This is a genomic window from Paenirhodobacter populi, from assembly GCF_004022215.1.
Taxonomy (GTDB): domain Bacteria; phylum Pseudomonadota; class Alphaproteobacteria; order Rhodobacterales; family Rhodobacteraceae; genus Rhodobacter; species Rhodobacter populi.
The window spans coordinates 1-112,100 of sequence record NZ_SAUZ01000013.1; the positions used below are offsets into that span (position 1 = coordinate 1).

At 66.2% G+C, this 112,100-nt stretch carries 106 protein-coding genes, 2 pseudogenes and 1 riboswitch (1 of these 109 running past the window's edge); of the genes and pseudogenes, 53 read left to right on the forward strand and 55 right to left on the reverse strand.

Going from position 1 to position 112,100, the window contains the following annotated elements; genetic code table 11:
* From D2T30_RS11675 to D2T30_RS24125, 4 genes and pseudogenes are all read right to left on the reverse strand, one after another.
* Positions 1-158, reverse strand: a pseudogene (locus D2T30_RS11675) (IS5/IS1182 family transposase); the annotation flags it as partial.
* Positions 159-933: 775 nt separating this feature from the next.
* Positions 934-1,584 (reverse strand): RNA-directed DNA polymerase, encoded by a 651-nt coding sequence (locus tag D2T30_RS11680; RefSeq protein WP_128209016.1) that lies wholly within the window; start codon positions 1,582-1,584, stop codon positions 934-936.
* Positions 1,585-1,638: 54 nt separating this feature from the next.
* Entirely contained in the window at positions 1,639-2,022 is a 384-nt protein-coding gene (locus tag D2T30_RS11685) for a hypothetical protein (RefSeq protein ID WP_128209017.1), read from the reverse strand.
* 66 nt (positions 2,023-2,088) lie between these two features.
* Positions 2,089-2,400, reverse strand: coding sequence for a hypothetical protein (locus tag D2T30_RS24125; RefSeq protein WP_380729086.1), 312 nt, complete (start codon positions 2,398-2,400; stop codon positions 2,089-2,091).
* Between the two features lie 559 nt (positions 2,401-2,959).
* On the opposite strand from D2T30_RS24125, the gene D2T30_RS11695 reads away from it, so the two are divergent.
* The 8 genes from D2T30_RS11695 (at position 2,960) to D2T30_RS11730 (ending at position 10,207) form a co-directional block, all read left to right on the forward strand.
* Entirely contained in the window at positions 2,960-3,193 is a 234-nt protein-coding gene (locus D2T30_RS11695) for a helix-turn-helix domain-containing protein (protein WP_164884291.1), read from the forward strand.
* Between the two features lie 166 nt (positions 3,194-3,359).
* The gene (locus D2T30_RS11700) at positions 3,360-4,055 is read left to right on the forward strand and encodes a hypothetical protein (RefSeq protein ID WP_128209019.1); all 696 of its coding nucleotides are present in this window, start codon (positions 3,360-3,362) and stop codon (positions 4,053-4,055) included.
* Positions 4,052-6,223 (forward strand): hypothetical protein, encoded by a 2,172-nt coding sequence (locus D2T30_RS11705; RefSeq protein ID WP_128209020.1) that lies wholly within the window; start codon positions 4,052-4,054, stop codon positions 6,221-6,223. The genes D2T30_RS11700 and D2T30_RS11705 overlap by 4 nt, the downstream gene beginning before the upstream one ends.
* Positions 6,213-7,232, forward strand: coding sequence for a TniB family NTP-binding protein (locus D2T30_RS11710; RefSeq protein WP_164884292.1), 1,020 nt, complete (start codon positions 6,213-6,215; stop codon positions 7,230-7,232). Before D2T30_RS11705 ends, D2T30_RS11710 begins: the two co-directional genes overlap by 11 nt.
* Positions 7,229-8,017 (forward strand): TniQ family protein, encoded by a 789-nt coding sequence (locus D2T30_RS11715; protein ID WP_128209022.1) that lies wholly within the window; start codon positions 7,229-7,231, stop codon positions 8,015-8,017. Before D2T30_RS11710 ends, D2T30_RS11715 begins: the two co-directional genes overlap by 4 nt.
* Before the next feature lie 91 nt (positions 8,018-8,108).
* Positions 8,109-8,675 carry a PadR family transcriptional regulator gene (locus D2T30_RS11720; protein ID WP_206612943.1) on the forward strand — a complete coding sequence of 189 codons (567 nt, stop codon included), beginning with the start codon at positions 8,109-8,111 and terminating at the stop codon, positions 8,673-8,675.
* Complete coding sequence (locus tag D2T30_RS11725; protein WP_128180090.1) at positions 8,676-9,422, forward strand: siderophore-interacting protein; 747 nt, start codon at positions 8,676-8,678, stop codon at positions 9,420-9,422.
* A gap of 71 nt (positions 9,423-9,493) precedes the next feature.
* Positions 9,494-10,207 carry an SDR family oxidoreductase gene (locus D2T30_RS11730; protein ID WP_128209023.1) on the forward strand — a complete coding sequence of 238 codons (714 nt, stop codon included), beginning with the start codon at positions 9,494-9,496 and terminating at the stop codon, positions 10,205-10,207.
* An 87-nt stretch (positions 10,208-10,294) separates the two neighbouring features.
* Here D2T30_RS11730 and D2T30_RS11735 read toward each other — a convergent pair.
* From D2T30_RS11735 to D2T30_RS11745, 3 genes and pseudogenes are all read right to left on the reverse strand, one after another.
* Positions 10,295-10,669, reverse strand: a pseudogene (locus D2T30_RS11735) (ferric reductase-like transmembrane domain-containing protein); the annotation flags it as partial.
* Between the two features lie 200 nt (positions 10,670-10,869).
* Positions 10,870-11,217 carry a peptidase associated/transthyretin-like domain-containing protein gene (locus D2T30_RS11740; protein WP_128209025.1) on the reverse strand — a complete coding sequence of 116 codons (348 nt, stop codon included), beginning with the start codon at positions 11,215-11,217 and terminating at the stop codon, positions 10,870-10,872.
* Between the two features lie 201 nt (positions 11,218-11,418).
* Entirely contained in the window at positions 11,419-11,649 is a 231-nt protein-coding gene (locus D2T30_RS11745; RefSeq protein ID WP_128209026.1) for a DUF1127 domain-containing protein, read from the reverse strand.
* Positions 11,650-11,775: 126 nt separating this feature from the next.
* Here D2T30_RS11745 and D2T30_RS11750 point away from each other — a divergent pair, with 126 nt between their 5' ends.
* From D2T30_RS11750 to D2T30_RS11800, 11 genes are all read left to right on the forward strand, one after another.
* Positions 11,776-12,687, forward strand: coding sequence for a LysR family transcriptional regulator (locus D2T30_RS11750; RefSeq protein WP_128209027.1), 912 nt, complete (start codon positions 11,776-11,778; stop codon positions 12,685-12,687).
* 73 nt (positions 12,688-12,760) lie between these two features.
* A complete protein-coding gene (locus D2T30_RS11755) occupies positions 12,761-14,059 on the forward strand; it encodes an extracellular solute-binding protein (RefSeq protein WP_206612944.1) in 1,299 nt (432 codons plus the stop codon).
* Between the two features lie 69 nt (positions 14,060-14,128).
* The gene (locus tag D2T30_RS11760) at positions 14,129-15,094 is read left to right on the forward strand and encodes an ABC transporter permease subunit (RefSeq protein ID WP_128209029.1); all 966 of its coding nucleotides are present in this window, start codon (positions 14,129-14,131) and stop codon (positions 15,092-15,094) included.
* A gap of 4 nt (positions 15,095-15,098) precedes the next feature.
* The gene (gene ugpE / locus D2T30_RS11765; protein WP_128180106.1) at positions 15,099-15,941 is read left to right on the forward strand and encodes a sn-glycerol-3-phosphate ABC transporter permease UgpE; all 843 of its coding nucleotides are present in this window, start codon (positions 15,099-15,101) and stop codon (positions 15,939-15,941) included.
* Position 15,942: 1 nt separating this feature from the next.
* Positions 15,943-17,031: a sn-glycerol-3-phosphate import ATP-binding protein UgpC gene (locus D2T30_RS11770; RefSeq protein ID WP_128209030.1), complete on the forward strand. Its 1,089-nt coding sequence runs from the start codon at positions 15,943-15,945 to the stop codon at positions 17,029-17,031.
* A 152-nt stretch (positions 17,032-17,183) separates the two neighbouring features.
* Positions 17,184-18,155: an ABC transporter substrate-binding protein gene (locus D2T30_RS11775; RefSeq protein ID WP_128209031.1), complete on the forward strand. Its 972-nt coding sequence runs from the start codon at positions 17,184-17,186 to the stop codon at positions 18,153-18,155.
* A complete protein-coding gene (locus D2T30_RS11780) occupies positions 18,152-19,858 on the forward strand; it encodes an ABC transporter permease (RefSeq protein ID WP_128209032.1) in 1,707 nt (568 codons plus the stop codon). Before D2T30_RS11775 ends, D2T30_RS11780 begins: the two co-directional genes overlap by 4 nt.
* Positions 19,846-20,922, forward strand: coding sequence for an ABC transporter ATP-binding protein (locus tag D2T30_RS11785; protein ID WP_128209033.1), 1,077 nt, complete (start codon positions 19,846-19,848; stop codon positions 20,920-20,922). The genes D2T30_RS11780 and D2T30_RS11785 overlap by 13 nt, the downstream gene beginning before the upstream one ends.
* A complete protein-coding gene (locus tag D2T30_RS11790; protein ID WP_128209034.1) occupies positions 20,915-21,991 on the forward strand; it encodes an MBL fold metallo-hydrolase in 1,077 nt (358 codons plus the stop codon). The genes D2T30_RS11785 and D2T30_RS11790 overlap by 8 nt, the downstream gene beginning before the upstream one ends.
* On the forward strand, positions 21,988-22,557 hold the full coding sequence (locus tag D2T30_RS11795) for a histidine phosphatase family protein (protein ID WP_241651255.1): 570 nt from the start codon (positions 21,988-21,990) through the stop codon (positions 22,555-22,557). Before D2T30_RS11790 ends, D2T30_RS11795 begins: the two co-directional genes overlap by 4 nt.
* A gap of 199 nt (positions 22,558-22,756) precedes the next feature.
* Entirely contained in the window at positions 22,757-23,287 is a 531-nt protein-coding gene (locus D2T30_RS11800; RefSeq protein WP_128209036.1) for a hypothetical protein, read from the forward strand.
* On the opposite strand, the gene bioB is transcribed toward D2T30_RS11800, so the two are convergent.
* From bioB to D2T30_RS11815, 3 genes are all read right to left on the reverse strand, one after another.
* A complete protein-coding gene (gene bioB, locus D2T30_RS11805) occupies positions 23,223-24,281 on the reverse strand; it encodes a biotin synthase BioB (RefSeq protein WP_128209037.1) in 1,059 nt (352 codons plus the stop codon). The genes D2T30_RS11800 and bioB overlap by 65 nt on opposite strands.
* The gene (locus D2T30_RS11810; RefSeq protein WP_128209038.1) at positions 24,278-24,856 is read right to left on the reverse strand and encodes a biotin transporter BioY; all 579 of its coding nucleotides are present in this window, start codon (positions 24,854-24,856) and stop codon (positions 24,278-24,280) included. The genes bioB and D2T30_RS11810 overlap by 4 nt, the downstream gene beginning before the upstream one ends.
* 88 nt (positions 24,857-24,944) lie before the next feature.
* The gene (locus D2T30_RS11815) at positions 24,945-25,613 is read right to left on the reverse strand and encodes a GntR family transcriptional regulator (protein ID WP_128180124.1); all 669 of its coding nucleotides are present in this window, start codon (positions 25,611-25,613) and stop codon (positions 24,945-24,947) included.
* Between the two features lie 219 nt (positions 25,614-25,832).
* Between D2T30_RS11815 and D2T30_RS11820 the strand changes: the two genes are divergently transcribed.
* Complete coding sequence (locus D2T30_RS11820) at positions 25,833-26,429, forward strand: cupin domain-containing protein (protein ID WP_128209039.1); 597 nt, start codon at positions 25,833-25,835, stop codon at positions 26,427-26,429.
* 39 nt (positions 26,430-26,468) lie between these two features.
* On the opposite strand, the gene D2T30_RS11825 is transcribed toward D2T30_RS11820, so the two are convergent.
* The 6 genes from D2T30_RS11825 to D2T30_RS11850 form a co-directional block, all read right to left on the reverse strand.
* Positions 26,469-26,876, reverse strand: coding sequence for a DoxX family protein (locus D2T30_RS11825; RefSeq protein WP_128209040.1), 408 nt, complete (start codon positions 26,874-26,876; stop codon positions 26,469-26,471).
* A gap of 490 nt (positions 26,877-27,366) precedes the next feature.
* Entirely contained in the window at positions 27,367-28,161 is a 795-nt protein-coding gene (gene rutD / locus D2T30_RS11830; RefSeq protein WP_128209041.1) for a pyrimidine utilization protein D, read from the reverse strand.
* Positions 28,162-28,165: 4 nt separating this feature from the next.
* Positions 28,166-28,549 carry a pyrimidine utilization protein C gene (gene rutC / locus D2T30_RS11835; RefSeq protein WP_277749560.1) on the reverse strand — a complete coding sequence of 128 codons (384 nt, stop codon included), beginning with the start codon at positions 28,547-28,549 and terminating at the stop codon, positions 28,166-28,168.
* 20 nt (positions 28,550-28,569) lie between these two features.
* Entirely contained in the window at positions 28,570-29,307 is a 738-nt protein-coding gene (gene rutB / locus D2T30_RS11840) for a pyrimidine utilization protein B (protein WP_128180134.1), read from the reverse strand.
* Entirely contained in the window at positions 29,304-30,389 is a 1,086-nt protein-coding gene (rutA, locus tag D2T30_RS11845; protein ID WP_128180136.1) for a pyrimidine utilization protein A, read from the reverse strand. The genes rutB and rutA overlap by 4 nt, the downstream gene beginning before the upstream one ends.
* 193 nt (positions 30,390-30,582) lie before the next feature.
* Entirely contained in the window at positions 30,583-32,019 is a 1,437-nt protein-coding gene (locus D2T30_RS11850) for an NAD-dependent succinate-semialdehyde dehydrogenase (RefSeq protein ID WP_128180138.1), read from the reverse strand.
* Between the two features lie 640 nt (positions 32,020-32,659).
* Between D2T30_RS11850 and D2T30_RS11855 the strand changes: the two genes are divergently transcribed.
* The 5 genes from D2T30_RS11855 to D2T30_RS11875 are packed head-to-tail and all read left to right on the forward strand — an operon-like array spanning position 32,660 to position 37,886.
* Positions 32,660-34,297, forward strand: coding sequence for an ABC transporter substrate-binding protein (locus D2T30_RS11855; protein ID WP_128209042.1), 1,638 nt, complete (start codon positions 32,660-32,662; stop codon positions 34,295-34,297).
* 16 nt (positions 34,298-34,313) lie between these two features.
* The gene (locus D2T30_RS11860; RefSeq protein WP_128209043.1) at positions 34,314-35,381 is read left to right on the forward strand and encodes an ABC transporter permease; all 1,068 of its coding nucleotides are present in this window, start codon (positions 34,314-34,316) and stop codon (positions 35,379-35,381) included.
* Positions 35,378-36,304 carry an ABC transporter permease gene (locus D2T30_RS11865; RefSeq protein ID WP_128180144.1) on the forward strand — a complete coding sequence of 309 codons (927 nt, stop codon included), beginning with the start codon at positions 35,378-35,380 and terminating at the stop codon, positions 36,302-36,304. The genes D2T30_RS11860 and D2T30_RS11865 overlap by 4 nt, the downstream gene beginning before the upstream one ends.
* Positions 36,301-37,131 (forward strand): ABC transporter ATP-binding protein, encoded by an 831-nt coding sequence (locus D2T30_RS11870; protein ID WP_128209044.1) that lies wholly within the window; start codon positions 36,301-36,303, stop codon positions 37,129-37,131. The genes D2T30_RS11865 and D2T30_RS11870 overlap by 4 nt, the downstream gene beginning before the upstream one ends.
* Entirely contained in the window at positions 37,128-37,886 is a 759-nt protein-coding gene (locus D2T30_RS11875) for an ABC transporter ATP-binding protein (RefSeq protein ID WP_128209045.1), read from the forward strand. The genes D2T30_RS11870 and D2T30_RS11875 overlap by 4 nt, the downstream gene beginning before the upstream one ends.
* A gap of 151 nt (positions 37,887-38,037) precedes the next feature.
* Here the strand turns inward: D2T30_RS11875 and D2T30_RS11880 are convergent, their stop codons facing one another.
* The 8 genes from D2T30_RS11880 to D2T30_RS11915 all read right to left on the reverse strand — a co-directional run bounded on the left by D2T30_RS11880 (position 38,038) and on the right by D2T30_RS11915 (position 47,289).
* Positions 38,038-39,327 (reverse strand): amidohydrolase family protein, encoded by a 1,290-nt coding sequence (locus tag D2T30_RS11880; protein ID WP_128209046.1) that lies wholly within the window; start codon positions 39,325-39,327, stop codon positions 38,038-38,040.
* A 15-nt stretch (positions 39,328-39,342) separates the two neighbouring features.
* Entirely contained in the window at positions 39,343-40,290 is a 948-nt protein-coding gene (locus D2T30_RS11885; protein WP_128209047.1) for an ABC transporter permease, read from the reverse strand.
* Positions 40,287-41,336: an ABC transporter permease gene (locus D2T30_RS11890; RefSeq protein WP_128209048.1), complete on the reverse strand. Its 1,050-nt coding sequence runs from the start codon at positions 41,334-41,336 to the stop codon at positions 40,287-40,289. Before D2T30_RS11890 ends, D2T30_RS11885 begins: the two co-directional genes overlap by 4 nt.
* A complete protein-coding gene (locus D2T30_RS11895; protein ID WP_128209049.1) occupies positions 41,326-42,840 on the reverse strand; it encodes an ABC transporter ATP-binding protein in 1,515 nt (504 codons plus the stop codon). The genes D2T30_RS11890 and D2T30_RS11895 overlap by 11 nt, the downstream gene beginning before the upstream one ends.
* A complete protein-coding gene (locus tag D2T30_RS11900) occupies positions 42,837-44,183 on the reverse strand; it encodes an amidase (protein WP_241651256.1) in 1,347 nt (448 codons plus the stop codon). Before D2T30_RS11900 ends, D2T30_RS11895 begins: the two co-directional genes overlap by 4 nt.
* A gap of 6 nt (positions 44,184-44,189) precedes the next feature.
* Positions 44,190-45,176 carry a BMP family protein gene (locus tag D2T30_RS11905; protein ID WP_128209050.1) on the reverse strand — a complete coding sequence of 329 codons (987 nt, stop codon included), beginning with the start codon at positions 45,174-45,176 and terminating at the stop codon, positions 44,190-44,192.
* 209 nt (positions 45,177-45,385) lie between these two features.
* Positions 45,386-46,543, reverse strand: a complete 1,158-nt coding sequence (hpxO, locus tag D2T30_RS11910; protein WP_128209051.1) for an FAD-dependent urate hydroxylase HpxO — start codon at positions 46,541-46,543, stop codon at positions 45,386-45,388.
* Between the two features lie 191 nt (positions 46,544-46,734).
* Positions 46,735-47,289: an ActR/PrrA/RegA family redox response regulator transcription factor gene (locus tag D2T30_RS11915; protein WP_128180162.1), complete on the reverse strand. Its 555-nt coding sequence runs from the start codon at positions 47,287-47,289 to the stop codon at positions 46,735-46,737.
* A 156-nt stretch (positions 47,290-47,445) separates the two neighbouring features.
* On the opposite strand from D2T30_RS11915, the gene regB reads away from it, so the two are divergent.
* Together regB and D2T30_RS11925 are read left to right on the forward strand one after the other, a co-directional pair.
* Positions 47,446-48,819 carry a sensor histidine kinase RegB gene (regB, locus tag D2T30_RS11920; protein ID WP_128209052.1) on the forward strand — a complete coding sequence of 458 codons (1,374 nt, stop codon included), beginning with the start codon at positions 47,446-47,448 and terminating at the stop codon, positions 48,817-48,819.
* A 75-nt stretch (positions 48,820-48,894) separates the two neighbouring features.
* The gene (locus tag D2T30_RS11925; protein ID WP_128209053.1) at positions 48,895-50,466 is read left to right on the forward strand and encodes a PAS-domain containing protein; all 1,572 of its coding nucleotides are present in this window, start codon (positions 48,895-48,897) and stop codon (positions 50,464-50,466) included.
* Positions 50,467-50,535: 69 nt separating this feature from the next.
* Here D2T30_RS11925 and D2T30_RS11930 read toward each other — a convergent pair whose 3' ends face one another.
* Positions 50,536-51,366: a DUF481 domain-containing protein gene (locus D2T30_RS11930; protein WP_128180168.1), complete on the reverse strand. Its 831-nt coding sequence runs from the start codon at positions 51,364-51,366 to the stop codon at positions 50,536-50,538.
* Between the two features lie 523 nt (positions 51,367-51,889).
* Here D2T30_RS11930 and D2T30_RS11935 point away from each other — a divergent pair.
* Positions 51,890-52,447 (forward strand): DsbA family protein, encoded by a 558-nt coding sequence (locus D2T30_RS11935; protein ID WP_128209054.1) that lies wholly within the window; start codon positions 51,890-51,892, stop codon positions 52,445-52,447.
* Between the two features lie 4 nt (positions 52,448-52,451).
* On the opposite strand, the gene D2T30_RS11940 is transcribed toward D2T30_RS11935, so the two are convergent.
* On the reverse strand, positions 52,452-52,967 hold the full coding sequence (locus tag D2T30_RS11940) for a DsbA family protein (protein WP_128209055.1): 516 nt from the start codon (positions 52,965-52,967) through the stop codon (positions 52,452-52,454).
* Entirely contained in the window at positions 52,964-53,461 is a 498-nt protein-coding gene (locus D2T30_RS11945) for a redoxin domain-containing protein (RefSeq protein ID WP_128209056.1), read from the reverse strand. The genes D2T30_RS11940 and D2T30_RS11945 overlap by 4 nt, the downstream gene beginning before the upstream one ends.
* A 193-nt stretch (positions 53,462-53,654) precedes the next feature.
* On the opposite strand from D2T30_RS11945, the gene D2T30_RS11950 reads away from it, so the two are divergent.
* Positions 53,655-54,638, forward strand: a complete 984-nt coding sequence (locus D2T30_RS11950) for a serine hydrolase domain-containing protein (RefSeq protein WP_128209057.1) — start codon at positions 53,655-53,657, stop codon at positions 54,636-54,638.
* A 265-nt stretch (positions 54,639-54,903) separates the two neighbouring features.
* Here the strand turns inward: D2T30_RS11950 and adhP are convergent, their stop codons facing one another.
* From adhP to D2T30_RS11970, 4 genes are all read right to left on the reverse strand, one after another.
* On the reverse strand, positions 54,904-55,932 hold the full coding sequence (gene adhP / locus D2T30_RS11955) for an alcohol dehydrogenase AdhP (protein WP_128180178.1): 1,029 nt from the start codon (positions 55,930-55,932) through the stop codon (positions 54,904-54,906).
* A gap of 63 nt (positions 55,933-55,995) precedes the next feature.
* Positions 55,996-57,522, reverse strand: a complete 1,527-nt coding sequence (gene exaC, locus D2T30_RS11960) for an acetaldehyde dehydrogenase ExaC (RefSeq protein WP_128180180.1) — start codon at positions 57,520-57,522, stop codon at positions 55,996-55,998.
* A gap of 148 nt (positions 57,523-57,670) precedes the next feature.
* Positions 57,671-58,651, reverse strand: coding sequence for a GAF domain-containing protein (locus D2T30_RS11965; RefSeq protein ID WP_241560583.1), 981 nt, complete (start codon positions 58,649-58,651; stop codon positions 57,671-57,673).
* A 253-nt stretch (positions 58,652-58,904) separates the two neighbouring features.
* A complete protein-coding gene (locus D2T30_RS11970) occupies positions 58,905-60,707 on the reverse strand; it encodes an NAD(P)-binding domain-containing protein (RefSeq protein ID WP_128209059.1) in 1,803 nt (600 codons plus the stop codon).
* Positions 60,708-60,992: 285 nt separating this feature from the next.
* Here D2T30_RS11970 and D2T30_RS11975 point away from each other — a divergent pair, with 285 nt between their 5' ends.
* From D2T30_RS11975 to D2T30_RS11985, 3 genes are all read left to right on the forward strand, one after another.
* Positions 60,993-62,831 carry a sigma-54-dependent Fis family transcriptional regulator gene (locus tag D2T30_RS11975; RefSeq protein WP_128209060.1) on the forward strand — a complete coding sequence of 613 codons (1,839 nt, stop codon included), beginning with the start codon at positions 60,993-60,995 and terminating at the stop codon, positions 62,829-62,831.
* Between the two features lie 127 nt (positions 62,832-62,958).
* On the forward strand, positions 62,959-64,086 hold the full coding sequence (locus D2T30_RS11980) for an efflux RND transporter periplasmic adaptor subunit (protein WP_128209061.1): 1,128 nt from the start codon (positions 62,959-62,961) through the stop codon (positions 64,084-64,086).
* Between the two features lie 10 nt (positions 64,087-64,096).
* Positions 64,097-67,165 (forward strand): efflux RND transporter permease subunit, encoded by a 3,069-nt coding sequence (locus D2T30_RS11985; protein WP_128209062.1) that lies wholly within the window; start codon positions 64,097-64,099, stop codon positions 67,163-67,165.
* Here the strand turns inward: D2T30_RS11985 and D2T30_RS11990 are convergent, their stop codons facing one another.
* The 6 genes from D2T30_RS11990 to D2T30_RS12015 form a co-directional block, all read right to left on the reverse strand.
* Entirely contained in the window at positions 67,166-68,116 is a 951-nt protein-coding gene (locus D2T30_RS11990) for a 2-hydroxyacid dehydrogenase (protein WP_206612945.1), read from the reverse strand. It abuts the gene before it with no gap.
* A gap of 83 nt (positions 68,117-68,199) precedes the next feature.
* Positions 68,200-69,306 (reverse strand): DUF475 domain-containing protein, encoded by a 1,107-nt coding sequence (locus D2T30_RS11995; RefSeq protein WP_128209063.1) that lies wholly within the window; start codon positions 69,304-69,306, stop codon positions 68,200-68,202.
* A 185-nt stretch (positions 69,307-69,491) separates the two neighbouring features.
* Complete coding sequence (locus tag D2T30_RS12000) at positions 69,492-70,109, reverse strand: hypothetical protein (RefSeq protein WP_128209064.1); 618 nt, start codon at positions 70,107-70,109, stop codon at positions 69,492-69,494.
* Positions 70,110-70,154: 45 nt separating this feature from the next.
* A complete protein-coding gene (locus D2T30_RS12005; RefSeq protein WP_128209065.1) occupies positions 70,155-70,883 on the reverse strand; it encodes a CbtA family protein in 729 nt (242 codons plus the stop codon).
* Positions 70,884-70,893: 10 nt separating this feature from the next.
* Positions 70,894-71,100: a CbtB domain-containing protein gene (locus D2T30_RS12010; protein ID WP_128209066.1), complete on the reverse strand. Its 207-nt coding sequence runs from the start codon at positions 71,098-71,100 to the stop codon at positions 70,894-70,896.
* A gap of 28 nt (positions 71,101-71,128) precedes the next feature.
* Positions 71,129-71,269: riboswitch (cobalamin riboswitch) on the reverse strand.
* Complete coding sequence (locus D2T30_RS12015) at positions 71,258-72,160, reverse strand: DUF6925 family protein (protein ID WP_128209067.1); 903 nt, start codon at positions 72,158-72,160, stop codon at positions 71,258-71,260. (Overlaps the previous riboswitch by 12 nt.)
* 114 nt (positions 72,161-72,274) lie before the next feature.
* On the opposite strand from D2T30_RS12015, the gene D2T30_RS12020 reads away from it, so the two are divergent.
* Positions 72,275-73,309, forward strand: a complete 1,035-nt coding sequence (locus D2T30_RS12020; protein ID WP_128209068.1) for an Ldh family oxidoreductase — start codon at positions 72,275-72,277, stop codon at positions 73,307-73,309.
* Between the two features lie 49 nt (positions 73,310-73,358).
* On the opposite strand, the gene D2T30_RS12025 is transcribed toward D2T30_RS12020, so the two are convergent.
* From D2T30_RS12025 to D2T30_RS12050, 6 genes are all read right to left on the reverse strand, one after another.
* Positions 73,359-74,138 carry an acetoin reductase gene (locus D2T30_RS12025; protein WP_128180204.1) on the reverse strand — a complete coding sequence of 260 codons (780 nt, stop codon included), beginning with the start codon at positions 74,136-74,138 and terminating at the stop codon, positions 73,359-73,361.
* A gap of 54 nt (positions 74,139-74,192) precedes the next feature.
* Entirely contained in the window at positions 74,193-75,584 is a 1,392-nt protein-coding gene (locus tag D2T30_RS12030) for an NAD-dependent succinate-semialdehyde dehydrogenase (protein ID WP_128209069.1), read from the reverse strand.
* Positions 75,585-75,994: 410 nt separating this feature from the next.
* Positions 75,995-77,230 (reverse strand): saccharopine dehydrogenase family protein, encoded by a 1,236-nt coding sequence (locus tag D2T30_RS12035; RefSeq protein WP_128209070.1) that lies wholly within the window; start codon positions 77,228-77,230, stop codon positions 75,995-75,997.
* A 48-nt stretch (positions 77,231-77,278) separates the two neighbouring features.
* Complete coding sequence (locus D2T30_RS12040; protein ID WP_128209071.1) at positions 77,279-78,373, reverse strand: carboxynorspermidine decarboxylase; 1,095 nt, start codon at positions 78,371-78,373, stop codon at positions 77,279-77,281.
* 66 nt (positions 78,374-78,439) lie between these two features.
* Positions 78,440-79,144, reverse strand: a complete 705-nt coding sequence (locus D2T30_RS12045) for a hypothetical protein (RefSeq protein WP_128209072.1) — start codon at positions 79,142-79,144, stop codon at positions 78,440-78,442.
* A complete protein-coding gene (locus D2T30_RS12050) occupies positions 79,116-79,409 on the reverse strand; it encodes a hypothetical protein (RefSeq protein ID WP_128180214.1) in 294 nt (97 codons plus the stop codon). The genes D2T30_RS12045 and D2T30_RS12050 overlap by 29 nt, the downstream gene beginning before the upstream one ends.
* 160 nt (positions 79,410-79,569) lie before the next feature.
* On the opposite strand from D2T30_RS12050, the gene D2T30_RS12055 reads away from it, so the two are divergent.
* The 3 genes from D2T30_RS12055 (at position 79,570) to D2T30_RS12065 (ending at position 81,913) form a co-directional block, all read left to right on the forward strand.
* Positions 79,570-79,914, forward strand: a complete 345-nt coding sequence (locus tag D2T30_RS12055) for a hypothetical protein (protein WP_128180216.1) — start codon at positions 79,570-79,572, stop codon at positions 79,912-79,914.
* Between the two features lie 111 nt (positions 79,915-80,025).
* Entirely contained in the window at positions 80,026-80,658 is a 633-nt protein-coding gene (locus tag D2T30_RS12060; RefSeq protein WP_206612949.1) for a ribonuclease HII, read from the forward strand.
* A 151-nt stretch (positions 80,659-80,809) separates the two neighbouring features.
* A complete protein-coding gene (locus D2T30_RS12065; RefSeq protein WP_128209074.1) occupies positions 80,810-81,913 on the forward strand; it encodes a site-specific DNA-methyltransferase in 1,104 nt (367 codons plus the stop codon).
* Positions 81,914-82,014: 101 nt separating this feature from the next.
* Here D2T30_RS12065 and D2T30_RS12070 read toward each other — a convergent pair whose 3' ends face one another.
* The 4 genes from D2T30_RS12070 to D2T30_RS12085 are packed head-to-tail and all read right to left on the reverse strand — an operon-like array spanning position 82,015 to position 84,370.
* Positions 82,015-82,455: a MarR family winged helix-turn-helix transcriptional regulator gene (locus D2T30_RS12070; protein ID WP_128180222.1), complete on the reverse strand. Its 441-nt coding sequence runs from the start codon at positions 82,453-82,455 to the stop codon at positions 82,015-82,017.
* Positions 82,455-83,297 (reverse strand): carbon-nitrogen hydrolase family protein, encoded by an 843-nt coding sequence (locus D2T30_RS12075; RefSeq protein ID WP_128209128.1) that lies wholly within the window; start codon positions 83,295-83,297, stop codon positions 82,455-82,457. Before D2T30_RS12075 ends, D2T30_RS12070 begins: the two co-directional genes overlap by 1 nt.
* Before the next feature lie 17 nt (positions 83,298-83,314).
* Complete coding sequence (gene grxC / locus D2T30_RS12080) at positions 83,315-83,563, reverse strand: glutaredoxin 3 (RefSeq protein ID WP_128180224.1); 249 nt, start codon at positions 83,561-83,563, stop codon at positions 83,315-83,317.
* 33 nt (positions 83,564-83,596) lie between these two features.
* A complete protein-coding gene (locus D2T30_RS12085) occupies positions 83,597-84,370 on the reverse strand; it encodes a ComF family protein (protein WP_241651257.1) in 774 nt (257 codons plus the stop codon).
* Between D2T30_RS12085 and D2T30_RS12090 the strand changes: the two genes are divergently transcribed.
* The 3 genes from D2T30_RS12090 (at position 84,369) to dalA (ending at position 87,003) form a co-directional block, all read left to right on the forward strand.
* Positions 84,369-85,202 carry a methyltransferase domain-containing protein gene (locus tag D2T30_RS12090; protein WP_128209075.1) on the forward strand — a complete coding sequence of 278 codons (834 nt, stop codon included), beginning with the start codon at positions 84,369-84,371 and terminating at the stop codon, positions 85,200-85,202. The two genes, D2T30_RS12085 and D2T30_RS12090, sit on opposite strands and share 2 nt — an antisense overlap.
* 76 nt (positions 85,203-85,278) lie before the next feature.
* Positions 85,279-86,322 carry a ferrochelatase gene (gene hemH, locus D2T30_RS12095; RefSeq protein ID WP_128209076.1) on the forward strand — a complete coding sequence of 348 codons (1,044 nt, stop codon included), beginning with the start codon at positions 85,279-85,281 and terminating at the stop codon, positions 86,320-86,322.
* Positions 86,323-86,490: 168 nt separating this feature from the next.
* Complete coding sequence (gene dalA, locus D2T30_RS12100) at positions 86,491-87,003, forward strand: divisome-associated lipoprotein DalA (RefSeq protein WP_128209077.1); 513 nt, start codon at positions 86,491-86,493, stop codon at positions 87,001-87,003.
* 353 nt (positions 87,004-87,356) lie between these two features.
* Here the strand turns inward: dalA and D2T30_RS12105 are convergent, their stop codons facing one another.
* From D2T30_RS12105 to D2T30_RS12115, 3 genes are all read right to left on the reverse strand, one after another.
* Positions 87,357-88,736 (reverse strand): aspartate aminotransferase family protein, encoded by a 1,380-nt coding sequence (locus D2T30_RS12105; RefSeq protein WP_241651258.1) that lies wholly within the window; start codon positions 88,734-88,736, stop codon positions 87,357-87,359.
* 190 nt (positions 88,737-88,926) lie between these two features.
* The gene (cbiB, locus tag D2T30_RS12110) at positions 88,927-89,859 is read right to left on the reverse strand and encodes an adenosylcobinamide-phosphate synthase CbiB (protein ID WP_241651259.1); all 933 of its coding nucleotides are present in this window, start codon (positions 89,857-89,859) and stop codon (positions 88,927-88,929) included.
* Complete coding sequence (locus D2T30_RS12115; protein WP_128209078.1) at positions 89,856-90,416, reverse strand: histidine phosphatase family protein; 561 nt, start codon at positions 90,414-90,416, stop codon at positions 89,856-89,858. The genes cbiB and D2T30_RS12115 overlap by 4 nt, the downstream gene beginning before the upstream one ends.
* Before the next feature lie 72 nt (positions 90,417-90,488).
* Here D2T30_RS12115 and cobU point away from each other — a divergent pair, with 72 nt between their 5' ends.
* From cobU to D2T30_RS12140, 5 genes are all read left to right on the forward strand, one after another.
* On the forward strand, positions 90,489-90,992 hold the full coding sequence (cobU, locus tag D2T30_RS12120) for a bifunctional adenosylcobinamide kinase/adenosylcobinamide-phosphate guanylyltransferase (RefSeq protein WP_128209079.1): 504 nt from the start codon (positions 90,489-90,491) through the stop codon (positions 90,990-90,992).
* Positions 90,989-91,996 (forward strand): nicotinate-nucleotide--dimethylbenzimidazole phosphoribosyltransferase, encoded by a 1,008-nt coding sequence (gene cobT, locus D2T30_RS12125; protein ID WP_128209080.1) that lies wholly within the window; start codon positions 90,989-90,991, stop codon positions 91,994-91,996. The genes cobU and cobT overlap by 4 nt, the downstream gene beginning before the upstream one ends.
* On the forward strand, positions 91,993-92,718 hold the full coding sequence (cobS, locus tag D2T30_RS12130) for an adenosylcobinamide-GDP ribazoletransferase (protein WP_128209081.1): 726 nt from the start codon (positions 91,993-91,995) through the stop codon (positions 92,716-92,718). Before cobT ends, cobS begins: the two co-directional genes overlap by 4 nt.
* 229 nt (positions 92,719-92,947) lie before the next feature.
* Positions 92,948-93,325, forward strand: a complete 378-nt coding sequence (locus D2T30_RS12135; RefSeq protein ID WP_128180242.1) for a hypothetical protein — start codon at positions 92,948-92,950, stop codon at positions 93,323-93,325.
* 24 nt (positions 93,326-93,349) lie between these two features.
* Positions 93,350-93,790, forward strand: coding sequence for a hypothetical protein (locus D2T30_RS12140; protein ID WP_128180244.1), 441 nt, complete (start codon positions 93,350-93,352; stop codon positions 93,788-93,790).
* On the opposite strand, the gene D2T30_RS12145 is transcribed toward D2T30_RS12140, so the two are convergent.
* Positions 93,787-94,869 (reverse strand): AI-2E family transporter, encoded by a 1,083-nt coding sequence (locus tag D2T30_RS12145; RefSeq protein ID WP_128209082.1) that lies wholly within the window; start codon positions 94,867-94,869, stop codon positions 93,787-93,789. The two genes, D2T30_RS12140 and D2T30_RS12145, sit on opposite strands and share 4 nt — an antisense overlap.
* Positions 94,870-95,000: 131 nt before the next feature.
* Here D2T30_RS12145 and D2T30_RS12150 point away from each other — a divergent pair, with 131 nt between their 5' ends.
* The 3 genes from D2T30_RS12150 to D2T30_RS12160 are packed head-to-tail and all read left to right on the forward strand — an operon-like array spanning position 95,001 to position 99,847.
* Complete coding sequence (locus D2T30_RS12150) at positions 95,001-96,011, forward strand: HlyD family secretion protein (RefSeq protein ID WP_128209083.1); 1,011 nt, start codon at positions 95,001-95,003, stop codon at positions 96,009-96,011.
* Positions 96,012-96,018: 7 nt separating this feature from the next.
* A complete protein-coding gene (gene rbbA, locus D2T30_RS12155; RefSeq protein WP_128209132.1) occupies positions 96,019-98,727 on the forward strand; it encodes a ribosome-associated ATPase/putative transporter RbbA in 2,709 nt (902 codons plus the stop codon).
* A 1-nt stretch (position 98,728) separates the two neighbouring features.
* A complete protein-coding gene (locus D2T30_RS12160) occupies positions 98,729-99,847 on the forward strand; it encodes an ABC transporter permease (RefSeq protein ID WP_128209084.1) in 1,119 nt (372 codons plus the stop codon).
* Positions 99,848-100,042: 195 nt separating this feature from the next.
* Here the strand turns inward: D2T30_RS12160 and pepT are convergent, their stop codons facing one another.
* Positions 100,043-101,272 carry a peptidase T gene (gene pepT, locus D2T30_RS12165; RefSeq protein ID WP_128209085.1) on the reverse strand — a complete coding sequence of 410 codons (1,230 nt, stop codon included), beginning with the start codon at positions 101,270-101,272 and terminating at the stop codon, positions 100,043-100,045.
* 109 nt (positions 101,273-101,381) lie between these two features.
* Here pepT and D2T30_RS12170 point away from each other — a divergent pair, with 109 nt between their 5' ends.
* Positions 101,382-103,694 carry a Tex family protein gene (locus tag D2T30_RS12170; RefSeq protein WP_128209086.1) on the forward strand — a complete coding sequence of 771 codons (2,313 nt, stop codon included), beginning with the start codon at positions 101,382-101,384 and terminating at the stop codon, positions 103,692-103,694.
* Positions 103,695-103,718: 24 nt separating this feature from the next.
* Positions 103,719-104,153 carry a type II 3-dehydroquinate dehydratase gene (gene aroQ, locus D2T30_RS12175; protein WP_128209087.1) on the forward strand — a complete coding sequence of 145 codons (435 nt, stop codon included), beginning with the start codon at positions 103,719-103,721 and terminating at the stop codon, positions 104,151-104,153.
* 284 nt (positions 104,154-104,437) lie between these two features.
* On the opposite strand, the gene D2T30_RS12180 is transcribed toward aroQ, so the two are convergent.
* Together D2T30_RS12180 and D2T30_RS12185 are read right to left on the reverse strand one after the other, a co-directional pair.
* Positions 104,438-105,817 (reverse strand): glutamine synthetase family protein, encoded by a 1,380-nt coding sequence (locus D2T30_RS12180; RefSeq protein ID WP_128209088.1) that lies wholly within the window; start codon positions 105,815-105,817, stop codon positions 104,438-104,440.
* Positions 105,818-105,927: 110 nt separating this feature from the next.
* Complete coding sequence (locus D2T30_RS12185; RefSeq protein ID WP_128209089.1) at positions 105,928-106,176, reverse strand: hypothetical protein; 249 nt, start codon at positions 106,174-106,176, stop codon at positions 105,928-105,930.
* 100 nt (positions 106,177-106,276) lie between these two features.
* Here D2T30_RS12185 and D2T30_RS12190 point away from each other — a divergent pair, with 100 nt between their 5' ends.
* From D2T30_RS12190 to D2T30_RS12200, 4 genes are all read left to right on the forward strand, one after another.
* Entirely contained in the window at positions 106,277-107,920 is a 1,644-nt protein-coding gene (locus D2T30_RS12190) for an OpgD/OpgG family glucan biosynthesis protein (RefSeq protein WP_128180263.1), read from the forward strand.
* A 116-nt stretch (positions 107,921-108,036) separates the two neighbouring features.
* The gene (locus D2T30_RS23100) at positions 108,037-108,204 is read left to right on the forward strand and encodes a hypothetical protein (protein WP_164881787.1); all 168 of its coding nucleotides are present in this window, start codon (positions 108,037-108,039) and stop codon (positions 108,202-108,204) included.
* A 3-nt stretch (positions 108,205-108,207) separates the two neighbouring features.
* Positions 108,208-110,016, forward strand: a complete 1,809-nt coding sequence (mdoH, locus tag D2T30_RS12195) for a glucans biosynthesis glucosyltransferase MdoH (RefSeq protein WP_128209090.1) — start codon at positions 108,208-108,210, stop codon at positions 110,014-110,016.
* 41 nt (positions 110,017-110,057) lie between these two features.
* Complete coding sequence (locus D2T30_RS12200) at positions 110,058-111,296, forward strand: OpgC family protein (protein WP_128209091.1); 1,239 nt, start codon at positions 110,058-110,060, stop codon at positions 111,294-111,296.
* Between the two features lie 15 nt (positions 111,297-111,311).
* Here the strand turns inward: D2T30_RS12200 and D2T30_RS12205 are convergent, their stop codons facing one another.
* Positions 111,312-112,100 carry the 3' portion of a LysR family transcriptional regulator gene (locus D2T30_RS12205; RefSeq protein WP_128209092.1) on the reverse strand. 117 nt of this gene lie beyond the right edge of the window, so only the last 789 of its 906 coding nucleotides appear in the window; its start codon lies off the right edge, out of view; it ends in the stop codon at positions 111,312-111,314.

The following is a 112,100-nucleotide window of genomic DNA, read 5'->3' on the forward strand; positions in this document are numbered from 1 at the left end:
GCGGAGATCGACCGCACGAAACCGAGGCCAGACAGATCAAGCTCATCGACGAACAGGTCAACGACGCGAACAAGATCATCCTCACCGATCCAGTCTTCCAGCCGCTCGGGGAAAAGCACCGTCTGGCCGCGCTGAACGCCCTCGATGAAACCGGCCATGCTGATCTCCCGCTACCGAGAAAGCATAGCGTGCCAACGGGTTTTGACACACCCTCGGCCCATAACTGCCGTTCATGCGATCCGACAGGTAAGGCACTTGCAAGCGCATAGTCGCAGGATACCTCAGCGAATGCTGCGTTGAGAGATGACCTCAGCCTGCGTCGGATAGTTACGAAAATATGTTGCGTAAAACATAAAATTGCTCGTCAGATATCCTCTTCAAAATCATCAAGATCAGGATCAAAAATATCAAGCCTGCTTTCCCACGGATCGCTATCCTCTCCGTAGTCTTCGCCAAGCGTTTGGAACTTGCGACAGTTCTCGGAACATTGGACTCGAATAAGATGTTGCCATTGAGTGTGGCAGATCGACGCCCATTTAGCGCAGCCTCTAACAAACTGTTTATCTTAGGGAGATCTACCGCAAGGTTGCTTGCTGACGCATCGAAGAATGAGACCCTCTGATCTCGAAGCGCACTGAAATATGGGTCAGTGGCGACGGCAGCTTCCGCTCCAAGAATTTTCCAAGACTTCCGTGTACCTGCTTCATATATGAGCATCCAATGTTCACCTTGGAGGTCTTCGGATGTAATATTCCCGATCCACTCCGAAATATTGCCGCGTCCAGACAGCAACGATCGACTGCGCATCATAAGGAATAAACAGCCACAAACACTGTTTTCAACGCGTGCCGCTAGTTCCGTTGCCCTCTCACCCAACTTAATTGATAGTGATCGACAGAACCAAAGGGTCCACGCGACTTCGTAATGATGATTTTATGGCGCATGCTCTTCGATCATGGCTTCGGAAAATTCCTTAACTCTCGCGCCGATTGGGTAGCCAGCCGCAGCATAGGTGCAAATAATCTTTACAACTGAGTCTAGGCAGTTCGAGTTCTCTCGAGCGATTCGAAGAAGGAACGGTTCATAAATGTCCCAGTTCGCTTTCTCAATCAAAACCCTAGAGGGCTTTCGAATAGAAAATGAAGAAATGCTTTCATCTGGCCACGATTTCGCAAGTCTTATCGACTCACTGAAAAACCGCATCAGGTCACGGCGTTGGTTGTGCGATCGCGCCCGAATTCGAAGCTGTGTGATGTCGCCGGGCCATCGCTCTTCGTTGAACTCTAGAGCATTGATAATTCGTGTCTTAGACGCATTTAGTTGTAAGTCGAAGGCAAGTATTGCGTCTCGTAACGCAGCGAGAAATGCCTCTGCATCTACATGAGAAGAAAAACAGAGAAAGAAGTCATCCATGTAATGGTAGTCGGCCGTTAGCTTAGCAAAGTTCGATTGCCCAACCTGCTGTTCAACCGCACAGAGAATGAATTCAGAGATAATGCGAGATGTATCAGGACCGACCGGAATACCTATCGTTTGCCCATCCTGACACGATCGCATTAGCGCATCAATAAAGTTTCCAAACACGGCGGGATCGATGGTACTTCGGTTCCTCTTCGCCGCTCTCTTGCCATGTAAAGCCTAGGGAATCGAATGCATATAAATCGCATGATAAAAGCTTAAAACGTCAGTCTGTAGAATAGCTCGTGCGGTCGCGTAAGCTTGGATACGCTTTTCTGATAGCACCGACAGCTTCTCCAGCTGCACAGGCCTCCCTCCGTCAGCTGTAATCGCAGCCGGAGTTAAGCTGATACTAGAACTCGCAAAAATGGTTTCGAACTCGCCCTGATGTTCTGCGAGCACCTTCGTTAGTAAAAACTGATTAACCGGGTTTGGAATGGCAAGCATGCGACGTGAATGTCCTTTGCGTGCCATATCAAATCTCGCGTAACGGCTTACTGGTAGGTAATTTCTTTTTTGCTGCTGGCTTAAGCCAGCCTCATGCGCCTTCCAGCGTGCTTCCACCCCAGCTATTTTATCCGTAAAAGAACAGTGCTGAAAGGGGGAGGAAATTCCTTTGGGAGGTACCCCTTAGTGATCAGGTGTCTTCTTAACCTTCTTGGCTAACGAATGACATGATAGTTTCGATGGGTCTGCGCCCCATGTTGCGATATCCGAGATGGGGTCGTTCACTTCTACCAACCATGACACGCTGTCCCAAGGCAGAGCCTGCGTCGGTGCCCCGTCATGGTTGCCGACCACCAGATGCCGCCGCGCGCCGGGAAGCTGACCGAAGATCGTCCTCAACCAACTCTCTTCTTTGGCCTTCGGCCCGAAGGCGAAGTCGCCGATGAACCAAAGGTCATCTTCCGCCCCGACCTTCTCCCAGAGACGTTCGATCATCACCGAATTCATGTGGTTCGTGTCGCGGGACGGTCTGCGGGCGTTGGCGATGACACTCTCATGCCCGAAGTGAGGATCGGCGGTCTACCAGTACGTCATGGCTGTCTTCGCTTAGGGAGTCTCCTGACCGAGACCCGCTATGCCATATCCCGGCGGTCGGAAACAGATGCGCACCAGATCAGATCCCGAGCCCTGCGCGCGCGCCATTTTCGCCCGAACCGCAGGTATTTCCGATCGGGGCAGCATGATGGTTCAGCTTTCAGTTGGGTCTCGGGCACAATAAAATTAATGAATTGCGATGCTATCGGATGTGCTATCGGATTTGATATCATTCATGCTCGCGTACTGGATATGGTGTTTGCAAGCATAAGCCAGAATGATCCCGGCCTCCGCCTGCATTCAAGTGTAAACAATAAATCGTTTGTTTACATGTGCGTGCGAATTGACCCCGATTTTCAGGGAGTATCTCCCGCAAAAATCCCAATATCCCAAAAGCCATATATTGATTTGATCGCGAATCGGTGCCAATCGCTGAAAGCGAATCACCTGGAGGGATGCTGTGCTGACCCTGACCAATGGACACGAATGGCTGAAAGCACGTCTGCACGAGCGTGGATCGTCCTTTGCCAGGATTGCCCGGGAACTTGGCGTTACTCCTTCCGCGGTGACCCACGCAGCAAAAGGGCGACATAAATCCAGAAAGATCACCGTCGCCATCGCCGCCCATGCGGGGATCGACCCTGAGGAAATCCAGAAGCACGAAGGAGGTGAAGACCAGTCCCAAAATCCGTGAGGGAAAACGAAAAGGCTCAGGAACTGCAATTCCTGAGCCCTTCGAGGAAGATCAACGATCCACCCCTTTTCTTAGGTCATTGATCCATTTTCCCCAAGCGCAAGTCAAGAGCAAACGCAGGCGAATGCTCGCCTGCGAACAGCATTGAACATCTTGGAGAAGCAGAATGACACGCATTCAAGGCGCGGAGGTTTCCTCCGGCGTCACCCTTCCTCTCATGTCCCGCGCCACACGCCGGGTTCCGATGCGCTCCCGGTTCAGTTGCCGGGGCTGGACAGTCATCACCAGAAGGCAGGACGGCCACCGCTTCCGCGTCCAGTTCGAGAGCCTTCTGGAACTTCTGACGATTCAGATGGCAGCCACGTTGCAGAGTTTTATCGATCTGATCGAACAGCCGTTCGAGGTGCCTTTCGTCGATGCGATGGGCAAACCCGGCACCCATCATATCGACCTTCTGGTCGTGCTCGATGATGGCCGGAAACTGGCCATCGCTGTTAAGCCCGCCGCAAAAGTAACTCCGAAATTCCGAGAGGTGCTGGCGGCTGTGAAACGATATCTGCCGTCTGATCTCGCGGACGACCTGATCCTTGTCACCGATCAGGACTTCACGCGCGCTCAGGCCCAGAATGCCCTGCGCTACATCGAGTTCAGCAAACGCCCCGATGTCGAGGCCGATGATGCTGTCACGCGCGCAATCACCTCGACCCATGGCATCGTGAGAATGCGCGACTTTGCCATGCTGACCGGGTTGGCAGGACGCGGCTATCGCGCCGCATTCCGTGCGGCGTTTCGCGGACAGTTGGAGGTGCTGACCGACGGCCTGATCAACCAGCATACGCTTGTGAAAGCGAGGGCGGCATGACCTTCCACTCCGTCCCGACGTCACGCCCGATCATACGGTCCTTGCGGCCAAGCTCGACTATAAAAATCGGGGAAATCGCCTATTCGCCAGAGGGGGCCGATTATCACGGCACCATGCTGCGGCGGCTCGACCAGCCAGAGGTCGTCGAACACTTCACTTGGGAAGATGTCGCGGCCCTGCGCGCCGAGGGTCGCTGGCGTTACACCCCGGCCCCGGCGGTTCGCGCCGGGGCGACCATGCTTCCCTTGGACCTGACACATTTAGCCCCGAAGGAACGGGCAAAGGTCACGTTCATGGCGCGAGTGCTGCATGGCTTGCATGATCTTGAAGCGAAGGGAGAGCTGAAGTTCACTGACCAGGGGCTGGAAGAGGCATTGGGCAAGATACTGCCACGCCTCGCCGAGGCCTACGTCAACCAGCAAATCCCCGGCCGCCAGCCCCGGTTCGGCGATCAGGTCCAGCTTCCTCAGGCACCATCCACACGGTCCATCCGGCGGGTCTACCGCAAATTCGTCCGCGCCAACTTCGATCTTCGCGTTCTTGTTCGCAAAACACAGTTTGGCAAAGCCCGCAGCCATTTTGAGCCCGAGGTTGAGGAACTGCTGGGGCAGAGCGTCAGGGAATTTGGCAAGGAGGGGGGAAGCGACGCCAGAACCGTGGCCAACAACACACAGCAAATGATTCTACGCGTGAGCCAGACCCGACTCGACAATGGTCAGTCCGCCCTCACCATTCCCAGTCTCCGAACCATCGAGCGGCGCATCGCAAGGCTCGATCGGTTCGAAATGACCGCCCTTCGCGAAGGTATCGACGCGGCACGGAAAAAATTCGCCACAAGCGGCCTCGGAATTCAGCAGATGGCGCAGTTCCCCGGTGAGCGCATCGAAATCGATGAGTGGTGGGTGGACCTCTGGACCTATTTCGCGCGTCTGGGAGTGATGCGGGCGCTGCCACCAGAGCTTCGCGAGAAAATTCCCCAAGGCCGCCGCTATCTCTACGCGATCATCGACTGCGCCACCCGTTGCATCCTGGCGCTTCTTGTGGCGGAACGGCCAAGTGCCGAGGCCGCGATGCGCGCGCTCCGCATGGCATCGGTTGACAAGACCGACTATGCCCGTGCCATCGGTGCCAAAAGCCCCTGGTCCTTTTGCGCCGGTTTCTCGACCGTCTGCGCGGATACCGGTTCAGCCTTCAATTCGGATGCGTTCATGGCGGCCGTGAACAGCATCGGAGCGACCATGCTATTTCCGCCGGTCGCGATTCCTGAGCTTCGGGCACATGAAGAGCGCTCTTTTGGGAACCTCAGCAATAACATGACACCATACCTGTCTGGTCGGACGTTTCCCAACCCGGTTGCCCGAGGCGACTACCCAACCGAGGCGCGGTCGGCTCTGGATGACGAAGATCTGACGCGGGTTCTGTCGCTATACGTCATCGACCACTACCATAACCGTCCCCATCGTGGCCTCAACGGGCAGTCACCAGCCAATCGCTGGCGCGAATTGGAAGATCAGTTTGCCGTAAGTGAACCTGCCGATATCCACACTCTGCGTGCGGCCTTGGGCGTGGAGTTCATCCGTAGGCCCTCGAAAAAGGGGATCGAGCTTTTTTCCCAACATTACACCTGCGAGGCCTTACGCCAACTTTGGGTCAAGGGCAGGTGCAGCCCTCTCCGCGTCAAGGCGGATCCGGCCGATATCGGTGCCATCTCCGTCGAGCTCAACGGCCGGTGGGAAACGGCGGAAGCTGTTTCGGCGACTCCGCTGTTCGGGGTTTCCCTCGCCGAGTGGACCGAGAAATTCAGGACTATCAAACAGCGCTACGCGCATGAGGCAGAGCTGACGGAGTCGATCAGAGCCCGGGCGATCGAGGAAATCTGTGCAATAGACAAGGCTGCCCGCATCCGCGCGAATGTTCTGCCGGGCGAGCCATCCCATCAGCAAATCAGAGCCGTACAAGCCAACCTCTTCAATGGCACCAGCTTTCGGAGCGGGCCGGCAATCCTCACGACCCCGGCCAAGGCCTTTATTGGCCAGCGGATAGAACTCCCACCGGATGACAGCGATCCTGGGACAAAACCCGAAAAAGATACGGCGCCGATCCCTGAGACGTCCCCCTCATCCTCTCCCGAAGTCGATGCAAGTGAATGGGGGTTCGATGATGAGTAACACGGTTCCTGCTGCCGCCCGCCCAGACGTTCAGGACATCGACCTCGCCTTGGCTCGGCTTCGTGCACGTTTCTTTGCGCACCGCCACTACCGAGACTTGCAGGAGAGCTTCACGACATTACTGAATCGGCGTCGCGCCGATCTGAAGCTCGGAAGCCAGAACGAAGCGCGCGGAATCGCCATTATCGGAGATTCCGGGTCCGGGAAGACAATGGCCGTAAGGCGGTTGCTTGCAACCTACCCGGACCTGCAAACCGTGCGGCCGGGGATCCAGAGGGCAGATGCGGTAAGCCTCAGCCTCCCGTCTCCCGCCAGCGTCAAGTTCGTGGGTCTCGCTTGCCTGAATGTGCTTGGTTATCCGCTGCGACGAGACCGAACCACGGCCATCATCTGGGCTCTGGTCCACAGCAATCTGCGGCTGCGACAGACGCTGGTGCTGCATTTCGACGAGGCCCAGGACTTCTACATCAACCAGAATGCGCGAGAGATGCAGTCGATGATCAACACGCTCAAGGCGCTGATGCAGAATCCCGACTGGCCGGTGAGCATTGTCCTCAGCGGGATGCCCCAACTTCGCAATCTGATTAACATGGACCCGCAACTGGCCCGGCGCTTCACGCCTGTCCAGTTCACCAAGTTCGACCCTGCACTGGACATCACCCCGATCGTGAAGATGGTTACCGGCTACGCGGAGGCTGCCGGTCTGGAGGTTGGGCCGAATCTGAAAGACAAGTCATTCGTCAGGCGTTTGATCTATGCTGGGGACGGAGAGTTCGGGTTGACGGTCGAACTGCTTCGCTTCGCCGTCGAAAGCGCCCTGCGTACCGGAAGATCAGCCATTGACCTCTCCTGCTTTGTTCAGGGCTTTGCCCTACGCTCCGGTTGCGCGCCAGATTTCAACCCATTCCTGCGAGAGGATTCTACAACCATCAACCCCCGCCTGCTTCTGTTGGGCCGTACAACGGAAGAGGACCATCCGGCCCCCATATCAAAGGGACGCCGGAAATGAGCAGTTTTGCGTTTGGCATGTCGCCGAAACCGTTCGAGTCTGCAATCAGCCTCGCATTGCGTATCACCATGAGGCTTTGCATTCCCAGCATCGCCGACTGCTTGCTCGATTTGGGGATCAATTGGCCTCTTTTCCGCCGTGGTCAGCCAGCAGCGATCCAACATTTCGCAGACATTATCGATACAGACAGCACCGTTCTGCTGCGCGATTCTTGTGCTCCGCGGTCGGAAGGTCAGTTCAGCTTTCGAGGTCACCTTCTTGACCGGCCGATGGTGAATCGGCGCGAAATACGATTGTGCCCACATTGCATTCTGGAAGACGATGATCGCGAGGGCGCTCTCGGACGATATGGTCGATCCTACTGGCAGTTGACCCAGTTTCGGACCTGTCCACGCCACGGAACACCGATCATGTCGCTGCCCGCGCCGCGCCACGCCTTGGACTTCGCGCCGGTCGTCGAACGGAGTTTGGAGAGCATCCGACAAAATGCAGGTGCCGCCACCGTTCGACAACACGGTTTTGAATCTTGGCTGCTGCATCGTCTGGCGGGCCAGAGAACGGACTACTGGTTTGACGATCTGGAAATCAGCGTGGTCGCGCAGTTCTGTGAAAAAGTCGGGATTGCGCTATGCTTCGGTGGCGCGACAGCACCTCGGCAGCTTGAAGACGGGCAGCTCGCCATCGCAACCGGGGCAGCTTTCCAGCACCTTGCGGCCACGACCACTGGCGTTGAACCTCTCCTGCGGGAAATCTGGACGAACACCTGCTCCACACGCCCGGCGTGAGTGATCTCTGCCCGGTTCAGCGCAAGGCGGCGGTGATAAATATTTTCCGATATATCTTTAATTCCGATATATCGTGATTTAGATTGGCCGCATGAGACATATGCACGACAAGGATCACGGCCGTCCGCACAGGCCGGACCATGCCCCCGGCGAAGGCCGCGGGGATCACCTGCACCCGAAGGGCGCCCGGCGCGGCCGGGGGCCGTTCGACTATGGCGCGCTGCGCCTGTTCATCCTCGCGCTGATCGCCGACGAGCCGCGGCACGGCTACGAACTGATGCGCATCATCGAGGAACGCACGCAGGGCCGCTACATTCCCAGCCCCGGCGTGATCTATCCGACACTCGCCTGGCTCGACGACATGGGCTTCGTCACGACCGAGACCGAGGCCGGGCGCAAATCGCATCGCATCACGCCCGAGGGGATGGCCTTTCTGGCCGCCAACCGGGACCGTGTCGATGCGCTGCTGTCGCGCGACTGGAGCAGCATCGAAGAGGATGCCGATCCGGTCCGCGCCGGGATGCAGGCGGTGAAATCCGCGCTGGTTTCGGCGCTGCGCCACGGTGATGCCGATGCCGGCGCACGGGCGGAGATCGCGGCGATTCTGAACACGGCGGCACAGGCCATCCGCGCCCGTGCCGGGACCAAGGAGGACTGAATGGAACAGATCATCACCCGCCACCGCTTTGACATCCGGCGGCGTCACCTGACGGTGGCGGAAAAGAGCTGGCTGACCCCGCACATGATCCGCATCGTGCTGGAGGGCGAGGAACTTGCCGATTTCCAGAGCCTTGCGCCCGACGACCATATCAAGCTGTTCTTCCCCACCGGCACCGACAAGCCCGAGATGCGCGATTATACCCCGCGCGCCCTTGACCGGGCGGCGCGGCGGCTGACCATCGACTTTGCCGTGCATGAGGCTGGCCCCGCCACGCAATGGGCGATCGACGCCCGACCCGGCGACGGGCTGGAAATCGGCGGTCCGCGCGGTTCGGCGGTGGTGGCGCAGGTGTTCGACTGGTGGCTGCTGATCGGCGATGAAACCGCGCTGCCCGCGATGGGCCGCTGGGTCGAGGAGATGCCCGAGGGCACCCGCGTCACCACGCTCGGTCTGGTGACCGGGGCGGAGGAGGAACAATCCTTCGCCACCCGCGCCGCGCATGAGGCGCGCTGGCTCCACCGGCCCGCCGAAGCGGCGGCGGATCCGACGGCGGCGCTTGCGGCGGCGGCGGGGCTTGACCTGCCGGAAGGCCGGGGGTTCATCTGGATCGCGGCGGAGGCCTCGGTCGCGCGCACCCTGCGCGCGCATTTCCTGACCGAACGCGGCCATCCGCGGGAGTGGGTCAAGGCCTCGGGCTACTGGGTGCAGGGGCAGGCCGACGCCCATGACAAGCTGATCGACTGAGATCGCGGCGGGGCCTTTGGCCCCTCTCGCAACGCGCGTTCCCCCCCGGAGTGTTTTCAAAGAGGCATCACATGACCCTGAACGGCAAGACGGTTCTGATCCTTGGCGGCAGCTCCGGCTTCGGGCTTGAAATCGCACGTCAGGCGGCGGCCGAGGGCGCGCGGCTGGTGATCGCCGGGCGCGACGGCGCCAAGGCCGCCCGCGTCGGGGCGGAGCTTGGGGCGCATCTGGCCGAGGGGCTCGATGCGACCGATCCCGCCGCGCTCGAGGCATTGCTGACGCGCACCGGGCCGGTCGATCACGCCGTGTCGATGATCGGCGGGGCGATGGGGGGCGGGTTCCTGTCCGCCGACATGGCCACCATCCGGCAGGCGATCGAGGAGAAGTTCTTTGCCAATCTGCAGATCGCGCGCGTTCTGGCCCCGCATCTGGCACAGGGCGGCAGCCTGACGCTGACAGCGGGGTCGGGCGGACGGCCGGACAACGCCTCGGGCGCGATCATCGGTAACGAGGGGATCTCGACCCTGGTGCGCGGGCTGGCGGTCGAACTGGCGCCGAAGGTGCGCGCCAATGCCGTGGCGCCCACCTGGACGCCGACGCCCCTGTGGCGCGGGATGAGCCCGGCGGAGGTCGAGGAGATCCGCACCCGTTTCGCCACGCAGATCCCGCTTGGCCGCACCGCCGATCCGGCCGAGGTGGCCACGGCCTATCTGTTCCTGATGCGCTGCGGTTTTGTCACCGGGCAGACCGTCACCGTGGATGGTGGGCTGACGCTGGTGCAGTAGGGGCCAGCCCCCTCCCGGCGCGGCCACGGGCCGCGCGTTCGCCGGGGATATTCATGGAAAAACGACGGCCTACAAGTGAGCGGGATGTCAGGACCGGCGCAGCAGCCGCAGGCCCGAACTGGCGCCGACGGCAAGCGATGCGAGGATGACGAGACAGAGCAGCGCCTTGTTGTTCGGCTCGATCACGCCGAAGATCAACCATGCGTGGATCACGGCGCACAGGGCGCTGGCGACGGCGAGGCCAAGATGCAGCGGCCGCCAGATGCGGGGCGGGATCTGGCGCCGCAACGTGGACACGATGCCCGCCGCCAGCAGCCCGGCAAACCCCGCGACGCCCCATGCCGAAAACGTCGTCAGCGCCCGCAGCAGCAGGGCGTCGGTGATGTCCTCGGGGCTGTAGAGCCAGAGCCCGGCGACATGGGCGAGCGCCAGCGCAAGGATCGCCGCACCCAGCCAGCGGTGTCGCCGACGCCCGGCGCGGGTCGCCCACGCCGCTGACCGGTAAGGGCCGCACCGCCAGCAGCGCCAGCGCCGCCGTGCCCGTAAGCCCGCCGAAGATCCAGACCGCCTCGCGCCCGCGTTGCAGCGGCGAGGCCGCGGCCAGCCCGAAGGCCACGGCGGCCAGCACCAGCACGGGGATCACCATCCGTCGGGGCAGGCGGTCAGCTTTGTTGGGCATTGCCGCCGGTCGTAGGCTGAAGCACGAAACCGACCGTCATCGCCTTGCGGTCCCCACGGCCCAGAACCGGCCGCAGGAACAGCCTTTCGTAGCCGGGATCGTCATAGGCGACATGGATATGAAGCTGCCCGCCCATCGGACGGATTTCCGAGATCTGCATGACATAGCGCCCGTTCGCATCGGTCATGACCGAGCCGTGGTTCGACGGCTCCCGCTCGCCGCCGCGGCCGGTCGCGGACCAGACCTGCACCCGGATGCCGGGAATGGGCGCGCAGCTTCCGGCTTCGCGCTCCACGCCCGAGACCTGCCAGCCGGTGCCGAGGTTCTGCACCAGCGGCGCGCCGGGTTTCAGCCAGCGCCGGGAAGGATGTCATCTGCAAGAGGGACAAGGCCATCGCGGCGGCTGTGATCGGTCGCATCGCTTGTCTCCGGTATTGATGATCCCTGCGGGGGTGACCAACAGTCCCACCCCCGGGCGATCATCGCAACGCTCACGGCCGATCCGGCGCTAAATCTTTCGTGAGGGCAGGGGTCAATACCGCCCGCCGCGGTCGAACCAGTGCTGGGGCGCATCCCACAGGCGGCGGGCGGCCTCGGCCTTGGCCTCGGACCATTCGACGCCGATGTCGTCGAGCAGATGCGCATCAAGCTGCGCGAGGCTGAGCCGTTGCCGGCGCAGCGCCCTGAGCGCCACGATCCGGCGCAGGATCGAAACCGGACGGCGGACCAGCCGGATACCGGAGAAAGCATATTCACGGATCATTTGTGGCTCCTTTCGTCACGTCATCCCGTGATATTACGGGGGTTGTTTCCACGGATCCTGATATACCCTTGACGAACCCATTCTCATAACCAAAGATTGTGCGGGTCATAATCAAGGATCGTGATAATGCCCCGCACACTCGACCTGACAGCCCTGCGCGCCGTCGTCACCGTCGCCGAAAGCGGCAGCGTGACCCGCGCCGCGCAGATCCTGAACCTGACGCAATCCGCCGTTTCGATGCAGATCCGGCGGCTGGAGGAATCGCTCGGCCAGCCGCTGTTCAACCGCGCGCAGCGGCGGATGGAGCTGAGCGTGCAGGGCGAGCGGATCGTGGATTACGGGCGCCGGATGCTGCGGCTGAACGACGAGGCGCTGTGTTCCATCGGCGCGGCGGAGGGGTTGCAGGACCTGCGCCTTGGCGTGCCGCATGACATCGTTTCGCCGCAGATCCCGGCGATCCTGCGGTTGATGACGCTGGGTTGGCCGCGTCTGCGGATCGTGCTGACGGTGGCGAACAGCGTGGCATTGCTCGAAGGGTTCGCGGACGGATCGCTCGACATGATCCTGACGACGGAACAGCGTCCCGGCCCGCAGGGGGTGGCGCTGGGCCTGCGCCGGCTGGTGTGGCTGGGCGCGCCGGGGACGGTGGTGCGGCCCGACAGGCCGCTGCGGATCGCGCTTGGCAAGACCTGCGCCTTTCGCGCCGTTGCCTTCGAGGCGCTGGAGGCCGCCGGGATCATCGCCGAAAACGCCCTTGACGGGGACAGCGACGCGGTGATCGACGCGACGGTGGCGGCGGGCATGGCGGTGACGACGCGGCTGGAAGGCACCGGCATCGCGGGGTGCGAGGAACTCGGCCCCGCCTCGGGTCTGCCCGACCTCGGCCATTCGGTCATCTGCTTCTACGACCGCACCAGCATGACCGGCGAGGCGATCGAGGCGCTGCGCGCCGAAATCCGCCGCGCCTACGCCACGCCCGACCCGCAGCCGCGCCCCGAGGCGCCCGCCCGCCGGGTGCCCGCATATTCACCGGACTGAAACCCGTCCGCCACAGGACTGTTACATTTTCCGCAGAGGTTCCGCGCAGCAAGTCAACCGACAGGAGCTTCTGATGCGCAACATCCTTCTGGTCGCCGGGGCGCTGACGCTCGGCGGCACGGCGCTGAACGCGGCGCCGACCCAGATCACGTGGTGGCACGGCATGGGCGGCGCGAACGAACAGGTGATCAACCAGGTCGCGCAGAAATTCAACGAATCGCAATCGGCCTGCGCGATCACGCCGGTGTCCAAGGGCACCTATGAAGAGGCGCTGGCCTCGGGCATCGCGGCCTTCCGCTCCAAGGAACAGCCCAATATCCTGCAGGTCTTCGATGCCGGCGCGGCGACGATCATCAACGCCAAAGGCGCGACCATCCCGGCCGAGGATATCCTGTCGCAGAACGGCCACAAGCTGGACCGCGACGCCTTCATCAACGGCGTGCGCTATTTCTACGCCGATGCCGACGGCAAGTTCATCGGCATGCCGTTCAATTCCTCGGCGCCGATCATGTATGTCAACGAAGAGGCGATGCAGAAGGCCGGGGTCGAGCCGCCGAAGACCTGGCAGGATTTCGAGAAGATCGCCCCGAAGCTGAAGGAGGCGGGCTATATCGGCATGACCGCCTCGCAGCTGACCTGGATGTTCTTCGAGAACTTCTTCTCGCGCAACAACATCCAGATGGCGTCGAACAACAACGGCTACGACAGCTTTCAGGGCACGACGCTGAACGCGACGAATCCCGAGCTGGTCGCCTTCTTCCAGAAGCTCAAGGACTGGCACGACAAGGGGTATTTCGGCTATTACGGCGCCGGCTGGAACGACAACCAGAAGCCCTTCGAGGAAGGCAAGGTGGCGCTGTGGATCGGGTCCTCGGGCTCGTTCGGCGGGCTGTCGCAGACCGCGACGATGCCTTTCTCGGCCGATTTCCTGCCCTATGACGCGGATGCGAAGGACGGCAACAAGTCGAGCTTCATCGGCGGCGCCTCGCTCTTCGCCATGTCGGGGCATCCGGCCGAGCAGAACAAATGCACCGCCGATTTCTTCAACTTCCTGACCTCGACGGATATCCAGAAGTTCTACCACGAACAGACGGGCTATGTCGCCATCACCACCGCCGCCTACGAGGCCGCCAAGGCCGATGGCTGGTATGAAAAGCATCCGCAGGCCGAAGTCGGCATCAAGCAGCTGATGCTGCCGCAGGGCGAATGGTCGAAGGGCTACCGGCTGGGCTTCTATCCGCAGATCCGGGTGGTCGAGGAACGCGAGTTCAACAAGATCTTCTCGGGCGAAACCACGGTCGAGGATGCCTTCAAGGCGATCGAGACCGAGGGCAACGACCTGCTGGCGCGGTTCGCCAAGACCTCCGGCTGATCGCCGGTCCCATGCAAGCCGGGTCCGCGACGCGGGCCCGGCCTTCGCCATTCCGCGAGGCGCCCGCCCATGTCCGTTCCCTCCACCTCCCTTCAGACTTCCCCGAGCGGCATCGCGCGCCTTCGCGCCCGGCTGGCCGCCCCGCCCGAGGCCGCGAAGCGCGTGCAGTTCCGCCGACCGCTGCTGCCCTGGCTGCTTCTGGCGCCGCAGCTTGCGGTGGTCGCGACCTTCTTCTACTGGCCCTCGGCGCAGGCCGTCATCTCGTCCTTCTACATCGAGGATCCGTTCGGCTTTGGCGCCACCTTCGTCGGGCTGGACAATTACGCCGATGCGGTGGGATCGTCCGAATATATCCGCATCGCCGGTTTCACGGTGATGTTCACCGTGATCGTGACGGTGCTGTCGCTGGCGATCGGCATGCTGCTGGCGGTCAAGGCGGACAAGGTGATCCGCGGCAGGCCCGCCTATCGCACCGCGCTGATCGCCGTCTATGCGATCGCGCCGCCTGTCGCCGGGCTGATCGGGATGATGCTGTTCGACCAGCATATCGGCTCGATCGTGCGGTTCGCGGCGCTGTTCGGCTGGAACATGCAGGTCGGGCTGAGCTACTGGGACACGGCCTTCGCGATGATCGTCGTCGCGGTCTGGCTGCAGATCCCCTACAATTTCATCTTCGTGCTGTCGGGGTTGCAGGCGATCCCCTCGGCGGTGCGCGAGGCGGCGCTGATCGACTGCCGCAACGGGCTGCGCCGGTTCCGCACGGTGATCCTGCCGCTGCTGGCGCCGACGGCCTTCTTCCTGATGATCATCAACATCACCTACGCGCTGTTCGACACCTTCGCGCTGATCGACGTGATGGTGAAGGACAAGCCCGCCAACAACCCGATCACGCTGGTCTACAAGGTCTATCTGGACGGGTTCCGCGGCAATGACATCGGCGGGTCCTCGGCGCAGTCGGTGATCCTGATGGCGGTGGTGCTGGTGCTGACGCTGTTCCAGTTCCGCTACATCGAGCGGCGCGTGCATTACGGATGATGCGATGAACCGGATGAAACCCTTCGACCACCTGATCCTGATCCTCGGCACGCTGTTCATGGTGTCGCCGATCGCGATCGCGGTGATGACCTCGACCCATACCGCGGCCGACATCCATGCGAACGGGCTGAGCCTGCTGCCCGGAGGCCATGGGTTCGAGACCTATGAAACCGTGCTGACCCGGCAGGGCGGCTTTACCGGGCAGGTCACGGGCACGCGGATGATGATGAACTCCGTCATCCTCGGGCTGGGCTTCGCGGTGGGCAAGATCGTGTTCTCGATGCTGGCGGCCTATGCGCTGGTGTATTTCCGCTTCCGCTTCGCCACCGTGATGTTCTGGGTGATCTTCACCACGCTGCTCCTGCCGCTGGAGGTCCGGATCATGCCCTCCTATCAGGTGATGTCGGGGCTTGGCCTGCTGAACACCTACACCGGGCTGATCGTGCCGCTTCTGGCCTCGGCCACGGGCACGTTCTATTTCCGCCAGTTCTTCAAATCCGTGCCGGACGAATTGCTGGAGGCCGCGCGGATCGACGGCGCGGGGCCGGTGCGGTTCTTCATCGACGTGCTGATCCCGCTGTCGCGCACGATGATCGCGGCGATCTTCATCATCATGTTCGTCTATGGCTGGAACCAGTATCTGTGGCCGATGCTGATGACGACGGACGAACGTTTCTTCACCCTGATGCGCGGCATCAAGCAGATCCTGCAGGTGTGGATCGGCTCGCAGATCCCCGACTACAACGAGGCCTTCGCGCTTGCCGTTCTGGCGCTGTTGCCGCCGGTCGTGATGGTCGTGGTCTTCCAGAGCTGGTTCATCAAGGGTCTAACCGAAAGCGACAAGTGACATGGCTTCCATCGACATCACCGGCGTTTCCAAGATCTATCCCGGGGCGGCGGGCCGGTCGGTCACCGGCATCGACCTGACCATCGCGGATGGCGAATTCATCGTGCTGGTCGGGCCTTCGGGCTGCGGGAAATCGACGCTTCTGCGCATGGTCGCGGGGCTTGAGGACATCACCGAGGGCGAGATCCGCATCGCAGGGCGGCGGGTGAACGACCTGGAACCGGCGGACCGCGACATCGCCATGGTGTTCCAGAACTACGCGCTTTACCCGCATATGACGGTGCGCGAGAACATGGCCTACGGGCTGAAGAACCGCAAGACGCCCCGCGACGTGATCGAGGCCCGCGTGGCCGAGGCGGCCCGGATGCTCGAACTCGGCCCCTATCTGGACCGCAAGCCCCGCGCGCTGTCGGGCGGGCAGCGTCAGCGCGTGGCGATGGGGCGCGCCATCGTGCGCCAGCCCGCCGCCTTCCTGTTCGACGAGCCGCTGTCCAACCTCGACGCCAAGCTGCGCGTGTCGATGCGGGGCGAGATCCGGCGCCTGCAGAAACGGCTGGGCACGACCTCGATCTACGTCACGCATGACCAGCTTGAGGCGATGACGCTGGCCGACCGGCTGGTGGTGCTGAACGGCGGGCGGATCGAGCAGGTGGGCACGCCGCTCGACATCTATCACCATCCCGCCTCGACCTTCGTGGCGAGCTTCATCGGCTCGCCGGCGATGAACCTGATCGACGCCGAGGTGTCGGGCAACCGGGTGGTGATCGGCGATCAGGCGATCACGCTGGCCGCGCCGGTGCAGGGGATCGGTGGCCCGGCCGTTCTGGGCATCCGGGCCGAGGATCTGCATCCCGCGCCCTCGGGCCTGCTGTTCCGCGTCGATCTGGTCGAGGAGCTGGGCGCGCAGCGGCTGGTCCACGGCCATGTCTCGGGGCAGGGGCTGACGCTGGCCCTGTCGCCCGCGCATCCGCTGAGCGAAACCATGACCATCGCCCCCGCCGGCCCGGCGCTGCACTTCTTCGACGTCGGAACCGGGCGGCGCATCGGCGACACCGCCGCCGCGCGGACGGGTGCGGGGGTGATGGCCTGATCGACGGGGCCGGATCATGACATGCTGGTGGCGACTCCGTCGCTTTGACCCTTCCGATTGTCATGAAGCTGTAACGGCGGCGGCGTAGGCAGCCCGCATGTCGGAGGCAGAGGCTTTCGCACGAAACACAGGATTCCCGAAAGGAGTGACCGATGTCACGTTTCGCTCTTGCCCTTGTTCTGCCGGTGATGCTGCCCTTCGCGGCCGCGGCGGAAACGCTCACGCTGTATACGTCGCAGCCGAACGAGGATGCGCAACAGACCGTCGACGCCTTCAAGGCTGCCAATCCGGGTATCGAGGTCAACTGGGTGCGCGACGGCACCACCAAGCTGATGGCGCGCCTCGCGGCCGAGATCAAGGCCGGCGCGGCGCAGCCCGATGTTCTGCTGATCTCGGACACCGTGACGCTGGAAGGGCTGGCGCAGCAGGGCGACCTTGCCGCCTATCCTTCGCCCGAGGCGGCGGCCTACGACCCGGCACTGTATAGCGCCGAGGGATATTACTACTCGACCAAGCTGATCACCACGGGCATCGCCTACAACACCGGCGTGACGGAAAAGCCCGCCTCCTGGGCGGATCTGGCGAAGCCGGAATACAAGAACCTCGTGGCGATGCCCTCGCCGCTCTATTCCGGGGCGGCGCTGATCCATATGGCGACGCTGACCGCGGACCCCGACCTCGGTTGGGGTTACTACGAGGATCTGGCGAAGAACGGCACGCAGGCCGATGGCGGCAATGGCGCGGTGTTCAAGGCCGTCGCCTCGGGTGAAAAGCCCTATGGCGTGCTGGTGGACTACATGGCGCTGCGCGCCAAGGCGGACGGCTCGCCCATCGACTTCGTCTTCCCGAAGGAAGGCGTGACCTATGTGACCGAGCCCGTCGCCATCCTGAAAGGCGCGCGCAACATCGAGGCGGCGCAGAAGTTCGTCGATTTCGTGCTGTCCGAACAGGGGCAGGATGTCGTCGTCAAGATGGGCTACATCCCGGCCCGCAACGGCGTCGCCAGCCCCGAGGGCTTCCCCGCCCGCGACAGCCTCAAGCTGATGCCCTTCGACGCGGCGAAGACGCTCGCCGATACCCAGGTGAACCTGCAACGCTTCTCGGACATCTTCGGCATCCAATGACGTCAGCGGTTGCCCGAACAGGGGTTGGCCGGTCTCCGGACCGGCTGATCTCATTGCTTTTGCTGCCGGTCGCGCTGATCGCGCTTGGCCCGATCCTGCGGCTGCTGGCCGAGGGGCTGGGCTATGGCGAGGGGCTGACCTTCGCCCATGTCGGCGAGGTGATGGGCCGCAACAGCACCCGCATCGCGCTGTGGCATTCGCTGGTCACGGCGGGCGGCGGAACGGTGATTTCGGTGCTGATCGGCGCGGCCTTCGCCTTCGTCGTGGCGCTGACCGATATCCGGGCCAAGGCGGCGCTGGTCTTTTGCCTGATGATCCCGATGATGATCCCGCCGCAGATCACCGCGCTGGCGTGGATGCAGATGATGGGGCCGTCCTCGGTGCTGCTCAAGACGCTGGGGATCGCGCCGCCGATGGGCAGCCCGCAGCCGCTGCGCTCGGCCGGGGGGATCGCGCTGCTGCTGGGCATCCAGCATGCGGCCATCGTGTTCCTGACGCTGCGCGCCGGTCTGCGCATGATCCCCGCCGATCTGGTCGAGGCGGCCCGCATGTCCGGAGCGCGCGGCTGGCGCGTCTGGGGGCGGATCGTGCTGCCGCTGAGCCTGCCGAGCCTTGCCGCCGGGGCGGCGATGACCTTCGTCACCGCGCTTGGCAATTTCGGCATTCCGGCGATGCTGGGGATTCCGGCGCGCTATTCCACGCTGCCGACGCTGATCTATCAGCGGCTGACCGGCATGGGGCCTTCGGTCCTGCCCGAGGTGGCGGTGCTGGCGCTGCTGATCGGTGCCGTCGCCATCGCGGGTGTGCTGCTCAGCCGTCTGATGCTGTCGCGTCGCTCGCTAGGCCTTGTGGGCCTGTCGGGGCGGCCGCTGGCGCTGGCGCTCGGCTCGGCGCGGATATGGGTCGAGGCGGGGCTTTGGGCCTTCATCTTCCTGATCCTCGTGCTGCCGCTGCTGGCGCTGCTGGCGACCTCGCTGGTGCCCGCATACGGCGTGCCCCTGACGTTTGGCAGCGCGACGTTCGACGCCTGGAACGAGGTGCTGTTGCGCCAGCCCGTCACCCGGCGCGCCTATGCCAATTCGCTGCTGCTGGCGGGGCTTGCCTCGGTCATCCTGATGGCGGTGGCGCTGCCTCTGGCGTGGGTGATGAGCCGCCGCCCCACGATCTGGACCCGCGCGGTCGATACGCTGGTCGATCTGCCCTATGCGCTGCCCGGGGTGGTGCTGGCGATCGCCTGCATCCTTGCCTTCATGCGCATCCCCTTCACCGGGATCACGCTCTATGGCACGCTGTGGATCATCCTGATCGCCTATCTGGCGCGGTTCCTTGTGGTGATGCTGCGCCCGGTGCAGGCGGCGATCGGCCAGCTCGACCCGGCGATGGAGGAAGCGGCGGCCAGCGCCGGCGCCCGCCTTGGCCGCAGGCTGTGGCGGATCGTGCTGCCGCTCGCCGCGCCCTCGGCGGCGGCGGGGGCGATCCTCGTGTTTCTCACGGCGGTGAATGAACTGACCGTCTCGGCGCTGCTCTGGTCCTCGGGGACGGAAACGCTTGGCGTCGTCATCTTCAACCTCGAAGACAGCGGCGAGACGGTGATGGCCTCGGCCCTTGCGATGTCGATCGTGGTGCTGGTCATCGCGCTGATGGGCTGCGTGCAGATCGGTGCTGCCCGCCTGCCGAAAGGAGTGGTCCCGTGGCAGAACTGATCTTTTCCGGCGTGTCGAAACGGTTCGAGGGAACCACGGCGCTGAACGACATCGACGCCCGGATCGGGTCCGGCGAATTCGTGGCGCTGCTGGGGCCGTCGGGCTGCGGCAAGACCACGCTCTTGCGTCTGGCCGCGGGGTTCGAGGCCCCGACGGGCGGCGAGATCCGGCTGGGCCAACGGGTGCTGGCCTCCGCCACGGCCTTCGTCCCGCCCGAGGACCGCAACATCGGCATCGTGTTCCAGTCCTACGCGCTCTGGCCGCATATGACCGTGGCGGGCAATGTCGCCTTTCCACTGGAGGTGCGCGGCATATCGGGGGCCGAACGCGCCCGCCGCGTGGCCGAGGCGCTGGAGCTGACCGGCCTTTCCGCCTATGGCGCGCGCTTCCCCGCGCAGCTTTCGGGCGGGCAGCGGCAGCGCGTCGCGCTGGCCCGTTGTCTGGTGGCGGAACCGGGGGCGGTCTTGCTGGATGAGCCTTTGGCCAATCTCGACCTCGCGCTGCGCGCCTCGATGCAGGAGGCTTTCGCGGCCTTCCATCGGCGCACCGGGGCGACGATGCTTTACGTGACGCATGACCAGACCGAGGCGCTGGCGCTGGCCGACCGCGTGGCGGTGATGCGCGAGGGCCGGATCCGGCAGTTCGACGCGCCGGAAACGCTCTATGCCCGCCCGCGCGACTGTTTCGTCGCCGGGTTCGTCGGCGACGGGGCGGTGATCGGTTGCCGCGCGGTGGGGCCGCTGACGCGCGCGGGGCTGGTGGTCGAGGCTCTGGGTCAGCGGATCGAGGCGCGCGGCGACGATCCCGCCCCCACCCACCTGTGCCTGCGCCCCGAGGATGTCGTGCCGGACCCGGACGGCCCGCTGACCGCCCGCGTCAGCGCGGTGCGCTATATCGGCGGCCGCTTCCGTCTGGTGCTGGAGACCGAGGCCGAGACCATCGTCACCGTCAGCCCGCAGCGCGCCGCGATGGGCGAGCTGCTGCGCCTGCGGATCCGCCATCCCTGGGCCTTCCGCGATCCCGATGCGCCGGTCCGGCCCTGGGCGGAGCTGTGCGATGCCTGATCCCGCGCGGTTCGAGATCCTTTCGGGTCTGGGCGCGAAGGGCCCGGCCTGCATCCGGCTGCGCACCGGGCGGCATGTCTGGTTGCTGGATGTCGGCTCGGGGCCGGAGGCCGACGCGCCCTTTCGCCCCGAATGGCTCGACGGTGCCGATGCGGTGTTCATCAGCCACGATCACGTCGATCATGTCGGCGGGGCCGTCCATGCGGTGCGCGCCGGTCTGCCGATCCGCTGCACGGCGCAGACGGCCCGGGCGCTGCCGCCCGGCGCGCGGGTGCAGGTTCTGCCCGAGCGGGGCGAGACGGTCATCGACGGCATCCGTCTTGTCACCGGGCGCGACGGCCATGCGCTTGGCGGGATCTGGATGTGGTTCGATCTGGGCGAGGGGCTGTTCTATTCAGGCGACTGGTCGGCGGAATCGCAGTGGTTCGCCTTCGACATGCCGCAGGTGACGGTGGGGACCGCGCTGATCGACTGTTCCTATCGCCGTGATGACGTTTCGCAGGACCGGCGGCGGGCGGAGCTGGATGCTACCTTGGATGCCCTCGGACCCGAAGTGCAGGTGCTGTTCCCCGTGCCGCCCTCGGGCCGGGCCGGGGAGCTGGCGCTGCATCTGTTGCCACGCGGCGGGGTCACGCTTGACGATACCTGCCGGGAGGCGGTGCGGGCGGCGCTCGCCTCGGACGGGGTGACGCCGCGGGCGCGTGATCTGCGGCCGTTGCTCGACCGGCCCTTCGATCCCGCGGCGCGCTATCTGATCTGCGATACGCCGGATGCCGATGGCGGCATGGCCGCGCGGATGGTGCGGGACTGGCGGGGGCAGGGGCGGCTTGGCCGTGATGCGCGGGTGGTGTTCACCGGACACATGACCGCGCCCGCCCGGGCGATTGCCGCCGAGGGTGGGCTGTTCCGGCGCTGGAACGTGCATCCGCCGCTGCACGACCAGATCGCCATGGTGCGGCAGTTGCGGGCGCGCCGCTTTGCCCCGCTGTTCTGCGAGGATCCGGCGGATTACCTCTCCGAGCCGGGCTTCACTGCCGCACCGCTGCTGGACGGATGGGGGCTGTTGTGACTTTGCCCCGGCGTGCCTTCTGCCTGATCCGCCATGGCGAGACCGATGCCAACCGCGACGGCATCATCGCCGGCCGGACCGAGGCACGGCTGACCGCGCGCGGACGGGCGGCGGCGGCGGGGCTGGCGATCCTCGACTGGCCCGGCAGGATCGCGGTCTTTTCCAGCCCGCAGGAGCGTGCCCGCGAAACCGCCGCGCTGGCCTTTCCGGGGTTGCGGGTGACGGTGCTGGCCGGGCTGCGCGAACGCGACTGGGGCCGGTTCGAGGGCAGACCCCTTGCCGAACGCCCCGACCGCGAAGCCCCGGCCGAGGGTTGGGAGGACTGGTCCGCGATGGTCGACCGGGTGGAATGGGCGATCGCGCAGGCTGTTGCGCGCAGCGGCGCTGCGCTGCCCGTCATCGTCGCGCATTCCGGCGTGATCCGCGCGGCCCGGGTGTTGACCGGGGGCGGGGCGGGCGGCCCTTCGGCGGAAAACGCCCTGCCGTTGTTGTTCGCGCCGGTGGGTGGGGGCTGGCGTGAAGGGCGGCTTTTCACCGACGGGCCGGCGCGCGGGCGGATGGGGTGAAAGGGGGCGCCGCCCCCTCTTTGCGCTGACGCGCAAATTCACCCCCGGGATATTTAGGGAAAAACGACGGCCAGAAGCGGTGCCTGCGTGTCGACTGGCTTACGTTGCGACCGAAACCGGCGTTCGGGGTTCCCATCATGGCTTCGGACGCTATCTGTGGAGGAGTCGGGCTGTGCAGGAGTCGGGGAAGGAGGCAACCATGACGACAGCACCCATCACACGTGAAGAGATCGGCGCGCGCGACCGTCAGCTCACCCGGACCACGCGGCGGCGCAATGCGTTCGAATATCTGGCCGGAGGGGCGGCGATGCTGTTCTTTCTGGTCATGGCGGTCTGGACCTTTGCGAAGGGCGGCTCGGCGGCCCAGATGCTGATCGCGGTGGGGTTCGCGGTACTGGCGCTTGGGGTGGCCGTGGCGGGCTGGCACCTGTTCCGGCAAAGCCGCCGTGCCGCGGCGGGCGGTGGCATCGCCGCCGATGCCGGCTATCTGGAAGGGCGCCTTGCGCGCGAACGCGACCTGCTGCGGTCCGCCTGGCTGTGGTATGCCGGGCCGATGGTGCCGGGCTTCGCGCTGATCTACGGCGGGGTCTTCCTGTCCGGCGGCGTCGCTTTCGCGACCATCGCGGGCGGGCTGACCCTCGCCTTTCTGATCCTTGTCGCCGTGATCAACCGGCGCGCCGCGGCCTGCATCGACCGGGAGATCGCGGATCTGCGCCATCGCAGGACGTAAGCGCCGCTTCGGCGGGCGGCTCGGGCAGCCGCGCCGCCCGCATGCCGAGCCGGGCCAGAAGCGCGGCATCGCGGTCGCGCCCCGGATTGCCGGTGGTCAGCAGCACATCGCCGGTGAAGATGGAATTGGCGCCGGCGAGGAAGCACATCGCCTGCATCTCGTCGCTCATGGCGTCGCGGCCGGCCGACAGCCGCACGACGCTTTGTGGCATCAGGATGCGGGCGAGCGCGACCAGCCGGACGAAGGCGATGGCGTCGGCGGGGCGGGCCTTGTCCATCACCGGCGCGCCCTCGATCTCGTTCCACATGTTGAGCGGCACGCTTTCGGGATGCCGTTCCAGCGTGGCGAGCGTCACCAGCATGGAAATGCGGTCCGCGACCGTTTCACCCATGCCGACGATGCCGCCGCAGCAGACGTTGATCCCGCCCGCGCGGACATGGGCCAGCGTTTCCAGCCGGTCGTCCATTGTGCGGGTGGTGATGATTTCCGGGTAGAAATCGCGGGAGGTGTCGATGTTGTGGTTGTAGTAATCCAGCCCCGCCTCGGCCAGCCGGTCCACCTGCGGCGGCGTCAGCATGCCGAGCGTGACGCAGGTTTCAAGACCAAGCGCCTTCACCCCCGCAATCATCGCGCAGACCGTATCCATGTCGCGGTCCTTGGGGCTGCGCCAGGCCGCGCCCATGCAAAAGCGCGTGGCGCCCCCGGCCTTGGCGCGGCGCGCCTCGGCCAGGACGCGCTGCACCTCCATCAGTTTGGTCGCTTTGACGCCGGTTTTCCAATGCGCGCTTTGCGAGCAATAGCCGCAATCCTCCGGGCAGCCGCCGGTCTTGATGGAGAGGAGCGTGGCGGTTTCCACCTCGGCCGGGTCGAAATGCTGCCGATGGACCTGCTGGGCGCGGAACATCAGATCCGGAAGGGGAAGATCATAGATAATTTTCGCCTCGGCTTCGGTCCAGTCGGTGCGCGGCGCCTCGATCTGCGCGGGGCGGTTCATTTGCGGGCCTCGCCGCGCAGGCGTGCAGGGATCAGTGCGGCGCCGAGCGCGACCATCGAGATGTTGATCAGATCGCCGAGGATGAAGGGCAGGAAGCCGAGCGTGACGATCTGCCCCGCCGGGACGTAAAGGCCAAGCCATGCCAGCCCCGCCGCATAGGTGACGCCCAGCCCCGCCAGCATGGCAAGCACCCGCCCCGCCATCCCGCGTCCGCGTGCCAGCGTGCCGGTCAGCCAGCTTGCGGCAAGGAAACCAAGCAGATAGCCGCCGGTCGGGCCGACCATATAGGCGAGGCCGATGCCGCGTTCCGGGGTTCCGGAAAAGACCGGCAGCCCCGCCGCCCCCGCGCCCAGATAGGCAAGGAAGGTCGCCGTGGCGAGCCGCGGCCCCGCGGCCAGCGCGATCCCCATCACCGCCAGCGTGTGCAGCGTCATCGGCACCGGCCAGGACGGCACCCGGACCTTGGCGCAAATCGTGATCAGCGCGACGCCGAGCACGATGGCCCCCGCCGTCTTCGCTGCGGAAAGAAGCCTCGGCCGGGATATGGCAAGCGTCTGGGTGGGCGTCTGGTTCATCTTGTCACCTTCATATTATAGATAATTGAAACGGTTATCTACGATGAATCCACAAGATGGTGCAGTTGGCAAGAATTATATAGATAATTTATCCAACGATGGCGAAAGCATCCCGTTTGCGCCCGCCGGCGACGGGAATCGGGCGGTGGCCGATCCATTGCACATGCCGCGCCAGCGTCGACAGCGCGGTTTCGGTATCGCCCCGGCGCAAGGCCGTCAGGATGGTGCGGTGGTCGTGATCGGTCCGCGCCTCCCAATCCGATTGCCATGCGGCGAACAGGAAGCGCGCGCTGGCCGCGTGCAGATCGTCGATCGAGGCGAGCAGGCGCGGCATCCCGCAGGGTTCGAGGATCAGGCGGTGAAAGCGGCGGTTCGCCTCTTCCCACGACCGGACATCGCGGGAATTGTCGCCGGCCTTCGTGGCTTCCTCGGCGGCATCGATGATCGCGGGCGTCAGATGCGGCAGGGCATGGCGCAGGGCCAGCACCTCCAGCGCCGCGCGCATTTCGGCGACTTCCTTGACCTCGGAGAGGTCGAAGGCGGCCACACGCACGCCCCGGCGCGGTTCGCTGACGGCCAGACCCTGCGCCTCCAGCCGGCGAAAGGCCTCGCGCACGGGGACATGGCTCGCGCCGAATTCGGCGGCGATGTGATCCTGCCGAAGCCGCGCGCCGGGCGCGATCTCGCCGGCGATGATCCGCTCCGCCAAGGTGCGGCTGATGCGGGCGGCCAGGGTTTCTTCCGATTTTACCGTCATGTTTCACAGATAATTTGCCGGGCGGGGATTGTCGATCAATCTTGCGCGACACCCGACGCATGGGGCGGCAGGCGGTTGACCGCGCCCGGCGGGAGGAGGATCGTGACAGCGCCCCCGATCCGCAGGCTCGGACCGGGCGGCCGCCGGGGGAAATCCCCGAGGAAACGGGAGGGCTCATTCGCGGCCATATGCGGCCGCGACGGAAACAGGAGCTGCCAGATGGCTGTCAGAAGAAGGGGTTTCAACGCCGGTCTTGCGGGGGTCGGCATCACCGGGCTGTTGTCGCCTGCCTCCGCTTTCGCCGCGCCGGCGGTATCGCCCGAGGTGCTGCAACTGGAACCCAACGGCTGGATGCCGAACAATCCGCGCCTGCCGGTGCTGCTGTATCGCGGGGCGGTGGATCTGTCCGGGCCGGACCCGGCGGCGAATTTCGAGGCGCTCTTCGACCGGAATGGATGGCCTGCCGCATGGCGCAACGGGGTCTTCACCTTCCACCATTACCACTCGACGGCGCATGAGGTGCTGGGCTTCGCGGGCGGCAGCGCGCGGCTGATCCTTGGCGGTCCGGGCGGGCAGGAGGTCGAGGTGAATGCCGGCGATGTCGCCCTGCTGCCGACCGGGACCGGGCATTTCAAGCAATCCTCGACGCCCGGTTTTCTGGTGGTGGGCGGCTATCCGCCGGGGCAGAGCCCGGACCTGTGCCGCGAGGGCGCGACGCAGGACATGCTCGACCGGATGGCCACATTGCCCTTCCCGGACAGCGATCCGGTGAATGGCATGGAACCGCCGCTGACGACCTACTGGCATCGCGGCTGAGGCGGGACCCCGGCGCCCCGCGGCGCCGGGATCGCCGTGTCAGATCCGCGTGGTCGGGCGCAGCGCCTTGGCCCCGTCGCCCAGCAGCGCCAGCGCGAACATCACCACGGCCCACATCACCGGATATTCCCAGCCGCCGCCATTCGGCGCGGCGAAGCTGAAGCCGTTCTGCGCATGACCGAAAAGCGCCGCGCCCAGCAGGTGGACGCCGAAGATCACCGCAAAGATCCGGCTGTAGACGCCAAGGATCAGCGCGACCCCACCGACCAGCTCAAGCGCGATCGCGACATAGCCCAGAAAGCCCGGCAGCCCGAGCGACTGGAAATATCCGGCGGTGCCGGCGGGGGTGAAGACAAAGACTTTCGTCAGCCCGTGGATGATGAACAGCACGCCCGTCAGGACGCGCAGGACGAGCGCCGCATAGGGGGCGTATTTCGTGTCGATCATGTCAATCTCCTTCGAGGCCCGCAGGACCGGGCGATGCCCGGCGCGGGATGGGTGCAACGGGGCAAACCCGGACTTCGGGTGCCCCGTTCTGATGGAGTGACTATGCGCATCGGGGATCAGGAACGATATGGCGAACTCGTTGAATGACTATCGCCATTCCGTTCCGAATGGGCGACCAAGCTCCACCGCTCCACCGCTCCACCGCTCCACCGCTCCACCGCTCCACCGCTCCACCGCTCCACCGCTCCACCGCTCCACCGCTCCACCGCTCCACCGCTCCACCGCTCCACCGCTCCACCGCTCCACGGTCTGGCGCGGCCGAACCAACTGCCCCGGCCTTCCTCCCATCATCTTTCCAAAAATATCCCGGGGGTGAGCGCGGTACGCGCGAGGGGGCTGGCCCCCTGACCCGCCCTCCGTCTGTATCAACGGTTCCTGAACCTCACCCGGCAGATCCCATCAGACCGGGATGGATCAGGACCTGTCCCGATCAGACCGCCTCGACACTCCCGAGACCGTCGAAGAAATCGCCAATCACCCGGTTGAACCGGGCGGGACTGGTGACGTTGAGGGCATGGCCGCCCTCGGGTTCCAGCACCAGCCGGGCACCGGGGATGCCCTCGGCCAGCCGCACCGACCGCGACCACGGCACCAGCATGTCGTCGCGGCTGGCGACGATCAGCACCGGCGCCGCGACCTCGGCCAGCCTGTCGTCCACGTCGAAGGCGCGCAGCGCGGCGATGCGGCGGGTGATGTTCCCGGCACCCTGAAAATGCGCGATCCCATGCGCTTCCTCTTCCGCCAGCCGGGCGGCGTTCCGGGCCATCCATTCGGCGGGATAGAGGAACAGCGGCTGCGCCTTGAGAAATGCCTCGACGCCGGTATCGCGCAACAACGCCAGCCGCACGTCGAAACACCGCCCGGAATGCGCGTCGGCGCGGCTCCATGCGTTGATCAGCACGAGGCTGGCGATCCGGTCGGGTTCGCGCAGCGCGAGGTCCAGCCCCATCAGCCCGCCAAGCGCATGGCCGATGAAATGCGCGCGCGGGGTGCCCGAGGCCCGCATCACCTCGATCACATCGTCAGCCATGTCGGCGATGGTGGTGCCCTCGGGCACGGTGCCGCCGGTGCGGGCGCAGCCGCGATGGTCGTAGGTCACGACGCGGAACCGCGCCCGCAGCGCCTCGATCTGCGGCGCCCAATAGCCCGCCGAACCGCCAAGGCCCGAGGACAGCAGCACCGTTTCCGCCTCGGGCGACGGCCCGTCCAGAATGTCGAACTTCATCGGATCACTTCTTGCCGATATGCGCGACCGTTGCGATCTCGACCAGCGCGCCGGGCTTCACCAGCTCGACCTTGACGCAGTAACGCGCCGGTTTGTCGCCGGGGAAATATTCGGCATAGACCTCGTTCACCGCGCCGTAATTGGCCCAGTCGGTGACGAAGACATGGTTCATCGTCACATCGGCCATGGTGCCGCCCGCCGCCTCGATCACCGATTTGATGATGTCGAGCACATGCCGCGTCTGCGCCTTCGGATCGTCCAGATGGACCACGTTGTTGTCCTTGTCGAAAGGCAGCGTGCCCGAGACATAGACCACCCCATCCGCCAGCGTGCCGGGCGAATAGGGTGCAAGCGGCTTGCCGCTGCCAGCGGGAACGACGATTTCCATGGGCATTTCCGGATCTCCTGTTACTGGTTCTCGGGGGCGATCTGGCGGATCGCACCGCTGAAATCGGCGGTGGTGGACACCCAGCCGAAGAATTTCTCGATATTGTAGATCGCCGCGTCCTGCATGAACTGCGGGCCGAGGTGATGCGTCGCATCCTCCAGCACCACCGGGAAATATTCCAGATGGAAGGCGTCGCGGATCGAGCTTTCGACGCAGACATTCGTGGCGATGCCGACGAAGATCAGGTTGCGGATGCCACGGGCGCGCAGCGTCGAATCCATCGTCGAATTGAAGAAGCCCGAATAGCGCGTCTTTGGCACGACGATATCGCCGGGTTGCGGGGTCAGCTCATCGACGATGGCATAGTCCCAGCCGCCCTTGGACAGCAGCTCGCCCTGCCGGTCGGGATGCGCGCGCATGTATTTCAGCGCGTTCGACTTGTGCCAGTTGGGCGAACCGGGGCCACCCGCCTCGACGTAATCGCTGTCCCAGCCGTTCTGGAAATAGATCACCGGAACCCCCGCGGCGCGCGCGGCATCCAGCGTCAGGCGGATGTTCTCGATCACCGATTTCGCGCCCGAGATGTCGAAGCCGGCGATGTCGACATAGCCGCCCTCGGTCGAATAGGCGTTCTGCATGTCCACCACGATGACGGCGGTGTCGTCGGGGTCGATCACCAGCGCCTCGGGCCGGGCGGGCAGGGTGATCTTGCGCCCCTTGCGGCCCTGTGTGGTGTCGACGACGGTCTCGGTGGTCATTCCGCCGCCTCCGCATAGATGTGCTGGCGCGATTTCATCAGCGGCTGGACGTATTTGCCGAACTTGTCGATGCCTTCGAGGAAATCGTCGAAGGTCAGCATGACGCCCCCGGTGCCGGGCACCTCGCCCATTTCATCCAGCATGGCGGCCACTTCCTCAAAAGATCCGATGATCGTGCCCATGTTGAAATTCACCGCCGAGACCGGCTGCGTCATGTGCCGCACGTTGGTATCGCTGCCCGAGGTCTTGTCGGCCTGGCTTTGCAGACCCATCCAGGCGATGGCGTCCTGATCGGCGCCGGCCTTGTAATGTTCCCACTTCGCCCAGGCCTCTTCCGAGGTCTCCTCGGCGATGACCATGGTGAGCACGAAGGACCGCACGTCCCGCCCGGTCTTGGCCGTCGCGGCCAGCAGCCGTTCGTTCGTCGGCGCAAAGGCCTGCGGCGTGTTGATCCCCGCCCCGAAGCAGAAGCTGTAATCCGCGAATTTGGCCGAGAAGGCGAGCCCCTTGTCCGACGACCCCGCGCAGATCAGCTTCACATCGCCCTGCGGCACGGGTTTCATGTGGCAGTCGTCCATCTGGAAGAACTGGCCCTTGAAGTCCGACTCGCCGGTGGTCAGCAGTTCCTTCAGCACCGTGGTGTATTCGGTCAGGTATTGGTAGCGGTCGCCGAAATAGTCGTCGCCGGGCCACAGGCCCATCTGGCTGTATTCCGGCCTTTGCCAGCCGGTCACCAGATTCACCCCGAACCGCCCGCCCGAGATGGAATCGATCGTCGTCGCCATCCGCGCCACGATGGCGGGCGGCATCACCAGCGTTGCCGCCGTGCCGAACAGCTTGATCTTCGACGTGACCGCGGCAAGCCCGGCCATCAGCGTGAAGGATTCAAGGTTGTAGTCCCAGAATTCCGTCTTGCCGCCAAAGCCGCGCAGCTTGATCATCGACAGCGCGAAATCGAACCCGTAGCCCTCGGCCTTCAGGGTGATTTCCTTGTTCAGCTCGAAGCTCGGCTTGTATTGCGGCGAGGTCTCGGAAATCAGCCAGCCGTTGTTGCCGATCGGGATGAAAACTCCGACTTCCATGTGTTGCACCTCCTGTTGGTCGCCGTTTCAGCGGTCTGACAGAAGGGTAGGCGCCGTCGCGGCGCGGCGAAAAGAATGATTTTTGACTATGTGATAAAAAATGCGTCTGGGGGATATGTTCAGGGCGGCCCTGCCCGATATTCGGGCTTTCCGGGGCCGCCCTGCGCAACTGTCAGGCAGTCGCCAGATGCCGTCAGGCGTCGAGCCGGGTGACGAAACGGGTGTCCAGATAGGCGTCGATCGCCTCGGACCCGCCCTCGGTGCCGATGCCGGAATCGAGGATGCCGCCGAACGGCACCTCGGGCAGCGCGAGGCCCAGATGGTTCATCGTCAGCATGCCCGAGCGCACCTCGTTCTGCAGCCGGTTCGCGGTGGCGATGTCCTGCGTGAAGGCATAGGCCGCAAGGCCGTAGCGCAGGCGGTTCGCCTCGGCGATGGCGGCGTCGGCGGTGTCGAAGCGGTTGATGACGGCGAGGGGGCCGAAGGGCTCCTCGTTCATCACCTCGGCCGTCACCGGCACGTCGGCAAGGACGGTGGGTTCAAAGAACCAGCCCTCGTTGCCGATCCGGTGGCCGCCGGTGACCAGCCGCCCGCCCTTGTCGACCGCATCGGCGATCATCCGTTCCAGCGCCGGGATGCGGCGTTCGTTGGCCAGAGGCCCCATCTGGCTGTTCGGATCGGACCCCGGTCCGACGCGCAGCTTGCCCGCGATGTCGGCGAAACGTTCGGTGAAGGCGTCGGCGATGTCGTTCTGCACAAGGAACCGGGTGGGCGAGACGCAGACCTGCCCGGCGTTGCGGAACTTGTGGCCGGCCATCAGCTGGGCCACCGCATCCACATCCACGTCGTCGAAGACCAGCACCGGCGCATGGCCGCCCAGCTCCATCGTCGCCTTCTTCATGTGCAGCCCGGCGAGCGAGGCGAGCTGCTTGCCCACCGGGGTCGAGCCGGTGAACGAGATCTTGGCGATCACCGGATGCGGGATCAGGTAGGACGAGATCTCGGCCGGGTCGCCGTAGACGAGGTTGATGACCCCTTCCGGAATGCCCGCATCGGCAAAGCAGCGGATCATCGCGGCGGGGGAGGCCGGCGTTTCCTCGGGCGCCTTGACGATGATCGAACAGCCCGCGGCGACGGCGGCGGACAGCTTGCGCACCACCTGATTGATCGGGAAGTTCCACGGCGTGAAGGCGGCGACGGGGCCGACGGGCTGGCGGATCGTCAGCTGCGTGACGCCGCCGCGCCGGGCGGGGATCACCTGACCATAGGTGCGGCGCGCCTCCTCGGCGAACCAGTCGATCACATCGGCGGCGGAGAGGGTCTCGCCCTTGGCCTCGGCCAGCGGCTTGCCCTGTTCGGCGGTCATGATGGCGGCGATTTCATCGGCGCGGTCGCGCAGCAGCCCCGCCGCCTTGCGCATCAGCTTGTAACGGTCGAAGGCCGAGGTCGCGGCCCAGCCCGGAAACGCCTTTGCCGCCGCGTCGAGCGCAAGGTCCAGATCCGCCTTGGCCGCATGGGCGACCTTGCCGATGGCGCTGCCGGTCGCCGGGTCGATGACGTCGATCGTGCGGCCGTCAAGCGCGTCGCGCCAGGTTCCGCCGATGAAAAGTTGGGTGTCCGGATAGCTCATGTTCGCCTCCTGCTGGATTCGCATTCGATGCGACAGTTGCGGGCGCACCGGCGGGACGCAAGCCCCTTGCCGCGGCAGAAGTCAGATTCCGCCGGCTGCCCGCCAGCGATCTTGGATCGAGCGACCGGGATATCCCCAGACGCACCGCCGTTTCGTTCGAGCCGGTGGCGACGGTCAGCGGGCCGCATCCATCAGTGCGCCGCGGATCACCGAACAGACCTGTTCGGACAGGTTTCCACGGTCGGTTCTTGTCAGGTTCGCCATCGCCTTCTCCCGTATGTGGAGGCAGCATGTATCCGTCCCGGCGCCCGCCCGAAGCGGGCATTTTCAGCGGTGGCCCGGCCGTCAGGATCGGCGCGTCGCCCCGGATGGGGATCACGGCATCCGCCGCCCGCAACGAAGCCATCCGTCAATGATCTCCGTCTTTTTGTGACTTTTTAGATTGGAGAGCGCCGGGCAGGGAAGTCCTGTCGGGCGGAACCTGCGGCGGAATGCAGCGCCCCACCCCGGCGGGTGCAGCAATATATTGAGGCTCTGTGACAACCACGCTAACGTCATGCGAAGCGTCGGCCCTTCCGCCGCGAAAGATGCAGCAGGGGACGCCGGGACCGGCGCCCGGAAGCAACAGGGGTAACCAACAATGACCATGCAATTGCGCAAGACCATCGCGCGGCTCTCGGCAAGCGCCTGCCTCATCGCGCTGGCGGCAGGGATGCCGGCTCTTGCGGACACGCCGAAGGACACGCTCGTCGAAGCCTTCGCGATCGACGACATCATCAGCCTCGACCCCGCCGAGGCGTTCGAGCTTTCGACCGCCGAGATCACCTCGAACAGCTACAGCCTGCTGGTGCGGCTGGACCCCGAGGATACCTCGAAAGTGGTGCCCGATCTCGCCGAAAGCTGGACCGTCTCGGATGACGGCATGACCTATACGTTCAAGCTGAAGCCCGGCGTCAAATTCGCCTCGGGCAATCCGCTGACGGCGGAGGACGTGGCCTTTTCGATCGAGCGTGTGGTGAAGCTGGACAAGAGCCCGGGCTTCCTGTTCACCCAGCTTGGGCTGAGCGGCGAGAACGTGGCCGAAAAGGCCCGCGCGGTCGATCCGGAAACCTTCGAGATGACCGTAGACAAGCCCTATGCGCCGAGCTTCGTGCTGAACGTGCTGTCGGCGACGCCGGGCGCGGTCGTTGACAAGGAACTCGTGCTGTCGAAGGCCAAGGCGGTGACGCCCTCGGCCGAATATGCCTATGACACCGATTTCGGCAACGAATTCCTCAAGACCGGCTATGCCGGCTCCGGCCCCTTCGTCACCCGCGTCTGGAAGGCGAACGAGGCGGTCGTGCTGGAACGCAACGACAATTATACCGGCGAAAAGCCGAAGCTCGCCCGCGTGATCTACCGCCACATGAAGGAAAGCTCGGCGCAGCGTCTGGCGCTGGAATCGGGCGATATCGACGTGGCGCGGAACCTTGATCCGAACGATCTGAACGCGATCGAGAACAACCCGAACCTGACGCTCGACAGCGCGCCGAAGGGCACGATCTACTACATCAGCTTCAACCAGAAGAACCCGAACCTCGCGAAGCCCGAGGTCGACGAGGCAATGAAATACCTGATCGACTATGATGCGATCGGCAGCACGCTGCTGAAGGGCGTGGGGGTGATCCACCAGACCTTCCTGCCGACCGGACAGCTTGGCGCGATCGAGGACACGCCCTACAAGCTCGACGTGGCGAAGGCCAAGGAACTGCTGGCCAAGGCCGGCCTGCCGGACGGCTTCTCGGTCACGATGGACGTGCGCTCCACCCAGCCGGTGTCGGGCGTCGCGGAATCGATCCAGCAGACCGCCGCGCAGGCGGGCGTGAAGATCGAGATCATCCCCGGCGACGGCAAGCAGACGCTGACCAAGTATCGCGCCCGCAACCACGACATCTACATCGGTCAGTGGGGCTCGGACTACTGGGATCCGAACTCGAACGCGCAGACCTTCGCCTACAACGCCGACAATTCGGACGACAGCCCGCTGAAGACTTCGGCCTGGCGCAACGCCTGGGATCTGCCGGAGCTGTCGAAGCAGACCGATGCGGCGCTGCTGGAAAGCGATACGGAAAAGCGTGCCGCGATCTATGAGGACATCCAGCGCAAGGTGCTTGCGGACAGCCCCTTCGCCTTCATCTGGCAACAGGTCGAGGTGGCCGGCGTGTCGAACAAGGTCGAGGGATACAAGCTCGGGCCGACCTTCGATTCCAACTACCTCACCAATGTCTCGAAGAACTGACCGGCAGGGCTGAGGCATGGCGGTCATTGATGCCACCGAGGGATCCGGGCGCCGACGCGCCCGGTTCCTGAAGCCGCTTTCGGGTGTGCTGCGTTTCGCCGTGGTGATCCTCACCACCTATCTGGGGCTGCTTGCCGTCACCTTCTTCATCGGGCGTGTCGTGCCGGTGGACCCGGTGCTGGCGGTTCTGGGGGACCGGGCGCCGGCCTCCGCCATCGCGCGGGTGCGGGCGGAAATGGGGCTCGACCTGCCGCTGTGGCAGCAATTCCTGCTGTATCTGAAACAGGTGCTGTCGGGCAATCTGGGCAATTCGGTCCTGACCTCGCGCCCGGTTCTGGAAGACGTGATGCGGGTCTTTCCCGCGACGCTGGAACTGGCGACCTTCGGCACCATCGTCGGCACCGCGATCGGCATTCCGCTGGGGGTTCTGGCGGCGGTGAAGCGCGGCTCGATCACCGATCAGGTCGTGCGGCTGATCGGCCTTGCGGGCTATTCGATCCCGATCTTCTGGCTGGCGCTTCTGGGGCTGGTGCTGTTCTACGCCAAGCTGCACTGGGTCGCCTTTCCGGGGCGGATCGACGTCACCTATGAATACACTTTCACCCCGATCACCGGGATGCTGCTGTTCGACGCCCTGATCCAGCGCGAATGGGACGTGGCCTGGGACGTGTTCCGCCATATCGTCCTGCCGGGCTGTCTGCTTGGGTATTTCTCGCTCGCCTATATCAGCCGGATGACGCGCTCGTTCATGCTGAACGAACTCGGGCAGGAATATATCGTCGCCGCCCGCGCCAAGGGCCTGTCGGAACAGCGGATCATCTGGTTTCACGCGCTGCGCAACGCGGCCGTGCCGCTGGTGACCGTTGTGGCGCTGTCCTATGCCGGGCTGCTCGAAGGATCGGTGCTGACGGAAACGGTATTCTCGTGGCCGGGGCTCGGGCTCTACATCACCAACTCGCTGCAGAACGCCGACATGAACGCGGTTCTGGGCGGGACGATCGTGATCGGCTCGGTGTTCATCGCGCTCAACCTGTTTTCCGATTTCCTCTACCGGACGCTTGATCCGAGGACGCGGGTGAAATGACCGACATCTCCCAATTCCAGAGCCGGCGCGACTGGCTGCTGAGCAATCAGCCCGCCTCGCGGCTGCAAGCGCGGCTCGGGCGCGCCTACATGATCTGGCTGAGCTTTTCGGCGAACCGGCTGGCGCTGGTGGGTCTGGCCGTCATTCTGGGGCTGCTGCTGGTGGCGCTGTTCGCGCCGTGGCTTGCGCCGCGCTCGCCCTTCGTCGGGGATCTGGCCAATGCGCGGCTGCTGCCGCCGGGGACGGATGGCTACCTGCTGGGGACCGACAGTCAGGGGCGGGACATCCTGTCGCGGCTGATCCACGGCTCGCGGCTGACGCTGATGGTGGTGGTGCTGGTGGCGATCATCGCCGCGCCTCTGGGTCTGCTGGTCGGCGCGGTTGCGGGCTATGCCGGCGGCTGGATCGATGCCGTGCTGATGCGGATCACCGACATCTTCCTCGCCTTCCCGAAACTGGTGCTGGCCATGGCCTTCGTCGCCGCCCTCGGCCCGGGGATCGAGAATGCGGTGCTGGCCATCGCCATCACCTCCTGGCCGCCCTATGCCCGCATGGCGCGGGCCGAGGCGATGGGCGTGCGCAATTCGGATTACATCGCCGCGGTGCGGCTGATGGGGGCGAGCCCGGCGCGGATCGTGATCCGGCACATCATGCCGATGTGCCTGTCTTCGCTGATCGTGCGGGTGACGCTCGACATGGCGGGGATCATCCTGACGGCGGCGGGGCTTGGCTTCCTCGGCCTCGGGGCGCAGCCGCCCTTGCCGGAATGGGGGGCGATGATCGCCTCGGGCCGGCTCTACATCCTCGACCAGTGGTGGGTGGCGACGATGCCCGGCATCGCCATCGTGATCGTCAGCCTCGGCTTCAACCTGCTGGGCGATGGGCTGCGCGATGCGCTCGATCCGCGGGAGGCCGGCAAATGACCCTGCTGACGGTGGAAAACCTCAAGGTCCATTACCCGACCCGCACGGGTCTGGTCGAGGCGGTGCGCGGCGTCTCCTTCACCCTTGGCCGGGAACGGCTGGGGATCGTGGGCGAAAGCGGCTCGGGCAAGTCGCAGACGGGCCGCGCGATCATGGGGCTGACGCCGCCCTCGGCGCTGATCACGGCGGACCGGCTGGACTATGCCGGGATCGACCTGTTGCGCGCCTCGGCCCGCCAGCGCCGGTCGCTGCGCGGTGGGCGCATCGCGATGGTGTTGCAGGATCCGAAATATTCGCTCGATCCGGTGATGACCATCGGCAAACAGATCGTGGAAACCCTGCGCACCCATGCCCGCGTTCCGGGGGACGAGGCGCGCCGCCGCGCCCTCGAAATGCTGGAAGCCGTGCAGATCCGCGATCCGGAACGGGTCTACGACCTCTACCCGCACGAGGTATCGGGCGGCATGGGGCAGCGCGTGATGATCGCCATGATGCTGATCGCCGGGCCCGAGATGCTGATCGCGGACGAACCGACCTCGGCCCTGGACGTGACCGTGCAGCTCGAAGTCCTGTCGATCCTCGACCGGCTGGTGCGCGACCGCGGCATGGGGCTGATCTTCATCAGCCACGACCTGCGGCTGGTGTCGTCCTTCTGCGACAGGGTGCTGGTCATGTATGCGGGCCGGGTGGTCGAGGAAATCGCCGCCGGAGACCTCGCCCACGCGAAACATCCCTATACGCGCGGCCTGATCGACTGCGTGCCGAAACTGGGCGAGGATCGCCATCCCCTGCCCGTTCTTGACCGCAAGCCGGAGTGGGCGCAATGACCGCGATCCTGAGTGTTGCGCACCTCAGGGTGCGGTTCGACGATTACCTCGCGCTTGATGATGTCAGCATCTCGGTGGCGCCCGGGGCGTCCTTCGGGCTGGTGGGCGAATCCGGTTCGGGCAAGTCGACGCTTCTGCGCGCGGTGGCGGGGCTCGCGCCGGTGGACGCGGGCGAGATCACCGTGGCGGGCGAGACGATGCAGGGCGGGCGCCGGTCGCGCGACTTCTACCACAAGGTGCAGATGGTATTTCAGGATCCCTACGGATCGCTGCACCCGCGCCAGACGGTGGACCGCGCGCTGCTCGAACCGCTGGCGATCCACGGTTTCACCGATACCGACGCCCGCATCCGCCGCGCGCTGGACGAGGTCGGGCTCGGCCCCTCCTTCCGCTTCCGCTATCCGCATCAGATGTCGGGCGGGCAGCGTCAGCGCATCGCCATCGCCCGCGCGCTGATCCTCGAACCGGAAATCCTGCTGCTGGACGAACCGACCTCGGCGCTCGACGCCTCGGTGCAGGCCGAGGTGCTGAACCTCCTCGAACAGGTGCGGGGCGAACGCGGGCTGACCTTCGTCATGGTCAGCCACGATCTGGGCGTGGTCACCCATATGTGCGAAAGGCTCGCCGTCATGCAGGGCGGCCGGATCGTCGAGGAAGTCGCCGCCGCCGATCTGGCGCGGGGCGTGGTGACGACCGACTACACCCGCCACCTGATGGTGGCGAGCAAGGGCTTCGTCCGCCCGGAAACGGTCTGAAAGGCGAGGGCGCGAAACTCCGGATACGCCACATCCGCGCGCCCTCGATCCCACCCGAAGCGCCCTTCCTGCCGTCGTTTTTCCATAAATATCCCGGGGGTGAGCCCGGAACGGGCGAGGGGGCTGGCCCCCTCTCTCCCTCACCACCGGCTCAGACGCCGGGCACGTAATCCCGGCCCGGATCCACCTCGGCCGGGCGGCCTTCCAGCGACAGCAAAGATACCCGCGGCAGGGTGCGGCTGATGACCTTGCCGGCCTTCAGCACATAAAGCCGCGCGGGTTTCAGCCGGATCGCCTCGACCACATCGGCTGCCTGCAACACCACCAGATCGGCGTTGCAGCCGACCTCGACCCCGTAGCCCGGCAATTCCATCGTGCGGGCGGAATTCACGGTGATCGCGTCGTAGATGCGCTTCTTGTCCTCGATCCCACCCATCTGGCCGACATGCACCGCCATATGCGCGACCTCGACCATGTCGGCCGAACCCATCGAATACCACGGGTCCATGCAGCAATCCTGACCGAGCGAAACGTTCACCCCGGCCTCCATCAACTCGCGCACCCGGGTCAGGCCGCGCCGCTTGGGATAGGTATCGTGGCGACCCTGCAACATGATGTTGATCAGCGGGTTGGGGGTGGCGTTGATCCGCGCCTCGGCCATCAGCGGGATAAGCTTCGACACATAGTAATTGTCCATCGAATGCATCGAGGTCAGGTGCGAGCCGTTCACCCGCCCCTGAAGCCCGTGGCGGATCGTCTCGGCGGTCAGCGTCTCGATATGGCGCGACATCGGATCGTCGGTCTCGTCGCAATGGATGTCGACGGGCAGGCCGCGTTCGGCCGCGATCCGGCAAAGGGCTTCGAGCGAACGCCGCCCGTCCTCCATCGTGCGCTCGAAATGCGGGATGCCGCCCACGACGTCGATCCCCATGTCCAGCGCGCGTTCCAGCGACTTTGCCCCCTCGGGCGCGCGGTAATAGCCGTCCTGCGGAAAGGCGACGAGCTGCAGGGTGATGTAGTCCTTCACCCGGTCGCGGACCTCCAGCATCGCCTCGGCCGTCACCAGCCGGGGGTCCGAGGTGTCGACATGGCTGCGGATGAACAACAGCCCCTGCGACACGGCCAGATCGCAATAGCGCAGCGCGCGTTCGACCAGCGCCTCGCGGGTCAGCGTCGGGCGCAGCTCGCCCCACAGCGCGATCCCCTCCAGCAGCGTTCCCGACACGTTCATCCGCGGCAGGCCGAGCGAGAGGGTCGCATCCAGATGGAAATGCGGGTCGCAGAAGGCCGGGCTGATCAGGCGGCCCGTCACGTCGATTTCCTCGCGCGCGGTGGCCTCGATACGCTTTTCGATCGCGGCGATTTTGCCGCCCGTCACGCCAAGGTCTACGCCCGCGCGCCCGTCGGGCAGGTTGCCGTTGCGCAGGATGATGTCGAACATCTCGGGTCCTTTCGTTCAGATGCGTTCGCCGCGCCGGTAGGGTTTCATCAGCGCCTGCGGCACCCGTGCCCGGCGCGCCATCACCGCCAGCGCGACGATCGACAGGATATAGGGGATCATCAGGAAGATCTGATAGGGCAGATCCCCGGTCAGCACCGTTTGCAGGCGCAACTGGAAAGCGTCGAAGAACGCGAACAGGAGCGCCCCCAGAAGCGCGCGCCCCGGCCTCCATGATGCAAAGACGACAAGCGCGATGCAGATCCAGCCGCGCCCCTGCACCATCGTCGGGAAGAAGCTGTTGAAGGCTGACAGCGTCAGGAACGCGCCCCCCACCGCCATCAGCGCCGATCCGGCGATCACCGCGCCGTAGCGCAGGGCGGTCGGGTTCAGCCCCTGCGCATCCGCCGCCTGCGGGTTTTCCCCGGTCATGCGGATCGCAAGGCCCAGAGGCGTGCGGAACAGCACCCATGCCAGCGCGATGGCCAGCCCGATCGCCAGCCATGTCGGCGCGGTCTGGTTGAACAGTGCCGCGCCAAGGAAAGGCAGGTCCGACAGCACCGGGATATGCACCGGCGCGAAAGGGGTGACGGTCGGCGGCGTGCCCGCCACCGGCACCATCAGCCGGAACAGGTAATAGCTCAGGCTCGCGGCGAACAGGGTCACCCCCAGCCCCGAGACATGCTGCGACAGGCCAAGCGTCACCGTCAGTCCCGCATGCAGCGCGCCAAAGATCCCGCCGCAGATCGCCGCGACCAGCAGCCCCGTCCACAGGTCGCATCCCTGATAGACGGCAAGCCAGCCTGCCATCGCGCCGAAGGTCATGATCCCCTCGATGCCCAGATTCAGTACCCCCGCCCGTTCGCACAACAGCGCGCCGAGGGTGCCGAAGATCAACGGTGTCGCGATCCGCAGCACGGCGGCCCAGAGCCCGGCAGAGCCGAGGATGTCCATCATCTCGTTCATCGCCGGATCCTGTAGCGGGTGAAGAACAGCGCGACCAGCATCGACAGCAGCGACAGCGCCACCGTGACATCGGCGATATAGGTGGGGATGCCCATGGCGCGGCTCATGCCATCCGCGCCGACATACATCATCGCGGTGAACAGCGCGGCGGCGACCACGCCCAGAGGGTTCAGCCCCGCCAGCATGGCGACGACGATGCCGGAATAGCCGTAGCCCGGCGACAGGTCGGTGGTGACGTAGCCCTTGACGCCCATCACCTCGACCGCGCCCGCAAGACCGGCCAGCCCGCCCGAGATCATCGCGACCAGAACCAGCGTCCGGCCAAGCGGCACGCCGGCAAAGACGGCGCCGCCCGGGCTAAGTCCGGCGGCGCGCGATTGCAGGCCAAAGGTGGTGCGCGCCTGCACGAACCACACGACCAGTGCCAGCGCGACGGCGATGACCAGCCCGACATGCAGCCGCGAGCGCGCCACCAGCCGCGGCAGCATACCGTTGTCCGAGATGGGCAGGGATTGCGGCCAGCCGAAGGCCATCGGATCCTTCAGCACCGTGTCGATCAGCATCGACACGAACAGCACCGCGACGAAGTTCAAAAGCAGCGTGGTCACCACCTCATCGACCTGAAACCGCAGCCGCAGCCACAGCGGCAGCAACAGCAGCACCATCCCCGCCGCCGCCCCGGCGACCAGCAGCACCGGGATCTGCACGATGGGCGGCCAGTCGGGGATCAGCAGGCTGCTGACCGTCACCGCCGCGACGGCGCCAAGGTAAAGCTGCCCCTCGGCCCCGATGTTCCACAGCCGCGCGCGGAAGGCCACGGCGGCGGCAAGGCCCGTCAGGATCAGCGGAATGGCGCGGGTCAGCGTTTCCGTCGCGGCGAGGCGGGAGCCGAAAGCCTCGGTCACGATCAGGCCATAGGCGCGCAGGACCGGCGCGCCGGCCAGCGCGATCAGCCCCCCGGCGAGCGCCAGCGCCGCCGCCACCGCGATCAGCGGTGTGGCGAGGGCCAGCCACGGGGGCAGGTGGTCGCGGGGTTCAAGACGCATCCTCGGCCTCCATCCAGTCGCCCGCCATCATCAGGCCAAGGCGGCGCGCATCGGCGCCCTCGGCCGCGACCGGGGGCGACAGGCGGCCGCCGACGATCGCCTGAATCCGGTCGGACAGCGCCATCACCTCGTCAAGATCCTCGGAAATCAGCAGCACGGCGGTGCCGGCCCGCCGCGCCGCAAGGATGCGTTCATGGACCGCCGCCACCGCCCCTTCGTCAAGCCCGCGCGCGGGCTGCGCCGCGATCAGGATGCGCGGCCTGCGGGACAGGTTGCGGCCAAGGATCAGCTTTTGCACATTGCCGCCCGACAGCAGCCGGATCGGCCGCGCGGCCCCGCCGCCGCGCACGTCGAATTCCGCCATGATCCGCTCGGCATCCGCCATGCCCGCCTGCCGGTCGACAAAGCCGTGCCGGGAATAGTCCCCGATCCGTTCGAGCACGACGTTTTCCCAGATCGCCATCTCGCCCACGACGCCTTCGTGGTTGCGATCCTCGGGGATGCGGCCGATGCCTGCGGCGATGGCGTCGGTGACGGTCAGGTTGCCGATGGGCTGGCCGAACAGCCGCACCTCGCCGCCGCTGCGCCGGGCGGTGCCGCCCAGCAGGGCGGCAAGCGGCTTCTGCCCGTTGCCGGAGACGCCGATGATGCCCAGCACCTCGCCTTCGCGCAGGTGCAGGCCCACGGATTTCAGCCGGTTGACGCCCGCCTCGCGCAGGGTGACATCGGTCAGTTCCAGCACCACGGCCCCCGGCGTCGCCGCGTCGCGCACCGGGCGGGTGACGGCGCGGCCGACCATGAGTTCCGCCAGTTCGGCGCGGCTGGTTTCCGCCGCGCGGCGTTCCGCCACCAGCCTGCCGCCGCGCAGCACCAGAATGCGGTCCGCCGTCGCCATCACCTCGGGCAGCTTGTGGCTGATGAAGATCAGCGACAGCCCCTGCCGCGCCATGCCCTTGAGCGTGGCGAAAAGATGCTCGGCCTCGATATTCGTCAGCACGGCGGTGGGTTCGTCCAGCACAAGGATCCGCACGTCATTGTACAGCGCCTTGAGGATTTCCACCCGCTGCTGTTCGCCCACCGACAGATCGCCAAGCCGCGCGTCCGGATCGACCGCCAGCCCGAATTTCCGCGACAGCGCCAAGAGCTTCGCCCGTCCCGCGGCGGTGTTCGAGCGCGGCGACCACAGGCTTTCGGTGCCGGTCATGACGTTTTCCAGAACCGTCAGGTTCGGGGCGAGCGAGAAGTGCTGATAGACCATGCCGATCCCGGCCCGGATCGCCATCCGCGGCCGACCGGGCGGCAGGACGGCGCCCGCCACGCGGATGATGCCACTGTCGGGGGTGTAATGGCCGGAAAGGATGCTCATCAGCGTGGTCTTGCCCGCGCCGTTTTCGCCCAGAAGGGCGATGATCTCGCCCTGTGCCAGCGTCAGCGAGATGTCGTCATTCGCCCGGGTGGTGCCGAAGCTCTTGCTGACATGCTCGATTTCAAGGATCGGGGTCATGCGGCCAGCCCCGCTATGGCGAAGGGGTGTTGCCAGCGGTCTTCCCGTTCCAGCAGGGCGGCGGCGGCCAGCAGGCGTTCCTCGCCCCCCATCGGGGCGATGAGCTGCACCGGCAGCGGCAGGCCCTTGTCCGAGCCGAAGGGCAGCGTCAGCGCCGGGAAGCCCGAGATATTGGCCAGCGCGGCCAAGGGTGCGAAGGCGGTCATGCGGGCGAAATGCGCCTGAATGTCGGTGCCCCGCGTCGGGAAGGAGCCGATGGGCGGCGGCGCGGCGGCGAGCATGGGGGTCAGGATCAGGTCCACGCCCTCGAAAACGCGCCACAGGTCGCGGCTGACAAGGGCCATGTCGGTGGTGATCCGCCAGACCTCGGCCCCGGTCATCGCGGCGCCAAGGTCACGGGCGGCGCGGGTCATGGGTTCCGCCTGCGCGAAATCCAGCGGCAGGGTGGCGAGGTTGACCGCGACGATGGCGGCAAAGAGCCGGGCGCTTTCGCGCGCGGCAGCCAGCAGGGCGGCGCTGTCGATGGGCACGATCCGGTGGCCGTGGGGTTCCAGCGCGCGGGCGGCCTCTTCGACAACGGCAAGGCGGGGGGCATCGGCGGTTTCGGTCAGCAGGCCGATGCGCAGCGGGCCTTCGGGCGCATAGGCGACGGGCGGGAAGGGGCCGCGCGTCTCCCCCCGGCAAGCGGCGAAGATCGCCGCCGTGTCGCGCACCGACCGGCAGACGGCGAGTTCCGAGGCGATGCCGCCGAGGTAATTGCCATATCCCGGCCCGGCGGGGAGGCTGCCGCGTCCGGGCTTCAGCCCGACCAGCCCGCAGCAGGCCGCGGGCACCCGGATCGAGCCGCCCGCATCCGTCGCATGGGCGATGGCGACGATCCCGGCGGCGACGGCGGCGGCGGCCCCGCCCGAGGACCCGCCCGCCGTCAGGTCAGGGGCCAGAGGATTGCGGCAGATGGGGCCGACGGCGGGCTCGCTTGCCAGCGACAGGCCGAATTCGGGCGCGGTGGTGGTGCCGAAGACGCAGAGCCCGGCCGCTCGGAACCGTGCCGCCAGATCGGAATCCGCCGTGCCCGGATCGTCGGCCAGCAGCCGCGATCCGGCGCGCATGGGAAAGCCCGCGAAAGGCCCGCCCAGATCCTTGACCAGCGTGGGCACTCCGGCAAAGGGACCGGGCGCGGGATCGCGCGCCGCCGCCCGCCCGCGCGCGGCATCCAGATGCACGATCGCGCCCAGATCCGCGTGGCGGGCGGCGGCGGCCAATGCGGCCTCCATCGCCTCGGAGGGCGACAGGCGACCGGAGCGGATCGTCCCGGCCAGCCCCGATGCGTCCTGCGTGGTCACGGCAGGTTACTTCGGCTCGTTCGCATCCGCGGGAACGGTGAAGGCGCCCGATTTGATGTCCGCGCGGACCTTTTCCATCGCTTCCTCGGCCTCGGCGGGGGCGACGCCCTTGACATAGGCGATGTCCGAGCCGCCTTCCTTCAGCAGCCCGTAGGAGGTGTAGTCGCGCCCGACCGGCTTGCCCGCCTGCACATCGGCGATCGCCGCGTCGAGGATCGGGCGGAAACCCCAGAGCGCGTTGGCGAAGACCGTGCCCGGATACATCGGCGTATAGTCGATGAGCGAGCCGACCGCCTGAATCCCGCGTTCCTTCGCCGCATCCGCCGTGCCGATGCGTTCGCCGAACAGGATGTCGGCGCCGCCGTCGATCAGCGCGAGCCCCGCCTCGCGCGCCTTGGGCGGGTCGAAGAAGGTGCCGATCCAGCTGACCTTGTGGGTGGCATCGGGGTTCACGGCCTTGACGCCTTCGGCGAAGGCATTGATCAGCAGGTTGATTTCCGGGATCGGCATGGCGCCGACCGAGCCCACGGAATTGGTCTTCGTCATCTTGCCCGCAAGCATCCCGGCCAGATAGGCGCCGTCATAGTTCCATGTGCCGAAGACGCCGAAATTGTCGCCCGCCGGGCCGGTGCTGGAACCGAGGACGAAGGCCGTATCCGGGTAATCCGCCGCCACCTGCCGGGCCTGCCGCTCGATCGGGTAGCATTCGCCGATGATGAGTTTCGCGCCCTGTTCGGCATATTGGCTCATCGCGCGGGGGTAATCGGTGGGGGAGACGGCTTCGGAGAATACATATTCGATCTGCCCTTCCTTCGCCGCGTCAAGCAGCGCCTGATGCAGCACGGAATTCCAGGCGTTCTCGACCGGCGAGCCGTGGATGCCGGCGACCTTGAGCGGCGTCGCGGCGCGCAGCGGCGCGGCCAGCGTGCCGGCGCCAAGAACCAGTCCCGATTGCAGGAGGAACCTGCGCGAAAGGCGAAAATCTTTGGTCATCCCGGTGCTCCCCGCATCTGATGTGATCTTGCGAGCCAGTTCGGAGGCTCGCACGGAAAAGTCAATCGGCCGGAGTGCGGGCAGCGCCAAAGCCCGTGCCGCGGTGCGGCTTTCCGGGATGGCGCTGCCCTTGCGGCGGCAAATTCGCAAGCTGCGATGATTTTTTACTCAATGATAAAAACATCGGATGAAACCGCCGCCGCGGATCGTCAGCCGAGGGGGTTGCCCTCGATATTCGCGAGGATGCCCTTCATGATATGGGTGCCGTCTTCCTTGCGCAGATCGGCATACCATGCGGCGGTCGCCTCCGGGTCCTTGGCATGGGTCACGTCGCAGCGCTTGCGGGCGCGCAGGACCAGTTCGCCTGCGCGCGGGGCGCGCTTGTCCTGATAGCGGATCAGCGCATCCTCGACGCCATAGGTGTTGGTCTGCAGGGCGATTGCCAGAACGACGGAATCCTCCATCGCCATGCAGCCACCCTGACCGATGTCGGGCGCGGTGTTGTGGGCGGAATCGCCCAGAATCGCCACGCGCCCCTTCACCCAGACCGGATTCGGGTCGATGTCGAGGATCTCGACCCGGTTGGTGCGGGCGGGGTCGATGCTGTCGATCAGCTTCTGCACCGGCGCGGCCCAGCCCCGGAAATTCTCGCGCAGCGTGTTCTGATAGGTGGCGCGGTCGTTCGGCAGGCCCTGCGGCAGCGGCACGTCGAAGAAGAAATAGAACCGCCCCTCCGCCACCGGCATCACCGAGACGCGCTTGCCCTCGCCCACGAAGGTGGTCCATTGCGTGGCGGGGGCGATGCTTTCGTCGATCTCGATCAGGCCGTTCCAGTTGACGTAGCCGGTGTAGCGCCGTTCCGCCTTGTGGCCCCAGACATAGCTGCGCACGCCCGAATGCGCGCCGTCGGCGCCGATCAGCAGATCGCCCGTCACGGTCGCGCCATCGGTGAAGGTCGCGGTGACCACGCCATCCGCCTCGGCGACCGAGGCAAGCTCGCGCCCCAGATGGATGCGGTCGAGCCCGAATGCGTCCATCAGCATCAGTTGCAGATCGGCGCGGGCGACGGGCCATGCGCGCTGGCCGACCTCTTTATACAGGGGTTCGAGGCTGAACTGCGTCATCACCGACCCGTCGAGCCCGTCGACATAGGCCATCGTGTCCATCTGCCCGGCCAGCGTCCGGGCCTGTTCATGCAGGCCGAGGTAATTGAGGCATTTCACCCCGTTCGGCCACAGCGACAGCGCCGCCCCAACGGGCTTCACCTCCGTCACCCGTTCGTAAATGTCGACGTCATACCCAATACGCTTGAGCGCGATGCCGGCGGTCAGACCGCCCATCCCCGCGCCAATGATAATCGCTTTCATGCTCTTCCCCCGGTGTCATCGTCTTCGCACGCGCTGCGCGCGCATGCCCCGACTGGGCCGGTCCAGAATGCGTGCGTCGCGCCCGAAGGGTAGCCGACTTCCCGGGCGAAGCGCAATTCCGGGGCATTTCGTCGCGATGAAGGCCCGTTTCGGCGGCACTCGCCTGAAAAACGCTCGATTCGCGGGCAGGGTCAGCGCGGGCTGCGTTTCGCCAGAATGCGTTGCAGCGTGCGGCGGTGCATGTTCAGCCGCCGCGCGGTTTCCGAGACGTTGCGGTCGCACAGCTCATAGACGCGCTGGATATGTTCCCAGCGGACGCGGTCGGCGCTCATCGGGTTTTCGGGCGGCGGCGGCAGGGATTCGCTGCGCGCCAAGAGCGCATTGGTGATGTCGTTCGCATCGGCGGGCTTCGACAGGTAATCCGTCGCGCCCATCTTCACCGCGGCGACGGCGGTGGCGATCGCGCCATAACCCGTCAGCACCACGATCCGCGCATCGGCGCGGCGTTCACGCAGCGCCTCGACCACCTCGAGCCCGTTGCCATCCTCAAGCCGCAGGTCGATCACCGCATAGGCCGGCGTCTTCGCCATGACGATCGCCTTGCCGGCCTCTACCGTCTCGGCGATCTCGGTTTCGAAACCGCGCTTCTCCATCGCGCGGGCGAGGCGGGTCAGAAAGGCCGTATCGTCGTCGACAAGCAGAAGCGTCCGGTCCGGACCGAGTTCGGCAAGTTCATGGTCTGCCATCGCGCTTCCCCCTGATCTGGCTGCAACCCCTTGTAGAACGGGATTTTCCCGGGGTCAATTTTGCGCAACGCGGTCGATGTGGCAAGCCTTGCACATTGAAGAGCCGCGCCCCCCCGGCTATCACCGGGGATCACCCGGCAAACGCGAGGATCAGGAATGGACGAGCAGTCGGACCGCGGCATCTGGAGCCCGCTGGATCACAACGACTGGATCCGGCTCAGGACGCTGATCTTCCTGCGGTGGGGGGCGGTCATCGGGCAGACGGCGGCGGTGCTGGCGGCGTGGTCGCTTTACGATGTCGCGCTGGACCTGACGCTGTGCCTGACGGTGATCGGGGTTTCGGTGTTGGCCAACCTTGCGGCGCGGTTCGTCTTTCCCGAAAGCCGGCGGGTGACGCAGGTGGAAATGACCGCGATGCTGCTGTTCGACACGACGCAGCTGGCGTTGCTGCTGTCGATCACCGGCGGGCTGAACAATCCCTTCGCGCTGTTCATTCTGGTGCCGGTGACGATCGCGGCGACGGCGCTGGAACGCAGGGCGATCCTGTTCCTTGGGGTCTGCACCATCGCGCTGATCAGCCTTGTCTCGGGGTTCCATCTGCCGCTTGTCACCCATGGCGGAGAGGTCATCGCCGTGCCCCCGCTGGTGGAACTGGGCTATTGGCTGGCGATCGTCATCGGGGTGATCTTCCTTGGGACATATGCGCATGGAATCGCTACCGAAATCCGATCCATGGCCGATGCGTTGCAGGCGACGCAGATGGCGCTGTCGCGCGAACAGAAGCTGACCGATCTGGGCGGGGTCGTGGCGGCGGCGGCGCATGAGCTGGGCACGCCGCTGGCGACGATCAAGCTGGTGTCGTCGGAGCTGGCGGATGAGCTGGAAGGGGATGAGGATCTGCACGCGGATGTGCTGCTGATCCGCGATCAGGCGGATCGCTGCCGCGACATCCTGCGGTCCATGGGGCGGGCCGGCAAGGACGACCTGCACATGCGCAGCGCGCCGCTGCTGGCCGTGCTGCGCGAGGCGGCCGAGCCGCATATGGACCGTGGCAAGCTGCTGCATTTCGATCTGGTCTCGGGCGCTGAGCGGCAGCCGCTGGTGCATCGCTATCCGGAACTGATCCACGCGCTGCGCAACCTGATCCAGAACGCGGTGGATTTCGCCCGCTCGACGGTCTGGATCGAGGCGGAATGGACCGCGCATGAGATCATCGTCCGGATCACCGACGACGGGCCGGGCTATGCGCCGGGGGTGCTGGGCCGGATCGGCGATCCCTATCTGCATCGCCGCGCCGCCGATCGCGTGCATCGCCCGGAATACGAAGGCATGGGCCTTGGCCTGTTCATCGCCAAGACGCTGTTGCAGCGCACCGGCGCGCATCTGCGCTTTGCCAACAGCCCCGTCCCCGCCGCCGAGCCGGGCGCGCTGCCGCGCCCTTCGGGCGCGATGGTCGAGCTGATCTGGCCGGCGGACAGGCTGCTTGCGCCCGAAGGGGCGCTTGGCGAAAACCGCCTGATAATGCCGTGAATTCCAAAAGAATACGCTTAACCGCCCATTAACCCCTTTTGCCGATGATTGCCGCATCGCGAGCGGGAGTTTTCGATGCAGTTCGATTGGTTTCAGGCGGTTCTGATCATCCTGAGTTCGGCCGGGGCGGCGGTTCTGGCGCTGGTCTTCTCGGCCCGGCTGGTGGATCCGCGAACGGCCCGCAAGGGCGGCGAAGCGGTGCCCGGGCCGGAACCGGCCGTGTTCCTGTTTCAGGGGAAGCGTCTGCTCGATACCACCGGGCCGGGGCGCAGCCTGCTGGAAACGGCGACGATGGCGGGGGATGACTGGTCGCGGCTGCTGTCCTTCGTCGGGCCGCGTTTTCCGGAGTTCGAGGGGGCGGTTCCCACCCTTGCCGACCGGCGCGATCCTCTGGTCCTGACCGCGGCGGCGGAGGGGCGGCGGCATCCGGTGCAGCTGCGCGCCGAAGACGTGAACGGCGCGATCCGGATCACCATCCTCGATCCGGAGGCGGAAGGCCACGGCCGCGCCGTCGATGCGCTGTCCTTCCTGGCGATGGAGGATGAGCTGGAGCTGATGCGCCGGACATTGGATTGCCTGCCCGCCCTTGTCTGGCGCGAGGCCGAGGATGGCGAGGTGATCTGGGCGAACCGGGCCTATCTTGCGCGATGCGACGCGGACGACGTGGCGGGCGAGGACACCTTCACCTGGCCCCTGCCGAGGCTGTTCCCCCCCACGCGGGACGGCGATGCCCCGCATCGCGCCCGCATCACCCGCGCGGGCGTGCAGCAGCCGGATCACTGGTTCGAGCGACACTGTTTCCCGCTGGCGCAGGGGCGGTTGCAGTTCGCCTTCGCCGCCGATGCCACGGTGAAGGCCGAACAATCGCTGCACGGTTTCGTCCAGACCCTGTCGAAGACCTTCGCCGATCTGCCGATCGGGCTTGGCGTTTTCGACCGGCAGCGCAAGCTGCAACTGTTCAACCCCGCGCTGATCGAGCTGACGCAGCTGCATGCCGAATTCCTGATCGGGCGGCCATCGCTGCATTCCTTCCTCGACCGTCTGCGCGAGGCGCGGATGGTGCCCGAGCCGAAGGATTACCGAAGCTGGCGGCTGCAGATGACCGAACTGGAAAAGGCCGCGGCGGCGGGGTTCCATTCCGAGACCTGGAACCTCCCCGGCGGACAGACCTACCGCGTGACCGGGCGGCCGCATCCCGATGGCGCGGTGGCCTTCCTGTTCGAGGATATCACCACGGAAATGACCCTGACCCGGCGCTTTCGCGCGGAAATGGCCCTGGGGCAGGATGCGCTGGACCAGATGCAGGAGGCGGTGGCGGTGTTCCGTGCCTCGGGCGATCTGGCCTTTTCCAACCGGCGCTATGACGATCTGTGGGGGGTCGAGCCGGCAACCAGCCTGTCGCGCATCACCTTGCGCGATTCGGTCCGGCTGTGGGAGGAAGGCTGCGGCCCGAGCCCGATCTGGGAGGCGCTGGGCGCCGCCTCGCCCGCCGGTGCCCGGGGCACCCTGCGGCTGCCGGACGGTCGGATGCTGGAATGTCACGCAAGGCCGATCGGGGCGGGGGCGCTGCTGGTGGGCTTCCAGCCAGTGGCCGCCCCGGCGGTGTTGGAAGAGGCTGGCGGAACGGATCTGCTCCACCGGGCCTGACGGGCGCCGCCCGCAATGAAAAGCCCGCCCGCACGGGGCGGACGGGCAAGGTTTGCGCGGATCGCTCGATCAGAAGCCGAAGACCAGCGACACACCAAAGGTGTTGTCGGTTTTCTTGCGGCCCTCGACCGGGGCGCTGTTGAAGTCGGTCTTGTAGCTGATGCGCGTGGTCATGACGTCGGTCATCTTCACGTTCAGCGCAAGATCGTTGGTGTTCAGCGTGCCCGCATCCGACTTCAGGATGTCGGTGTCGTTGGTCAGGAAGACGTTCTCGTTGAACTGGTAGTAGAAGCGCGAGGAGACGATCCCCGCGAATTCGGTGTCGTCGTCACGCAGCGAGTCGTTGACCTGATAGTAGCGCGCACCGATACCGGCCTGCACACGCCAGGTCATGTTCTGCTCGTTCAGCACCCGGTAACCCGGGCCGACGCCGACGAAGCTGTCCTTGCGGTAGGAGGCGAAGTCGTCCTGCTCATACCGGGCAAGGCCGAAGGCGTAGAGACGATCGTCGAAGTAGTAGTTGCCTTCGTAGAAGCCGAACACATCCTGCTTCGACCGTTTGTCGTCGTCCTTGCCGTATTCGATGCCGACGCCGAAGGTGTGCTGCCAGGGGCCCGCACCATAGGTGAGCTTACCGGCCAGCGCGAGATCGTCGGTGTCGGTATTGCCCGAGGTCCCGGCATAGGTCAGCGCCATCGCCCCGCTCCAGCCCGGCCGGAACGCGTTCGGCCCGAAACGCTGGCTGTCGTTCATGTCGGACAGATTCTTGTTCGCCTCGTTGCGGACGTCGGTGATGCGGTCATCAAGGCTGTCGATGCCGGTCACGGCGCTTTGGGCGAAGGCCTGCGTTCCCGCGAGCGCGGTTGCGGCCAGCAGGGCAGAGGTGGTGACAAGTTTCATCGTGATACTCCGTAGACTGGTCCCGACGGGAAATTCCCCGTGGGCTGCGCCTTACATCGTGCGAACGGGGGGGAATAACAGGCGGGTCCGCTGCGCGCCGCAAGTGGTGTTACGCAATTGCCACATGCCTTCTTGTTGAATTTGCAGAATTTTGCCGTCCGTGATCGGCATCCGGCCAGTTCTTGCCGCTTTCGCCTGTCACGAAAAAGTCAGCGCCGGAAATTGGGAACCAAGCCCGATCTGCGGCGTTTCACGAACACATCGTTTTCCAAAAACCGGCCTCGCGGAGAAATTCGCGGGGCCTATCTTTTTCGGCCCGGCACGGACCGAAACGCCCGCCCCGCGAAGGGAGCCCGGCGCATTCGGTGACATCGCAACGCGCGCCGATCCTTCCGCGCGGCCGAATGGTGCATACCGTTCAAGATGGATTATCCCGCCGCGGAACGCGGATATACTGCGGGGGCATCCGCGCCCCCGCCCATCCCGGCGGAGCCGAAAGAAAAACTTGCAGGAGGAATACCCCATGACCCGCCCCGCCCCCCATGCCGATCCGCTGTTCTGGGGCCACGGCCCGCGCATCTTCGAGATGTTCCTTGAGCCGACCTGCCCGTTTTCCGTCCGCGCCTTCGGCAAGATGGATGCGCTGCTGGATCAGGCCGGGCCTGACCGGATCACCGTCCGGCTGCGGATGCAGTCGCAGCCCTGGCACATGTTCTCGCCCGTCGTGGTGCGCTGCGTGCTGGCAGCCTCGATGCTGGACGGCGGGCGGGAAAACGCCAAGGCCGTGCTGGCCGCCGTCGCCGCGCATCGCGAGGAATTCGAGTTCGAGAAGCACTGCAAAGGGCCGAACATGGACGCCACGCCGAACCAGATCATCGCCCGGATCGAGGACTATGCCGGCCTGAAACTGGCCGAGGCCTTCGAATTTCCCGAGCTGGAGGCCGCGATCAAATGGCACGCGAAATACGCTCGGCAGAACGGCATCCACGTATCGCCGACATTCATGATCGACGGGCTCGTGCAGCCGGATATCGGCAGCGGCGATCCGGTCGAAAGCTGGGTCGAAAAGCTGCTCGGCTGAACGGTCAGCCCGCCGCCGCCAGCGCATCGGCGATCGACTGCGCGTCCTGCGCGCCGTCGTAGCGCGTTCCGTTGATGAACAGCGACGGCGTGCCGTTCACGCCGCTGCGCACGCCGCCGGTGAAATCGTGGCGGACATGCTGTTCCCGGCTGCCGTCGAAGGCGCTGCGGATCGCCGCCTGCGACAGGCCGAGCTGTTCGCCGTAAGCCACCAGACTTTCGTCATCCAGCGCGTCCTGATTCTGAAACAGCACCTCGTGCATCTGCCAGAACTTGCCCTCGCTCGCCGCGGCCTCGGCCATTTCGGCGGCGCGTTCGGCATGGGGATGGGCCTCGGACAGCGGAAAATGCCGGAATACGAAACACAGGTTGTCGCCGAAGGCCTGACGGATCGCGGCGATTTCCGGGAAAAGCGCGCCGCAATAGGGGCATTCGTAATCGCCGTATTCCACCAGTTGCAGCGGTGCGTCGAGCGGGCCGAGGTGATGGTCGCTGGCCGAGACGGGCGGGCGCAGGCTCATGCGGCACCGCCCTTCACCCCGAGCGCGTCCAGCGCGTCGAGGATCCCGTCCGCCCCCGGATTGATGCCGACGGGGGAAAGGTAGCTCCAGCGGATCACGCCCTCGCCGTCGATGACATACAGGGACCGCTCGGCCACACCTTCGGTGGCGCGATAGCTGTGATAGGTGCGGGCGACGGCGCCCTTCGGCTCGAAATCCGACAGCAGCGGGAAATGGATCTTGTTCGCCTTGGCGAAGGCCTCATGGCACCAGACGCCGTCGACGGAAATCCCCATCAGCTCGGCGCCATAGGCGGAAAATTCGGACAGCATTTCATTATACAGCACCATCTGGTCGCTGCAGACGGGGCTCCAGTCCGCGGGATAGAAGGCCAGAATGACCGGCCTGCCGCGCAGGTCGGACAGCTTGACCAACTGGTCGGGCGTCGAGTGGAGGGAAAAGTCCGGCGCCTTCGTGCCGGGTTGAAGCAGGACGTTCGCTGCCGTGTCGGCCATGATATGCACCTCGCTGCGATCACGGATGGCGCCGGTCCGATGAGGGCCGGACATGGCGTCAGTGTCCTCCCCCCGTGACGGAAATACAAGCAGGCGCGCGCTCTCACGATGAGGTGAGCCGTCGTGATCGCCGGTTTTCCCGGTCCGGGCCTATATCCAAAGGAACGGTCTTACGACATGGGAAACGGAACGGATGGTCTCACGGCGGATCTTCTCGCTGGGTCTGGGCGCGGCGCTGGCCGCACCGGCCCTTGGGCGCGCGCAGGGCGCGGCATTGGCCGAACTGCGCCAGTCCGCCGGTGCGCTGCGGCAGTTGCATGCGATCACGGTGCAGCGCGGCGATGATGTGATCCTGGCCGAGGCCCCGCGCGGTCCCGGCCTGTCGCGGTCCGCGAACATCAAATCCTGCTCGAAAAGCGTGCTCGCCCTGTTGGTCGGTTCGGCGATCGCGGGCGGGCAGCTCCGCCTGTCCGACCGGCTTGGTGACATCGCCCCGCGCCTCGTCCCCGCTGACGCGACCGAAGGCGCGGCGGGGCTGACGATCGAGGATCTGGTGACGCTGCGGGCCGGGCTCGCCAGCACGTCGGGGGCGAATTACGGCGCTTGGGTCGCCTCGCCGAACTGGGTGGCCTATGCGCTGCGCCAGCCCCGGATCGCGCCGGCGGGCGGGCGGATGATCTATTCCACCGGATCGACGCATGTGCTTGGCGCGGCGCTGGCGACGGTCACGGGCGACAGCCTGCTGACCCTGTCGCGCCGCTCGCTGGGCGCCGGTCTGGGGATCGAGATTCCCTCGTGGACGCGCGATCCGCAGGGCTTCTACTTCGGCGGCAACGAAATGGCCCTGACGCCCGAGGCCATGCTGCGCATCGCCGTGATGATGCGCGACGGCGGGCGCTATCGGGACCGGCAGGTCATCGACCGCGACTGGATCGAGGCCTCGCGCCAGCCCCGCACCCGCTCACCCTATTCGGGCCTGTCCTATGGCTACGGCTGGTTTCTCAGCCCCAGCGGCTGGACGCTGGCGCGCGGCTATGGCGGGCAGCTCATCGCCGCGCATCCGGCGCGCGGGCTGGCGGTGGCGATCACCTCGGACCCTCAGCAACCGGCCAGATCCGAAGGCTATTTCGGCGATCTGATGCGGCTGCTCGACGGCCCGGTGCGCGCCCTGGGCTAGGCTTGGGGGGAAGGGCGCCTCCCCGCCGACACAAAGCTGCCCGAAACAGCCCTGAGCCTTTCGTGTTTCCATAAATATCCCGGGGGTGAGCCCGGAACGGGCGAGGGGGCTGGCCCCCTGCGCCCCATCCCCATGCGCACCGCCCGGACAACGCGACCACGGGCAGGCCAAATGTTTCGCCCCCGGAAACGCCGAAGGCGCAGAGGTTTCCCTCTGCGCCCCCGGGGAGGCGGACGGCGGGTTTCCCTCCGCCGCCCGGATCGGATCAGGCGAAGTCGAGGACGATGCGTCCGTCGATCTGGCCCTTCTCCATCTTGTGGAAGACATCGTTGATCTCTTCCAGCTTGGCCTTGGCGGTATGGGCATGCACCAGCCCGCGCGAGGCGAAATCGATCGATTCCGCCAGATCCAGCCGCGTGCCCACGATCGAGCCGCGCACCGTGATCCCGTTCAGCACCATGTCGAAGATCGACATCGGGAATTCCCCCGGCGGCAGGCCGTTCAGGGCGATGGTGCCGCCGCGGCGGGCGAATTGCAGCGCCTGATGGAAGGCCTTGGTCGAGACCGCGGTGACCAGAACCCCATGCGTGCCGCCGCCGGTTTCCTTGCGGATCGCCGCGACCGGATCGGTGTTGAGCGCGTTCACCGTGACCTCGGCCCCCAGCTCCTTCGCCAGCTTCAGCTTGCTGTCGTCGATGTCGACGGCCGCGACATGCAGCCCCATGGCCTTGGCATATTGCACCGCCATGTGGCCAAGCCCGCCGATGCCCGAGATGGTCACCCATTCGCCGGGTTTCGCCTCGGTCATCTTCAGGCCCTTGTAGACCGTCACGCCGGCGCACAGGACCGGCGCGATCTCGACGAAATTCACGTCGTCCGGCAGGTGGCCCACGTAATTCGGGTCGGCCAGCACATATTCCGCGAAGGCGCCGTTGATCGAATAGCCGGAATTCTGCTGCTTTTCACACAGCGTTTCCCAGCCGCCCAGACAGTGTTCGCAATAACCGCAGGCGGAATAGAGCCACGGCACCCCGACCTTGTCGCCTTCCTTGATATGCTTCACGCCCTGTCCGACCCCGACCACATGGCCCACGCCTTCGTGCCCCGGAATGAAGGGCGGTTTCGGCTTCACCGGCCAGTCGCCCATCATCGCGTGCAGGTCGGTGTGGCAGACGCCGCAGGCCTCGACCTTCACGAGGATCGTGCCGGGGGCGACTTCGGGCACCGCGGCTTCCTCGATCACCAGAGGCGCGCCAAATTCCCGCACAACGGCGGCTTTCATCGTCTTCGTCATGGAAATCTCCCGTATTCTGAGGGGGCACCCCGAAACCGGGATGCCCGATGCATTGCGGGCGTTTCAGAAGAAGCCGAGCTTCTTCGGCGAATAGCTGACCAGCACGTTCTTGGTTTCCTGATAATGGTCGAGCATCATCTTGTGTGTTTCCCGACCGATGCCGGACTGCTTGTAGCCGCCGAAGGCCGCCCCCGCCGGATAGAGGTGGTAGCAGTTGGTCCAGACGCGGCCGGCCTCGATCCCCCGCCCGGCACGGTAGGCGGTGTTCATGTCGCGCGACCAGACGCCGGCGCCAAGGCCGTAGACGGTGTCATTGGCGATCTCGATCGCCTCTTCCGGGGTCTTGAAGGTGGTGACGGAAACTACGGGTCCGAAGATTTCCTCCTGGAAGACACGCATCTTGTTGTTGCCTTCAAAGATCGTCGGCTTGATGTAATAGCCGCCTTCGATGTCGCCGCCGAAGTGGTTGGCCTCGCCGCCGGTCAGGACCTTCGCGCCTTCGTTCAGGCCGATGTCCATGTAGCTCAGGATCTTGTCGTATTGCTGTTTCGAGGCCTGCGCGCCGATCATCGTGCCACCGGCACGCGGATCGCCCGCCTGAATTGCCTCGACCCGCTTGAGCGCCCTTTCCATGAAGCGGTCGTAGATCGATTCCTGGATCAGCGCGCGCGACGGGCAGGTGCAGACCTCGCCCTGATTCAGCGCGAAGAAGGTGAAGCCTTCCAGCGCCTTGTCGAAGAAGTCGTCATCCTCGTCCATCACATCGGCGAAGAAGATGTTGGGCGACTTGCCCCCGAGTTCGAGCGTGATGTTCGTCAGGTTGTCGGCGGCGGCGCGCATGATGCCCTTGCCCACCGGGGTCGAACCGGTGAAGGCCACCTTGCGGATCCGCGGGTTCGAGGCCAGCGGTGCGCCCGCCTCCGCCCCGGTGCCGCTGACGATGTTGACGACGCCCGGCGGCAGCAGATCGCCGACAAGCTCCATCAGCACGAGGATCGAGGCCGGCGTCTGTTCCGCCGGTTTCAGCACGACGCAATTGCCCGCGGCCAGCGCCGGGGCAAGCTTCCACGCCGCCATCAGGATCGGGAAGTTCCACGGGATGATCTGGCCGACGACGCCAAGCGGCTCCTTGTAGTGATAGGCGACGGTATCGGCGTCGATTTCCCCGATCGAGCCTTCCTGCGCGCGGATCACGCCGGCGAAATAGCGGAAATGGTCGATCGTCAGCGGAATGTCCGCGGCGGTGGTTTCGCGCAGCGGCTTGCCGTTGTCCCAGGTTTCGGCCAGCGCGATCTGTTCGAGGTTCGCCTCGATCCGGTCGGCGATCTGGTTCAGGATGCGCGAGCGCTGCGTGACCGAGGTTTCTCCCCAGGCGCGGCGGGCGGCATGGGCGGCGTCCAGCGCAGCCTCGACATCCGAGGCGTCGGAGCGCGGCACCTCGCACACCACATGGCCGGTCACCGGCGAGATGTTTTCCATGTAGCGGCCGGATTTCGGCGCGACCCATTCGCCGCCGATGTAATTGTCATAGCGCGCCTTGAACGGCGCGGCCGAAGTGAAGGTTTCGGTCTGGATTTTGTCTTCTGGCATTTTTTCCTCCTCCCAACATCATCGGCGGAACCGGATGGTGCCGCCGTCGTCCTCCGTGGGTGTCATTTTGCCCTTTCGCCTCCTCAAACGAAGGGGTGCGACATTGATCCACGGCGCCGATTGTCCCGGTTCCGAGACAGTCGGAAACTCAATTCTGCCGTTCCGCGCGCAGGCCGAGCGCGTCCATCTTGCGGTAGAGCGTCGCGCGCCCGATCCGCAGGTCGCGCGCGGCGGCGGAGACATTGCCCCCCGCCCGGCGCAGCGCGCGCAGCACCTCGGACCGCAGGGCATCCTGCAAGCCGCCGCGTGTCCCCCCGGCCGCGTCGCGCAGCAGGTCCGCCGCCGGGCGGTGCAGGGCGATATCCGCGTCGGTGATGCCGAAGGCGCGGCGCGCGGCGCGGTTGCAGCCAAGGATCAGGTCGTCGCGGTCCACCGCGATCTGGCACGGTCCCTGCGCGGGGTCGCCCGGCATCACGATGATCCGCGCCTTGGGGAAGGCGGCGGCAAAGAGTTCACAGCCGATCCGGGTCGCGGCGTCCTGCACCGTCAGGCCGATCAGCCGGGCCTGCGCCTCGCTCAGGTCGCGGCGGCAGGACGAGATGTCGACCACCCCGGCCAGACCGCCGCCCGGCGCCTCTATCGGCGCGCCCATGCAGGTCAGCGCCAGATTGCGCGTGTGGAAATGCTGGTCGTGCCAGATCACCACCGGGCGCCGTTCGGTCAGGCAGGTGCCGATACCGTTCGTGCCTTCGTCCGCCTCGGACCAGCTTGCGCCCGCGGCCAGCCCGGCGCCGCCGAAATCGGCGCTGTCGGCGGGGTGGCTGCGTTCCTCGAGGATCAGCCCGTCCGGCCCGCTGAGGATCACCGCGCTGCCGGTATCCATCGCCGCCGCCGCCAGCCGGTTCAGGATCGGCCCGGCGATGCGCAGCAGGTCCTGCGCCGCCTCGCGCCGTTCGCGCAGGGTGGATTGCGGCACGCGGTCCGGGCGACGGATTTCGGCGGGGTCGAGCTGGTGGTGCATCAGCGACCGCCGCCACGACGCGGCAACGGCGGAGCGGCCGGGCGCGGGCGATTCTGCCGTCCGGCGCACCAGTTCGACGTGATCCTGAACGGAAACTTGGCTGGTCAAGGTCGTCATCCTTGTCAGAATCTGCAAGAGGCGGTGTCTCGCATGGTCCCCGGGACAACGGCGCCACCGGCAGGCGGACCGAAGACGGAAGGCCGCCGCGACGTGGTGGTGACGTAGCTGCGGCATTCTGCCTCAGAGAGAGTAGCCTGCCCCCTGCCAAAGACAAGCAACGAAATCGTGCGCGCGGGTTTCCGTGGCGTCAGCTGCGCCGGCCCCGTTTCCGGGGCCGGGCGTGGGTCATTTCAGATCGGGGTCATTTCAGGTGATGCGGCGGCTCCATCCCCCAGACGGGCGTGTCGATCCCGGCCTGACGGGCCTTGAGCTGCAGCGACAGATAGCGCGAATAATGGCGCGACTGGTGCAGGTTGCCGCCGTGGAACCACAGCCCCTCCTGCATCGTCGGCTTCCACATGTTGCGCTGTTCGCCTTCCCACGGGCCGGGATCCTTGGTCGTGTCCGAGCCGAGGCCCCAGCACTTGCCGACCCTGTCCGCGACCTCCTGCGAGATCAGATCCGCCGCCCAGCCGTTCATCGAACCATATCCCGTCGCATAGACGACCAGATCGGCGGGCAGTTCGGTGCCGTCGTCCAGCACCACGGCATCCTCGCTCAGATGGCTGATGCCCTTGCCCGATTGCAGCTTGATCGAGCCGTCGATCACCAGATCGCAGGCCCCCACGTCGATGTAATAGCCCGAGCCCCGGCGCAGGTATTTCATGAACAGGCCGGATTCGTCGTCGCCGAAGTCCAGCATGAACCCCGCCTTTTCCAGCGCGGCGTAGAAATCCGCGTCGCGGCGCTTGATCTCGTCATATTGCGGGATGTGGAATTCGTGCATGATCCGGTAGGGGATCGAGGCAAAGATCATGTCCGCCTTGTCATGGGTGATGCCGTTCGCCACCGCCTGTTCGGAATAGAGCCCGCCGAGGCAGACCTCCATCAGGCTGTCCGACTTGACGATATGGGTGGACGAACGCTGCACCATCGTCACATCCGCCCCGCCTTCCCAAAGCGCCGCGCAGATGTCGTGGGCCGAGTTGTTGGAGCCGATCACCACCACCTTCTTGCCGCGATACGCCTCGGGTCCCGGATGCTGGCTGGAATGCTGCTGTTCGCCCTTGAACACGTCCTGACCGGGGATGGTGGGGATGTTCGGCTTGCCCGACATGCCGGTGGCAAGGACAAGCTGCTTCGGGTGCAGGGTGATCTCTTCGCCGTCGCGGTCCACGATCACGGTCCATTCCTTTGCCGCGTCGTCCCAGGTGGCGGATTTCGCCGTGGTCTTCGACCAGTAGTTCAGCTCCATCACCTTGGTATACATTTCCAGCCAGTCGCCGATCTTGTCCTTGGGCGCGAAGACCGGCCAGTTGTCCGGGAAGGGGATGTAGGGCAGGTGATCGTACCAGACCGGATCGTGCAGGCACAGGGACTTGTAGCGCTTGCGCCACTGGTCGCCGGGGCGTTCGTGCCGGTCGACGATGATCGCGGGCACACCCAGTTGCCGCAGCCGCGCGCCAAGCGCGATGCCGCCCTGCCCGCCGCCGACGATCAGCACATAGGGCTGTTCCTCATGGCCAAGGCGGGTGGATTCCTCCTCGCGCTTTTCCTTCCAGGTCTTGCGGTCCGGGTCGTGGCCGTGTTCGGCGCCCATCGGACGGCGCAGGCCGCGGGGTTCCTCGTGGCCCTTCAACTCGTGCAGCGTGGTCAGCAGGGTCCAGATCTTGCCCTCCTTCATCCGGATATAGCCGACGCCGCGCCCGGTTTCCGTCTCGAACTTCAGCCAGCCCTCGGTGACATCGCCGGAATCGGTCACCTGTTCGTCGGGGTCGAGGTAGAGCTTCTGCGGCCGGATCGCATCAAGCTGCGCGGCCGCCATGTCGCGGATCTGGTCGCGGCCCTCGCAGGTCTTCAGGTTCCAGGTGAAGGCCGCCAGATCGCGCCAGAAACCGGTTTCCAGAAACAGGTCCGCCACCGCCTGCGCGTCGCGCGCGACCAGCGCCTGTTCCAGATCGGCCACCAATGCGGTCAGGGCGCCCTGTTGGGTCGAATCGAGCATCATTTCCTCCCTTTGCTCCTGTCCGGGCGATGCCGGGGCCTCCCAACCCCTTCGCGGCATGGCCAGACGAATGCGATCAGCCTGCATCACCCGCCGGAGCGGCCCAAGCGCCGTGGCCGCGCCACGGGATTTCAAGGGCTTGGCCGGCGCCCCCGTGGCAACCCGCGCCACAGGTGCGGCGCCCCGCCGCCACAGGGGAAATTTCGGTGTTTGCGGTATCGCCCCCTGCGGTTACCCTGATCCCGCCGGACCCTTTGGGAGGAGAGACCGGCAAGGGAGGAATACGTGGAGGATCTGCGTCATATCCGCGAAATCGAACAGGTTTCGCAGGGCGCTCCGGCGTCCCGCGATCCGGTCGTCGTGGCAAGCTGGCTGCGCTGCCTGAACCAGCATGGCCTCGACCCCGCCCGCCGGGCCGAGGCCTATATCGTGCCCGACGCGGCCCTGCGCGCCCACCGGCAGCGGTCCGAGGACCTGATCGCCATCGCCCGCTCGGGGATCGAGAACCTGTACCGGCTGGTCGCCGGGCAGAATTACGTGCTGCTGCTGGCCGATCATTCCGGGGTGACGGTCGAATACATGGGCGATGCCGCGCAAAAGGCGGAACTGCGCCGCTCGGGCCTGTTCCTTGGCGCGGAATGGCGGGAATCGCGGGCGGGGACCAATGCACTGGGCGCCTGTCTGGAAACGGGGGAATCGCTTGTCATCCATCAAAGCGACCATTTCGACGTGACGCATGGCGGGCTGTCCTGCACCGCCGCGCCGATCTACGACACGCGGGGCAAGCTGACGGCGGTGCTGGACATATCGCTGCTGTCCTCGCCCCGGCCGCGGGTCAGCCAGATGCTGGCGCTGAATCTGGTGCGGCAGACGGTGCGGCGGATCGAGCTGGCGAACATCATGGCCGAAAGCCGGCGCGAATGGGTGCTGCGGCTGTCGGGCAGCCCGGATTTTCTGGATGTCGACCCCGAGGCGGCGGTGTCGCTGGACGGCGCGGGCTGCGTGATCGGCATGACGCATGGCGCGGCGCGGCTCTTGGCACGGGCGGCGGGGCAGGACTGGCGGGCGGCGGGGGATCTGATCGGGCGGCCGATCTCGGATTTCCTGCGGGTGACGCCCGACCGGCTGGAAGACCTGACCCGGCAGCGCCCGGCGGCGGAACGGCTGATCCAGACGCGCGACGGCCATCACCTCTTCGGTCATGCGATCGAACCGCGCCGCCTGCCCCCGGCCCGGACGCGCGGCGATCCGCCCGCGCTGCCGCCCGCCCTGCGCGATCTGGCGGGGCCGGAGGATGCGGCGATGGCCGACCTGCTGGCCCATGCGGCGCGGCTGGCGCCGGGGCGGCTGCCCCTGCTGATCGAGGGGGAAACCGGCACCGGCAAGCTGACGCTCGCCCGCGCGATCCATGCGGCGGGGCGTGTCGGCCCCTGTGTCAGCGTGCCCTGCGCCGAACTGGCCGAGGGGGACGAGGCCCTGCTGTTCGGCCGCGTCGCCGGGCGGCGGCACGAGCCCGGCCTGATCGACGGGGCGCGGGGCGGGACGCTGATCCTCGACAAGGTGGGGGAGCTGCCCGCCCGGATGCAGGGGCGGCTGCTGCGCCTGCTGGGGGAGGGCGCGTGGCTGCCGATCGGCGCCACCCGGCCGGAACGCGCGGATCTGCGGCTGATCGCCACGCATCAGGGCGACCTGCTGGAGGCGGCGTCGGCCGGGCTGTTCCGCCGCGATCTGGCGCATCGGCTGGCGGGGGCGGTGCTGCGCCTGCCGCCCCTGCGGGCGCGGCGCGACCTGCTGTGGCTGGCGGAACGGCTGCTGAAGGCGGCGGGCGGGGCCGGGCGGCTGTCCCCCGCCGCATGGGCAAGCCTTGCGTCACATGACTGGCCGGGCAACCTGCATGAGCTGCACCACCTGATGGCGCAACTGTCGGCGGGGCTGCCGCGGGTCGTCGGCCCGGCGGATCTGCCGGCCCCGTTCGCGGAAAACGCCCCCGCCGCCGCCCGCGGCGATGCCGCGCTGCTGCGCCGGATCCTTGCCGAAACGGGCGGCAACGTGTCCGAGGCGGCGCGCCGTCTGGGCGTCGACCGGACCACGGTTCACCGGCGAATCCGGCGCTACGGCCTCTGACCCATGCGGCGAATTCGGAGAAGGAAAGCATTTTCAATAATGCGGGGCATTGGTATTGGGGTAGGGAGGCACTACCTGACACCCGTGCCACCACCCGCCAATCCCCTCGGAGCGACCGGTTTCTGACATGATAAAACGTTTGATTATTGCGATCGTCCTGCTGACTCTCGTCATCGGTGGCATTGTCGGGTTCAATCAGTTCCGCGCGAAGATGATCGCGCAGTATCTGGATTCGATGAAGAACGTCACCGTGCCGGTCACCGTGACCGAGGCGCAATCCGGCACCTGGACCCCCGGCATCGATGCGATCGGCACCGCCAATGCGCGGCAGGGCGCGGATCTGTCGACCGAGGCCTCGGGCGTGGTGCGCGAGATCCTGTTCCAGTCGAACGACACGGTGACCAGCAGCCAGCTGCTGGTGCAGATCGACGACCGGCAGGAACGCGCGGATCTGGAGGCGGCGAAAGCCTCGCTCAATCTGGCGCAGATCACGCTGAACCGGGCGCGCAACCTTCAGGAACGCGGCGTGACGGCGACCAGCACGCTCGACAGCGCGCAGGCCGAAGAGGTGTCCGCGCAGGCGCAGGTCGCGAAGCTCGAAGCCGTGTTGCAGACGAAACAGCTTCTGGCGCCCTTTGACGGCACCATCGGCATTCCGCGCATCGAGGTGGGGCAGTTCGTCGCCGCCGGCACCGTCTTTGCGACGTTGCAGGACCGCAGCCAGATGCGTGTCGATTTCGCTTTGACCGAACAACAGGCGGCGCAGGTGCGGCAGGGATTTTCCGTCACCGCCATCGACGAGGAAGGCGGCACCAGCTTTGAAGGCGAGATCACCGGCATCGACCCGAAGATCGACGCGAATTCGCGGCTGGTGACGGTGCGCGCGCTGCTGGACGAGGCCTCGGGCGAGGCGCTGACCCCGGGGCAGTTCCTGCGCGTGCGGGTCAACCTGCCGGCGGTGGAAAACGTCATCTCGCTGCCGCAGACGGTGGTGACGACCTCGCTGTATGGCGATTCCGTCTTTGTCGTGCGCGAGGAAACGCCCGAGGGCGCGGATGCGCCGCAGACCATCGCCCGCGAGGTTTTCGTCAGGATCGGCCGGCGGCATGGAAACTCGGTCGAGATCCTCGAAGGTCTGAAGGCGGGCGACAGGGTGGTCGATGCGGGGCAGAACCGGCTGAGTTCTGGCGCGGTCGTCCGCATCGTGACCGATCCGGCGGAAACCGGCGACGCGCCGCCCGTCATCGGCAACTGAGGAAGGCGCGATGCATTTCACCGAAATCTTCATCCGCCGCCCCGTCCTGTCGATCGTCGTGGGCGCGTTCATGCTGCTTCTGGGGATCGCGGCCTATTTCAACCTTCAGGTCCGGCAATATCCCGAGGTCGAGGAAACCGTGGTCACGGTGACGACCACCTATCCCGGCGCCTCGCCCGACCTGATCCAGGGCTTCATCACCGCGCCGATCACCGAGGCGGTGGCGACGACGGAGAACATCGACTACGTGACCTCGACGTCGAGCCCGTCGGCCTCGGTCGTGTCGGTGCACATGAAGCTCGGCTCCAATTCCGATGCGGCTCTGACGGACGTTCTGGCAAAGGTGCAGCAGGTGCGGTCCTCGCTGCCGTCGGAATCCGAGGATCCGGTGATCGTCAAGGGCACCGGGGACACCTTTGCGCTGATGTATATCGCGGCGCTGAACCCCAACATGTCGCCCGAGCAGCTGACCGAATATATCGAGCGGGTGATCCGCCCGCGGATGTCCACCATTCCGGGCGTCGCGCAGATCGAGGTGATCGGCGCGTCGAAATATTCGATGCGGATCTGGATCGACCCGGACAAGCTGGCGGCGCGGAACATCACCGCCGCCGAGGTGCTGGCGGCGGTCAATGCGTCGAACTACCTCGCGGCGGCGGGCAAGACGGAAAACGACCTTTACGCCCATGCGATCACCTTGCAGACCACGCTGCAGGACCCCGACGCCTTCGGGATGATGCCGCTGCGGTCCGAGGGGGATCAGGTCGTCCGGCTGCGCGACGTGGCGCAGGTCGAGCTTGCCTCGGACGAATCGGGTGAGATCGTCACCTTCGAGGGCAAGGCCGGCACGTTCATCGGCATCCATCCGACGCCCGCGGCCAACCCGCTCGACACCGCGGCGGCGGTGGTCAAGGACCTGCCCGCCATCAACGCCGGCCTGCCCGAGGGGATGCGGCTGGAACTCGTCTACGATTCGACCGAGACGATTTCCGCCTCGATCCGCGAGGTGTTCAAGACCATCGCCGAGGCGGTGGCGATCGTGGTGGTGGTGATCCTGCTGTTCCTTGGATCGTTCCGGTCGGTGCTGATGCCGGTCGTCACCATCCCGCTGTCGCTGGTGGGGGTGCTGGCGGTGCTGCTGGCGCTTGGCTATTCGATCAACTTGCTGACATTGCTGGCGATGGTTCTGGCGATCGGGCTGGTGGTCGATGACGCGATCGTGGTGGTGGAAAACATCCACCGCCATATCGAGGACGGCATGAAACCCATCCCCGCCGCCGTGCAGGGGATGAAGGAGATCACCGGTCCCGTGGTCGCGATGACCATCACGCTGGCCGCGGTGCTGTCGCCGCTTGGCTTCACCGGCGGGCTGACGGGGGCGCTGTTCCGCGAATTCGCCTTTACGCTGGCGGGATCGGTGATCCTGTCCGGGGTGATCGCGCTGACCATCACGCCGATGATGTCGGGGCGGCTGCTGAAATCGGGTGAGGGGTCGCGCTTTCAGGTCTTTGTCGACCGGACGTTCGAGCGGCTGGCCAACTGGTATGAGCGGCGGGTGAACAACTCGCTGGATTACCGGCCGGTGACGATCCTGATCGTCCTTGGGCTGGTGTCGGTGACGGGCTACATGATGCTCAACACCCAGTCGGAGCTGGCGCCCGAGGAGGATCAGGGCGCCGTCATCGCCATCGCCAACGGGCCGCGCTACGCGACCGACGATTACACCGCGAAATACATCGACCAGATCAGCAAGGCGACCGCCGGGATGGACGAGGTGCGGACCGACTTTTCCATCGCCGGTTTCGGCGGGGACGATACGCAGGGCATCCTGATCTGGGCACTGAAGGACTGGGCCGAGCGGTCTCGCTCGCAATCGCAGGTGCAGCAGGACATTCAGGCGCAGCTTGACGCGAATACCGGGTTGCAGGGCTTTGCCTTCGCGCCGCCGACCCTGCCGGGCACCGGGGGCGGGCTGCCCGTGTCGGTCGTGATCCAGTCGATCCACGAACCCTCCCGCGTCGCCGAGGTGGCCGAGGAAATCCGCCAGCGCGCGCTGGCCTCGGGCAATTTCATCGCGGTGCAGAATTCGCTGAACTTCGACGCGCCCGAGGCGCGGGTCATCATCGACCGCGAACGGGCCGCGTCGCTGAACGTGGCGGTGTCCGACATCGGATCGACGCTTGGCCTGCTGGTCGGCGGCTACAAGGTCGCGCAGTTCGACCGCGATTCGAACAGCTACGACATCATCCCGCAGGTGCCGCAGCGCTTCCGCGACAATCCCGAGCTGCTGGGGTCGTATTTCGTGCGCTCGGGGTCCGGCGCGCTGGTGCCGCTGTCCGCCGTGGTCCGGGTCGAGACGGATGCGATGCCCTCCTCCATCCAGCAGTTCAACCAGCTCAATTCGGCGACGATCACCGCCCTGCCGATGATCGGCACATCGAGCGCAAGCGGCGTGGCGACGATCGTTTCCATCGCCAACGAGGTGCTGACCGAGGGGTTCTTCATCGACTATGCCGACCAGTCGCGGCTGGAACAGACGCAGGGCAACACCATCGCCATCGCCTTCGGGGTGGCGGTGCTGGTGATCTATCTGGTGCTGGCGGCGCAGTTCGAAAGCTTCCGCGATCCGTTCATCATCCTGATGTCGGTGCCGCTGACGCTGTTCGGGGCGATCCTGCCGCTGAACCTCGGGCTTGGCACGCTGAACATCTACAGTCAGGTGGGGCTGATCACGCTGGTCGGGCTGATTACCAAACACGGCATCCTGATGGTGGAATTCGCCAATCAGCAGCGTGAGGAACACGGCCTGACCCGGCGCGAGGCGATTGTCGCCGCGGCGCGGACCCGTCTGCGCCCGATCCTGATGACCACGGCGGCGATGGCGCTGGCGGTGGTGCCGCTGGTCTTCGCCGAGGGCGCCGGCGCCGCCGCGCGCGAGGCGATGGGCATCGTGATCTTCTTCGGGCTGATGATCGGCACGACCTTCACGCTGTTCGTCGTGCCGATGTTCTACAGCTTCATCGCGCCCTCGGACAAGGCGATGCAGGTGGCGCGGGAAAGACGGCTGGCCGCCGGCTGATCAGGCGTTGACCTGATCGGCGGGCTGCTTGCCGGCAAGGAAGGCGCCGATATTGGCCAGCGCCCGGCGGCCCATCGCCTCGCGCGTTTCGATCGTGGCGCTGCCCATATGCGGCATCAGGAAGGCGCGGGGCTGGTCGCGCAGGCGCAGGTCGTAGGCGGGTTCGTTGCGGAACACGTCAAGCCCCGCCCCCGCCAGCCGGCCCGAGGCCAGCGCCTCGACAAGCGCATCTTCATCGACGAGCGAGCCGCGCGCCGAATTGACGAAGACCGCCCCCGGCTTCATCAGCGCGAAACGTTCGGCGGTCATCACCACCTCGCCCGAGCCGGGCAGGTTCAGGCTCAGCACATCGGCCCGCGCGACCAGCGCATCGGTATCGGCCACGAATTCCGCGCCCGCTTCCTGTTCCGGCGGCAGGCGGTGGCGGTTGTGATAGGCGATGGTCATGCCGAAGGCGCGCGCGCGATGCGCGACGGCGCGGCCGATGCGGCCCATGCCGACGATGCCCAGCAGCTTGCCCGACAGGTCGGTGCCCAGCATCTCGTTCATCGCGAAGCTGCGCCGCCAGCCTTCATCCATGATCGCCGCATATTCCCGCGCCCGGCGTGCAGCGCCCAGCATCAGCAGCATGGTCATGTCGGCGGTCGCGGCGGTCAGCACATCGGGCGTGTTCGTCACCGCGATGCCGCGCGCAGCCGCCGCCTTCACGTCGAGATGATCGTAGCCGACGCTGCAGGTGGCGATCAGCCGCACGCTGTCGGGCAGCTGGGCGATGCCCTCGGCCGCAAGCTTCTGGCGGCCGGAGAGCAGGATCGCCTCCGGCTTTTCGCGCGTGGCAAGGGCGATCATCGCCTCGGGCGTCAGGTTGTCGGTGGCGGGGGCGGCGCCAAAGGCGTCGCGCGCCTCGGCCTCGACGGCGGCGGGCAGGGGAGTGGCAATAAGCAGGCGCATGGCGACCTCGTGATTCATCGGGAAGGTGGCGCGATGAAACACCTTTGCGGCCCGCCATGCAAATTCTGGCGGGCCGCGGCCGTTCACTCAACCCCGTGCGTGTGCCCGTGCCGCCGGTTCCAGCGGATCGAGGACCAGAGCGCGATCCCGATCAGCAGCGCCCCGGCAAGGCCGGTGATGACCTCGGGGATATGGAACAGGGTCTGCACATACATCACCACCGCCAGCGCGGTGATCGCGTAAAAGGCCCCGTGTTCCAGAAAGCGGTATTCCGACAGCGTGCCTTTCTCGACCAGCATGATGGTCATCGAGCGCACATACATCGCCCCGATGCCCAGCCCGATGGCGATGACGAACAGGTTCTGCGTCAGCGCGAAGGCCCCGATCACCCCGTCGAAGCTGAACGAGGCATCCAGCACCTCAAGGTAAAGGAACGCGCCGATCCCGCCCTTGGCCGCGGTGGACAGCGTATCCTGCTGCACCCGGTCCAGAAGCCCGCCCAGCACCTCGACCAGCAGGAAGGTCAGCAGGCCCCAGATCGCCGAATTGACAAAGACCTGCGCCGCCGCCCCGTCGTGAAGCTGCGAGAAGCCGAGGATCATCAGCAGCACCACCGCCACCTCGACCCCGCGGATCGAGGCGTAGCGCGCCATGTGGCTTTCCAGCCAGCGCACCCAATGGACCTCTTTTTCATGGTCGAAGAAGAAGCTCAGCCCCACCATCATCAGGAAGGTGCCGCCGAAGGCCGCGATCGGCAAGTGGGCGTCGTGCATGATCCGGGCGTATTCGTCGGGCTGCGAGGCGGCCATGACCAGCGCTTGCCACGGGCCGATCTTGGCCGCGATCACCACGATCAGCAGCGGGAAGACGATCCGCATCCCGAAGACGGCGATGATGATCCCCCAGGTCAGGAAACGGCGCTGCCATTTCGGCGTCATCGTCTTGAGCTTGTTGGCATTGACGATGGCATTGTCGAACGACAGCGAGATTTCCAGCACCGCCAGAACGCAGCAGATGAAGAAGATCGTCGCCGTGCCGCCCGCCGTGCCGGTGGTCTGCCAGCCGAGCCATGCGCCAAGCGCGAGCCCGAGGATGGTGATGATGAAGGCCCAACGGAAATAGCTCAGCACGGAGGCCGAGGCTCCGGACGCGGACTTTGCCCCGCCGGAGAGGTTGGTCGGATTGGTCATGAAAGACATTCCAGGCGGCTGGAGCGCGTATGATGCCGACATCGCGAAAGCGCCGCCACTTCCGCCAGAGGGGCCCGGTCATCGAACGGAATCCTGTGTCGGGGCCGGTTCCGGGCACCTGCCGGGGCATCACGGTCTGACACAGCAGCGTGATCCTATCGCGCCGCGCGCGCGCGGGCAACAGGTTACGCGCGCAGGGTCCGCCGGGGGCGACGCAATGCCGCCATCGCGGCGATGGCGGCCAGCGGCAGGGCCAGAACCGCCAGCAGGCTGGGCCAGTGGCCGGGCAGCGCGCCCCAGTCCGGCCCGACGATCCGCCCGGTGCCGAATTCCTCGCCGCTGTGCTGGCACAGCTCGAGGTCGCGGCCGTTCGCCAGCATGTCGGCGTCGATGCGCTGGCGCAGGCGGTCGACCGCGGGGCTTTTGCCGGGCAGGGATTCGAGGCGCAGCAGCGCCTCGCGCGCGGTGGCCAGATAGGCGTGGGCGCAGCCGTTGAAGGGGCTGGCCGCATCGGTGACGGTGCCGGGCATCAGCCCCCAGAGGCAATAGGCGAACTGGATTTCGGCATGGTTCGTCAGCCGGCGCAGGGTCTCGTCCACTGGATAGTGGCGGGCGGCAAGGGCAAGGATCTCGCCCCGGTGGCGGGCCAGAACGGCCATCTGCCCGTGTTCGAGGCTGGCGATCGGCACCCCGCCCGGATGGTCCTCGGGCGCGCGGGCGCCATGCGGCTGCGCGGCGGATGCCAGCAGGCATCCCGCGAGCGCGAGGAAGAGGCCACGAAAGCGGGGGCGCAAAGCTGCCATTGCCGTAGTCCCGGGAAAGGGATGCCGCCCGTGGGCGGCATCGGTTCAGGCCAGCGCGTGACGGCGGCGGGGTTCCAGCCGCGCCTCGGCCAGGGCGCCGAAGGTCAGGCCGATCACCGTCCACAGGATCGCGTGGATGCCGATCGTCACCGCGCGGAAGGCCCAGAGGCGTTCGGCGGCGAAATCCGCGGGCACCTCGTTCACCGGGGGCAGGGCGAACAGCACGACCGCGATCACCGCCAGATAGGCTACGCCGGCGATGATCCCCGCCGTCCACGCCCCGCGTTCCGCGCACAGCCGCCGCGCCAGCGCCACCGCAAGCACCATCGCCGCGATGGAGACGACGAGCAGGATGAAGAACAAGGATGTCCGGCTGCCGATCGTTTCCGCGCTGCCCACGGCGGGCGGGTTCGCCGGATATTTGATCTGCGGCACCAGCGCCACGGAAACGAAGGCCGCAAGCGCCAGCAGCGCCGAGGTGGCGCGCGCGCCAAGCGCCGTCACCCGGCCATAGGCCCAGGCGAAGACCAGCGCGAAGATGCCGCCGATCGCCGCACCATAGACCAAGAGGCCGGTGGCAAGACCGATGGTGGATTGCGTGGCGCGGCTGACGATCTCGGGCTCTTCCGGCTCGCCCGCGGCGGCGGCCTTCTGTTCTTCAAGCCCGATGGCATAGTCGACCTCGGGCTCGCCGAAGGCATAGGCGAAGCCGAAGGCAAGCACGGCGGCGATCAGCCCGGCGATCATGCCGCGCAGCAAAAGGGAACCGACCATGTGCGTCTCCTCAGTGGCAGGGGAAGCCAAGAAGATGGCGGCCGTCATGCACGAATTCATGCACATACATGCCGTTGAAGAGCGCGATGGCGCCTTCCTCGGCGCTGATGAAATAGATCGCCAGCACAAGGATCAGCCCGGCGAAGACCGCCCAGGGAAGCAGCTCGCCAATCGGGACGGGAACGGGGCGCGCAGGCGCAAAGGTGGTGTCAGTCATGAGGCTCTCCTGGGATTTCGCGTCCCGTTGAGGTTTCCGGCGACCGCCCGAGGTCTGACTTCCGAAGTTTCGGTTACAGTGGCGCGACCGCGCCGGAATTGCACCGGCTTCCCGTGCGGTGCCGCCCTTCCATGGTTAGTCGGATGGGGGCGGGCTGTCAATTCTTGGTGATTCCGGTCTTGGCGATCCCGGCGCAGGCGCGAAGCAGGGGCCGGTCGTAGCGCGCCATCCAGTCCTGCGGCGGCGGCGCGCCGGTCAGGAACAGATGCTGGCGCAGCGCGACGCGGATGGTGGCGGTGCCGTGGCGGTCGGCGGCGATCTCCTCGAACCGGCCTTCGCGCAAAAGGGCAAGGACCCGCTGTTTCAGCAGCCACAGATCCGCCCGCCCGTGGGCGGCGAGCAGCGCCTGAAAGGCGCGGTGGCGCGCCGGTCCGTCTTCGGCCATCGGATGCGGCGGGAAGACATGCGCGACCGGCGTTTCACCCGGGCGGAGCGGCGTCGCCCGCGACGGCCCCGCCGTGCCGAGGATCAGCACCGGCACCGGGCCGGGCGGCTGCCACCGCTCGATCCGCGCGATGCCGGCGTCGGTGATCCATGTGCCGGAAAGGGCGGTCAGCGCGGCCTCGGCCCAGTGCCGCCCGCATAGTGCCAGTATCGCGGGCAGGGAATCGGGATCGGGGCGGAACAGCACCCGGACCATGCCGTCGCCTTGCCCCATGTCGAAAACCGGGGCCTCGCGGTCCTCGTCGCGGATCGCGTGGGGGTCGGAGGTCAGGCGGCGGATCGGTTGCGGCTTTGCCTTCGGGGCGGGGGGCGCGCAGATGGCGATGCCCTGCGTCCAGCCCTGCGGGGTGGAGCTGATCGTCTCGAACGCCAGAAGGGGGGCATCCGCCGCGATGCGCAGGCGGGCGGGGCCTGCCTCGGCGATCAGGTCCCGCCCCGCGCGCGTCACCGGCCCGGCGGGGGTGAAGCCCATGACGGCGGCGGGGGTGCCGACGCTCCAGACATGTCCCGGCGCGGCAAGCAGCCCGGCCAGCGTTCCTTCCCTGTCATCCGTCATCCGCGCCCCCGATCCATCCCGCAGCTATCGCCCGGGCGGGCGGGCCCGGTCAACGCCGGCGTTGACATCGGCGGGCCTGCACCGTTCCTTGCGCCAGACAGGAAAGGGAATCGCATGGGCAACCCATCGGCGGAAGACACCGCGATCATCAGCGAAACGGAACTGCGTGGCATCGTCGCGCGGATCCTTGAACGGAACGGCTGCCGGTCCGAAGTGGCCGGGATCCTCGCCGCCAATTGCGTGGGGGCGGAGCGCGACGGATCGGTCAGCCACGGCCTCTTCCGGGTCGAGGGGTATATCGCCTCGCTCCGCTCCGGCTGGGTCGATGGCACGGCGGTGCCGGTGCTGGAGGACAAGGCCCCCGGCTGCCTTGCCGTCGATGCGAAGAACGGTTTCACCCAGATCGCGCTGGATCTGGCGCGCGGGGAGTTCACCGCCCGCATCCGGCAGAACGGCATCGCGCTGCTGCTGATCCGCAACTCGCACCACCTCGCGGCGCTGTGGCCGGATGTCGAGCCTTTCGCCGAAGAGGGGCTGATTGCGCTGTCGATGATCAATTCGATGACCTGTTCGGTGCCGCAGGGCGCGAAAAAGCCGGTCTTCGGCACCAATCCCTTTGCGCTGGCCGCGCCTGCGGGGAAGGAAGGGATGCTGGTCTTCGACATGGCCACCACCACCACCGCGCATGGCGATGTGCAGGTCGCCCGGCGCGAGGGCCACATGCTGCCCCCCGGCACCGGCGTCGACCGCGACGGCAATCCGACGGGCGATCCGGCGAAGATCCTCGACGGCGGGGCGCTGGTGCCGTTCGGGGGGCACAAGGGCTCGCTCATCTCGCTGATGGTGGAACTGCTGTGCGCGGGGCTCGGTGGCGGGCATTTCTCGTGGGAATTCGACTGGTCCGGCCATCCCGGCGCGGCGACGCCGCATACCGGGCAGATCTTCATCGGCATCGATCCGTCAAAGGCGGGCGGGTTGCCCTTTGGCATGCGGGCGGAAACGCTGGTCGAAAAGCTGCGCGAGGCGGGGCTGAGCCATCTGCCGGGGCGCCGCCGTCACGATCTGCGCGCCGCCCGCGCCGGGCAGGTGCCGGTCGCCGCGGCGCGTCTGGCGCATCTGCGCGATCTGGCCGAGGGACGCGCGGGCTGAAACGAAAACGCCGCCCCGAGGGGCGGCGTTTCCTGTCATGCGGAACGGATCAGCGGTAGACGATGCCGCCATCGGTCAGGATCGCCTGACCGGTGATGTAGTCGGAATCGTCGCTGGCAAGGAACTGCACCAGCGCCGCCACGTCGTCCGGGGTCTGCACCCGGCCAAGGGCGATGCCCTCGACATATTTCTTGTAGGTCGCCCCGATCGGCGCGCCGGTGATTTCCGAAAAGCGCTTGTCGATGTCCACCCACATGTCGGTGCCAACGATGCCGGGGCAATAGGCGTTCACGGTGATGCCCGAGCTGGCGAGTTCCTTCGCCGCCGCCTGGGTCAACGCGCGCACCGCGAATTTGGTCGACGAATAGACACCCAGCAGCGCAAAGCCGTCATGACCGGCGATCGACGAGGCGTTGATGATCTTGCCCTTGTGGCCGAGCGCCTTGAACTTCGCGGCGGCGGCCTGAATGCCCCACACGACGCCGTTCACGTTGATCTTGTAGATCAGGTCGAGGTCGGCCGGGCGCACGTCCTCAAGCGGTTTCACCTGCGCGATACCGGCGTTGTTGACGATGACGTCGAAGCCACCCAGTTCCTTCGCCACATGTTCGACGGCGGCGAAGACCTGATCGCGGTCGCTGACATCGGCGGTGAAGGTGGTGGCCTTGCGGCCAAGCGCCTCGATCTCGCCCTTCACGGATTCGATCTTGTCGGACTTCAGGTCGACCAGACCCACATCCGCGCCTTCCTTGGCCAGACGCAGGGCGATGCCGCGGCCGATCCCCTGGCCAGCCCCGGTCACCAGAGCAACTTTTCCGTTCAAAGACATGGTATTTCCTTTCAGGGAGGTGCCGCGCGACCCCGGGGCCGCGCGGCGGTCGTCTTAGAAATGCGCGTCGATGTCGACGACATCGATCAGCTTGTGGTTGACGAATTCCTTGAGCCCGAGGCCCAGAAGTTCGCGCCCGTAGCCCGAGCGGCGGATACCGCCGAAGGGCAGGTCGGCCTCGACCTTGGTCGGGTGGTTGACGAAGACCATGCCCGTCGAGATTTTCTTGGCGACCTCGAAGCCGTGCTTTTCGTCCTTGGTGAAGACCGAGCCGCCAAGCCCGAAGGGCGAGTCATTGGCGATGCGGACCGCATCGGCCTCGTCCTTCGCGCGGAACAGCATCGAGACCGGACCGAAGAATTCCCAGTAGCGGGCCGGGTTGTCCTCGGCCAGTTCGGTCAGGATGGTGGGCTGCACGAAGGCACCCTTGTTCGGCACGGCGGGGCCGACTTCCTCGGCCTTGGCGCCATGTTCGATCGCCTTGCGGATCTGCGCCTTCACGTCATCGGCGGCCTTTTGCGACGACAGCGGCGCCAGCGTGGTCGCCGGATCCATCGGGTCGCCGGCGACGAGCTTGGCCACGCCCTTGCGGTAGCCGTCGAGGAATTCGTCATAGACGTCATCCACGACGATCATCCGCTTGGACGACACGCAGACCTGCCCGCCGTTCCAGTGACGGCCGAACACCGCCCAGTCGATGGTCTTCTTCAGATCGGCGTCCTTGAGCACGACGAAGGCATCGGCGCCGCCAAGCTCCATCGTCGATTTCTTCAGCGCCTTGCCCGCCTCGGCCGCGACGATCGCGCCCGCCGCTTCGGATCCGGTCAGCGCCACGCCATGCACGCGCGGATCGTTGATGATGGTGTTGATCTGCTCGCGGGTCGGATAGAGGTTGGTGAACCCGCCCTCAAGCAGCCCGGCCTTGTGCATCAGCTTTTCAAACGCGGCGGCACTTTGCGGCACGTTCGAGGCATGCTTCAGGATCAGCACGTTCCCCGCCGAGAGCTGCGGCGCAAGGATGCGCGCGATCTGATAGTAGGGGAAGTTCCACGGCTCGATCGCCAGCAGGATGCCAAGCGGTTCATGCACCAGCACCGCATCGCCTTCGGCCGGGTCAAGCACCGGCAGCTTTTCCGGGGCCAGCAGCTTTTCGGCGTTGCGGACGTAATATTCGAAGATCTTGGCGGACAGTTCGACCTCGGCCTTTGCCTCGGCGAAGAGCTTGCCCATTTCGAGGGTCAGCAGTTTCGCATAGCCATCGGCATCGGCGCGCAGCAGGTCCGCCGCCTTTTGCAGGACCTTCACGCGCTCGGCGATGGGCGTGTCACGCCATTTCGCGAACGCGGCATCGGCCTTGTCGAGTGCCTTGCTCACCTCGGCATCCGTCGCATCCGGGAAAGAGGCGACAAGCTCGCCGCTGTATGGATTGATCGTTGCGTAGGACATTTCATTCTCCTTGTCGCAGCCGGGAGCACGCTCACGAAGGCGGGTTCCCGCGGGATTTTCAGGCCAGCGTGGTTTACCGCGCGGTCCGGTCGTGACGATTACAATAGCTCTCTGATTTCGGAAGGGTAGCTGCCTTTGTCGCCGTTGCGATGTGCAATTCCGCACAGGTCATTTGCTCGTCCCTCCTTCGGATGGCTGCAGATGGGATATTCTATCGAAACGCTAGGGTTTTCCTTGATCGAAGTCAAAGTGGAGCCCGCCGCGCCATCTTTTGCACAAAGTCCCGACGCGGGGCGGGGTTCCCCCGCTCACGCGCTTGTGCCCAGAAAAAACGCGGCCCCCGAAGGCGCCGCGTCCATTGCGTGAAATTTTCATGACGGCGGGGATTTCCGTGTCGGATCGCTCGGTTTTCAGATCGGTTTGTCTTCGCCCTCGGGCGTGACGACCCGCGACGGCAGCCCGATCCGGCCGAGAAGTTCGAGGAAGGGCCTTGCGGGCAGTTCCTCGACATTGGCCATCTTCTTCACGTCCCAGGTGCCTTGGGCGATCAGCAGCGCGGCGGCGACGGGCGGCACGCCGGCGGTGTAGGAAATCCCCTGCGAGCCGACCTCTTCATAGGCTTCCTTGTGGTCGGCGACGTTGTAGACGAAGACCTCGGCGTCCTTGCCGTCCTTCGTGCCCTTCACGAAATCGCCGATGCAGGTCTTGCCGGTGTATTTGGGCGCGAGGGATGCGGGATCGGGCAGCACCGCCTTGACGACCTTGAGCGGGATGACCTCCTGCCCCTCGGCGGTCTTGACCGGCTGTTCGGACAGCAGGCCGAGGTTCTTCAGCACGGTGAAGACGTTGATGTAATGGTCGCCGAAGCCCATCCAGAAGCGGATATCGGCATCGGGATAGTTGGCGGACAGGCTGTGCACCTCGTCATGGCCCGACAGATAGGCCTTCTGCTTGCCGACGACGGGCAGATCCCATTCGCGGCCGACCTCGAACATCTTGTTTTCCTGCCACTTGCCGCCCTGCCAGGAATAGACCGTGCCGGTGAATTCGCGGAAGTTGATTTCCGGGTCGAAGTTGGTGGCGAAATACTTGCCGTGCGAGCCGGCGTTGATGTCGACGATATCGACCGAGGTGACGGAATCCAGATATTCATCCGCCGCGAAGCGCACATAGGCGTTTACCACGCCCGGATCGAAGCCCGCGCCCAGAATCGCCGTCACGCCCTTTTCGGCGCACAGATCGCGCTTCTTCCATTCGTAGTTGCCATACCACGGCGGCGCCTCGCAGATGCGGTCCGGCTCTTCGTGGATGGCGGTGTCGATATAGGCGACGCCGGTTTCGATGCAGGCGTCCAGAACGTATTTGTTCACGAAGGCGGAGCCCACGTTGATGACGATCTGCGCCCCGGTTTGGCGGATCAGTTCGGCCACCGCCGCCGTATCCATCGCGTTCACCGCGTGGGCCTGGAACGTGCCCGGCACTTTCATCGCGCCCTTTTCATGGACCGAGGCGATGATGGCATCGCATTTCGCGCGGGTGCGCGAGGCGATATGCAGGTCACCGAGGATGTCGTTGTGCTGGGCGCATTTGTGGGCAACCACTTGCGCGACACCGCCGGCACCAATGATGAGCACGTTCTTTTTCACTTCAGCTTGCTCCTTTCACGAGCGAGGGGAAGGGGGGCGATCAGCCCCTCAGGACAGCGAGGATGCGTAATCCTCATAGGAAAATTCGCGGATCAGGTCGATGGTTCCGTCCTGCCTCCGGATGGCGATCGAAGGCATCTTCACGCCGTTGAACCAGTTCTTCTTGACCATCGTGTAGCCCGCCGCGTCGCGCACCGAAATCCGGTCGCCGACGTTCAGCGGTGCGGCAAAGCGCGCATCGCCGAAGATGTCGCCCGCCAGACAGGACTTGCCCGCGATCTGGTAGGCGTGCTCGCCGTCCTGCGGGAGCTTGGCGGATTCGCGGTAGATCAGCAGGTCGAGCATATGCGCCTCGATGCTGCTGTCGACGATGGCGATCTTCTTGCCGTTGTCGAGGATGTCGAGCACCGACACCTCAAGCGTCGTCGACTGGGTGATCGAGGCCTCGCCCGGTTCCAGATAGACCTGCACGCCGAAGCGTTCGGAAAACAGCCGCAGCCGCGCGGCCAGCTTCTCGATCGGGTAGTCGTCGCCGGTGAAATGGATGCCGCCGCCAAGCGAAACCCAGTCGAGCCGTTCCAGCAGCGGGGCGAATTCCTCCTCGATCCGGGTCAGTTGCTGGTCGAACAGGGCGAAATCGCGGTTCTCGCAATTGTAGTGGATCATCACGCCGGAAATCAGCTCGCCCACCGCCAGCAGTTTCGACAGATCCCATTCGCCAAGCCGCGAGAAGGGCCGCGCCGGATCGGCAAGGTCGAAGCCCGAGGTGGAAAACCGCGGGTTCAGCCGCACGCCACGCTTGATATGGGCCGACTGCGCCTCGAACCGCTGCAACTGCGCGACGGTGTTGAAGATGATCTTGTCGGCGTAGCCGCAGGCCTCGTCGATCTCGCCATCCGCCCAGGCGACGGAATAGGCATGCGTCTCCTTGCCGAATTTCTCATGCCCGAGCCGCAGTTCGTAAAGCGAGCTGGAGGTCGTGCCATCCATATAGGGCCGCATGATGTCGAAGGCCGACCATGTGGCAAAGCATTTCAGCGCCAAGAGCGCCCGCGCACCCGAGGCTTCGCGCAGGAAGGCGATCTTGCGCATGTTGTCCAGAAGCCGGGCTTCGTCGATCAGGTAGAAGGGTGTCGGAAGCATGGTCCCCCCAGGCGGCAAAGTGAAGCCGCGATATAGGACCCCCGCCCCCCCAAGCGCAAGAGGCGGTCAATCGACCCGCAGCGCATCCTTGGCTACGGCCAGAGTGTAACCCTTGCGTGAAATGTTCCTGACAAGCAGCTCGGACACCAGCGCATTGCCCATCGCGTCGCGCAGCCGCTTGATGCGGGTGGCGCCGGCGGCTTCCTCGCATTCCGCCTCGGGCTTGCCGGAGATCATCGATTCGATCTGCGCGCCGGTCAGGGTGTCGTCGTCCATCCGCGCCTCGGCCAGAACGGCAAGCGTTTCGATCGCCGCGGGGGTCAGGGTGAACACCATGTCGTTCAGCATCACCGCGTTTTCGGCGCGCAGGATGCGCAGGGACTGCACCTCGATCCCCGCGCGGCGGATTTCCGTCATCCGCCGGTTCTGGCTGACCACCGTCAGCAGCAGCACCAGCGCCGCGATCATCAGTGCCGAGGCAAAGACCAGCAGGATGAAGATGATCATCCGGTAGGAGGTCAGCACCTCGGTGAATGCGGTGCCGGATTGGGCCAGAACCTCCAGCAGGCGCAGCTGCGTCGGATTGGTCAGCGCGTCGTTCGCGACGAAGATCTGTTCGACCTGCCGGTTGAACGCATCGGCATCGGGCAGCGTGACGAACAGCAACGCCCCCGCCAGCGCCAGAATCACCCCGATCGCCGCCACGCCCCAGACGAGCGCGCGCGAGCCGGTGCGCAGCCCCTCAGTAACGGAGGAAATATGATCCGGCACTGTCTTTCCTTTGATCGAGCCCTTCCGGCCCGAAAATGGAGACGATGTTGAGAAGCGTCCAGCCGTCCCGTGCCAGACGCGGCGCCAATGCGCGGGCCGCCGCCTGCCGGTCGCAGGCATTGTCGGGCAGTTGCGCGACGCCGTAATGCAGCCGCAGGGGGGCGTCGCGCTTGGCCTTGTAATCGGCATAGCAATCCGCCGCCGCAGGGCTTGCGGCACAGAGCGCGAGGGTCACGGCAAGGCAGGCGAGGGCGGATCTGGTCATGGCCCGAGGCTGCTATGCGGCCGCCCGTCATGCAATAGCCAAAAGGGGTTATGGCTTTGTTATCGGATAACGGAGCCCTGATATTGCGTGACGGACCTGTCCCGAACCAGCCTGCGTTCACCCTGCGGGCCATCATGACCCGCCTGAGAAAGGACAGACCATGATGAACGGACTTTTCCGCAATCCGCTTGCGACCGTGGCGACGGTGATCGCCGTCGGATTCGGCGCGATGACGGTGACGGCGCATCCCGCGGCGGCGCTGACCGATCGACAGGCCCTTGGCCTTGCTCTGGGCATCGGCACGGCCGCCGTGGTGCTGCATCAGATCGACAAGAACAGCGGCAAGTCGCACCGGCCTCGCCATGCGCCGCCGCCGCCTCCGCCGCGCTACAGCCAGCACGGGCCGAAACATGCCCAGTGGAATCACCGTCCCGCCCCGCATCGGCATGATTTCCGCGGCCCGCAGCACGGTCCGCAGCATGGCCCGCAACGCGGCTGGCGCTGAGCAATTCACAGGCCGGATCAACCGGCATCGGGCAGTCGAGGCTGAAAGGGGCGGGTTTTCCGCCCCTTTTTCCTTGCCTCGCGGCCTGTCTCGCGGCACAGCCGGGGCATGATGGAACTGCCCGATTATTCCTTTGAGCTGGCGGCGCGGGCGCTTGGCTTTCGCGCCGTCGCCGGTGTCGATGAGGTCGGCCGCGGCCCGCTCTGCGGTCCCGTCGTCGCGGCGGCGGTGATTCTGGACCCCGCGCGCATCCCCGAGGGGCTGAACGATTCGAAGAAGCTCAGCCACAAGCGGCGGATGGCGCTGGAAGCGGCGATCAAGACCGATGCGGTCTGGTGCGTGGCCGAGGCCTCGGTCGCCGAGATCGACCGGATCAACATCGTGCAGGCCAGCCATCTGGCGATGTGCCGCGCGCTGGCGGGCCTTGCGCGCAAGGCGGATCACGTTCTGGTCGATGGCAACCTGCTGCCCAAGACTCTGGCGATTCCCGCGCAGGCCATCGTGCGGGGCGATGCGCGGTCGGTGACGATCGCGGCGGCCTCGATCCTCGCCAAGGAAGCGCGCGACCGGATGATGGTGGATTTGGCGCAACAATATCCGGGCTACGGCTGGGAACGGAACGCGGGCTATCCGACGAAGGATCATCTTCAGGCGCTTCTAGATCTGGGGCCGACCCCCGTGCATAGGCGTTCGTTCCGCCCCGTCCACAATATCTTGTGCCAAGACATTTCCTTAAGCCGTTGAATTAAAAAAGAATTTGACGGCGAGTCCGGCTTCTCGCATCTTGGGCCCACGAAGACCGGCACAAGCCGGCGCGTAATCGAGCAGACAGATGAACAGGCGCAACCCGAGCTAATCGGGTGCTTCCGGCTTGGCCGGACCGAACGAGGCACAGATGACGAAAACGACTACGCCAGCGGCGCAGGCGATGCTGCCGCTCAACCAGATTTTGGCGGGCGATTGCATTGAGGTGATGAACAGCCTTCCCGAGGCGAGCGTCGATCTGATCTTTGCCGATCCGCCCTACAACCTGCAATTGCGGGGCGACCTGCATCGGCCGGACAATTCCCGGGTCGATGCGGTGGACGACGACTGGGACCAGTTCGGCTCCTTCGCCGAATACGACCGTTTCACCCGCGACTGGCTGACCGCCGCGCGCCGGGTGCTGAAACCCACGGGCGCGATCTGGGTGATCGGCTCCTACCACAACATCTTCCGTCTGGGGGCGGAGCTGCAGAACCAGGGGTTCTGGATGCTCAACGACGTGGTCTGGCGCAAGGCGAACCCGATGCCGAATTTCCGCGGCAAGCGGCTGACCAACGCGCATGAGACGCTGATCTGGGCGTCCAAGACCGAAGGCGCGAAATACACCTTCAACTACGAGGCGCTGAAGGCGCTGAACGAAGGCGTGCAGATGCGGTCGGACTGGGTGCTGCCGATCTGCACCGGCCACGAACGGCTGAAGGACGAACAGGGCGACAAGGCCCATCCGACGCAGAAGCCCGAAAGCCTGCTGCACCGGGTACTGGTCGGCACGACCAATCCGGGCGATGTGGTGCTGGACCCGTTCTTCGGCACCGGCACGACGGGCGCGGTGGCGAAGAAGCTCGGCCGCCATTACATCGGCATCGAGCGCGAGGAAGCCTATCGCAAGGCGGCGCAGAAGCGGCTCGACCGGATCCGCATCTTCGACCGCGAGGCGCTGGAGGTCACCGGATCGAAACGGGCGGAGCCGCGCGTGCCCTTTGGCACGCTGGTCGAGCGCGGAATGCTGTCGCCGGGCGAGGAGCTGTATTCCCTCGGCAGCCGCTTCAAGGCCAAGGTCCGCGCCGACGGCACGCTGATCGGGCGCGACATCAAGGGCTCCATCCATCAGGTGGGCGCGCAGCTTGAGGGCGCGCCAAGCTGCAACGGCTGGACCTACTGGCATTTCAAGCGCGAGGGGAAGCTTGTCCCCATCGACCTGCTGCGCCAGCAGATCCGGGCCGAAATGAACTGATTTCCGACTTGCGCGCGGGTGACCGCGCCGATGTTCCGCCAGTGTCCGGGGCTGCCCCCGCGACACCACTCGCCCCGCCGTGTCTCACGGCGGGGCTTTTTTCAGCCCGCGTCCAACCGATGGCGCAGGGCGCGCAGCACCGGCAGGGCGGCGCGGACCTTGTCCGTCCCGATCGAGCGCACGACATCCGCGATCACCGGCATGAAGGCCGCCAGCGCCGCATCCCGCGCCTGCCGCCCGGCGGGCGAGATCGAGACGAACTTGCGCCGCGCATCGTCCCAGTCGGGGCGGATATGCACATGCCCCGCCCAGACCAGTTTCGACAGCGTGTTGGTCATCGCGCCGCGCGTGACGTGGAAGGTCGCGGCAAGCTGCGCCGGGGTGCGTTCCTCGGCCACATGCGCCAGATGGTTCAGCACCGAGAAATGCGAGATCTCCATGCCGCGCGGCAACACCCGGCTGACCATGTTGCGGGCCAGCTGGTCGACCATGAACACCTCGGCAAAGAGGGTCGCGGCAAGGGGATCGGACCCGTCATCCATCACGGGCCGTCGAAGTCGCGGTCGTGGGTGAGCGAGGGCACCCGGCCCCGCGCCTGCGCCAGCCGGGCGAGGTCGATATCGACCAGCGTCGCGCCCGGCTCGGCTCCGCCATCGGCCAGCACCTCGCCCCAGGGGGCGACCGCGAGGCTGTGGCCCCAGGTGCGGCGCTGCCGCGCGGGGGCATTGGGGCTGTGCGCCACATGGGCCCCGCATTGCGCAGGCGCAAGGACAAAGGCCGTGTTCTCGATCGCCCGCGCCCGGATCAGCGTTTCCCAATGCGCGGCGCCCGTGGTGTCGTTGAACGCCGCGGGCAGCGTCAGGATCTGCGCCCCGCCCTTCGCCAGACGGCGGAACAGATGCGGGAATCGCAGGTCGTAGCAGACCGCCAGCCCCACCTTGCCGAAATCCGTGTCCGCGACCACGGCGCGGGTGCCGGGGCGATAGCCTTCGGATTCGCGATATTTCTCGGTCTCCGACACGTTCACGTCGAACATGTGAATCTTGTCGTATTTCGCGACGATCTGCCCCTTCGGCCCGATCAGGAAGGAGCGGTTGGCGAAACGCCCGTCGGGATCATGCGTTTTCAGCCCGAGAGAGCCGATCAGCAGCCAGATACCCAGATCCTCGGCCAGGGCGCGCAGTTCGGCCAGCGTCGGGTCGTCTTCCTCGTGATACAGCGCCTCTTTCTGCCAGGCGCGGTCCGAGGACAGCAGGTTGGTGCATTCCGGCGTCAGCACGAAGCGCGCGCCACCGGCGGCCGCTTCGCGGATGAAGGCCTCGGTCACCGGCAGGTTCCGGGCGGGATCGTCCGAGACGTTCAGCTGGACAAGGCCCGCTTTGATGGTGCCCGCGTTCATGGTCAGCCCACCAGCATCGCGTCGAGCTTGCCCGCCGCGTCCAGCGCGTGCAGATCGTCGCAGCCGCCGATATGGGCGCCGCCGATGAAGATCTGCGGCACGGTGCGCCGTCCGCCCGCGCGTTCCGTCATCGCGGCGCGATCGAGGGAAACGTCGGTTTCCTCATAGCTGATGCCCTTGCGCGTCAAGAGCGCCTTGGCCGCGATGCAATAGGGGCAGGTGGGCGTGGTGTAGATTTCGACGTGTTTCATGAGATCCCCCTTGGGTCAGTCGACTATAGGGATTTAGGCATCCTTCGCAACGCGCGCCAGTGCCACGACATGCACCTTCGTTGCCCCGGCGGAAAGCGCCGCTTCGGTCGCCGCGCCGAAGGTCGCGCCCGAGGTCATCACGTCATCCACGATCAGCACCGCCCGCCCCTTCAGAGCCGCCGCCCGCCGGGGCATGACGCGCAGCGCATCGGCAAGGTTTTCATGGCGTTCCGTGCGCGAACGTCCCTCCTGCGAGGGGGTGGCGCGCAGCCTCTGGAACAGATCGGGGACATGGCGCAGCCCATGCGTGTGCGCGACGACGCGCGACAGCAGCGCCGATTGATTGTATTGCCGTTTCAGCAGGCGCAGCCGGTGCAGCGGGATCGGTGCGACGATCATCCCCGGCTCGATCAGCGGTGCCGCCGCCCGCGCGACCCAGCCGCCGAGCGGGCGGGCAAGGTCCAGCCGGTCGCCGTGTTTCAGCGCCAGCACCATCCGCCGCCCCGCGCCGTCGTAACGGATCGCCGCCGCGCCCCGGTCCCACGGCCGGGGATGCGTCAGGCATTCGTCGCATAGCGTTGCCTCCCCGGCCTCACCGGGCAACGGCGCGCCGCAGGCATCGCAGGCCAGTCCGGCGATGAAGGCCGTTTCGCGCCAGCAATCCCCGCACAGCCCGAAGTCCGAGGCGACGGCCCCGCCGCAGCAGATGCAGCGCGGCGGAAAGACGCTGTGCAGCCCGCCAAGCGCCAGCCCGCGCAGCAGTGCTGGAATCCGCGCCCGAAGCGCCGTAATCTCTGTTCCCATCATGACCACGCAGCCCCTTCTGACCGACCGAACCGCCCTGATCCGCCAGCGGACCCGCGCGGCCCGCGCGCCCACGCTGTTCCTGCACGAGGATGCGGCGGATGAACTTCAGGAAAGGCTGCTTGAGGTTAACAGAACCTTTACGGCGCCGGCTCTGGTGACGAATTTTCCCGCGCCCTTCGCCGCCGTGATGCCCGGCGCCAAGGTCGTGGCGGATGACGAGGTGCTGGACCTGACCCCGGGCGGGCACGATCTGGTTGTCCATGCGATGTGCCTGCACTGGGCGAACGATCCGGTCGGGCAGGTCATCCAATGCGCCCGCGCGCTTCGCCCCGACGGGCTGTTCATCGCGGTGCTGTTCGGGGGCCAGACGCTGCATGAACTCCGCGCCGCGCTGGCCGAGGCCGAGGCCGCGGTGACCGGCGGCCTGTCCCCTCGCGTCCTGCCGATGGGGGAGATCCGCGAACTGGGCGCGCTGCCCGGGCGCGCCGGGCTCGCCCTGCCCGTCGCCGATTCCTTTCCGCGCAAGGTCACCTATGCCGATCCGCTGCGGCTGATGGCCGATCTGCGCGCGATGGGCGAAACCAACGCCCTCGCCGCCCGGCCCCGGCATTTCACCCGCCGCGCCGTGCTGGCCGAGGCCCTGCGCCGCTATGCCGCGGACTTCGCCGAACCGGGCGGACGCATCCGCGCCACCTTCGACATGGTCTGGCTGACCGGCTGGAAACCGCATGAAAGCCAGCAAAAGCCGCTGCGTCCCGGTTCCGCCGCGCAACGTCTGGCCGAGGCGCTGAACACCGCGGAAATCTCAACCGGCGAAAAGCCCGGCGCCTGAGCCTCCCATCGCCTGAGCCCCATTGACCCCGCCGCGTAACGCGATACCTCCGGGGGAAGCCAGAACAGGACAGATCATGACCTACCGCCCGACCCACGCCCCCGCCGACCATCCGCTGTTGCCGGAACCGAAGATCGGGGTGCTGGTCGCCAATCTCGGCACGCCGGACGGCACCGATTACTGGTCGATGCGGCGCTACCTGAACGAATTCCTGTCGGACAAGCGGGTGATCGACTATCCGTCGTGGAAATGGCAGCCGATCCTGCAACTGATGGTGCTGACGAAACGGCCGTTCACCTCGGGCGCCAACTACCGCACGATCTGGAACACCGAAAAGAACGAAAGCCCGCTGATGACGATCACCAAGCAGCAGGTGGCGGCATTGCGCACGGCGGCGGCCGCGCGCTACGGCGAGGGCGTGATCGTCGATTTCTGCATGCGCTACGGCAATCCCTCGACCTTCGAGGTGGTGGACCGGATGGTGCGGCAGGGCTGCGAGCGGATCCTGTTCGTGCCGCTTTACCCGCAATATGCGGGGGCGACGGTGGCCACCGCGAACGACCAGTTCTTCCGCGCGCTGATGCGGCAAAAGCGCCAGCCCGCCTCGCGCACCGCGCCCGAATATTTCGCCCGCCCCTCCTATATCGACGCGCTGGCGCAGTCGGTCGAACGGGTCTACGCGACGCTCGACCGCCGCCCGGATGTGCTCGTCGCCTCCTACCACGGGATGCCGAAACGCTATCTGGCCGAGGGCGACCCCTACCATTGCCAGTGCCAGAAGACATCGCGTCTGCTGCGCGAACGGCTGGGCTGGGAACCGGGCGGGATCGACACCACCTTCCAGTCGGTCTTCGGGCCCGAGGAATGGCTCAAGCCCTATACCGTCGAACATGTGGCCGAACTGGCGAAGGCCGGGAAGAAGAACATCGCCGTCATGTCGCCCGCCTTTTCCGCCGATTGCATCGAGACGCTGGAAGAGGTCAACGGCGAGATCCGCGAGGCCTTCATGCACGCGGGCGGCGAGACCTTCACCTATATCCCCTGCCTGAACGACGATCCGGCGCATATCGCCGCGCTGATGGAACTGATCGGCGAAAATCTGGAGGGCTGGGCCGACTGACCCGGCCCCGCGCCCTCCGCATTCCGCCGCGCAAAGTGGCCTTCCGGGCCACAGATAGTGCGCGAAAGCCGCGGTTCCGCCGTCAATCCCCGCCTCACGCAACTGTGGGTTTGCGCCCGGTCATCCGGCGTTGTATGGCACAGCCTGAATTTCCGGGGGTACGTGAAAATGAGCCGCGTCAAGGCGTTGATATTGTTTGCTGTCATGGGTCTGGCCGCGTGTCAGCCGTCCACGCCTCAACTCGGGCCGGACGGGCAGCCGCTGCCGCAGCTCTACAGGATCTCGAACAAGGACGCGGCAGAGATCCCCGGCCGCGTGACCGAGGCGATCAACTCCCTGCGCGCCGTCCGTGGCACCGCGCCGCTGACGCTGGAACCCACGCTCACGCAGGCGGCCGAGGTCCATTCGCGCGACATGGCGCGGCAGAACCGCGCGTGGCACTGGGGCTCGGATGGATCCTCGCCCTTCGACCGCGCGTCGCGGGCGGGCTTCCCGGGCAAGGTCGCGGGGGAAAACATCTCCGAAACCTATGAAAACGAAACCCAGACCCTGTCCACCTGGATGGCCGATCCGGAAACGCGCGACGTGATCCTGAACCCGGCGGCGACGATGATGGGCTTCGGCTGGTATCAGGAACCCTCGGGCAAGATCTGGTGGACGCTGGTCACCGGCCACTACTGATACGGCTCCGGCGTATCAGTAGGTTGCACCAAAGCCCGCCTTCGTGACCGCGGCGCGGAATGTAATTCCATCTGCGAGCGGTCGCGAGCCCGTTTCCGCGGGCTGATGCTGACACGAAGATCGTCATGAGGAATGGCATTCCCCGATGCGTTTCCCGAACCGGGCTCGGCCCCTCGGCCCCTCGGCCCTTCTGCCTTTCATCTTTCCAAAAATATCCCGGGGGTGAATTTGCGCGTCAGCGCAAAGAGGGGGCTGGCCCCCTGCCTCCCCCTCCGTTCTCCCGGCGCTCAAATCCTGATGCCATGAAAAAGGCCGGCGATTCCGCCGGCCTTTCACTGTCTGTCCGCGCCGTTTCAGGCGATGCCCTGTTCCGCCACTTCCTTCGCCGTGCGGTCGAGCACCACGCCCATGATGCGCAGGATCTCGGCCACGTCGGCTTCGGTCACGATCAGCGGCGGGCACAGCGCCAGCGTGTCGCCGATGGCGCGCAGGATCAGGCCCTCTTCATGGGCGATCCGGTTGGCGATCTGGCCGACCTGACCGGATTTCGGGAACTTCGCCTTGGTCGCTTTGTCGGCCACCAGCTCGACCGCCGCCATCAGGCCGACGCCGCGCACCTCGCCCACCAAGGGCTTGTCGGCAAAGGCGCGCATGCCGCTCTGGAACGGCGCCTCCAGACGCGCGGCATTGCCGACCAGATCGCGTTCCTCGATGATCGCGATGTTTTCCAGCGCGACGGCGGTGGCGACGGGGTGGCCTGCGGCGGTGAAGCCATGCGCGAAGGCGCCGATCCGGTGGCTGTTGTCGGCCACGGCCTCATAGATCGCGTCGGAAAAGACGATGGCGGCCAGCGGCATGTAGCTTGAGGTGATCTGCTTCGAGACGGTCATGATGTCGGGGGTGAAGCCCATCTTCGCCGCGCCGAAGGTGGTGCCAAGGCGGCCGAAGCCGTTGATGACCTCATCCGCGACGATCAGGATGTCGTTCTTGCGGCAGATCGCCTCGACGCCTTCCCAATAGCCCTTCGGCGGCACCAGAACGCCGCCCGCACCCATCACCGGCTCGCCGATGAAGGCGGCGATCGTGTCGGCACCCTCGCGGGCGATGGTGTCTTCCAGCTCCGCCAGCAGACGGGCGGTGAACTGTTCCTCGGTCTCGCCCGCCGTGCCTTCGCGGTAGAAATGCGGGCAGGTGAGGTGGATCACCGGCAGGATCGGCAGGTCGAAATCCTTGTGGTCGACGGCGATGCCCGTCAGGCTGCCCGAGGCCATGGTGATGCCGTGATAGGCATTGGTGCGGGCAAGGAACTTCTTCTTTTCGCGGCGGCCAAGCGCGTTGTTGTAGTACCAGACCAGCTTGACGACCGTATCATTGCCTTCGGACCCCGAGGAGCAATACAGCACGTGGTTCAGCCCCTCGGGCGCCATTTCGGCCAGCTTTTCCGATAGCTTGATCGAGGGTTCATGCGATTTCGCGCTGAAGGTGTGGTAGTAGGGCAGCTTCTGGAACTGCTTGTAGGCGGCTTCAGCCAGACGCGGCTCGTTGAAGCCGACGGCCACGGACCACAGCCCGGCCATGCCCTCGATGTATTTCTTGCCGGTGGAATCGAAGACATGGATCCCCTGACCGTGATCGATGATCAGCGGGCCGTTCTGCTCGAACGCGCGGGCATCGGTGAAGGGATGCAGCTGATGCGCCACATCCGCGTGGGCCAGAGAATTGGATAGCGTCATGATCGTCCTCATGTCAGTGTCGGGGCAGGCGGTCGCCGGGATCGGGATGCGTTCAAACCGCAGCATAGACAAGATCGCGCCGCGATGTTTCCCGATTCTTCGCGTCACTTGCTGAAAATAGATGCAGTTTCTTGCGTCGTGGATGACATGGGCGAAAGGATATTCACCGATCCCCCGTCCGCGGCGAAGATCAGGGCAGCAATCCCGCCAGCGCCAGCAACAACGCCACCCCCCCCATCGCCCGCGCATAAAGAGCCAACGCCCGCCGCATGTCGGCGGCGTCCGGGTCCGGCGCGCCCTCGTTCACCCAAGGCTCCTGCGCGATCCGGTCGCCATAGACGCGCGGCCCGGACAGGCGCAGGTGCAGCGCACCCGCCATCGCCGCCTCGGGCCAGCCGGCGTTGGGCGAACGGTGATGCCCCGCGTCGCGCGCCATGCAGCGGATCGCCGCCGAGGGCGCGCGCGACACCAGCGCGAAGATCAGCCCCGACAGCCGCGCCGGGATCAGGTTCACCAGATCGTCGATCCGCGCCGAGGCCCAGCCGAAGGCCTCGTGCCGCGGCGTCCGGTGCCCGATCATCGAATCGAGCGTGTTGATCGCCTTGTAGGCGGCGATCCCCGGCAGGCCCAGAACCGCGCCCCAGAAGATCGGCGCCACGACCCCGTCCGAGGTATTCTCGGCCAGACTTTCCAGCGCGGCGCGCGCAACGCCCGCCGCATCCAGCGCCTCGGGATCGCGCCCGACGATCATCGACACCGCCCGCCGCGCCCCCGCCAGATCGCCCGCCGCCAGCGGTCGCGCCACCGCCGCCACGTGGTCATGCAGGGACCGCATCGCCACCAGCGGCCATGCCAGCAGCCCACCGATCACGATGCCCGGCCAGCCATCGGGCAGGACGGCTTGTAGAACCGCCGCCACCCCACCCGCGAGGCCGATCACCAGCACCGCCGCCAGAGCCCCCGCCAGCCTGCGCCGGGGCAACCGCCGGTCTAGGCCCGCGATCAGCCCGCCGACCCATGTCACCGGATGGCCGATGCGACGAAACAGCGGCGCGGGCCAGCCGATCGCCAGATCAATGGCCATCGCGACCAGCATCATCAGGGCGAAATCCGGGATAGTCATGCGAAACTCCGGTTCACGAAGCCGACGGACCAGCCCGCGCCGGTCCGGGTGAGTTGGGTCAGCGACAGCGGCGCGATCTGAAAGGCCAGCGCCCCCGGCACCGATCCCGTCGCCGCCGCCAGCGCCGCGCGCACCGTTCCCGCGTGGACGACAAGGCAATGCGTGCCCGGCGCCAGATCGTCCAGCGCCGCGCCGACCCGGGCGCACATGGCGTCGAAACTCTCGCCCTCCGGTGGGGCATGAGCGGCAAGATCGGCGGTGCACAGCGGACCTAGATCGGGCAGATCGGCGAAGGCCAGCCCCTCCCACGCGCCGAAATCCTGCTCCCACAGGCGCGGATCGCTGGCGGGTTCCGCGCCGGGCCAGATCGCCTGCGCTGTCTGCACGCAACGCCGCGCGGGCGAGGACCATATCCGCGCCTCCCCCACCGCCGCCCGCAACGCGCGGGCCGCAGGGGCGCCGAACGGCTCCGCATCCACATCCCGGTGCCCGGCAAGGCGGCCGTCATGCCGGGCGGGCGCATGGCGGATCAGCCATATCCGGGTCTCATCGCGCATGGATTTTCCTTTATCCCCGCTGCCGTTTCTGCTTTGAACCCCGCACGGGAACAAAAGTCCATCGGGGGGCGCATGGCACGGATCATCCTTGTCACCGGCGGGGCACGCTCGGGCAAGAGCGCGATCGCCGAAAGCCGCACGCTCGGCCTTGGGCCGGAGGCGGTCTATATCGCCACCGCGCAGGCGTTCGACGCCGAGATGGAGACCCGGATCGCCGCCCATCAGGCCCGCCGCGGGCCGGAATGGGTGACGCATCAGGAACCGCTCGATCTTGTGCCGGCGCTGGATGCGACGGATGGCAAGCCGCGCCTTGTCGATTGCCTGACGCTCTGGCTGACGAACCTGATGCTGGCCGGGCGCGACTGGCAGGCGGCGGGGCGGGATCTGGTCGCGGCGCTGCCCCGGCAATCCGCCCCGGTGGTTCTGGTGACGAATGAGGTCGGCGCCGGGATCGTGCCCGACAACCGCCTCGCCCGCGATTTCCGCGATGCGGCGGGGGTTTTGAATCAATGGGTGGCGCAGGCGGCGGATGAGGTGATCCTTGCCGTCGCGGGCCTGCCGCTGAAGGTGAAATGATGACATTCGACGATCTTGCCGCGATCCCTTTCCTTGCCGAAACCCTGCCCGTCGCGGATGAAGCGGCGCGGGCCGCTGCGCTCGACCGGCAGAACAGCCTGACGAAACCGCCCGGATCTTTGGGGCGGCTCGAGGATCTGGCGCTGTTCATGGCCGGATGGCGGGCGACGCCGCGTCCCCGGATCGGGTTGGCGCAGGCGCTGGTCTTTGCCGGCAATCACGGGGTCTGCGCGCAGGGGGTGAACCCCTATCCGCAGGCGGTCACGGCGCAGATGGTGGCGAATTTTCAGGCGGGTGGCGCCTCGATCAATCAGCTCTGCCGGGTGAACGGCGCGGATCTGTCGGTCGTGGCGCTGGATCTGGACCGGCCGACGGCGGATTTCACCGCTACCGCCGCGATGACCGGGGCTGAGACGCTCGCCGCCATGAACCGCGGCGCGGCGGCGGTGAATCGGGATGCGGATGTCCTGATTCTGGGCGAGATGGGCATCGGCAATTCGACCATCGCCGCCGCGCTGGCAGCGGCGCTGTTCGGCGGGAATGTCGCGGATTGGGTCGGCCCCGGCACCGGCTCGGACGCCGAGGGGCTGCGGCGCAAGATCTCGGCGATCGAGCGCGGGTTGGCCCGGCACCGGGGGCTGACGCCGATGGAAACCCTTGCGGCATTGGGCGGACGCGAACAGGCGGCGATCTGCGGCGCGGTTCTGGCGGCGCGGGCGGCGCGGATCCCGGTCATCCTCGACGGGTTCATCTGCACCGCTGCCGCCGCGCCGCTGCATGCGGCCGATCCGCGCCTGCTCGACCATTGCCTGATCGGCCATGTCTCGGCCGAGCCGGGGCATCGGCGGCTGCTGGCGGCGATGGGCAGGACGGCGGTGCTGGATTTCGACATGCGGCTGGGTGAGGGGTCCGGCGCGGCACTGGCGCTTGGCATCCTGCGCGCGGCGCTGGAATGCCACAACGGCATGGCCACCTTCGGCGAGGCCGGGGTGAGCGAGGGATGATCCGCACCCGGCTGGCAGAGCTGCAACTGGCGGTGATGCTGCTGACGCGGCTGCCGGCGGGGCGCCTGCCCGAGCCGGTGCCCGGCATCGGGCGCGCCGCCTGGGCCTTTCCGCTGGCCGGGCTCGTGCCCGGGCTGATCGGCGCGGGCGTTCTGGCGCTGGCGCTTTGGGCGGGGCTGGCGCCGGTTCTGGCGGCGGGGTTGGCGCTGGCCGCGCAGATCGCCGCCACCGGCGCGCTGCACGAAGACGGACTTGCCGATTGCGCCGACGGCTTCTGGGGCGCGCGAGACCGGGCGCGGCGGCTGGAGATCATGCGCGATTCGCGGATCGGATCCTTCGGGGCGGTGGCGCTGATCCTTGGCATCGGGCTCAGATGGCAGGCGCTGGCGCTGCTGGCCGATCCGGCGGCGATGATCGTCGTCGCGATGGCCAGCCGCGCCGCCCCCGCCGCGCTGATGACGCTGCTGCCGCCCGCGCGGGCGGACGGCCTCGGCCATGCGGCGCAGGCGCGCAGCCTGCCGGCGCTCGCCGTGGCGCTGATCCTCGGCAGCGCGCCGCTGGCCTTCGTTCCCGGCGGCGCCGTGGCGCTTGCGGCCGCGATGCTGGCGGTGACCGGGCTCGGCCTTATGGCGCGGGCGCGGCTTGGCGGACAGACGGGCGACGTTCTGGGCGCGGGCCAGCAGATCGCCGAGATCGCCCTGCTGCTCGCCCTCTCGCGCTGACCCGCCTTCCCCCTTCATTCTTCCATAAATATCCCGGGGGGTGAGCGCGGCACGCGCGAGGGGGCTGGCCCCCTTGACCCGCCTGCCGATATAAACCCGCCAAACCGTATGGCGCAGGAAACCGGACCGGGATTCGCGCGTTATGACCGTGGGGAAGCTGAAAACCTGTGGATTCGTCCACGTTCCGGCGCATGATATCCCCGGGCGCAATGTGAGAATGGAGAGAACGATGGGTCTCAAGGATGAAATCCGCCAGCTTCGCGGTGAACTCGACGACAAGCTTGACGAAACGGGTGTCAGGGACGGCGTCAAGGACGCCGGGGAAAACGTCGCCGACACGGTGAAAAAGGGCGCCGCACATGCGCAGGCCAAGGTCGAGGAAGGCCTCGACGCCGTGCAGCGCACGGTGCGCAGCGCGCGGGCCAAGGTCGACGAAGTGACCGATCCGGACTATATCGCGGGCGTTCGCAGTTCGCTGAGCCAGTCGCTCGCGCAGGTCGGCGAGGAACTCGAACGTGTTCCGGCGCGCTATCCGACGCTGACGGCGCTGACCGCGCTTGGCGTGGGGATCGCCCTCGGCCTGTCGCTGAGCCGGAAGAATCGCTGAGGCCGCGCGCGGCAGGAGGACGGAATGTCGACGACACTTGATGCCGCGCGTGTCTATGCACGGATCGCGGTCCTGCGCCGCAAGCTGCTGTTGCAGCAGGCGGCGCAGCGCGTTGTGGCCGGGATCGTGGCGCTGGTCGCGCTGCTGATCGCGATGGGGTTCGGAACGCGGGCGCTGTATCTGGCGCTGGTGCCGGAGTTGGGCGAACTGGGCGCGACGGCGGTGATCGGCGGCTTCTGGCTGGTGATCGCGGTGGCGCTTGGCATTTACGCGGCCAGCACGCCCCGGTCTCAGGAATTGGCCGAGCTGGAACAGATGGAGCGGCAGGCGCGGGTGCGCACCGAAAACGCCATAGGCGCAATGCGGGCGGCGGGCATGCAGGCGGAAACGATCACCGGCCGGGCGATCATGCTGTTCGGCGTCGTCAATGCGCTGCGGCGGATGCTGCGGCGGCGAAAACGCTAACCGGGAAGGTTGTTCTGCCGGGCGGTGCGGTCGTTGATGTAGAGCTTCCACACCGCAAAGAACAGCGCAGCGATCAGCGGCCCCAGAACGAAGCCGTTCACCCCCAGGATCGACAGCCCGCCGAGGGTCGAGATCAGCACGACGTAATCCGGCAGGCGGGTGCTCTTGCCCACCAGCGTCGGCCGCAGGAGGTTGTCGATCAGGCTGATGACGCCAAAGCCGATGACCATCAGGATGATCCCGCGCATGAAATCTCCCGTCACCAGCATGTAGATGGCGACGGGCAGCCAGACCAGCGCCGCGCCCACCGCCGGCAGCAGCGACAGCACCGTCATCAGCACCCCCCAGAACAGCGAGGCCTTTACCCCAAGCGCCCAGAACGTCAGCCCGCCGATGCCACCCTGAATGACCGCGATGATGAGGTTGCCCTTCACCGTCGCCTTCACCACGGCGACGAAGGCGCGCAGCAGCCGGTCGGTGTGGTGATCGCTCAGCGGGCTCGCGCGGCGGATCGTCGCCGCCACGGCCGGCCCGTCGCGGAACAGGAAGAACAGCAGATACAGCATCACCCCCGTCGCCACGGCGAATTGCGCCGTGCCCTGACCCACGGAATAGGCGCGCCGCGCGATCGTCTGCGTCGCGGTCTCTAGGAAAGACGTCAGCCGCGACTGGAGGTCGGAGAACTGGGTGAAATCCAGCGACGACAGCCATTGGTCCAGCCGCACCGGCAGCGCCGAACGCAACTGTGCCAGCAGCGTGGCCGGGTCGAACTCGCGCCGGTTGATGGTGTTATACAGATCCGTCGCCTGCTGCGCCAACGCCGCCAGCAGCGCCGATCCGGGCAGCACCACGATGCAGATGCAGGCCAGAACGCTGACGATCGCCGCGATCGAGCGGTGCCCGCGGAACAGCACGGTCAGCCGCACCTGCAACGGATGGAACAGGATCGCAAGGATCGTCGCCCACAGGATCGCGCCGTAATAGGGCACGATCAGCCAGATGAACGCCAGACTGACCACCACGATCAGCACGTTGAAACTGGTGGTCTGTTCCCGTTTCTCTTCGGTATCTTTCGCCATCTGGCACTCCTGGACGGGCACGTGACCCCGTTGCAACCTTATCGCATCGGTCCGGGCGCGTCATTCCATCTCGTTGACAACCGGCTGGATTCGTCTCAGTCTTTACTGAACTGGTCAGTTCAGGGGGCGTCATGCGCCGCGCATTTCCAACATTCGTTTTTCTGTCGGTTCTTGTCGGATTAGGGGCCGCGCCCCCGGTGCAGGCGGCTGGATTTCTGGACAGCGTGCTTATCACGCTTGGCCTGCGCAGCGCGGAAACGGATATTTCCAGCTCGAATGGCCGGATCGAGGCGCAAAGCGTCGATGTTGCGGCGAAATATGCGGGCCGGGTGTCCGCGGTGCTGGTGTCCGAAGGGCAGGTGGTCGAGGCGGGTCAGGTGATCGCGCAGCTCGACGACCGGGAAATGCAGGCGAAACTTCTGGGCGCCGAGGCGCAGGTGTTGCAGGCGCAGGCGACGAAGGCGCAGGCCGAGGCCGCGGTGATGCAGGCGCAAAGCGCCGTCACCGTCGCGCAGACGACCTATGACCGGACGGAAAAGCTGCAGGCGCAGGCCATCGCCTCGCAGGGCAGTCTGGACGACGCGCGCAACGCGCTGGAATCGGCCAAGGCGTCGCTCGCCTCCGCGCAGGCGGCGGTATCGAATGGCGACGCGCTGATCGCCGCCTCGAACGCCGCGGTCGAAGAGGTGAAGGTCGCCATCGACGATCTGACCGTCAAGGCGCCGATCCGCGGCCGGGTGCAGTTCCGCCTGCACGAACCGGGCGAGGTGATCGCGGCCGGAACGCCGGTGGTGACGCTGCTCGACCTGACCGATGTCTACATGAACCTCTATCTGCCCGCCGATGCGGTGGGCACGCTTTCGGCGGATGACGAGGCGCGGCTGATCCTCGACCCGATCCCGCAATATGTCGTGCCGGCGAAGGTCACCTTCATCTCGCCGCAGGCGCAGTTCACGCCCAAAAGCGTGGAAACCCAGTCCGAGCGCGAACAGCTCGTCTTTCGCGTCAAGCTGTCGATCCCGCGCGATCTCTTGGAGAAATTCGAGGATTACGTGAAGGTCGGCGTGCGTGGCGTGGGCTATGTGCGCAAGGATCCCGCCGTCGACTGGCCCGCGAACCTGCAAGTGAAGCTGCCGCAATAGGTGCATGATGGCCTTCGCGGCGGAACTTGAAGGCGTCGGCCACCGCTACGGCAAGACCGTGGCGCTGGACGGCGTGACATTGCGGGTTCCGGCGGGCTGCATGGCGGGCCTGATCGGGCCGGACGGGGTGGGGAAATCCACGCTGCTTGGCCTGATCTCGGGTGTGCGCAAGGTGCAGTCGGGCAAGGTCGTGGCGCTCGGCGCGGATATGAGCGACCGGGCGGCGCGCGCGGGGATGCAACCGCGCATCGCCTATATGCCGCAGGGGCTGGGGCGGAACCTCTATCCGACGCTGACGGTGCGCGAGAACCTCGATTTCTTCGGCCGGCTGTTCGGGCAGAAGGCCGGGGAGCGCGACCAGCGTATCCACATGCTGCTGGACGCGACCGGCCTTGCGCCGTTTCCGGACCGGCCGGCGGGCAAGCTGTCGGGCGGGATGAAGCAGAAGCTCAGCCTGTGCTGCTCGCTCATCCATGACCCCGACCTGCTGATCCTCGACGAACCGACCACGGGCGTCGATCCGCTGTCGCGGCGGCAGTTCTGGGACCTGATCGACAGCATCCGCGAACGTATGCCGGATATGAGCGTGATCGTCGCCACCGCCTATATGGACGAGGCGGAACGCTTCGACTGGCTCGCCGCGATGGACGGCGGCAAGGTGATCGCCGAGGGCGCGCCGAAGGAGCTGATGGAACGCGCCGGGGCCAGGACGCTGGACGACGCCTTCATCGCCCTTCTGCCCGAGGCGGAGCGGGCCGAGCACAAGCCCGTCGAACTGCGCCCCCGCGTGCCCTCCGCCGACAAGGCCCCGGCGATCGAGGCGCATAACCTCACCATGCGCTTTGGTGATTTCACCGCCGTCGATGATGTCAGCTTTGAAATCCCCGAGGGCGAGATCTTCGGCTTTCTCGGCTCGAATGGTTGCGGCAAATCGACGACGATGAAGATGCTTACGGGTCTGCTGACGCCGACCGAGGGCACGACGAAGCTGTTCGGCGAACCTCTTGGCCGGTCGGACATGCAGGCGCGGCTGCGCATCGGCTACATGTCGCAGAGCTTTTCGCTCTACAGCGAGTTGTCGGTGCGGCAGAACCTCGACCTGCATGCGAAACTCTATGGCGTGCCGCGCGCGGACCGTGCAGGGCGGGTGGCGGCGAGCCTGACGGATTACGAACTCGACACCGTGGCCGATCAGATGCCCGACGATCTGCCGCTTGGCATCCGGCAGCGGTTGCAGCTTGCCGTCGCCACGATCCACGAACCGCGGATCCTGATCCTTGATGAACCAACCTCGGGCGTCGATCCGGTGGCGCGGGACGGGTTCTGGCGCAAGCTGATCTCGCTGTCCCGAGACAAGGGCGTGACGATCTTCATCTCCACCCATTTCATGAACGAGGCGGCGCGCTGCGACCGCATTTCGCTGATGCACGCGGGCAAGGTGCTGGCCGTCGGCACCCCCGCCGAGTTGACGGAAAAGCGTGGGGCCAAGACGCTGGAAGAGGCGTTCATCGCCTATCTGGAGGATGAGATCGCGGCCGATCCCGCACCCGAGGGCGTGCTGCGCGTCGAAAAGGCCCCGGCCCCCTCGGCCCCGCGCGCGGCGCTGACCCGGCTCTGGGCCTATGCCACGCGCGAGACGATGGAGCTGTTGCGCGATCCGATCCGGCTGTTCTTCGCGCTGCTTGGGCCGGTAATCCTGATGATCACCGTGGGCTTCGGGATTTCCTTCGACGTGAACCGGCTGAGCTTTGCCGTCGAGGATCAGGACCAGACCGCCGAAAGCCGCCGTCTGGCCGAACAGTTCAGCGCCATCCGCCAGTTCGGCACGCAAGATCCGCTGAGCGGCACGCAGGACATGATGCAGCGCATGGGGCGGGGGGATCTGGCCATCGCGCTGGAAATCCCCGACGGCTTCGGCAAGGCGCTGCGGCAGGGCAAGGTGCCCGAGGTCTCGGTCTGGCTCGACGGGTCGCTGCCGTTCCGGGCGGAAACCTCGCGCGCCTATGCGCTTGGGGTGATGAACCATTTCGCCGATCTGACGGCGCAGGAACAGGGCGGCGCGGCGGCCTCGCAGGTCGATATCGAAACGCGGTTCCTGTTCAATCAGGCCTTCCGCAGCGCCAATGCGATGGTGCCTTCGGTCATCATGCTGATCCTGTTCCTGATCCCCGCGATCATGGCCGCCATCGGCGTCGTGCGCGAGGTGGAAACCGGCACCATCGCCAATTTCCGCTCCACCCCGGTCACCCGGCTGGAATTCCTGCTGGGCAAGCAGCTGCCCTATCTGGTGATCTCGGTGGTGAATTTCGTCGTGCTGTTCGTGCTCGGCCTGCTGATCTTTCAGGTGCCCTTCACCGGCAGTTTCTGGACCCTCGCCGGGCTGAGCGTGATCTATGTCGCCGCGACGACGGGGTTCGGGCTGCTGATCTCGACCTTCACGAAAACGCAGGTGGCGGCGGTCTTCGCCACGGCGGTGCTGTCGATCCTGCCCACGGTGAACTTCTCGGGGCTGATCGTGCCGGTATCCTCGCTGCAACCCGCGAGCCGGATGATCGGCTTCGGCTTTCCGGGGTCGTGGTATCAGCAGGTGACGCAGGGCACCTTCGTCAAGGGCTTCGGCTGGAGCGATCTGGGGCTGAACGCGCTGGTCCTGACGGGGTTCGCGCTGGCCTATCTGGCGCTTGCGGTGCTTGCCCTGCGCAAGCAGGAGGCCTGAGATGCAGCGGATCCTCAACACCCTGCGCCTGACGGCCAAGGAATTGCGCGCCATCGCCCGCGACGTGGTGATGCTGGTGCTGATCGCCTATGTCTTCACCGTGTCGACCTACATGGTCGCGGATGCGATCTCGACCGAGGTGGATCATCTGGCCGTCGCCGTCATCGACGAGGATCAGAGCATCCTGTCCGCCCGCCTGACCGATTCGATCCAGCCGCCGCTGTTCAAATCCCCCGACATGATCGCCGCGGATCAGGCCCTGCAGGCGCAGAAGGACGGGAAATACATCCTCGTCGTCGATTTCCCGCCCGACATGGAGCGCGACCTGAAGGCCGGGCGGTCGGTGACGATCAACATCGACGTGGATGCGACCGCCGTGGCCCATGCCGGCAATGGCGCCGCCTTCATGAGCCAGATGCTCGGGCAGGAGATCACCCGCTATTTCAGCCCCTCGGCGGTGGATGGTTCGCAGATCGACGTGGTGTTCCGCAGCTTCTACAACCCGAACCTGACCTCGAAATGGTTCACCTCGGTGATGCAGCTGATGAACTCGATCACCATCCTGACGCTGATCCTAGCCGGGGCCTCGCTGATCCGGGAACGGGAACACGGCACGATCGAGCATGTGCTGGTCATGCCGGTGCGGCCGCCCGAGATCGTCGTGTCGAAGATCCTTGCGAACGGGCTGGTGATCCTGATCGCGGCGGTGTTCAGCCTGATCGTGGTGGTGGAATGGCTGCTGGCGGTGCCGGTGAGCGGCTCGGTCCTGCTGTTCGTTCTGGGCACGGCGCTTTACGTGATCGCGCTGGCGAGCCTCGGGCTTCTGCTGGCGACGTTCACGAAGAACATGGGGCAATACGGGTTGCTGGTGATCCCGGTGATCGTGGTGATGATCCTGTTGTCGGGGGGGATCACGCCGCTGGAATCGATGCCCGGCTTCCTGCAGGTCGCGATCCGCATCCTCAGCCCGGCACCGCATTTCGTCGCCTTCGCGCAATCCGTGCTATATCGCGGCAGTGGCATCGGGCTGGTCTGGCCGGAAATGGCGACGATGGCGGCGATGGCGGTGTTCACCTTTTCCGTCACGCTCATGCGGTTCCGCAAGGTTCTTTCCGGATAGGGCGCAGGGGGCCAGCCCCCTCTTTGCGCATCCGCGCAAATTCACCCCCGGGATATTTGGGGAAAGATGAAAGGATCTACCCGTTCGGGGCAAAATGGGTCACGGCGTCGCCCGCGCGGGCCTTTCACGATATTTCCTGTTTCGGCTTTCCCCAAATATCCCGGGGGAGCGCGGAATGCGCGGGGGCAGCGCCCCCTACGCCCGTGCCGCCAGTCCGACGAGCCTCAGGCAGACCCGCGTTGCCGCCGCCATGTCCTGCACCGAGATCCATTCGAGCGGCCCGTGGATGTCCTGCATGCCGGTGAAGACATTGGGGCAGGGCACGCCCATTTCCGTCAGTCGCGAGCCGTCGGTGCCGCCACGGATCGGGTTGGAGACGGGCTCGATCCCCTCGGCGCGGCAGGCGTCGTGGGCAAGCGTCACCGGCGTCATGTCCTTTTCCAGCCAGTAGCGCATGTTGCGGTATTGGGGGCGGATCTCGCAGGTCACGGTGGCGCGGGGTTCGGTGGCGGCCACCGCCGCGCAGACCTGTTTCAGCATCTCGCCCCGCGCGGCGAGGCCGTCGAGTTCGAAATCGCGCAGGATGATCGACATATCGACCTCCGCCGCCGTGCCCTTCATCGCGTGGATGTGCCAGAAGCCGTCGCGGCCGCCGGTGACCTCGGGCGTCTGGGTGGCCTGCGGCAGGGTGTCGATGATCTTCGCCGCCAGATGCAGGGCGTTGACCATCTTGCCCTGCGCCGTGCCGGTATGGGTGGAAACGCCGGAGACCCGCACCTTGGCCCCGTCGGCGGAAAAGGTTTCGTATTCCACCTCGCCCACCGCGCCGCCGTCGAAGGTATAGGCGAAATCGACGCCGAGATCGGCGGGCAGGCGCGGATCGACGCCACGGCCGATTTCCTCGTCAGGTGTGAAGGCGATGCGCAGTTTCGGGCGCGGCGCGCCGGAGGCGATCAGCTCCCGCACCGCGGTCATGATGACCGCCACGCCCGCCTTGTCATCCGCGCCCAGCAGTGTTGTGCCCGAGGCGGTGATGATGTCATGCCCCACCTTCGTCGCCAGATAGGGCGAATGTTCCGGCGTCAGCACCAGCACGCTGTCGGGATAGGTGATCGCGCCGCCGTTGTAGCCCCGGATCACGCGCGGCTTCACCCCCGTGGCATTATAGGCGGGTGCCGTGTCCATATGCGCCAGAAGCCCGATCACCGGACCCTCCGCCGTGCCCGGCACCGTCGCCAGAACCGCCCCGTAATCGGTGATCGTCACATCCCCGGCCCCCGCCGCGCGCAGCTCATCGGCCAGCATCTTTGTAAGGTTCAGCTGGATCTCGGTCGAAGGCTGGCTCGCCGATCCCTCGTCGCTTTGCGTATCCACGGAACAATAGCGGACAAGGCGGTCTTCAAGCTCGCGGTCGAATTGGGTCATCGGGGGCCTCCTGTTTCGGGGATGAGGCGCGCGGAGCGGCGCGGTGTCAAGACCTTGGCGCGGGCGCGGTGGCGGGCTACAACGTCCCCTCGACCCGAAGGGAGACACCATGGATACCGCCACCCGCATCGCCCGCACCATCGCCGCCGAAATCGGCGCGCGCCCGGATCAGGTCTCGGCCGCCGTGGGGCTGCTGGACGAGGGGGCGACGGTGCCCTTTGTCGCGCGCTACCGCAAGGAGGCGACCGGGGGCCTTGACGATACGCAGCTGCGCAAGCTGGCCGACCGTCTGGTCTATCTGCGGGAGATGGAGGCGCGGCGGGCCGCGATCCTCGACAGCATCCGGGGGCAGGACAAGCTGACCGACGATCTGGCCGCGCAGATCGCGCGGGCGGAGACCAAGGCCGAGCTTGAGGACATCTACCTGCCTTACAAGCCGAAACGCCGCACCAAGGCGATGATCGCGCGGGAAAATGGCCTCGCCCCGCTGGCCGAGGGGATCCTGGCTGACCGCCGCGCCGAACCCGAGGCTCTGGCCGCCGGGTTCGTCACCGAGGCGGTGCCGACGGTGAAGGATGCGCTGACCGGCGCGCGCGACATTCTGGCCGAGGGGCTGACGGAAAACGCGGCACTTCTGGGCGATCTGCGTGCCTTCCTGCACCGCACGGCGAAGGTGACGGCCAAGGTCGTCGCCGGGCAGGAGGAGAAGGGGGCGAAATTCTCGGACTATTTCGAGCATAGCGAGGATTGGGCGACGATCCCCAGTCACCGGGCGCTGGCGCTGCTGCGCGCCTCGAACGAGGGGGTGGTGACGCTGGACATCCAGCCCGATGAGGCGGGGGCCGAGCGCGCCGTCGCCATGGTCGCCGCCGTCTTCGACGCCCGCACGCAGGCGCCGGGCGATGTCTGGCTGCGCGGGGTGGCGGGCTGGACATGGCGGGTGAAGCTGAGCCTGTCGATGATGCTCGACCTGATGGGCGAGATGCGGGCGAAGGCGCAGGAAGAGGCGATTGCCGTCTTTTCGCGCAACCTCAAGGATCTGCTGCTGGCCGCGCCTGCCGGGGCCAAGGCGACGCTGGGGCTCGATCCCGGCATCCGCACCGGGGTCAAGGCGGCGGTGGTCGATGCGACGGGGAAACTGCTGGCGACCGACACGCTCTATCCGTTCCAGCCGAAGAACGACCTGCGCGGGGCGCAGGCGGCGATCATCCGGCTGATCGCGGCGCATGGGGTGGACCTGATCGCCATCGGCAATGGCACGGCGAGCCGCGAGACGGAAAAGCTGGTGGCTGAGACGCTAAAGCTGCTGCCCGCGGGCGTCAGGGCGCCGGTGAAGGTGGTGGTGTCCGAGGCCGGGGCCTCGGTCTATTCCGCATCCGAACTGGCGGCGCGGGAGTTCCCGGATCTGGACGTCTCCCTGCGCGGCGCGGTGTCCATCGCGCGGCGGTTGCAGGACCCCTTGGCCGAACTGGTGAAGATCGAGCCGAAATCCATCGGCGTCGGCCAGTATCAGCATGACGTGGACCAGTCGAAGCTCGGCCGCGCACTCGAAGGCGTGGTCGAGGATGCGGTGAACGCGGTGGGAGTGGATCTGAACACGGCCTCAGCGCCGCTCTTGGCGCATGTCTCGGGCCTCGGGCCGGGGTTGGCCGAGGCGATCGTGGCGCATCGCGATGCCAACGGCGCCTTCCGGTCGCGCAAGGCTTTGCTGAAGGTCGCGCGTCTGGGGCCGCGCGCGTTCGAGCAATGCGCGGGCTTCCTGCGCATCCGCGACGGGGATGAGCCGCTGGATGCCTCGTCCGTCCACCCCGAGGCCTATGACGTCGCACGGCGCATCGTGAAGGCCTGCGGGCGCGACATCCGGGCGCTGATGGGCGACGGCGCGGCGCTGAAACGGCTCAACCCGGCCGATTTCGTCGATGCGAGCTTCGGCCTGCCCACGGTGCGCGACATTCTGGCGGAACTGGAAAAGCCCGGACGCGACCCGCGCCCGAGCTTCGTGACGGCGAGCTTTGCGGACGGGATCGAGGACATCAAGGACCTCCGCCCCGGCATGCAGCTCGAAGGCACGGTGACGAATGTGGCGGCCTTCGGCGCCTTCGTCGATATCGGCGTGCATCAGGACGGGCTCGTCCATGTCAGCCAGCTGGCAGACCGTTTCGTGAAAGACCCGCATGAGGTGGTGAAGGCCGGCGACGTAGTGAAGGTCCGCGTGACCGAGGTGGACATTCCGCGAAAGCGCATCGGCCTGACCATGCGCAAGGACGGCGGCACTTCGGCGCGCGAGGATCGCGCCGCGAAGGGTCCTCAGGCTGGGCCGAAGCCGAAGGGGCCGATGTCGTCTGCGCCGAAATCCGCGCCGAAGGGCGGGGATACCGGCTCTTTCGGCGCGGCCCTGCTTGACGCGATGAAGCGGCGCTGATTGGCTGGCCGAAAGGGGCGCAAGATGAAGACGATCCACATCCTGAACGGGCCGAACCTGAACCTGCTGGGCCAGCGGCAACCGGAAATCTACGGCGCCGATACGCTCGCGGATGTCGAGCGCGACTGCGCCGCCGTCGCCGCCGCGGCGGGCTTCGCGGTGAAGCTCCTTCAGACCAACTGGGAAGGCCAGATGATCGACTGGATCCACGAGGCGCGCCAGACCGCCTGCGGGGTCGTGATCAATCCGGGCGCGTGGACGCATACCTCGGTGGCGATTCTCGATGCGCTGAACACCTTCGAGGGGCCGGTGATCGAATGCCACATCTCGAACGTCCACAAGCGCGAGCCGTTCCGGCACCATTCCTATGTCTCGCTGCGGGCGGACGGGGTGATCGCCGGGCTGGGGATCGAGGGCTATGCGCTGGCCGTGCGGCGGATCTGTTCGCTGTTGGGCTAGGCGCTTGCGGCTGGCGGGGCTGGGGGGCGCTGCCCCCCGTCTTCATTTCATGAAGACTCCCCCCGGGATATTTATGGAAAAACGACGGCCATTAAGGATTTAGTCACCACGTCGGGCAATTCTGGAGATGCGGAACAGGCGGGGACGCCGATGACCGTGAAAGACGACGGTTCCGGCCCGGCTTCGCCTGGCGTCCCGGGTCGGGCCATTCCTGCTTTCGTGTTTCCATAAATATCCCACGGGGGTGCGGGGGTGTGAAACCCCCGCCGCCGACCCCGCCGCAATCATGCGTTGTGCAGGTAGAGCGCGTAATCCACATCGGCGATCCAGCGCGCCACCCGCTGATATTCCGCCGCCTTGATCGCGGTGAAGGTGCGGTGCATGTCCGGGCCGAGCGCCTCTTTCAGGAAGGCCGAGCCTTGTGCCGCGCGGATCGCCTCGCGCCAGTCGCCCGGCATCGGCAGGTCATCGCCGCCCTCATAGCCGTTGCCCTGCGTTTCCGGCCCCGGATCGATGCGGTGCGCCAGCCCGTGCCGGATCCCGGCAAGGATCGTCGCCCCCACCAGATAGGGGTTGGCATCGACGCCCGAGGGCCGGTGCTCGATCCGGCGCGCCTTCACCTCGCCCGCCGGGATGCGCAGCGCGACGGAGCGGTTGTTCACCCCCCAACTGGGCGAGACGGGCGCATAGCTCTGATTGGCGAACCGCCGCCATGAATTGGCATGCGGCGCGAAGACCAGCATCGATTCGCCCATCGTTGCCCGCAGGCCGCCGATGGCGTGGCGGATCGTGTCGGTCCAGTGGCCCTCGACCTCTTCGGCAAAGACATTGCGTCCCCGGTCGTCGCACAGGCTGACGTGGAAATGCATCCCCGATCCGGCATATTTCTCGATCGGCTTGGCCATGAAACAGGCAAGGACCCCGTGCCGGCGCGCCTGCATCCGCACGATCCGCTTCAGCCGGATCAGGTCGTCCGCCGCCTGCATCACATCGGTGCGGTAATGCAGCGTCAGTTCGTATTGCCCCGGCGCATATTCCGAGATCACCGTTTCAGCGTTGATCCCCATCGCCTCGGCGGCGCGGTAGATATCGGTGAACAGCGGTTCCATCCCGTGCAGGTGATCGACGGAATAGACCTCGGTCCAGTCCGAGCGCCGCCCGTCCAGCACCGCCGCCGCGGGGCGCACACCCTGCGACCGGTCGGGATCGAGGAGGAAGAATTCCAGCTCGAACGCCCCCGCCGGATGCAGCCCTTCGGCCGCCATCGCCGCCACCTGCCGCTTCAGCGCGTGGCGCGGGTCCGAGGTCATCTCCGCCCCGTCCAGATGATACATGCTCATCAGCAGTTCGCCGCGCGGCGGATTGGTGCCGTGCAGCGCCTTCAGCGTGCCGGGGATCGGCCAGGCGCGCAGGTCGCCGTCGCCCTGATCCCAGATCAGCCCGGTTTCATGCACATCCTCGCCCACGATATCCAGCCCGAGGATCGAGATCGGCAGATGCCGCCCGCCCTTGTAGAGGCCGGCCAGTTCGTGGCGCCGGATGATCTTGCCCCGGCCGATGCCGTTCGCATCGTGCAGAACGATGTCGAACGCCTCGATCTCGGGATGGGCGGCGAGGAAGTCTTCGGCCTCGGCGATGTCGGAGCCGGAAGGGGATTGCGTCATGTCAGGTCCCGGTCAGATGGCCCGGCGCATCGGCGAAGGCAGCGACCGGCAGGTCGATCTGCGCCCGCGACATCACCGGCGATGCGGTATCATATTGCGGAACGGCGCGGTCAGACAGCCTCGATTGAGCGGTCGGGGATCGCCGTTTGCACGGGGACGATCCCGGCGTTCAAGGTCCGTTTTCCCCCGTCAGCGCGGTTCGACTCACCCGGACAGGGACGGCGATAGCGGCGGCGCGACAGGTTCCGGCCCGCGCCCTGCGGGACACGGTTGCGCGACATCACGCCGCTTCGGGTCATGCCTTTGGCAACAATGCGCTGCAACAGTGCCGCAACGACAAGTTTGATATCGCGTGACATAAAGCTCTCTTGCAAGTTCACAGGCACTATGCCTAAGGATTTGGCAAAGAGGCTGCTATTTGGCGGCCTGAGGAACTATATGACATCGCTTGGAAAATACATGTCCCCACGCAATGCCCTTTTGCCGTTTTCGCTGACCCGCCGGAACCTTCTGGGCACCCTCTCGGCGGGTGCGGTCCTGGCCTGTGCGGGAACGGCGGTGCGCGCGCAGGAAGCCCCGCCGCCCGAGCCCGACCAGACCCCGCCCGAGGCGGAGCCCGCGCCCGCGACGACGGGCCAGCAGCCGTTCAGCTTTGACACGCTGTCCGCCACCATGCGCGACACCGCCAGCAAGCAGCCGCAGACCTCGACCCTGCCGGACAGCTTCCTGACCCGGCTGAACTACGACGACTACCGGCTGATCCGTTTCAACCCGGACCGGGCGCGTTTCGCCGATACCGAACATTCGCGGTTCCGGCTGCAGGCCTTTCACATGGGCTGGCTGTTCAAGGAACCCGTCCTGCTGTACGAGGTGGCGAACGGTCAGGCCTGGCTTCTGGGCTTCGACACCGACGATTTCATCTATGAGCGACAGGCGCGTGACATCGTGCCGGAGCACGAGGCCCTGCCGGGCGTCGCGGGCTTCCGGCTGCACACGCCGCTGAACCGCCCCGATGTGTTCGACGAACTGGTGGCCTTTCAGGGCGCGTCCTATTTCCGTGCGCTCGGCCGCAATTCGACCTATGGCCTTTCGGCGCGCGGGCTGGCGATCAACACCGGCCTGCCGGTGGCCGAGGAATTCCCCCGCTTCACCAAGTTCTGGATCCAGCGGCCCGAGCCCGGCTCGCAGACGCTGGTGGTCTGGGCGGCGATGGAAAGCACCTCGCTGACCGGCGCCTATCAGTTCGTCATCACGCCGGGTCAGGAAACGATCATGGACGTGACGGCGCGGCTGTATTTCCGCGCCGACGTGCAGCAGCTGGGCATCGCGCCGCTGACCTCGATGTTCCTTTATGGCGACCGCAACCGCGCGCGGTTCGACGATTTCCGCCCGAAGGTGCATGACAGCGACGGCCTTGGCATCCTGCGCGACGACGGCGAGCGGCTCTGGCGGCCGTTGTCGAACCCGACCCGGCTGGCGTCGAGCTATCTGGTCGAGGAAAATCCCCGCGCCTTCGGCCTGTATCAGCGCGACCGCGATTTCGACCATTATCAGGATGCCTCGGCGGTCTACGAACGCCGCCCGTCCTGCGTGGTCGAGCCTCTGGGCGACTGGGGCAAGGGCACCGTGCGGCTGGTGGAAATTCCCTCGGACCTTGAGGTGAACGACAATATCGTCGCCTTCTGGGTGCCGGACACACAGGCCAAGGCGGGCACCGACATGGAATTCCGCTACCGCCTGCGGTGGGGCGACCTGATGCCCGATCCCAATGCGAACCGCGCCCATATCGTCGCCTCGCGCGCCGGGCTGGGCGGCGTGTCCGGCACGCCGAACACCGACGGGTCGCGCAAGTTCGTCATCGACTTCGCGGGGGGCATGATCGGGCGGCTGCCGGCCTCTGCCGCCGATCAGCTCTCGATCGTCGCCACCGCATCGCAGGGTGAAATTTCGACGCAAGTGTTGCATTATGTTCCCGAGAGCAAGGTCTGGCGCCTGATCCTGGACGTCAGACCCACAGGCAATGTCGTGGAACTTTCGGCCCATATCGCTGGTTACGATCAGAAGCTGACCGAAACCTGGCTCTATCAATGGATCAACGCATGACCGCACAGAGCAAGCCATCAGCGTCCCGGCCCCCCAGGTCCCGGTCCGGTGAAAGCCGCGCCCGGGGTCCGGCAAAGGCCACGGCCGCGAAGGCGACGGCCAAGGATGCCGCCGCGATGTCGCCCGCCGATCTGGTCGCAGGTCCCTGTGCGCTGCCCGATGCGCCGCTGGCCATGCCCCAGCAGGTGATCGAGCCCGCGCGCGGCCTGTTCCGGCGTCTGGCCGACGCGGCCGGTCTTGCCCCGCAATCTCCCGCCGCGCCTCCGGCGGGTGCCGACCGATAAGAGATGATCCCCCTTCCCATATCGCGCGCAGGGCTTTTCGCGCTGCGCTTTGTGGCCATGGCGCTTGCGCTTGTGGCGGGGCTTGGCGCGTTCGTGCTGTTCCTGCAATTCGGCGATGCCGACGGGCTGGATGCGCTCGACGTGATCCGGGCCATGCTGATCCTGATCTCGACGCTGTGGCTCGCGTGGGGGGCGGTGCAGGCGCTGATCGGGCTGACCTCGCACGCCAAACCCCCGGCCTATGACCCGAAGGCGCCGATCCTTGGCCGGACGGCGGTGCTGATGCCGGTCTACAACGAAGACCCGCTGGCCACCTTTTCCCGCGTCGCGGCGATGGAGGAATCCTTGCGCCGCACCGGCGATCCGGCGGTGGTGCATTTCGCCATCCTCTCCGACACGCGCAACGAGACCATCGCCCGGCGCGAGTTGGTGATGTTCAAGCATCTGGTGCTGGACCGCAACGGGCTCGGCCGGTTCTTCTACCGCCGGCGCGAGAACAACACCGGCAAGAAGGCCGGCAATATCGAGGATTTCGTTACCCGCTCGGGCGGCGCCTATGACTATGCGGTGATCCTCGACGCCGACAGCCTGATGGAAGGCGAAACGATCCTGCAACTGATCCGCCGGATGGAGGCTGAGCCGCGTCTCGGCCTGTTGCAGACCCTGCCCAAGGTGATCCGCGCGCGGTCGCGCTTCGGCCGGGCGATGCAGTTCTCGGCCGCTTTCTTCTCGCCGGTCTTCGCGCGCGGTCTGGCGATGATGCAGGGCGAGACGGGGCCGTTCTGGGGGCACAACGCCATCGTCCGGGTCCGGGCCTTTGCCGAATCCTGCGGGCTGCCGCCGCTGCGCGGCAAGCCCCCCTTCGGCGGCCATGTGATGAGCCACGATTACGTCGAGGCGGCGCTGCTGGCCCGCGCGGGCTGGGTGGTGCGGCTCGATGACGATCTGGAAGGATCGTTCGAGGAAGGCCCCGAAAACATCGTCGATCACGCCAAGCGCGACCGGCGCTGGTGTCAGGGCAACCTGCAACATTCGCGTATCATCGGTGCGCCCGGCCTGCGGGCGTGGTCGCGGTTCGTCTTTGCGCAGGGCATCATGGCCTATATCTCGCCGCTGTTCTGGCTGGGATTCATCATCGCCTCGATCATCGCGCCGCTGACGGCGCCGCCGCCGGACTATTTCCCCGAACCCAACTGGCCCTTCCCCTATTTCCCGCCGTCCGAGGCGTCGAAGGCCATCGGCCTGTTCATCGGCATCTTCGTGCTTCTGCTGGCGCCCAAGATCCTGATCGCCGCCAAGGCCGCCATCACCGGGCGGGCGAAGCAGTTCGGGGGGGCGGGGCTTGCCTTCCTGTCGTCGCTGGCGGAACTGCTGCTGTCGTCGCTGACGGCGCCGGTGCTGCTGATGTATTCGACGCGCTCGGTGATTCAGGTGCTGCTCGGGCGCGACGGCGGCTGGCCGACGAACAACCGCGGCGACGGTTCGCTTGGCTGGCGCGACGCCTTTGCGGCCTCTTGGTGGATCGTGGCGATCGGCGTGATCGGCCTTGCGGCGACATGGTATCTGGCGCCCGGGCTGCTTCTGTGGCTGTCGCCGGTCGGCGTGCCGATGGTCTGCGCGCCCGCGCTGCTGCGCTGGACCTCGCTGCCGTCACACGGAAAACTGATGGGCGTGCCGACGGAATATGCGCCCGCCGCCGTTATGCAGATTCATGACGCAATTCTGGACCGCTGGACCGACGCCCTTGACCGGGGACGCGGTGTCCCGGCGGAAAACGCCACGCCGTCCGCACCTGCCGTGCCTGCCCGCTGAGGGCGATCGACCACCGGTAAGCCACCAAGGGAGGCCGCAACATGACCGGAACCACGCCGACGACCCATCCGGAGATGCCGGGCCTTGCCCCCGGTCAGCGCGACCCGCGGCTCGATTTCTTCCGCGGGCTGAGCCTGATCATGATCTTCATGAACCATGTGCCGGGCACGTTCTTCGAAAACCTGACCTCGCGCAATTTCGGCCTGTCGGATGCGGCCGAGGGCTTCGTGTTCATGTCGGGCTGCGCCGTGGCGCTGGCCTACGGGCCGAAGATGAAGAACGGCCTTGGCGTCGACGTGGTGCGCAAGGGCTGGGGCCGCGCGTGGCAGCTTTACCTCGTCCACATGATGACCACGGTCTGGGCCATGGCGCTGGTCGCCGGCGGGGTGCTGTGGCTCGGCGCGGATGAGGTGTTGCTGAACAATTCCTTCAACCTGCTGTGGAAGCAGCCGGTCGAGGTGATCCTGGGCGTCGCGACGCTTGGCCATCAGTTCGGCTATGTGAACATCCTGCCGATGTATGCGGTGCTGATGCTGGGGGCGCCGTTCCTCGTGCGGCTCGGCCAGCGCAGTCCGATGGCGTTGCTGGCGTTTTCGGTGGGCTTCTGGATCCTGACCTTCGCGCTCTCGCTCGATCTGCCGAACTATCCGCAGCCGGGTGGCTGGTTCTTCAACCCCTTCGCGTGGCAGCTGATCTTTACGCTTGGCATCCTGACCGGGCTTGCGCTGCGCGAGGGTCGGCGGTTCGTGCCGGTGAAGCCCTGGCTCGTCTGGATCGCGGCGATCTGGCTGGTGTTCTGCTTTGCCTGGGTGCAGGACGTGGACCTGAAGGAATGGATGAACCAGACGCTGAACGCGCTCAGGGCGCAGGGCGTGCCGGGGCTGGTCGCCGGGTTCGACAAGACCTTCGTCTCGATGCCGCGTCTGACCCATTTCATCGCGCTGGCCTATATCCTGTCGATGCCGCTGGGGATCCCGAAATTCGCCGCCTCGCAGGCGATGGAGCCGGTCCGGCTGATCGGGCGGCACAGCCTGCCGGTCTTTGCCACGGGCACGGTGATCGCCATCTTTGCGCAGGTGGTGAAGGACGTGCATCCCGCCGGGATCGAACAGGACATGCTGCTGGTTCTGGGTGGGCTGTTCGCGCAATGGTGTCTGGCCTATGCGCTGGAATGGAGCCGGCAAAGGGACGGCCGCACCAAGCCCCCGGTCGTGCGCGAGACCGAGCCCGAGGTCGCCCCGCACCGGCTGCCCGTCGCGCCCAGCACCAGCCTGCGCTGATCCGGCCGGCGCCGGTCAGGCGCCGCCCTCGGCCGCCAGCGCGCCGCATTCCTGCGCCACGCCCTTCAGCGCGGCCAGCGCCGCCTGAACCTTCGGCGTGCGGTGCAGATCGACATGGGTCACCAGCCAGATCGCCGAATCCCATTCGGGGATCGGCGCGATCACCTCGATCAGGCGCGGATCGTTTTGCGCCTGCAACACCGGCAGGAAGCCGAGCCCGATCCCCGAATGGATCGCCGCCTCCGTGCTTTCGGGTTCGTTGGCGCGGAAGACCACCGCCTCGGCGGGCTGCGTCTCCGCCAGCCAGCGATAGAACGGCGCGCGCGATTCCCGCGTGTCGGCACCGATGAACCGATGCCCGTCCAGATCCCCGATCCCCGCGGGCCGGCCCATCCGGTCCAGATAGTCCGCGCTCGCATAGAGCGCCATGTGGTTGGTGCCCAGAGGCTGCACCACATTGTCCGGCTCGGTCGGGCGGGCGCCGGCGCGGATCGCCACATGCGCCTCGCCGTATTCCAGACGGAACACCCGCTGATCGGTCAGATAGCGCAGCTTCAGCGCCGGGTGTTCGATCATCAGCCGCGCCAGCGCCGGGACCACCAGCCCCGACATCGTCGGCAATGAGGTGATGATCAGCTCGCCCGAGATTTCCGCCCCCGCCCCGGCGATCCGGGCCGCAAGCTGGCTGAACTGATCCTCGGTCGCCTGTCCGACGGCCAGAAGCTGCAACCCCGCCTCGGTCGGCGTGTAGCCGCGCGGATGGCGCTGGAACAGCCGGGTGCCCAGCCGTTCCTCCAGCGCGTC

Coding starts and splice junctions, on each gene's coding strand:
- D2T30_RS12180 (WP_128209088.1), bottom strand. CDS start 105,817: ATGACGCAATCCCCTTCCGGCTCCGACATCGCCGAGGCCGAAGACTTC.
- D2T30_RS11870 (WP_128209044.1), top strand. CDS start 36,301: ATGACCCTGCTGACGGTGGAAAACCTCAAGGTCCATTACCCGACCCGC.
- D2T30_RS11825 (WP_128209040.1), bottom strand. CDS start 26,876: ATGATCGACACGAAATACGCCCCCTATGCGGCGCTCGTCCTGCGCGTC.
- hpxO (WP_128209051.1), bottom strand. CDS start 46,543: ATGAAAGCGATTATCATTGGCGCGGGGATGGGCGGTCTGACCGCCGGC.
- D2T30_RS11725 (WP_128180090.1), top strand. CDS start 8,676: ATGGAACAGATCATCACCCGCCACCGCTTTGACATCCGGCGGCGTCAC.
- D2T30_RS12115 (WP_128209078.1), bottom strand. CDS start 90,416: ATGCGCGATGAGACCCGGATATGGCTGATCCGCCATGCGCCCGCCCGG.
- hemH (WP_128209076.1), top strand. CDS start 85,279: ATGACCTACCGCCCGACCCACGCCCCCGCCGACCATCCGCTGTTGCCG.
- D2T30_RS12055 (WP_128180216.1), top strand. CDS start 79,570: ATGATGAACGGACTTTTCCGCAATCCGCTTGCGACCGTGGCGACGGTG.
- D2T30_RS12060 (WP_206612949.1), top strand. CDS start 80,026: ATGGAACTGCCCGATTATTCCTTTGAGCTGGCGGCGCGGGCGCTTGGC.
- D2T30_RS12135 (WP_128180242.1), top strand. CDS start 92,948: ATGGGTCTCAAGGATGAAATCCGCCAGCTTCGCGGTGAACTCGACGAC.
- cobU (WP_128209079.1), top strand. CDS start 90,489: ATGGCACGGATCATCCTTGTCACCGGCGGGGCACGCTCGGGCAAGAGC.
- regB (WP_128209052.1), top strand. CDS start 47,446: ATGGACGAGCAGTCGGACCGCGGCATCTGGAGCCCGCTGGATCACAAC.
- rutD (WP_128209041.1), bottom strand. CDS start 28,161: ATGAAGTTCGACATTCTGGACGGGCCGTCGCCCGAGGCGGAAACGGTG.
- D2T30_RS11880 (WP_128209046.1), bottom strand. CDS start 39,327: ATGTTCGACATCATCCTGCGCAACGGCAACCTGCCCGACGGGCGCGCG.
- D2T30_RS11815 (WP_128180124.1), bottom strand. CDS start 25,613: ATGACGGTAAAATCGGAAGAAACCCTGGCCGCCCGCATCAGCCGCACC.
- D2T30_RS12070 (WP_128180222.1), bottom strand. CDS start 82,455: ATGGATGACGGGTCCGATCCCCTTGCCGCGACCCTCTTTGCCGAGGTG.
- D2T30_RS11940 (WP_128209055.1), bottom strand. CDS start 52,967: ATGAGCCTGCGCCCGCCCGTCTCGGCCAGCGACCATCACCTCGGCCCG.
- D2T30_RS12030 (WP_128209069.1), bottom strand. CDS start 75,584: ATGTCCTACGCAACGATCAATCCATACAGCGGCGAGCTTGTCGCCTCT.
- D2T30_RS11720 (WP_206612943.1), top strand. CDS start 8,109: ATGAGACATATGCACGACAAGGATCACGGCCGTCCGCACAGGCCGGAC.
- D2T30_RS12090 (WP_128209075.1), top strand. CDS start 84,369: ATGACCACGCAGCCCCTTCTGACCGACCGAACCGCCCTGATCCGCCAG.
- D2T30_RS12020 (WP_128209068.1), top strand. CDS start 72,275: ATGGGCAACCCATCGGCGGAAGACACCGCGATCATCAGCGAAACGGAA.
- D2T30_RS11995 (WP_128209063.1), bottom strand. CDS start 69,306: ATGACCAATCCGACCAACCTCTCCGGCGGGGCAAAGTCCGCGTCCGGA.
- D2T30_RS11915 (WP_128180162.1), bottom strand. CDS start 47,289: ATGGCAGACCATGAACTTGCCGAACTCGGTCCGGACCGGACGCTTCTG.
- D2T30_RS11730 (WP_128209023.1), top strand. CDS start 9,494: ATGACCCTGAACGGCAAGACGGTTCTGATCCTTGGCGGCAGCTCCGGC.
- D2T30_RS11985 (WP_128209062.1), top strand. CDS start 64,097: ATGCATTTCACCGAAATCTTCATCCGCCGCCCCGTCCTGTCGATCGTC.
- D2T30_RS12200 (WP_128209091.1), top strand. CDS start 110,058: ATGACCGGAACCACGCCGACGACCCATCCGGAGATGCCGGGCCTTGCC.
- D2T30_RS11775 (WP_128209031.1), top strand. CDS start 17,184: ATGTCACGTTTCGCTCTTGCCCTTGTTCTGCCGGTGATGCTGCCCTTC.
- D2T30_RS12010 (WP_128209066.1), bottom strand. CDS start 71,100: ATGACTGACACCACCTTTGCGCCTGCGCGCCCCGTTCCCGTCCCGATT.
- D2T30_RS12085 (WP_241651257.1), bottom strand. CDS start 84,370: ATGATGGGAACAGAGATTACGGCGCTTCGGGCGCGGATTCCAGCACTG.
- D2T30_RS12190 (WP_128180263.1), top strand. CDS start 106,277: ATGTCCCCACGCAATGCCCTTTTGCCGTTTTCGCTGACCCGCCGGAAC.
- cobS (WP_128209081.1), top strand. CDS start 91,993: ATGATCCGCACCCGGCTGGCAGAGCTGCAACTGGCGGTGATGCTGCTG.
- D2T30_RS12005 (WP_128209065.1), bottom strand. CDS start 70,883: ATGGTCGGTTCCCTTTTGCTGCGCGGCATGATCGCCGGGCTGATCGCC.
- D2T30_RS11780 (WP_128209032.1), top strand. CDS start 18,152: ATGACGTCAGCGGTTGCCCGAACAGGGGTTGGCCGGTCTCCGGACCGG.
- D2T30_RS11745 (WP_128209026.1), bottom strand. CDS start 11,649: ATGATCCGTGAATATGCTTTCTCCGGTATCCGGCTGGTCCGCCGTCCG.
- cobT (WP_128209080.1), top strand. CDS start 90,989: ATGATGACATTCGACGATCTTGCCGCGATCCCTTTCCTTGCCGAAACC.
- cbiB (WP_241651259.1), bottom strand. CDS start 89,859: ATGACTATCCCGGATTTCGCCCTGATGATGCTGGTCGCGATGGCCATT.
- D2T30_RS11755 (WP_206612944.1), top strand. CDS start 12,761: ATGCGCAACATCCTTCTGGTCGCCGGGGCGCTGACGCTCGGCGGCACG.
- D2T30_RS11945 (WP_128209056.1), bottom strand. CDS start 53,461: ATGGCCGACACGGCAGCGAACGTCCTGCTTCAACCCGGCACGAAGGCG.
- D2T30_RS12065 (WP_128209074.1), top strand. CDS start 80,810: ATGACGAAAACGACTACGCCAGCGGCGCAGGCGATGCTGCCGCTCAAC.
- D2T30_RS11860 (WP_128209043.1), top strand. CDS start 34,314: ATGGCGGTCATTGATGCCACCGAGGGATCCGGGCGCCGACGCGCCCGG.
- D2T30_RS11750 (WP_128209027.1), top strand. CDS start 11,776: ATGCCCCGCACACTCGACCTGACAGCCCTGCGCGCCGTCGTCACCGTC.
- D2T30_RS12015 (WP_128209067.1), bottom strand. CDS start 72,160: ATGACGGATGACAGGGAAGGAACGCTGGCCGGGCTGCTTGCCGCGCCG.
- D2T30_RS11935 (WP_128209054.1), top strand. CDS start 51,890: ATGACCCGCCCCGCCCCCCATGCCGATCCGCTGTTCTGGGGCCACGGC.
- D2T30_RS11820 (WP_128209039.1), top strand. CDS start 25,833: ATGGCTGTCAGAAGAAGGGGTTTCAACGCCGGTCTTGCGGGGGTCGGC.
- D2T30_RS12150 (WP_128209083.1), top strand. CDS start 95,001: ATGCGCCGCGCATTTCCAACATTCGTTTTTCTGTCGGTTCTTGTCGGA.
- D2T30_RS11705 (WP_128209020.1), top strand. CDS start 4,052: ATGACCTTCCACTCCGTCCCGACGTCACGCCCGATCATACGGTCCTTG.
- D2T30_RS11925 (WP_128209053.1), top strand. CDS start 48,895: ATGCAGTTCGATTGGTTTCAGGCGGTTCTGATCATCCTGAGTTCGGCC.
- rutB (WP_128180134.1), bottom strand. CDS start 29,307: ATGACCACCGAGACCGTCGTCGACACCACACAGGGCCGCAAGGGGCGC.
- rutC (WP_277749560.1), bottom strand. CDS start 28,549: ATGGAAATCGTCGTTCCCGCTGGCAGCGGCAAGCCGCTTGCACCCTAT.
- D2T30_RS11970 (WP_128209059.1), bottom strand. CDS start 60,707: ATGCTCGATTCGACCCAACAGGGCGCCCTGACCGCATTGGTGGCCGAT.
- D2T30_RS12145 (WP_128209082.1), bottom strand. CDS start 94,869: ATGGCGAAAGATACCGAAGAGAAACGGGAACAGACCACCAGTTTCAAC.
- D2T30_RS11800 (WP_128209036.1), top strand. CDS start 22,757: ATGACGACAGCACCCATCACACGTGAAGAGATCGGCGCGCGCGACCGT.
- D2T30_RS11980 (WP_128209061.1), top strand. CDS start 62,959: ATGATAAAACGTTTGATTATTGCGATCGTCCTGCTGACTCTCGTCATC.
- D2T30_RS12050 (WP_128180214.1), bottom strand. CDS start 79,409: ATGACCAGATCCGCCCTCGCCTGCCTTGCCGTGACCCTCGCGCTCTGT.
- D2T30_RS24125 (WP_380729086.1), bottom strand. CDS start 2,400: ATGATCGAACGTCTCTGGGAGAAGGTCGGGGCGGAAGATGACCTTTGG.
- D2T30_RS11990 (WP_206612945.1), bottom strand. CDS start 68,116: ATGCGCCTGCTTATTGCCACTCCCCTGCCCGCCGCCGTCGAGGCCGAG.
- D2T30_RS12140 (WP_128180244.1), top strand. CDS start 93,350: ATGTCGACGACACTTGATGCCGCGCGTGTCTATGCACGGATCGCGGTC.
- D2T30_RS11890 (WP_128209048.1), bottom strand. CDS start 41,336: ATGCGTCTTGAACCCCGCGACCACCTGCCCCCGTGGCTGGCCCTCGCC.
- D2T30_RS11950 (WP_128209057.1), top strand. CDS start 53,655: ATGGTCTCACGGCGGATCTTCTCGCTGGGTCTGGGCGCGGCGCTGGCC.
- D2T30_RS12170 (WP_128209086.1), top strand. CDS start 101,382: ATGGATACCGCCACCCGCATCGCCCGCACCATCGCCGCCGAAATCGGC.
- D2T30_RS12160 (WP_128209084.1), top strand. CDS start 98,729: ATGCAGCGGATCCTCAACACCCTGCGCCTGACGGCCAAGGAATTGCGC.
- D2T30_RS11710 (WP_164884292.1), top strand. CDS start 6,213: ATGATGAGTAACACGGTTCCTGCTGCCGCCCGCCCAGACGTTCAGGAC.
- D2T30_RS11895 (WP_128209049.1), bottom strand. CDS start 42,840: ATGACCCCGATCCTTGAAATCGAGCATGTCAGCAAGAGCTTCGGCACC.
- ugpE (WP_128180106.1), top strand. CDS start 15,099: ATGAACCGGATGAAACCCTTCGACCACCTGATCCTGATCCTCGGCACG.
- D2T30_RS11770 (WP_128209030.1), top strand. CDS start 15,943: ATGGCTTCCATCGACATCACCGGCGTTTCCAAGATCTATCCCGGGGCG.
- rutA (WP_128180136.1), bottom strand. CDS start 30,389: ATGGAAGTCGGAGTTTTCATCCCGATCGGCAACAACGGCTGGCTGATT.
- D2T30_RS12000 (WP_128209064.1), bottom strand. CDS start 70,109: ATGGCAGCTTTGCGCCCCCGCTTTCGTGGCCTCTTCCTCGCGCTCGCG.
- D2T30_RS12040 (WP_128209071.1), bottom strand. CDS start 78,373: ATGCTTCCGACACCCTTCTACCTGATCGACGAAGCCCGGCTTCTGGAC.
- bioB (WP_128209037.1), bottom strand. CDS start 24,281: ATGAACCGCCCCGCGCAGATCGAGGCGCCGCGCACCGACTGGACCGAA.
- D2T30_RS12105 (WP_241651258.1), bottom strand. CDS start 88,736: ATGACGCTATCCAATTCTCTGGCCCACGCGGATGTGGCGCATCAGCTG.
- D2T30_RS11715 (WP_128209022.1), top strand. CDS start 7,229: ATGAGCAGTTTTGCGTTTGGCATGTCGCCGAAACCGTTCGAGTCTGCA.
- D2T30_RS11700 (WP_128209019.1), top strand. CDS start 3,360: ATGACACGCATTCAAGGCGCGGAGGTTTCCTCCGGCGTCACCCTTCCT.
- adhP (WP_128180178.1), bottom strand. CDS start 55,932: ATGACGAAGACGATGAAAGCCGCCGTTGTGCGGGAATTTGGCGCGCCT.
- D2T30_RS11865 (WP_128180144.1), top strand. CDS start 35,378: ATGACCGACATCTCCCAATTCCAGAGCCGGCGCGACTGGCTGCTGAGC.
- exaC (WP_128180180.1), bottom strand. CDS start 57,522: ATGCCAGAAGACAAAATCCAGACCGAAACCTTCACTTCGGCCGCGCCG.
- D2T30_RS11760 (WP_128209029.1), top strand. CDS start 14,129: ATGTCCGTTCCCTCCACCTCCCTTCAGACTTCCCCGAGCGGCATCGCG.
- D2T30_RS23100 (WP_164881787.1), top strand. CDS start 108,037: ATGTCGCCCGCCGATCTGGTCGCAGGTCCCTGTGCGCTGCCCGATGCG.
- D2T30_RS11810 (WP_128209038.1), bottom strand. CDS start 24,856: ATGAACCAGACGCCCACCCAGACGCTTGCCATATCCCGGCCGAGGCTT.
- D2T30_RS11855 (WP_128209042.1), top strand. CDS start 32,660: ATGACCATGCAATTGCGCAAGACCATCGCGCGGCTCTCGGCAAGCGCC.
- grxC (WP_128180224.1), bottom strand. CDS start 83,563: ATGAAACACGTCGAAATCTACACCACGCCCACCTGCCCCTATTGCATC.
- pepT (WP_128209085.1), bottom strand. CDS start 101,272: ATGACCCAATTCGACCGCGAGCTTGAAGACCGCCTTGTCCGCTATTGT.
- D2T30_RS12185 (WP_128209089.1), bottom strand. CDS start 106,176: ATGTCACGCGATATCAAACTTGTCGTTGCGGCACTGTTGCAGCGCATT.
- D2T30_RS12025 (WP_128180204.1), bottom strand. CDS start 74,138: ATGTCTTTGAACGGAAAAGTTGCTCTGGTGACCGGGGCTGGCCAGGGG.
- D2T30_RS11905 (WP_128209050.1), bottom strand. CDS start 45,176: ATGACCAAAGATTTTCGCCTTTCGCGCAGGTTCCTCCTGCAATCGGGA.
- D2T30_RS11790 (WP_128209034.1), top strand. CDS start 20,915: ATGCCTGATCCCGCGCGGTTCGAGATCCTTTCGGGTCTGGGCGCGAAG.
- aroQ (WP_128209087.1), top strand. CDS start 103,719: ATGAAGACGATCCACATCCTGAACGGGCCGAACCTGAACCTGCTGGGC.
- D2T30_RS11930 (WP_128180168.1), bottom strand. CDS start 51,366: ATGAAACTTGTCACCACCTCTGCCCTGCTGGCCGCAACCGCGCTCGCG.
- D2T30_RS11850 (WP_128180138.1), bottom strand. CDS start 32,019: ATGAGCTATCCGGACACCCAACTTTTCATCGGCGGAACCTGGCGCGAC.
- D2T30_RS11875 (WP_128209045.1), top strand. CDS start 37,128: ATGACCGCGATCCTGAGTGTTGCGCACCTCAGGGTGCGGTTCGACGAT.
- mdoH (WP_128209090.1), top strand. CDS start 108,208: ATGATCCCCCTTCCCATATCGCGCGCAGGGCTTTTCGCGCTGCGCTTT.
- D2T30_RS11885 (WP_128209047.1), bottom strand. CDS start 40,290: ATGAACGAGATGATGGACATCCTCGGCTCTGCCGGGCTCTGGGCCGCC.
- dalA (WP_128209077.1), top strand. CDS start 86,491: ATGAGCCGCGTCAAGGCGTTGATATTGTTTGCTGTCATGGGTCTGGCC.
- rbbA (WP_128209132.1), top strand. CDS start 96,019: ATGGCCTTCGCGGCGGAACTTGAAGGCGTCGGCCACCGCTACGGCAAG.